Below are 114,337 nucleotides of genomic sequence, written 5' to 3'. Positions count from 1 at the left end.
CACCGGCGAGGGCTGGCGCGTGTGGATCGACCCGGCCAAGCTGGCCGACTGGCCCGAGATCGCCGGGTGGTACCTCAAGCGCACGCCCAAAGCGCAGCAGGATACGGACAAGCTCTTTGCCGAGATTGAGGAAGCCGGCGACGCCATTCTGGGCGCCGCACCCGTGCGGGTGAACGAGCGCTTCTTGGGCAAGGGCTCCATGGGCGCCATCGGCGTGTGCCCGGCTTGCGGCGAGGCGTACCCCACCTCGGACGGTCCGCTTTGCCGCGGCTGCCAGGGCGAGGACCCGGTGACAAAGCGCATGGACCAAGGGGCCGGCGCGTCTAAAAATTTGGACGATGCGGGCGACGACTATGCCTCTCCAGTGGCCGTGCCTGTGACCGAGGCCATCGGCCGCACCGCCCTGCACGACATGACCCGCGTGGTCCCCGGCGTGTCCAAGGGCGTGGAGATCGCTGCCGGGCAGACCATCACGGCCGGCGATGTCTGCCGACTGCAGCAGATGGGCCGCAACCGGGTTTACGTGACCGGCGATCCGGAACGCGACGCCGCCCTGGCATCTGCTGATCAGGTGCACGAGAACGAGGCTGCTCTGGCCATGGCTCGCGCCCTGGCCGGCGAGAACGTGGCGTATGACGAGGGGCCGCACGAGGGCAAGGTCACGATGCGCGCGGTGATGGACGGGGTCCTGGTCTTTGATCGCGACCGCCTGGAAGCCTTCAACTGCGTGCCGGACGTGATGTGCGCCTCGCGCCAGAACGGGCTGCTCATCGAAGGCGGCAAGCCCTTTGGCGGTCTGCGCGCCATCCCGCTCTTCCTGCGCAAAGAGTATCTGGACCGCGCCCTGGCCGTGATCGGCGACGAGCCCGTGTTTTCCATCAAACCACTCAAACCGCGCCGCGCCGGCATCCTGGTCACCGGCACCGAGGTTTTCCAGGGGCTCATCGAGGACCGCTTTGCGCCCATCCTCACCGGCAAGCTCAAAGCCCTGGGCAGCAGCGTGGCTGGGGTGCGCATCGCCCCGGACGACCGCCAGGCCATTGCGCAGGCAGCCCGCGAGCTGCTGGAGGACGAAGGGGCCAACCTCATTCTCACCACGGCCGGGCTCTCCGTGGACCCGGACGACGTGACCCGCAAAGGCATGGAGGACGCCGGCCTCACCGACACCCTGTTCGGCGCGCCCATGCTGCCCGGCACCATGCTCATGCTCGGCAAGCTCCATGGCGTGCCCGTGGTGGGCGTGCCGGCCTGCGCCCTTTTCTACAAAACCACCAGCCTGGACGTAATCCTGCCGCAGGTGCTGGCCGACGTGCCCATCACCCGCAAGGACCTCGCCCGCCTCGCATCAGGCGGCTTCTGCCTCACGTGCAAATCGTGCACGTTCCCTAAATGTCCGTTTGGTAAATAGAAAGAAAAGAATGATGCTTTCGGAGGTCGGGGGACGCTGTCCCCCGCGCCCCCTGCCAGGGGAATACCATTCCCCTGGACCCCAGAACTAAAAAGAGCCTGTGAACCGAATCGGTCCGCAGGCTTTTTAGATAGTTGTCAGCAACGAGTCAGAGGGTCGCATCTTCAAAGACGAAGCTGAACCCATATCGGACAAGTTTTAGATTGGGGAGTGCTTTTACTGCAAACTTCGAGCGACGCGAAAAGTCTGCTGCGACAATGATGCCCCGGACTTTTTCGATGCCTTCTTCCTTAAGAGCTCCCATATATCCTAATGTTTGAGCAATTCCGGTGTCATTGGCTTGGCCGGCTTTGAGCTCAATAACCACAGTGGTATCAGCATCATCCTTGCATAAGATATCAATAAATCCTGCATCAGTATTGTGCTCTTTGCCATTGTCAATGATAGATAGGCCGGGTTCGAGCTGCTTGATATTTCTACGCAGAGCTTGCTGTAAATCTTTCTCTAAACCAAAGCGAATTTCTTCCGCTTCAATATACTCTTCACTTTTTGTTGGAGAAGATCCATAAGTTCCCATTGTGATATGTGCACGGACTGCACGGACTGTATAAGGAGAAATGTCGAGTTGATTGCCAATTTCGTGATCATCGAGTCCGTTCTGCATGAGCGAGATGATTGTGTTTCTGGTTTCTTCATCGATAGCCATCACAATCTCCAGGTTAGTGAATTAGGAGCGCGGAGCAGAAGCAATAAGGATTATACCTCTGGCAGCCGGAAACACTGTTCTCCTGGTCCCCAGAAAGGGGTCAAGGGGCCATTGGCTCCTTGCAGGGAGATTGAGGGACAGCGTCCCTCAATCTCTTTTTTCTGTCGTTAGTCCACGTCCGTGGCAAGCCAGGTGAGCGAGCTGACGCCGTCGAGCCGGCGGTAGGGCAGGCCGGCGGCGACCCCGGTGAGCACAGCGTCTGGGTCTGCAATGGCGTTGCCGGCAATGGCGTTGACGCCGGCCTGGAACAGGCTGGGCGCGAAGGGCGCGGACGGTCCCATGAGCAGCACGAAGGCGTCCGGGCAGAGCGCCAAAATTCCGGCAAGGGTGCCGTTGAGCAGGGTGGTGCCGGTGACGGCCACCACTCCGGCGCTAGGCAGTACGGTGGCGGCCTCGTCGGCGTGCAGATCGCCGGGCCGCGGCTCTTTCTCCAGCACGTGGAACGAGCGGAACTCCTTGGCAATCTTGTTCACGAACGGGAAATGTCCGATGACCACGGCGTCCTTGCCGGCGCCGTACTCCAGCAAGAGATCCTGCCCTTTGAGGTCGGCCGCGGCGTCCGGCACGGGCAGCAGCGCATTGACGGCGGCCAGGGCCAAGCTCGGTGCCAGCGTGGGCGTGTCTTGTGCAGCATAGCCCGGCAAAGACGCGGCCAGCTCGGTCAGCGGCGGCAGCGTGCGTTCCTCGGTCGGTGCGTTTGTCGCGCTGAGCAGAGGCGTGGGCTCGGCAACGCCGCGCAGCCGGGAGGCCAGGCCGAGGTGGGAGTCGACGTGCACGGCGACCAGGTGGCTGCCCGATGCGACGCGCGAGTCATCGGCGGGAAGAGTGGCAGAGGGCGTCAGGGAATGAATATCGTTGACGATGGCCTGCAATATCGTATGTTGGTCAATGGATTGCATGACAAACCCGTTGTGACAGGATGTGCGAAAATCGCTTTTTTAATTTCGTCAATCAATCTACTGGGTCGGCCGATTCCTGGCAAGGAAATAGCATAATTACCCTCAAATTCAGAAAAAGAAAAACTTTACGTGGCAGAAACCATATGCTAGCAAGCGAAATTTATTTACATCGGATCGGGTATGGCCCGGTGTGCTTCCGGTAGGCGAACCGTTCATCTCGGACGCACGCACAAGCCGGAGCCGACAAGGAGCATCTATGGACCAGAAAGACCTCGATTACTTCCGAGAACTCCTCGACAATATGTTGGGCGAGGCCCTGCAGAAGGGCGAAGCCACCCTTGAGGACATGAACGACGCCATGGAGGTGTATGCCGATCCGGCAGACCGCGCAACCATGGAATCCGACCGAGCGTTCACCCTGCGTCTGCGCGACCGCGAGCGCATGCTCATCAAGAAGATCCAAAGCGCCATCGACCGCATCGAGGACGGCAGCTTCGGCATCTGCGACGAGTGCGGCGAGGACATCTCCATTGCCAGGCTCAAGGCCAGGCCCGTCACCAAGCTTTGCATCGACTGCAAGAGCAAGCAGGAAGAAGAGGAGAGCGTCCGCGGCGACTAGGGCCGAGTCGTCGTCCCAAGGAGCTTGGATCGAACCTGCAACCCCGTCCAGGTGCGCCTGTCGTTCCGGCGGCGCACTGGTGGTGCATACCCTGTGGATTCACATTTTTTCCGCTGTCTTGCGCGGCGTCTTGGGACTCTGTGCTCCGGCGCGCGTCTGGACAATATCTACGCGCCCAACTCCGAGGTGACCACCCTCGTACTCGGGCATCCTGCGATCAGAGACCGCAAGTTTCTAGTGCTGCGTGCGCATCGCCAGCAGCCGAGTCTTGCCCTGTCCGCGGAGAAGCCGCCCAACCCCCAAAACGCCCCGGCGCGGGCCATGTGGCTGCGCAAACGCCTGCGCAACCGTCGTCTGCTGGAGCCCTACTGGGATTGGCAGGGTCGCCGGCTGGCGTGGCGGTTGTCACCCGTCTCTCCTGATTCTGCCGAACCTGAACATCAATTTTTGTTGATCGACCTGCGCGAGGGCTGCGACGTTGTGGATTCGCTGCCTGCGCCGGGACCTGTCGGCGCCGCCTGGGAGACCGACGGGGCCGAGGCGCCGTGGGCGCCGAATCCGGCCGTGCTGGACGATCCTGCATCCGGTCTGGCCGAGGAAGGCCTGACTCCGGCGCTCAGGCGGGAGCTTGTCCGCCGGCTGGAGGACTCGCGCGAGGCAGCCGCCGGGCTGCTGGACGAGCTGGCCATGCCGCGATGCGATTCGTTTTTCATCCGGAGCGGCGAGGCCGTGGTCTGGCGGCCGTATGGCCTGGAGGAAGAGGCCGCGCCATTTGACGATGCCCTGGACGCAGCGGCCGAGCTTGCCGGCATGCGGCTCGATCCTCATCTGGAGTGGGTGGCAGGCCGTGAGGAGAGCAAGGCGCAGAAGTCGCAGCGCAAGAAGTTTTCCCGTGCGCGCAAGGCCATGGCCGCCGAGGAGAAGCGGTTGGAGACCATGCGCGAGGAGCGCGAGATCGCCCAGCTCCTTAAAGCCGCCATGCACACGCTGCCCAGGCGCGAGAAGCTGGCCGAGGTCACGGTGGACGGGCCCGAGGGGCCGGTGACCATTCCCCTTGACCCTTCGCGCACTGTGGCCGAGAACATGGACCGGCTCTTTCGGCGCGCGGCCAAGGGCGATCGGGGAATCTCCATGCTCCAGGCCCGGCAGGAGGAGCTGTCCAGGCAGGAGGAGCTGTTGCAGGCCGGCAGGCTGCCGGCTCCGGCCAGGCAGAACCAGCGCAAGCCCGACAAGTCCGTCGGCCAGAGCGGCAAGCTGCAGGGTATTGCGCGGTTTCGCACGGATGACGGTTTTCTGGCGCTGCGCGGCAAGAACGCCCGCGCCAACCACAGCCTTGCCACGCGGCACGCCAGCCCCTTCGACTACTGGTTCCACGCCGAGGACGGCCCCGGCGCGCATGTGGTGCTCAAGCGCGACCACGCCGGGCAGGAGGTGCCGGAGCGGAGTCTGGAGCAGGCCGCCGTGCTGGCCGGACTCAAGAGCTGGCAGGAAGGCTCGGACAAGGCGCGGATAATGTGCGCGCTGTGCAAGCATGTGAGCCCGGTCAAGGGCGGGAGCCCGGGACAGGTGACCGTGGAGCAGGTGGAGCGAAGCCTGCTTGTGGATCTCGACGCCACTCTCGAAGCTCGTCTTGCCATGGACTGATAGTGCACTGTTGCATCGGGCAACATTCGGTCGCCAATGGCGGAAGAATCCCCGTGAGCTATTGACAGTATCATCCATGTGACTCATGTAGTCAGTGTTCCCAAAATGGTTGCCGGTGAAATCCGCAATACTTCATTTCCCTGCGGACGCGCTGCTGCGGTTCCCGATACAACCGGCACTCCCGAACCCCATATAAATACATACAATATATTCGGCGCGCCGTGTCATGCACGGCAAGGGCCGCTTGAAATACGGTAGACCCGATCGGAAGCAACTACGCTACGGCAGCACCACGGCGGCGCTACGAGAACCAAGGGGTATTTTGGGTATATTTCGGGAGGCACGAACAGGTTCCTGAAGCCGGACGCGGCACAGGTGACCGGGAGCTTATGGACGTCAAAGAAAAGCATCAACGCAGCCTGGAGTTCGACGACCCGTCGCTGGCGCGGGAGCTGTTCGGCCCCGGCAACGACAATCTTTCCCTCGTCGCCCGCAAGAGCGGCGTGGACGTATCGAGCCTTGGCAGCCGTGTGACCATCCACGGAGATGATCCGCAGCGTGTGGATATTGTGGCCAACCTGCTGACGCAGGTGTACGGGCTGCTCAAGGAAGGCCGCCCCGTACTGGGCCGTGACCTCGCCTTTGCCCTGGAGTCCCTGATACGCGACCCCTCCTTGAACCTCATGCAGATGTTCAAGGACTCCGTGTACCTGTCTTCTCCCAAGAAGACCGTTGCGCCCAAGACACTGACACAGCGCGCCTACGTGCACGCCGTGCAGAACAACGATCTTGTCTTCGCCATCGGTCCGGCCGGCACGGGCAAGACGTACCTGGCCGTGGCCATGGCCGTGAAGCAGCTCATGGACCGCCGGGTGAAACGGCTGGTGCTCACTAGACCGGCCGTGGAGGCCGGCGAGAAGCTGGGCTACCTGCCGGGCGATCTGGCCGAGAAGGTGAACCCGTATCTCAGGCCGCTGTACGACGCCCTGCACGACATGCTGGACTTCCGTCGGGTGCAGGAAATGCTGGAAACCGGCATCATCGAGGTGGCGCCGCTCGCCTTCATGCGCGGCCGCACCCTGAACGACGCCTTCATCATTCTGGACGAAGCGCAGAACACGACGCCCGAGCAGATGAAAATGTTCCTCACGCGCATGGGCTTCGGCTCCAGGGCCGTGGTCACGGGCGACGTGACGCAGATAGACCTGCCGGAGCGCACTTCCCGCCCTGGCGCGGAACGTTCCGGACTGGTGCAGGCCTCGCGCATCCTGGAAGGGGTGCACGGGGTCGGATTCATTCGATTCGAAGAGGGAGACGTAATCCGCCACGACCTCGTGGCGCGAATTGTACGAGCCTATGAGCAACGCGAAAAAAACTGAGAAGAAATCCTCCAAGGCCAAAACGCAGCCCATGACGCCGCGTCTCAAGCCCAGGGAGGATGTTTCATTTCTCGACAGACGCCGCGCAGGAACGATCGGCTTCCTGATCGTGCTCTCAGCGCTTGCGCTCATGGGGGGCGTGCGCATCAATCCTGGCGTGAAAATCTTTGCCGCCGGGGAGATAGCCGACCAGGACGTGACCGCGATGCAGGATTTGCTCGTGGAGGAGCGGCAATCCACCCTGGAGAAGATCCAGCACATTTCCGAGTCGCAGCCGCCGGTCTTCAACCTGTCCCTGGACTCCGCACAGCGTACCGAGTCCCGCCTGTCCGAGATCTACGGCGTTATCCACGAGTCCACGCCGGACACGCTGGAAGAGGCGCGCTGGCAGGTCTCCGAGATACTCAACCGGGAAATCAGTCTGCGGAGCATCGAGGTGCTGCGCAACAATGAGATGGAGAACCTGGCCTTTATCCGGGTGCTGCCCTGGCTGGAGGAGCGTCTGGCCCAGGGCGTGGTTTTCGACGACCGGCTCCTGGACTCGTTCAAGAACGGCATCATCGTTCAGGACAAGGCCGCGCAGCAGGACACCCTGCGTCTCGACCTCTCCCAGATCGACGACGTGGACACCCTGGGCCGTGATCTGGAGCGATTCCTCCATATCCGGCTGGACCTCTCCCTCCGCCAGCGCAAGGCGCTCCTGGAGTTGTTCCGGCCGCTCATCACGCCGACCCTGGCCATGGACCCGGAAGCCAGCCAGGAGCGCGTGAGCGAGGTTATTTCCTCGGTGGAGCCGGTGTACTACCACATCAAGAAGGGCGAGGTGATCGTGCGCAAGGGCGAGCGCGTGACCCCGGCCACGCAGCTCAAGCTCCAGGCCCTGTTCAGCCAGGTACCGCAGCACTTCGAGTACCTGCGGCCCATGGGCATCTTCCTGCTAGGCATCCTGTTCGCCGTGTTCCTGGCGCTGACGCCACGAGGCTCCATCGTCAATCTTCCCACCAATCGCGACGCGCTGCTCGTTTCGTTTATCCTGCTGCTGGTGGGCGCCGGCGCCAAGCTCATCGGCGTCATCGAGGTCCCCCTGGCGGACAGGATCACCTTCCTCAGCGAGAGCGCCATGCCGCTCCTGCTGCCGGTGGCCGGCGCCGCCGGCGTCATTGCGCTGTTCTTCTCCATGACCACCTGCATCCTGGTCAGCACGCTCTTTTCTTTCGTGAGCTGCCAGCTGCTGGGCGAGGGTTTGGGGATGTTCGCCTACTACTTCCTGGGCGCGGTGCTCTACAGCGTGGTGATAAAACGCGCGCAGACGCGCACCGACGTGCTCAAGAGCGTGCTGCCGTTGCTGGCCGGGTTGTTCCTGGCCTGGGCCGGCATGCGCCTTCTGGATACGCGATTGTTCTCGGATCTTGCCACAGAACTTACCTTCGTAGCCATGTCCGGCTTCATCTCGCTCATCCTCACCACGTCGTTCAGCCCGGTTGCGGAAACCGTCTTCGGCTACACCTCCCGCTTCCGGCTCATGGAGCAGATGAGCCTGGAGCAGCCTCTGCTGCAGGAGCTCATGGTGGTCGCGCCCGGCACCTACCACCACTCGCTCATCGTGGCGAACATGGTGGAGGCCGGCGCCAGGGCCATCGGCGCCAATGCGCTGCTCTGCAAGGTCGCCGCCCTGTACCACGACATCGGCAAACTCAAGAACCCGGACTATTTCATCGAAAATCAGATGGGCACCCGCAACCGGCACGACAAGCTCGCGCCGTCCATGAGCGCGCTCATTCTCATCGCCCACGTGAAGAAGGGCGTGGAGCTGGCCAAGCAGAACAAGCTCTCCACGGAGATTGTGGAGATTATCCGCCAGCACCACGGCACGGCCCTTATTTCCTACTTCTACAACAAAGCCATGGAACAGGCAGACTCCAAGGGCGCCGACCCGGTGCAGCAGGAGGACTACCGCTATCCCGGCCCCAAACCGCAAACGCGCGAGGCGGGCATCGTGATGCTGGCCGACGTCGTGGAGGCCTCCAGCCGGGCGCTCCTGGACCCCACACCCAGCCGCATCAAGAACCACGTGACCACCATCATGCGCGCCATCTTCAATGATGGCCAGCTGGACCAGTCCGAGCTCACCCTCAAGGACCTCAACCAGCTCAGCGAAACCTTCAGCCGCATCCTCACCGGCATCTTCCACCAGCGCATCGAGTACCCCGGCCAGAACAAGAGCGAGTCCCGCAACGGCGCGGAGCAACGGAACGGCGCAGGCAAGAACGGCCTGGACAAGGCCACCTCCACAGGACTTGCCGTGGTGCCCAGGCGCTACGGATCGCATACATGATCGAGGTTCGGCGTCTGCCCGGCGTTGCCCGCTGCGCCGGTGTCTCCAGCCGGGAAACCTCCGCACTGGCCGAGGCCATGCTCGACCGCATCGGCCTTGCCGGCGCAGGTGCGCATATCCTTCTGGCCGGCGACAGCGAGATTGCCCGGCTCAACCGCCTCCACCTCGGCCTCTCCGGTCCCACCAACGTGCTCAGCTTTCCGGCCGAAGAACATGCGACGGTTTTTGGCGACGCGGATTCCGCGGCGTCGGGCGCGGAAGAGGACGAGCCGTTCCTGTCTGTGGATGGCGCTGAGTATGCCGGCCTGCCCGAGGGCCTGGAGTTCTACGACCAGCCGGCCGACTTGGATTCGTCCGATCTTCCTGATGACGCCCTCAACGGGCAGGCCTTTTTTCCGGACGCAGAGCCCGATGGTCTGACCTGGGAGGCCGGCACCCCCGACAGTCCGGACGAAGACGCTCCGCCGTATCTGGGCGAGCTTGCCATCTCCATGGACGCCGTGGCCCGCGAAGGCTTCCTCTACGGCGAAGGCTTTTGCCGCACGTTCGCCCGGCTTCTGTGCCACGGGCTGCTCCACCTGGCCGGCTACGACCACGGCCCGGTCATGGACGGCCTTACCGAATCCCTTCTGGACGAGCTCGCGCCTTAGCCTCGCCAACGAATCAGCTTTCAGCAACCGAGGGGCGCTGCCCCTCGAACACCCCACCAGGGAGCCCCAGAAAGGGGTCAAGGGGCCAATGGTCCCTTGCAGGGAGTCCGAGGGACAGAGTCCCTCGCCACTTAGTTCAATCCGAGGATTTTGCGCGCCAGGGAGAGCACGTCCATGGGGCTGAAGGGCTTGGTCATGTAGATGTCGGTGCCGGACTCACGGCCTTTGACCTTGTCGAACTCCTGGCCTTTGGCCGTGAGCATGACGATGAAGACGTTATCGAGGGCGAGCTGTTTTTTCACGGCGGTGCAGACGTCGAAGCCGTTCATCTTGGGCATCATCACGTCGAGGAACACGAGGTCCGGCTTTTCGCGGGAGATGGTCTCCAGGCCCTGGGCGCCGTCCTCGGCCATGAGGATGCGCACGCCTTCGTCCTCCAGCTCTTCGAGCGCTTCTTCCAGCAGCATGCGGATATGCGGCTCGTCGTCCACGATGAGCAGGGTGGGGTTCGCCAGGGTGCGCACCGGCCCGCTGTAGGTGTCCTCCAGCATGGCTATTTCCACGACCTCGGCTTCCTCGAACACGGCGCCGTCCTGCACGGACGGCTGGTCCAGGCTGTCGAATCCCACCACCTCCACATCCTCGTCGGCTTCGTCCATGATGTCGTCGATGGATGCATTCCGCCACTGCCGTCCGGTAAGGGTCATGTACATCTCGCCGGCGCGGGGATCGGCCGCGTCCTGCTCCAGCACTCTGGTCACGTGCTCCACGGCTTCTTCGTTGCGGCCGCTCTGCTGGTAGATCATGGCCAGGGCCAGGGGCACGTCCGGGTCGGCCGGGAAGAGGGTTTCCGCGGTCTGGTAGACAGCGACGGCGTCCTCGACCTTGCCACTGCGCAAGAGGGCGTCGCCGTAGATCTTGAAGATGTTCGGCGCAGCCGGGTAGTGGCGGCGGATGACCTGGAAGAATGCCGAGGCCTTGTCCAGCTGCCGCAGCCGGAGGTGGGCTTCCACGGTTTTCAGCAGGTACTGGCGGAAGCGGTTCATGTCCCGCGCGCCCTGGGCGGCCATGGCCAGGCCCTTGAAGGCATCCGGGAAGAGCGGGCGGACCTTGATGGCGGCGGTGAACTGCGAGGCGGCGCGTGCGTAGCTTTTGGCTTCGAGTGCGGCCTTGCCTTCAAGGAAGAGCGAACGCGCCATCTGGTCGGCGGAGCGCTTCTGCGGAAGGGGCGCCTTGGAGCGCAGGAACTCCTGCATGGACTTGGGGTAGTCAGTGTTGCGCAGGGGCTCCTGTGATGGTTCCGGTGTTTCGTCGTTGGAGTCCGGCAGCACGGTGCGGATGGCCTCGTCCAGGGCCTCGCTGCCGAATGGCCGTTTGACGAAGTGCTCCAGCCCGACCTCGCGGGCGTTGTCCACCTCGTTGCTGGGCCGTTCCGGCAGCATGGTCACCAGGGGGATGCGGCTGCTTACCCCGAGGCCCTTGAGATCGTGGAGCAACGCCTGCTCCCCGTCGCTCAGGAGGTCCCAGTCCGCCAGGACCACGTCGATACGCTCGTGGGCGATGATGCCGTGCAGCCGGTCCCGGTCGCCATTGAGGATCACGGCGTCATGGCCGACAACCGAGAGGAGGTTGGCGATGACCTTTTGCTGGATGCGATCCTTTTCTATGAGCAGAACCTGCTTCGCCTGCATAAGCACTCCGGATTCGGCCGTTCTACTGGCCGACAGGGATATCCGCGGCCAGACGTTGGAGCGCGGCCGCTGCCTGTTTGAGGTTCGGCCCCATGGCGCAGAGGCGTTGACGCGCCTGCACCCCGTCCAGCGAGAGGGCGGCGAGGCCGGCCAGGGTGGCGAGATGAGCGAGATCGTGCGAGGCGTACTCCCGCGCCTGGGCGTTGAGCAGCACCAGGGCCCCGTGCGCGGTGCCGTGGCAGGCAAGGGGCGCGCAGGCCAGTGCGCCGGCTGAGTTCTCGTTGAAGCGCGGGTCGGCGGCGAGATTGTCGATGATCTCGGCTGTTGCCGACGACGTGACCTTGTCCACGATGGGCGCGAGCCCGGCCTGCAGCTTGCGGGAAACGTCGCTGTTGGTGGCGAAGGTAATGTAGCCGGCGCCGTTGTCGCGCAGGTACACGGCCACGTGGTCCGCACCGATGAGCCGCCGGGCTGCCTCCATGACCAGCCGGCTCAGCTCCTTGGCGTCGCCGGCGTGGCACAGCCTGCCTGTAAGGTCGTGGAACAGGGTGGTCTCGTTCATGCGGCTCAGGCAGTCCTGCGAGACGGACTTGCGTTCCTGCTCGCGCCGGGCGGCATAGGCAAGGATGTCGGCCAGGGGTTTGGAGCTGGCTCCGGCCACAACGGTGCCGATCACCTCGCCGTCCAGCTTTACGGGATGCGAACCGTTCTTTTCGTCCAGGAATGCGACCGCTCCGAAAATGGGGCGGTTCTCGGCGTCCAGCACGGCGGCGTCCTGGCCCATGCTCTCGGCCGTCTCGCGAAACAGCCGGGCCAGCTCGTCGCGGCGCAGCATTTTTTCCAGGATAACGCTCATGTGGTTGCCGGCTCCTGTTGCTTTTTCTTCTCGCCCACCAGGACGATGTAGGAGGTCTCCAGGCCCAGGTCGTAGCGGATGCGCCTGGGCAAATCGTTCTTGCGGGCAAGAGTTGCGTTGGCCACCACGACACCGGGTTGCAGCGTCTCGGCCTTCATCACGGCGTCTTCGGCGGAGTACGCCTCGTGCACGTCGTAGCCGTGCTGGGCGATGACCTCGCTCAGGGCGGAGGCGCGCGCCGGTGTGGTCTCCACGATGAGCACGGTCTTGGAGCCGTCCTTGCGCGTGAGCATGGCGAGATCGGCCAGGAACTCCTTGCGCACGAGCGGCTTGGTGAAGAAGCGGTCCACGCCCAGGCGGAAGCCTTCTTCCGGGTCGCCCTCGATGGTCAGGATGATGATGGGAATGGCCGAGGTCTCAGGGTTGGACTTGAGCTGCCGCGCGGTTTCCATGCCGTCCATCACAGGCATCATGATGTCCAGGACGATGAGGTCCGGCGGTTTGGCCGAGACGCGCTTAAGCGCATCCATGCCGTCCACGGCCGTGTCCACCTCGTAGCCCTTGTCTTGCAGCAGCTGGGAAAGGTACTCGCGAATGGAGTCGTCATCGTCCACCACGAGCACCGTGGGCCGCTCCACGGAGCCGGCCGTCTCGGAAAGCTCGCTGTGGGCCTTGATGCGCTGGAGCAGGGGGGCGAGGTTCAGGGCGCGTTTGCGTTCAATGGGCGGAGCGATGGGCAGGGTGAAGGAAAATGTGGAGCCCTGGCCGGGCACGGACTCGACCCAGATGGAGCCGCCGTGGCGCTCCACGATCTGCCGGCAGATGGACAGGCCGAGGCCGGTGCCTGTGGGTTTGTCGGTGAGCGTGTCGCCCACCTGCTTGAACTTGTCGAAGACCTTTTCCAGGTCGTCCGGGGCAATGCCCACGCCGGTGTCGCGCACATCCACGCGGACGGTCTTCTCCTCCTGGCGGACACGGCAGGTGACGCCGCCTTCCTTGGTGAACTTCACGGCATTGGAGAGGAGGTTGATGACCACCTGCACGAGGCGGTGGGGATCGCCGATGAGCTCCGGCAGGTTGTCCTCGATGTCCAGCTCCAGAGACAGGTTGCCTTTGCTGAACAACGAGTTCGTGGCGTCGGCGGCCTGGCGCGCCACCTCGGCGATGTGCACGGGCTCGTTCTTCCACTCGATCTTGCCGGCCTCCATCTTGGCGATGTCGAGCACGTCGTTGATGAGCTCGGTGAGCCGCTGGCTTTCTGTATAGATGATGCCCACGTTGCGGTCGATGGACTTGACCGCGCGCATGCCCTTGGCGTTGTCCTCCGGCACCAGGGGGAAGACTGTTTCCCGCAGCTTCTGGTGGACCATCTCCGCAAAGCCCAGCACCGAGGTGAGCGGGGTGCGCAGCTCGTGCGACACGGTGGAGAGGAAGTCGGTCTTCATCTTGTCCACTTCCTGCAGTCGCTCGTAGGCCAGCCGGAGCTTGCGGTTCATGTACTCCGTGGTCTTCTTGGACTTGAGCAGATCCTGCTGGGCGCGTTTTCTCTCGGCCACCTCGCCGCGCAGTTTCTCCAGCACCTCCATCATCTGCAGGGTGCGCCGTTGCTGCATGGAGGAGAGGGTGATGAGCATCTCCTGGACCGAGACGATGCCCTGGTAGACGCCGGCCTCGTTGACCACGATGAGGTGGTCGTAGATGTTGTGGGCTGAGCGGCTCATGGCCTGGGAGGCGACAGACTCCACAGGCGCGTCCATGGGCACCACGAGGGGGGTGGTGTCCATGATCTGGGAGATGGGCTTTTTGTAGAAGAGCGCCACGCCGTACTGCTGGCTCAGGGCGCGGTCCAGGTGGATGGACATGACTAGGCCCAGGGGGCGCTTGTCCTTGACCACCACGAGACAGCTCACCGGGTCGTCGCCTTCCAGAGCGGGCTTGATGTCGCGGATGACGGTGTCCGGCGAGACGGCGTAGGCCGGCTCCACCAGGTCGCTGACGGGTATGGGCGAGGCGCCGGTTGTGGGGGGCGGTATGGTGCTCATCGTGCTCGGTTCATCCGTGCGGTCGTGGTTCAGTCCCGGTTTTGTAACGCCGTCATATGCGCCAATCCTTGCTCTTCCGTCCTGCGAAAACCGCGTAATGGGATACCCGCGCCGGAGTTCTTCCGGAACGTGCATCGCTGGGGCAGGAAGCCGGCCGGAGCGAAAATATGGGGTACGAATCGCGCTGACCGGGCGATACAGGCACGCCCGCCGGCGCATTCCCGGCATTGTATAGCGCCCGGGAGCGGCTACAGTATGGTGTGAATATTGAGAAAGTGTTACGACGGAAAATAATTTCAAAAACTTCCGGTAAAATTCCGGCGCAGGCCCGGCAATTCTTGCGCAATCTTCCGGCCGTGGTAGAATATGACTGGGAGCGCTTTTCTGCCAGAAGGCGAGGCGCCGGAACCTCCAGCAAAGGAACATCAGCCCACCATGCAACACCATACGCGCACGCTCTTCGTCATCGTCACGGCGTTGTTTTCCCTCATCCTGTGCTCCGCGCCGGCCATGGCGGCGGAGGACGATGTCATCACTCCCATCACCCTGGACGAGGTGCATACGCTGCTCCAGTCCGACACGCCGCTGGTGATCTCGTTGATGACGTCGTGGTGCGGGCCGTGCCGCGAGGAGCTGCCCATGCTCGACTTGCTCTACTCCGACTACCGAGCCCAAGGCGTCGAGTTTGTCGGCATCAGCCTGGATATGGCGCAGGAGCCCATGGAAAAGATGTTGCGAGAGGTGCCGGTGAGCTTTCCGTTCTACTGGGTCGGGGAGTCGGCCATGGAGGATCTGGAGGTGAACGCCGTGCCACAGCTCATTCTGGTCAAGAACGGCGGCATTGTGCAACGCCTGGTGGGGCTGCTGGGAGAGGCGCAGCTGCGCGGCCTGCTTGATGATTTTCTGAAGCAGACCGGGTAGGGCGCTTTTTCTGAAGCGCCGCTGCAGCCCGCGTTTACGGCCGGGGGATGAAGGTGGAGTGGGGCAGTGCGTCCAGCCGTCCGCCACGGCGCGGCGCCTGCTGTTGTATCTCCTTGCTGAAATCGGCTTTACAAGAAGCGCGCTTTCTCCGTATATATTCGCTCTTTCCCACGCGGGAGCGGCATTCTTTCACGCCGGCGAGAATGCAGATCGGGCGACGGGCGTCCGGCAGGCATTCCCCGCCACTCTTTTTCCGAAGCGCCTCCGATATGACCAGACACTTCCTTACTCTGCTCGACTTCGATCGGGACACGGCCTCTGCATTGCTGGACCGCGCCATCCAGATGAAGCGGGAGCGGTTCCGCAGCAAGCTCCTCGAAGGGCGCATCATTGCGCTTATCTTCGAGAAAGCCTCCACCAGAACGCGCGTCTCCTTTGAGACGGCGATCCGCCACCTCGGCGGCGAAACGCTGTTCATGACGCCGCGAGAGACGCAGCTTGGACGCAACGAGCCGCTCAAGGACACGGCCCGCGTGATGTCCAGGTATGTGGACGGCCTGGTGGTGCGGACCTTTGGCCAGGAAGTGCTTGAAGAGCTTGTGGCCTGGGGAAGCATCCCCGTGGTCAACGCGCTCTCCGACAAGCTCCATCCGTGCCAGCTCATGGCCGACCTGATGACCGTCAAGGAACGCTTCGGCACGCTGGAAAACATTCCGGTGGCCTGGATCGGCGACGGCAACAACATGGCCAACTCCTGGCTGGAGGCCGCCACGATCCTGCCCATCGAGCTGCGCATGGCCTGCCCGGAAGGCTTCGAGCCCGATCCCTTGGTCGTGGACGCCGCGCGCGATGGCGGCGCCAACTTCATGCTCACGCGCGATCCCATGCAAGCCGCCGCCGGCGCCAAGGCCATCAATACCGACGTCTGGGTGTCCATGGGCCAGGAGGGCGACGACTCCCGCATGCAATCCGTTTTCGAACCGTTCCAGGTGAACGATGCGATGATGGCCGCAGCCGCTTCCGACGCCATCTTCATGCACTGCCTGCCCGCCCACCGCGGGGAGGAGGTCACCGAGTCGGTCTTCGAATCACCGGCGTCGGCCGTATGGGACGAGGCGGAGAACCGTCTGCACGCCCAGAAGGCCCTGCTTGAGTATATCTTCAGCGTGTAGCCGGAGCCGATAGCGTACGGAATGGATCTGTTGTAAGGAAAGCAGCCGCACTATATTTTTCGAAAGGACCGCATGGGGCGGTCCGCACCTGTCAGGAGAAACCACCAATGTCTGCCATCAAGAAAGTCGTCCTGGCCTACTCCGGAGGCCTGGACACCTCCATCATTTTGAAATGGATCCAGCTCCAGTACAACTGCGAGGTCATCACCCTCACGGCCGATCTGGGCCAGCAGGAGGAGCTGGACGGTCTCGATGAAAAGGCCAAGGCCACCGGCGCCTCCAAGGCCTACATCGAAGACCTCAAGGAAGAGTTCGTCGGGGACTTCGTCTTCCCCATGATGCGCGCCGCCGCCATCTACGAGGGCCGCTACCTGCTGGGCACGTCCATCGCACGGCCGCTGATCACCAAGCGCCTCGTGGAGATCGCCCGCGCAGAGGGCGCCCAGGCCATCGCCCACGGCGCCACCGGCAAGGGCAACGACCAGGTCCGCTTCGAGCTGACCGCCGCGGCCCTGGCTCCAGAGCTCAAAGTCATCGCCCCCTGGCGCGAGTGGGACCTTAAGTCCCGCACGGACCTGCACAACTTCGCCCAGAAGCACGGCATCCCGATTCCCATGTCCAAGCGGAACGTCTACTCCATGGACCGCAACATGCTCCACTGCTCCTTTGAGGGCGGCGAGCTGGAGAACCCGGGCGAGGAGCCCGGTCCCATGTCACATTGCGTGACTACGCCCCTGGACAAGACGCCGAACGAGCCCGAGTACGTGACCATCGGCTTCGAGGCCGGCAACCCCGTGTCCATCGACGGCGTGGCTCTCAGCCCGGCCGCGCTGCTGGAAAAGGCCAACGTGATCGCCGGACGCCACGGCGTGGGCCGCATCGACATGGTGGAGAACCGCTTTGTGGGCATGAAGTCCCGCGGCGTGTACGAGACTCCGGGCGGAACCCTGCTGTACCACGCCAAGCGCGACCTGGAAGGCCTCTGCCTGGATCGCGAGGTCATGCACCTGCGCGACTCCCTGGTGCCGCGCTACGCCGACTGCGTGTACAACGGCTTCTGGTACTCGCCGGAACGCGAGGCCCTGCAGGCCTTCACGGACACGGCGCAGAAGCACGTCACCGGCACGGTGCGGGTCAAGCTGTTCAAGGGCGGCGTCTACCCCATCGAGCGCACATCGCCGTTCTCGCTGTACGATCCGGATCTCGCCACCTTCGAGGAGGACGAGGTCTATAACCAGAAGGACGCGGCCGGCTTCATCAAGCTGCAGAGCCTGCGCCTTCGCGCACACATGAAGCACGCCGGAAAGTAGGGGACGGGAAACGCTCATGTCCAAGAATGTGGACAAGCTGTGGGGCGGCAGGTTCCGCGAGACCACGCACAAGCTCATGGAGGAGTTCTCCGAGTCGGTCTCGTACGACAGCGCCCTTTACGAGCAGGACATCCGCGGCTCCATGGCCCATGCGCGCATGCTGGCCGCCCGGGGCGTCATCCCACAGGAGGACGCCGAGGCCATCTGCACGGGCCTGGAGCAGGTGAAGCGGGAGATCGAGACCGGCGAGCTGGTCTGGAAGACCGAGCTCGAAGATGTGCACATGAACATCGAGTCCCGGCTCACTGAGATCATCGGCGAGGCGGGCAAGAGGCTGCACACCGGCCGCAGCCGCAACGACCAGGTGGCCCTGGACTTTCGGCTCTACGTGGCGGACCGCCTGGAAGGCTGGAAAAAGGGCATCGCCGCGCTGGTCTCGGTGCTGGTCACCCAGGCCGAGGCGCACCAGGAGACCATTCTGCCCGGCTGCACCCACTACCAGCCGGCGCAACCCGTGGCACTGGCGCATCACCTGCTGGCCTATGCAACCATGCTCATGCGCGACGAGGAGCGCATCACGGACTGCCTCAAGCGGGTGCGCGTCTCCCCGTTGGGAGCGGCGGCCCTGGCCGGCACGACCTATCCCATCGATCCGGAGCGCAGCGCCAGCGAGCTGGGCCTGCCCGAGACCTTCGCCAACTCCATGGACGCGGTCTCGGACCGCGACTTCGCCGTGGAGGCCGTGTTCTGCGCCAGCCTGACCATGGCGCACCTTTCGCGCATGGCCGAGGAGATCATCATCTGGGCCAACCCCAACTTCGGCTTCGTCAAGCTGCCGGACGCCTTCTCCACCGGCTCGTCCATCATGCCGCAGAAGAAGAATCCGGACTCGGCCGAGCTGGTGCGCGGCAAGACCGGGCGCGTCTACGGCTCGCTCATGACGCTGCTCACGGTGGTCAAGGGCCTGCCCATGACGTACAACCGGGACCTGCAGGAGGACAAGGAGCCGTTCTTCGACGCGGACCGCACCGTGGTCGGCGCGCTGGGCATCATGGCCGGCCTTGTCTCCGAGCTCACGTTCCAGGCAGAGGCCATGACCAGGGCGCTGGACAAGGGATTCGTCAACGCCACGGAGCTGGCCGACTACCTGGTGACCAAAGGCGTGCCGTTCCGGGAGGCGCACCATGCCTCGGGACGGGCAGTCGCTCTGGCCGAGTCCAAGGGCTGCGGGCTGGAGGGACTCTCCCTGGAGGAGCTCAAGGCCATCGCCCCGGAGCTGGAGCAGGACGTGTACGACGTGCTGGACTACGCAAACTGCGTGGCGCGGCGCAAGGCTCCTGGCGGCACCGGGCCGGAGTCCGTGGCGCGGCAGCTGGAGGCCGTGCACGGCTGGCTGAAGGAGCGCGTCTAAAAGTGGCGGCGTTGATGGACAACGCGGCCAGCGTGCTTAACATTACATCTCGGTTAAGCGACTTGCGCCGAATTGACGCAAGGCACTACCGCCAGTAAGGTAATTCGCTTACGATGAAAAGGAAGACGGAAAACGCCGGCGGGCCAGACGGCCTGAAAGAACTGCGTACCGCCTGTGTTTGCTTGTTTTCCGCTGCAATGCAATAGAGAATGGCGGAAGCGTATAGGAGTCGAACCTACCGCGGGGGATTAGCCCGCCACTGGTTTTGAAGACCAGGCGCCACACCGGTGACGAAACGCTTCCGCGCGAAAAAATCGATCTTAGCCCGAAGACCCTGGTCGCCGCAACCTTCTTCCGGCATATATCGGCCCCGGAATTGAAGACGGCGGCAAGGAGCCAAGGAGCGCCCTTTTGAATACGTTTACGAAGAATCTTATCCTGTGGGCCACCATTTTCTTGGTCATGGTGGTCCTCTTCAACATGTTCCAGCAGCCCCAGGGCCGCTCGTCCGAGCTCACGTACAGCGAGTTCATTCAGCGGGTGGACACGGGCGAGGTCAGCCAGGTGACCATCCAGGGCAAGCGCATCACCGGGCAGCTTGCCTCCGGAGAGGGCTTCGCCACCTACGCGCCGGACGACCCCAAGCTCGTGGAAACGCTCATGAGCAAGAACGTCCGCGTCACGGCCAAGCCGCCGGACGACCAGAGCTGGTACATGACGCTGCTCATTTCCTGGTTCCCCATGCTCCTGCTCATCGGCGTGTGGATCTTCTTCATGCGACAGATGCAGGGAGGGGGTGGCAAGGCCCTGAGCTTCGGCCGCTCCAAGGCCCGGCTCGTGACGCAGGAGTCGGCCAAGGTCACGTTCGAGGACGTGGCCGGCGTGGACGAAGCCAAGGAAGAGCTGACCGAAGTTGTCGATTTCCTTCGCGAACCCAAGAAGTTTACCCGCCTGGGCGGCCGCATCCCCAAGGGCGTGCTCCTGGTGGGCCCTCCCGGAACGGGTAAAACGCTGCTCTCCCGCGCCGTTGCCGGCGAGGCGGGCGTGCCGTTCTTCTCCATCTCCGGTTCCGACTTTGTGGAGATGTTCGTGGGTGTGGGCGCGGCCCGTGTGCGCGACCTGTTCATTCAGGGCAAGAAAAACGCCCCGTGCCTCATCTTCATCGACGAGATCGACGCCGTGGGCCGTCAGCGCGGCGCCGGCCTGGGCGGTGGCCACGACGAGCGCGAGCAGACCCTGAACCAGCTCCTCGTGGAGATGGACGGCTTCGAGTCCAACGAGGGCGTCATCCTTATCGCCGCCACCAACCGGCCCGACGTGCTGGACCCCGCACTGCTGCGTCCCGGCCGCTTCGACCGCCAGGTCGTGGTGCCTACGCCGGACGTCCGCGGCCGCAAGCGCATCCTTGAGGTGCACGCAGGCAAGACCCCCATCGCCGACGGCGTGGACATGGAGGTCATCGCCAAGGGAACGCCCGGCTTCTCCGGCGCCGACCTGGAAAACCTCGTCAACGAGGCCGCGCTGCACGCCGCCAAGCAGAATAAGAATCAGGTGGACATGTCCGACTTCGAGGAAGCCAAGGACAAGGTCCTGATGGGCAAGGAGCGCCGCAGCCTGATCATGTCCGACGAGGAGAAGCGCATCACCGCCTACCACGAGGGCGGTCACGCCCTGGTGGGCCGTCTGCTGCCCGGCACGGACACCCTGCACAAGGTGACCATTATCCCCCGAGGCCGCGCCCTGGGCGTGACGCAGTACCTGCCCGAGGACCGTCACTCCTACTCCCGCACCTATCTGGAAAACCGCCTGGCCATGCTTCTGGGCGGACGCGCCGCCGAAGAGCTGATTCTGGGCGAGATCACCACCGGCGCGGGCAACGACATCGAGAACGCCACCAAGATGGCGCGCAAGATGGTCTGCAACTACGGCATGAGCGACGCGCTCGGACCGCTGGCCTACGGCGAGAAGCAGGACGAGGTCTTCATCGGCCGCGACCTGGGCCACTATCGCGACTTCTCCGAGGACACCGCGCGGCTCATCGACTCCGAGATCAAGCGCATCGTTGCCGACGCGCACCGCAAGGCCCAGAAGCTGCTGGAGGAGAATCTCGAGATCCTCCACGCCATTGCGACGGCGCTTCTGGAGCGCGAGACCATCAGCGGTGACGATCTCAACAAGCTGATTGAAGGCAAGGATCTGCCGCCGCAGAACGGCCCCAACGGAACGCCGCCCACCACAGCTCCCAGGACTCCCGCAGCTCCGACGCAGAGCTGGACCTCCCGCCCGGCCGGCGAGCCCGGCGGCGAGGAGTTCACTCTGGAGCCCGAGTCCGCTGGTGAAGGCGGCGCAGGGTCGGATTCCGGTGACAAGGATCCTTCCGGCAATGGGCCCGAATCCGGGGGAGGCCCCGGGGCATAGTCTACCAACACATAGATGACCGTGCCGTACACAACCTGGACTATATATGGGGGGGGATCCATCGCGATTGCCCCCTTTTGCGTAATGGGCATTGTCAACGTCACGCCGGACTCCTTCTATGACGGCGGACGCCACGCCAGCACCGAGACGGCAGTCGCGCACGGCCTGTCCCTGGCCGCATCCGGCGCGCACATCCTGGACGTTGGCGGCGAGTCCACACGACCCTACGCCGACGAGGTTTCCGAGGCCGAGGAGCTGGAGCGCGTGATCCCGGTGGTGCGGGGTCTGATAGACGCCCTCGGCTCGCAGCACGCCGGAACGGCGGCGGGGCAGGGCGCGGCTTCTGATTCTTCTGCGGCGAGTTCGCCGACAGATTTTTCTGTTATTTCAGTGGATACGTACAAGGCCGAGGTGGCTGCGCAGGCGTTGGACGCCGGCGCCGTCATCATCAACGACGTTTCCGCGTGCCGGTTCGATCCTGCGCTCCGGGACGTGCTCGTGCAGAAAAGGCCCGGCTACGTGCTCATGCACAGCCTGGGCAAGCCGGGCACCATGCAGAACGCGCCGCAGTACGACGACGTGGTGGAGGATGTGTTCCGCTTCTTCGAGCAGGAGCTCGGCGCACTGGTACGGGCCGGCTTGCCCGAGGACCGCGTCGTGCTCGACCCTGGCATCGGCTTCGGCAAGACTCTGGAGCATAACCTCGCGCTCATCGCCAATGTGGAGCGGTTCGCCGTCCTCGGTCGGCCGCTGCTCATGGCCCTTTCCAACAAGAGCGTGTGGGAAAAGTTGCTGGGCCTCGGGCCGCAGGATCGCGAGAACGCGACCCAGGCCGCCACGGCCCTTTCCTGGTCGCCACTGTGTCCCATCCACCGCGTCCACGATGTGGAGCGGACCGTACAGTCATTGCGCGTGGCACACGCGCTGGACCACGCCCGCACGCGCGGGTAGGAGCCCATGAACGCCATGTTCAACATGAGCCAGATCCAGATAGGATGGCGCGACATCCTCGATATCGCCCTGGTCACCTTTCTGGTGTACAGGCTCATCCTTTTCGTCAAAGGCACGCGAGCCGTTTCCGTCGTGTACGGGCTGGTGCTCATCATCCTCGTCTACTTCGTCTCGGAGGAGTTCGGGCTCTACACGCTCAACTGGCTCCTGGCGAACTTCCTCGGGTCGTTGTTCCTGGTGGTGGTCATCATCTTCCAGCAGGACATCCGGAAGGCGCTCTCGGAGGTGGGCGCGGGCAGGATGTTCCGCAGCGGGAACCATCAGATCGGCGAGCCGGCGCTCAACGAGCTGATCCAGGCGCTCATCTCCCTGGCCGCCAGCCGCATCGGCGCGCTGGTGGTGCTGGAAAAATCCGTGCCCCTGGGCGATGTGGTGGAGAAGGGTGTGCGCCTGGACTCCAGGGTGAGCAAGGACCTGCTCGTGACGATTTTTTATCCGAACACGCCGCTGCACGACGGCGCCGTGATCATGAAGGGCTCGAAGATCGTGGCCGCGGCGTGTATTCTGCCGCTCTCGTCCGCCGGCGCCGGCCACAGCAGCGACCTGGGCACGCGCCACCGCGCCGCGCTGGGCATGAGCGAGGAGACCGACGCCGTGGTTGTGGTGGTCTCCGAGGAGCGGGGCCGCATCTCCGTGGCCCACGAAGGCGCGCTGAACGTCTGTCCGGACGAGGCACGGCTTCGCGAAATTTTGCTGGAGAAGCTCGCCCGCTGATACCGGTGCGACCATGGAAGTAAACTGACGTGAAAGGCAACTGGCAATTTCTCATCCTGGCCTTCCTGCTGGCCGCCACGGCCTGGTTCTTCGTGTCCGGCCGCGAGCGCGTGGATGCGTGGGTCGAGCTGCCCGTGGAGTTCACCGGCGTTCAGAAGGACATCGTCATCCGCCGTGGCCTGCGCAACAGGGTCGAGGTCCGGGTGCGCGGGCCGCAAGGCCTGGTGCGCAATCTGGACACCCGCAACGTGGCCTACTCGCTGGACCTGAACGGCATCAAGCCGGGCATGAACACCGTGAACCTCGACCCATCGAGCCTGCCCCTGCCAGGCAGCATCGAGGTGGTGGAGATAGATCCGCCGCGATTCCAGGTTGTGGCCGACCGCGTGGAGGAGAAGGTGGTGGCGGTGAAGCCGCAGTGGCGCGGCGAGCTGGACGACCACTACTACCTGCGCGGCAACGAGACCATTCCGGCGGTGACCAAGATTCGCGGGCCCAAGGAGTTTGTGGACCGCATCGACTCCATTCCCACCCAGGCCGTGGATGTGGAAACAGGCGCGCCTACCACCGTGGTGGAGGACAAGACGCCGCTGGCTCTGCCGGACGAGATCACGGCCGTGCCGGACGTGGTGCAGGTGCGTCTCGTCTTCGATGTGGACAAAAAGGACGTGGAGGTGAATGCTCCCGTGCGGCTTGAGAACTTCTCGTCGTACGACGCCAAGGTCTCACCCGACCACGTGGACCTCACGGTGCGCGCTCCTGTGCCGCTGCTCAAAGAGGGCTCCCTGGACGACAAGGTGTCGGTCAACGTGGTGGTGAGCGAGAACCTGGAGCCGGGCAAACACGAGCTGACCTATGTGCCGAAGCTGCCGCCCCGGACCACGGTGAAGGTCAGCGAGCCCAAGACCGTGACGGTCACCCTTGTGCCAAAGTCGCAGCAGGAATCGGCAGGCACACATAATGCAACGCGTTCGGACAACACGAACGCTTCGACAGAATAGACAGGAACACAATGACCCAGAAGCTATTCGGAACAGACGGACTGCGCGGCCAGGTGAATATCTACCCCATGGTCCCGGAGATCGCGCTACGGCTCGGCCTGGCGGCCGGCACCTACTTCCGCAACGGCCACAAGCGGCACCGCGTGGTCATCGGCAAGGATACGCGCCTCTCCGGCTACGTCTTCGAGACGGCGCTCACCTCCGGGCTGTGCGCCGCCGGCATGGACGTCTTCCTGGTGGGGCCCATGCCCACGCCGGCTATCTCGTTTCTTACGCGGAACATGCGCGCCGACCTCGGCGTGGTCATCTCCGCCTCGCATAACCCTTTTATGGACAACGGTATAAAGTTTTTTGACAACGACGGCTTCAAGCTGCCCAACGAGGCCGAGGAAGCCATCACGCAGATGGTGCTCGACCCGGACATGGAGTGGAACTACCCGCCTTCCGAGGAGGTGGGCCGCGCCAGAAAGATCGCCGACAGCCCGGGCCGCTACATCGTCTTTCTCAAGAACAGCCTGCCCGAGCATATGACCTTCGACGGCATGAAGGTGGTGCTGGACTGCGCCCACGGCGCGGCCTATCGCGTGGCTCCGCCCATCTTCGAGGAGCTGGGCGCCGAGGTCATCAAGATAGGCACCGACCCTAACGGCCTGAACATCAACGACAAGTGCGGCTCGCTGTATCCGGAGGTGGTGGCGCACCATGTGCGCGAGCACGGCGCGGACCTCGGTCTGGCCCTGGACGGCGACGCCGACCGCCTCATCGTGGTGGACGAGACCGGCCGCGTCCTGGACGGCGACCAGATCATGGCCATGTGCGCCCTGGACATGATGGAGCGGAACGAACTGCCCGGCAAGAGGCTCGTGGCCACTGTGATGAGCAACATGGCCCTGGAGCTGTTCATGAAGGACCACGGCGGCACGCTGCTGCGTACGCCCGTGGGCGACCGCCACGTGGTGGAGGCCATGCGGCGCGAAGGCGCCGTGTTCGGCGGCGAGCAGTCCGGCCATCTCATCTTCTACCGCTACGCCACCACGGGCGACGGCATTCTCGCAGCGCTGCAGCTCATGCGGCTGATGACGCTGAAGGAGAAGCGGCTGTCCGAGCTGGCCGCGCTCATGGACCTCCTCCCCCAGGTGCTGCTCAACGTGCACGTGGAGCGCAAGATTCCCTTCGATGACGTGGACGCCGTGATCCAGGCCAAGAAGACCGCCGAGGCCAAGCTCGACGGCAGGGGCCGCGTGCTCCTGCGCTACTCCGGCACGGAGTCCGTGGCGCGCGTCATGGTGGAAGGCGAGAACCGCGATCTGGTGGAAGAGCTCGCCCAATACCTTGCCGAGACGCTCCGGGCCAATCTGAAATAGCGGCCTGCGCGTTGTCCGGACAATCCGGCACGACATCTTCACGCAATGGACGCTTGCCATTCAAGCGGAAAATGGTACCCTAGAATTTAGGGCCTTCGCTTGTATGATCACCCTGGTTTTATGGTCGATCATGGGGAAAGGCCAAGCGGTTCGAGTGCGACAATGATGAAGGCTTCGGCAGTAATGCTGCCGGGCAGCCTTTTGGCGGGGTGCGGGTCAACCGCCGCGTGCAGAAACACGAGACCCTCGAGGAGCGCGGAGAATGCAGATTAAGAAGGTGGTCGTACCGGTAGCAGGCTGGGGCACTCGGTCGCTGCCCGCAACAAAGAACATTCCCAAAGAGATGCTGCCGGTCTACAACAAGCCGGTGGTGCAATATGTTGTGGAAGAGGCCATGAACTCTGGCCTGACGGACGTTATTTTCATCAACAACCAGAATAAGAAGATCATCGAGGACCATTTCGACTACAACCTGTCCCTGGAGTCTGTGCTCGAAAAAGCCGGCAAGACGGATATCCTCAAGGCCGTGCGCGAAGTCGCCGAGATGGTCAACATCATCTCCGTGCGCCAGAAAAAGCAGCTTGGCCTGGGCCACGCCGTGCTCTGCGCCAAGGAAGTGGTCAAGAACGATCCCTTTGCCATCATGGTGGGCGACGACCTGATGTTCGGCATGGAGCCCGGCATCAAACAGCTCATCGACGTGGCCATGGACGAGAAGCTGCCCGTGATCGGCGTCATGGAAGTACCACCGGACAAGGTCAACCGCTACGGCATCATTCAGGGCGAGGAGTTCGCGCCGGGTCTGTACCGCGTGCGCGATCTCGTGGAAAAGCCCAAGCTGAGCGAGGCTCCGTCCCGCCTGGCCATCGTGGGCCGCTATGTGCTCATGCCCGAGATCTTCGAGCATCTGGAGAACGTGGAGCCCGGCCATGGCGGCGAGATCCAGCTTACCGACGCGCTCAAGTCCCTGGCCAAGGATTCCCGCCTGCTTGCCGTGCGCATGCGCGGCCAGCGGTTTGACGCCGGCGACTGGGCCGAGTATCTCACAGCCAACATCTACTTTGCGCTGCAGGACGAAACCCTGCGGGACGATCTGGTGCATCGTCTGCAAGAGTTGCTTTCCTGCAAGTAACCATACATGAGCTGCGGCGGAGCCCCATTGGTTCCGCCGCGGCCCGTGCCGCCTCTACCGGCGGCCCCCGCGGAGCATGAAGCGCGCCGTCCGCATCGCCCTCGCAAGCCCTCCATTCGCCAACCTCACCTACGAAGAGCCCGCCTGGCTGCCGTCCGAAGCCATGCGGCCTGGAACGCGGGTGCTCGTTCCCCTTGGCAACGGCATGCGACTGGGAGTCGTGCTGTCCGGCGAGGGTGAGATGCCTGCGGAGGGCGCCGACTATCAGCTCAAGCCTGTGCTCTGGCCCGTGGAGCGCACGCCGCTCTTCTCCGAAGCCTACCTGGACATGATCCGCAACCTCGCCCTCCGGCAGATGGAGTCGGAAGGGCGCATCCTCGGCCAGATTCTGCCGGCCGGCCTCAAGACCGCGCGCATCATCTATACAGTCTACGAAGGCGGCGCTCCCCGCCGGCTCAAGAGCTCGGAGCTATCCAAGCTGGACGAGTCCGGCAAGAAGGAGCTGGCGCGGCTCTGGCTCTCCGGCAACATGGAGGCCAAGAGCGTGGAGCCCGCGGCGGCCGTGGAGTACGCCAGCGTGGTCAAGGACCCGCCGTGGTCGGTGCGGCCCTCGGCCAAGCGGCAGATCGCGCTCCTGGAGTTTCTGTGGGACCGCGGGCCCACGGCGCGCGCTATCCTGACCAAGGAGCTGGGGCCGGAGACGTCGACCGTGCTCAAGACCCTGGCGGATCGCGGCCTTGTTACCATCGGTCCGCAACCGGCGTTCTGCGCGGCCGTGGATGAGTCGGCCTGCGATGCGGACTCCGGCGTGTGCTACCAGCTTTCAGAAGGCCAGGCCGCGGCCCTGGCCGCCTTCGAGGCTTCTCTGGACGGCGAGGCCAACGGCGCCGGCGCAGCCGCCGTCTCCCATCTGCTTTTCGGCGTTACCGGCAGCGGCAAGACCGCGGTCTACCTGGAGCTGGCCCGCGCCTGTCTGGCTCGTGGCCGCAGCGTGGTGCTGCTCGCGCCGGAGGTGGCTCTGGCCATAAACCTGCGCCGAGCCGTGTGCGCCGTGTTCCCGGACCGCAACGTCATCTTCCACCACGGCTATCAGCCGCCCAAGGAGCGCGAGCGCAACTTTGTGCGCGCCGCCACCGAGGACGGCCCGCACATCGTGGTGGGCACGCGCTCGGCCCTGTTCCTGCCCCTGCGAGAACTGGGGGCCGTGGTCCTGGACGAGGAGCACGACGCCTCCTTCAAGCAGGACGAGCGCATGGGCTACCAGGCCAAGGAGGTGGCCCACTTCCTGGCCGCGCAGCACTCCGGGGTCTGCATCCTGGGCTCGGCCACGCCGGACGTGAAGACCTTCCACGCCGCGCAGTCCGGCCTGCTGCCGCAGCATGTTCTTTCGGAGCGTTTCGGCAACGCCGCCATGCCCTGCGTGGAGCTGGTGGACATCCGCCGCATTGGCCCCACGGACTCCTTGCTCGCCCCGCAAAGCGCATTGCGCCTGCGCCAGGTGGTGGACGCCGGCGACCAGGCCATCATCATGCTCAACCGCCGCGGCTACGCCCCGCTGATGTACTGCAAGGAGTGCGGGCAGGTGGCCCGGTGCGAGCACTGCGACATCGGCCTGACCTACCACAAGGGCCGGGAGCGGCTCGTCTGCCATTACTGCGGCGACAGCCTGCCGTACCCCTTGCTCTGCCCCACGTGCGGCGCAGCCGACTACCTGCCCATGGGCGAGGGCACGGAGCGGCTGGAGGAAACCCTGTCCGCCGCGCTGCCCAGGGGATGCGAGGTGCTGCGGCTGGACCGCGACTCCACCCGCCGGCCCGGACGCATGGAGGCCATCCTCAACGCCTTTGCGCGTAAGGAGGCGCAGGTCCTCGTGGGCACGCAGATGCTCTCCAAGGGCCACCACTTCCCGGACGTCACCCTGGTTGTGGCTGCCGACGCGGACATGGGGCTCAACCTGCCGGACTACCGCGCGGCCGAGCGATCCTTCCAGCTCCTCGTGCAGGTGGCCGGACGCGCCGGCCGTGGCGATCGGCCTGGCTGTGTGCTCATCCAGACGCGCAACCCGGACCACTACTGCTGGCAGTACGTGCAGCAGAACGACTACGAGGGCTTCTTCGCCCAGGAGCTGGAGCGGCGGCGCAAACGCAAGTACCCGCCGTTCGTCAAGCTCGGCCTGGTGCGCATGGAGCTGCCGCCCACAGTGGGCGACGGTGTCGTGCTCGGCGGCGCACTGGCCCAGCCGGCGCGGGAGCTGGCCCGGTCCCTGGGCGCACAGTTCCTCGGCCCTGTCCCTGCCCCCATCCCCAGACTGCGCGGCAAGCGCCGCTTTCAGTGCCTCATCAAGGCCGCGGACTGGCCCACCGTGCGCCGGCTCTACGCCGTGTTCCAGGACCAGGCCAAGGCCATGGGGGGCGTAAAGATCTCCCTGGACCTCGATCCCTTGGATATGCTCTAGGAATGAGAGTGTTTTTTCGGGGGAAGACCTTTCTGAAGAAAGGCTTTTCCCCCGGCCCCCTTTCCAAAGACTTTCATCTGGACTTCAGGGAAAGTTGTTTCGGAATGTCCGGATTATATCTGCTTAAAAAATCAGGAGGAAATATATGGCCAACGCCCCTGTGTGGGACCTGACGTCCTACTTTCCCGAGTTCGATGGCGATGCATATCGCGAGCACATCGCGCAGCTTGAGTTTGATATCGCACGGCTGGAGAGCCTCGCCGATTCATTGCCCACCCTGGACGAGGGCACGCTCGAAGCGTGGGTGGAGCTCTTCCTGATCGACGAGTCCATCCTGTCCGACTTCTCCCACTGGTCGTCCTACGTGGGCTGCCTGGCGGCCACGGACGCGCAGAACGAGCGCTTTCAGCAGGAGAGTGGCCGCGTCTCCCAGATGGGGGCGCGCTACCGCAACGCCTTTGCCCCGGTCATGGCCGTGTTCCGCGAGGCCGACGAGGCCGCGGTGCAGGCTTTGGCCGCGCGCGAAGAGCTGAAGGATTGCGAGTACTTCCTGACCCGGCTCAAGGAGGAGGCCTCCCGCCGTATGGACACGGCGCGGGAGCGTCTGGCCTCGGATTTGGGCGTGGACGGCATCTCGGCCTGGGGCCGTCTCTACGACACGCTCTCGGGCCGTCTTTCCTTCCACATGACCGCCGGGGAGGAGGGCGAGCGCGAGGTGCCCATGGCCCAAAAGCGCGAGCTGCTGCAGCATTCCGATCCCGAAGTCCGGCGACAGGCCCTGGTGAACTCCAACGCCGCATGGGAAGACGTGGCATACGCGACCGCCGCGGCGCTCAACGCCATTGCCGGCACGCGGCTGACACTGAACCGTCACCGCGGGGTGGAGGACTTTCTGGTGGAGCCGCTGTTCGGTGCGGCCACCACACGGAAGACGCTGGACGCCATGTGGCGGGCCGTGGATTCTGAGCGGGGGCCGGTGCTGGACTACCTGCGCCGCAAGGCCACGCTGCTGGGGCGCGAGCGCCTCGGATTCCAGGACCTTTCCGCGCCGCTGCCCGGCGGGGAGCAGCCGAGCTACACCTGGGAGCAGGCCACGGACCTGGTCATCAGCTCCTTTGGCGCCGCCTACCCCAAGCTGGCGGACTTTGCGCAGGAAGCGCTGGATACGCGCCACGTGGAGGCGGAGAAGCGGGCGGGCAAACGGCCCGGCGCCTTCTGCACTACCTCGCTCAAATCGCGCGAGTCCCGCGTGTTCATGACCTTCGGCGGCACCCTGGGCGACGTGCAGACTCTGGCGCACGAGCTGGGCCATGCTTTCCACTCGCGTATCCTTGCGGACAAGCGGCCCTTGGCCGCGCTCTATCCCATGACCCTGGCCGAAACGGCGTCCACGTTCGCTGAGCGGCTGGTGCAGAACGCGCTGCTGGCCGACCCGGCCGTGTCCGACGCGGTGAAACGCCAGGTGCTGCGCGCCCGGCTGGACGACGCCGCGGTCTTCTGCTGCGACATCCGCATGCGCTTCCTGTTCGAAGTCGCTTTCTACACCGAGCGTTCGAGCGGCGAGGTCTCGGCGGCGCGCTGCAAGGAGCTCATGCTCGATGCGCAGCGCACGGCGTTTGCGGACCTCCTTGACCCGGACGAGCTCGACCCCATGTTCTGGGCCTCTAAGCTGCACTTCTACATCACAGGGGTCTCGTTCTACAACTTCCCATATACTTTCGGCTACTTGCTGAGCCTGGGCCTGGCCGAGCGCGCCTCGACCGAGAAGGGCGGGTTCACGGATACCTACGAGCATTTCCTGACCCTTACCGGCAGCGCCACCAGCGAGGACGCGGTGCGCCTTGCCCTGGGCGAGGATCTTTCGCAGGAAGGATTTTGGCGGAAAGCCCTGGCCGGACCGGCCAAGGATGCTGCGCAGTTCGCAAGCCTCACGGCAGAGGGCTAGAAAATGGCGCATAAGCCGTCACTGGTGCTCTACCAGCCGGAAATACCGCCCAACACGGGCAACGTGGCCCGGCTCACGGCAGGGGCCGGAGTGGACCTCCATCTTGTGGAGCCGTTGGGGTTCAGCCTGGAGGACAAGTATCTGAAACGGGCCGGACTGGACTACTGGCCGCGGGTGCGGCTCACGGTGTGGCCGGACTGGCTCACCATGGAAAAGCATGTGCAGGACGAAGGCGGGCGGTTCGTGTTCAGCACAAGCCACAGCGGCGTGAACTACTGCGATTTTCCCTTTGAAAAGAATGACTTCGTGGTATTGGGGCCGGAGACGCGGGGCCTGCCGCCGGAGCTGTATGCAGACAGGCCCACGGTGCGAATTCCGGTAACGGATGCCGTACGCAGCCTGAACATGTCCACGGCCGCAGGTATTCTGCTCTATGAGGCATTGCGCGTGAGCAGCTCTCTGCCGTACCCCTGATGTACATGCGGAACGGAAACAATCGTACGAAGGAAGGCTGTAAGATAAGGAAACATCAACTTTTTCGAGATGTCGTCACACATTTGTCACACGAGAACCATGATGTTGTCATTATTTGACGTGCATACACTCACGGATTGTCGGGAGAAAACACATGTCCAATGATGAAGTGCTAGTTATCGAAGACGACGAAGATATCCTGCAGCTGCTCACCTTCAACCTGGAGAGCGCGGGGTACGAGGTTTCCTCGGCCATGGACGGCTACGAGGGGCTCGTGGAAGCCCGGCGCAGACAGCCCGGTCTCATAATCCTGGACATCATGCTGCCCTCGATGGACGGGTTCGAGATCTGCAAAGAGCTTAAGCGCAAGCAGGAGACCGCATCCATACCCGTGATCATGCTCACGGCGCGCGGCGAAGAGGTGGACAGGATTGTCGGCCTGGAGCTCGGCGCGGACGACTACGTGATCAAGCCGTTCAGCCCGCGGGAGCTGTTGCTCCGGGTCAAGGCGATCATGAAGCGCATCCAGCCGGGCGATGCACAGCGTTCCAAGTGGCAGAAGGACGGCTTGTCCGTGGATCTCGACGCGCACCGCGTGGAGGTGGACGACGAGGAGGTCCCGCTGACGGCGACCGAGTTCAAGCTGCTGGCCGAGCTGTTGAAGCGCCAGGGCCGCGTCCAGACCAGGGACCAGCTGCTCAACACCGTGTGGGGCTACGAGTTTGAAGGGTACGCGCGCACTGTGGATACGCACGTGCGGCGGTTGCGGCAGAAGCTCGGTCCCTACGCGTCCTATGTGGAAACCGTGCGCGGCGTGGGCTACAGGTTCAAGGAGTAGTCGTCAATGCGCGGCGGGTTTTCGTTTCGTTCGCGAGTTCTCGCGTCCTTTCTGCTTGTGGTGTTCCTCGGTGTGCTGGTGCCGTCGTGGTATACGCACCGTGTGTTCGTGGAAGGGCTGAAGGACAACGCAGACCTGGAGATACGCCGGCTGTTCTTTCTGGTGCGCGATGGTCTGGGCGAGAACGCCGCAGGCAACGAGGCGACACGCGTCTTTGGCTGGATGGAGAACGTCGCGCGCACGCTCCGGGTGCGTCTGGCGCTGTACGACGATACGGGCGGGCTTATCTTCGCCTCGTCCGGCGACAGCGTTGCGGACACTACCTCGCTGACGCAATTTCCCAAACCCGCAACCTTGCCCTCGGCCGGGACGTCGCACACACCGCCGGATGCTCTGAACCTGGGCGTAAAAGACCGCAGCACATCTGTCTACTTCCAGGGCGACGCCGTGTTCGCCTCTGGCGCGTGGCCTGGCGCGGGCGAGCTGCCCCGGGGCCGGCTGCTGCTCGGCATGCCGCACTACGAGTCCGGCGGCTGGCTGCAGAACATCGAAAGCGGGATGTACATCTCCGTGGCCGCCGCGCTGGTGCTCGCTGCGTTGTTCAGTCTGTTTCTGGTGCGCTGGCTGTGGGGCTGTATGGGCGAGACCATCGCCGTGGCCGAGGCTATCGGGTCCGGCAACTACATGAAACGGCTGGGCTTCTTCAAGAGCAAGGAGTTTGACGCCCTGGCCCGGTCCATCAACTCCATGGCGCAGTCCATCGAGCACCACATCCGCACGATAACCGAGCAGAAATCGCAGATCCAGGCCGTGCTGGACTCCATGCGCGAAGGGGTCATGGTCATAGACAACCGGGGCCGCATTCGCAGCGTGAACCGCGCCCTGGGCGGCATACTCAACGTGACAGAGGAGTGTGTGGGCAAGAAGCCTCTGGAAGTGGTGCTGTCCCCGGAGCTGCAACGCGCCTGCGACCAGGCCCTGGCCGTGGAGGCCAAATCCGGGCCCGAAAAGTCCGATGCCATACGCATGCAGATAGAGCCTGTGCGCGATACGGTTTACGATGTGACCATCGTCCCCATGCGCCGGCAGGAGTACCAGGACGCGGAAGGGGGCCTTGTGGTGGTGTTCCACGACATCAGCGAGCTCTCGCGCCTGGAGCGCATCCGCCGAGACTTTGTGGCCAATGTTTCGCACGAGCTGCGTACGCCCCTCACCTCGGTGAAGGGCTACGCCGAGACGCTGCTCCTGGGCGTAGAGCAGGGCACGTCCAAGCCGGAAGGGCAGAAGAGCTTTCTGGAAATTATTATCAAGCACGCCAACCACATGGCCAAGACAGTCAACGATCTGCTCAGCCTGACGCGGCTGGAGAGCGGCAAGAAGCCATTCGACGTCAAGCCGGTGGACGGCGCCAAGGCCGCGGCCCAGGCCCTGCGCGAGTGCGAGCACCTGGTCGAGGGAAAAAGCGTGCACGTCGAGCTGGATCTGCCGGATACGCAGATGGTGAACGCGGACTTTGACAGGCTTGTGCAGGTGTTCCGCAACCTTATAGAAAATGCTGTGAAGTACGGCGTCAAGCCGGACCAATGCGGCGGCTCCCACGACGGAGTCTGCCTAGCTGCGCGAATCTGGAGCCGCGACGACGACGGTATGGTCATCTTCGGGGTGGAGGACCAGGGTCCGGGCATTCCAGCCGGGGACATGGAGCGCATCTTCGAGCGTTTTTACCGGGTGGATAAGCACCGCACCAAAGGAGCTGGTTCATCCGGACTGGGGTTGGCCATTTGCAAGCATATCGTGGAAAAACTCGGCGGACGGCTCTGGGCGGAAAGCCCGACCGCGACCGGTGCGGGCACGTGTTTCATGTTCACCGTGCCCAAGGCCCCCGCCTTTTCCGACACTGAGACGGTGGAAAGCCGTCCGGAATCCGGCCCGGGGTTTCCAGAACACACGGACCTCGAGCAGACGAGTTAGCACATGAGCACGGTGAAGATGTACGCATCGAACCTCGATTTTTACTACGGGGATTTCAAGGCGCTGCACGACGTGAACCTGGAGTTCACCGAACGCCAGGTGACGGCCCTCATAGGCCCGTCCGGTTGCGGCAAGTCCACGTTTCTGCGCTGCCTGAACAGGATGAACGACCTCATCCCAATCTCCCGGGTTCAAGGTGAGATCCGCATCGACAATGAGGACATCTACAGCCCGAAGCTGGACGTTGTAGAGCTCAGGAGGCGGGTGGGCATGGTTTTTCAGAAGCCCAACCCGTTCCCAAAATCCATCTACGACAACGTAGCCTACGGGCTGCGGGTCAACGGCGTTCGCGACGAGCAGTTCATCCGGAACAAGGTGGAAAACAGCCTGCGCCGGGCCGCCCTGTGGGACGAGGTCTCGGACCGCGTGCACTCGTCCGCCCTGGGGCTTTCCGGCGGCCAGCAGCAGCGGCTGTGCATTGCGCGGGCCATCGCCGTGGACCCGGAGGTTCTGCTTATGGACGAGCCGGCCTCGGCCCTGGACCCCATTGCCACGCAGAAGGTGGAGGAGCTCATCCACGAGCTCAAGGAGAACTACACGATCATCATCGTGACCCACAGCATGCAGCAGGCCGCCCGCGTTTCCGACACCACGGCCTTTTTCTACATGGGCAAGCTCGTGGAGATCGGCCCCACGGAAAAGATGTTCACCAGGCCTGACAAAAAACAGACCGAAGACTATATCACCGGACGCTTCGGTTAAGGAGATCGCGATATGCCGACGAACGTGCAGACCCACCTGGAGCAGGAAATTTCCAGCCTGCGCATCAAAGTGCTCGAGATGGCGGCTTATGCCGAGAAAGCTCTGGACAAGTCCCTGCGGGCGCTCATGGAGCGCAACTCCGAGCTGGCGCAGGAGGTCATAGACAAGGATTACGAGATCAACCAGCTGGAGTGCGAGATCGACGAGTTCGCGCTCCGTCTGCTTGCACTGGCCCAGCCCGTGGCGCGCGACCTGCGCTTCATCGTCGGTTGCATGCGCATCATCGTGAACCTGGAGCGCATCGGCGACGAGTCCGTGAACATCGCGGAGCGTTCCATGCTGCTTGCGCACCGTCCGCCTCTGCCGTTCAGCAAGCCGCTGGAGCAGCTCGCCAATGCGTGTCTGGAGATGCTGCGCACGGCCATCAAGGCGTTCAAGGACGACGACCCCGAGCTGGCCGACCAGGTCTGCAACTCGGACGAGCACGCCAACGAGCTGGACCTGACCGTGCTGCGCAACCTCATCGACTACATGGTGGAGCAGACCCCGGCCATCGAGCGTTCCGTGCACACCATCCTCGCGTCCAGATCGCTGGAGCGTGTGGGTGATCTGTCCACGAACATTGCGGAGTGCGTGATCTTTATCGTCCAGGGTGTGGACGTGAAGCACCGTTGCCACCGGTTTTAGCCGGTACGTTTCAATGGTTGTGGCCGGCGCGGCTTGAGTTTTCCTTTACCGCGCGTATAGTGGTAGAATTAGGCGGATTGAAGTACCCTAATCACACGCAAAGGGAAGGAGCATCTCATGTCCAGTGAATCCAAGCGCAAGTACGAGTTTATGGTCGGCGCCGAGGAAGCGCCCGACTTTTTGGCCAAGATCGCGGATGGCATGCGCCAGGGCTGCCTCTCTATCGGCGACGTGGAGCTGGTCTTCGACGGCTTCAAGAGCTTATCCCTCTCCTTCAAGGAAAGCGTCGGCGGCTACAAGGCCAAGGTGAAGCTGAAGTACGCGCAGCCAGACCACGCGCCGGACTGCGAGTGCCCGGCATGCAAGGCCGCGCAGGAGTATGGCATCGGCAAGGAGGGCAAGCCCAAGTACGGCTCCCTCAAGAAGCGGATGAAGAGCGATTTCAAGGCCATCCACCAGGCGTTGCGCAACGGCGCCCTGCCCGGCGGGGATGTCATGGCGCGGTTCATCGAAGACAGCAGGGTGATGTGCACCTACCCGGGCAAGGGCGACGAGTACTACCCCCAGTATCTGGAAGCCGTGGACGCCTTTGCAGTGGCCGTGGAGCAGGGCGATCTGCAGGCGGCTACGGCGCGGCAGAACGATCTCTACCAGAGAATGCAAGACTGCCACGACGAGTACAAGTAGCAGCCGGGAAGCTCGGCGCCGGAGCTTCCGCGCCGGGCGCACAGGAGAATCTGATGGCCACGAAAATGGAACTGGTAAGACCTGACGCCTCGCCGCAGTGCCTGCATGTGGATGTGAGCAAGGTGGAGCGGGAGATAACAGACGAGGACCGCAAGCGGTATCTGCGGATCATCGATACATCGCTGACCGAGGAGCAGCGCCAGAGCGTTGTCACGCCGGACCATGTCTACCCCATGCAGGCGGAGGTTCTGGCCGTGCACTGGCACCCGGAGTTCGTGCCCATGGACCTCATTGTCCAGCGGGTGAACTCCATGTTCCCGGAGGCGCAGGAAAAGCTCGTCATCCCCACGCAGCACAACGTGCTCATGTCGCTGAACGGCTACTCCGGCGTGGAGGTGGACTGCTACTCCCACGGCTTCAACCGCAAGGTGCAGCTCTTGCTGCATTTCAAGGAGGAGAGCCTGGACAAGGGCGCCGACGTGCTCAAGGCCATGCTCTCGCACACCTTCACCTACCGCGGCAGCCAGCTTTTCGAGTTCATGGACGCGGTGCTGAGCACCTCGGGCTATCGGGAGGAGCAGCGCCAGAAGGCGGCGGGCAAGACAGGTGCTGGCGAGGACATCGTGCAGTTCGCGGCCATCCTCACCGGCAAGCTCAAGACGTTGCTGGAAGAGAACTGGCGGGAGACCCCCCGCGAGATGGTCAAGAACAAGCTCATCCGCAACTGGTTCGACCAGTTGCGCGGCGATTACGGCGACCACGTCATCGAGCGCACCCAGCTCTACCTCAAGCAGATCAAGAAGCAGGTCAAGAGCACCTTCTCCCTCAAGTACTTCTACCGCGCCTCGGAGGTTATCGAGGAGGCGCGCTCCCTGGGCGCCGGCGTGGTCATTCCCCACCCGGAGCAGTTCTGGCCCATCCTGCTGGCCGACTACGACGTGGACGGTTACGAGGTCTGGAACCCGCAGTCGCGCGAGTACACGGAGTTTCTCATCACCGTGGTCAACAAGCAGAACCACAGCCGGGTGCGGAGCTCCAGACCGCTGCTCGTGTTCATGGGCGACGACTGCCACATGAGCGAGAAGGTGAAGGAGCCGGAGCATCAGGACCCGGAAAAAGTCGGCCGGCAGGTCGGTCTGCAGCCCGCATGGGACGATATGGCCATCCGCAAGCAGCTCGTCGTATCGGGCATGAATCGCGTGCGGATCATCAACGAGTACAAAGACAGGCTCAACTAGGACGGGGCATTCATGGGATCGGACATCAATTTCAAGCATGAGAGCCTGCAGGACATCGACTCTCTGCTCAAGTACCTCAAGGCCATTACGGAAGGCCTGGAGACAGGCAAGATACGCCTTTCCACCAAGAACAAGGAGCTGCTGCTGGAGCCGCGCGGGCTGGTCAAGTTCGATGTGGAGGCCAAGCGTAAGGGCGACTTCCGCAAGTTTTCGCTCAAGTTCAGCTGGAAGGACGAAGAAGACCCGGCCGCCGGCGATGAACCTCTCATCGTCCAACCTTCGTAAGGACGCTACATGGGACCCCTGGAAAACGTCCTTCAGAAGGAAGGCATTGCTGAAAATTTGCGCTTCATGGTGATCGAGGTGGTCAAGCAGGTGGAGAACACCCGCAAGGTGCTCGAAACCATGGACCCCAAGATCATCGAGTCCGTCACCGCGCGTGACGACTACATCGACAATCTCAAGAGCGTGATCGAGAACAAGTGCTACTCCGCGATCAACCGCTCCGGGCCGCGCAATCCCCGCTCTGTGGATATTCTGCGCGCGTCTATCACGGTTTCCACCAACCTCGAGCGCATCGGCGACTTCGCCGTGAACATCGTGGGCCAGTCCGAGTATCTGAAGGACAAGGACTTCATTCAGCGCTTCGACCTGCCCAAGTTCTTCGACGCCGTGCTCACGGCCCTCAACCAGGTCTTTACGGCCATGATCCGGCAGGACATGTCCCAGGCGTTCAAGATCTGCCGCAGCGAGTTCACCCTGGACTTCCTCTACAAGATACAGTTCGACCGCATTCTCAACGAGCTGCGCTCCGGCAAGGAGACCGAAAACCTCATCACGAGCCACCTCATCCTGCGCTACCTGGAGCGCATGGGCGACTCCCTGCTGAACATCGGCGAGGCCATCATCTTCGCCGCCCTGGGGGAGAAGTTCAAGATCCGCCAGTACGAGGCCCTGCGCGAGACCCTGGCCAAGAGCGGGGTGGAGGTGCCCATCTCCGAGGTGGAGTTCCACTCCATCTGGGGCACGCGCTCCGGCTGCCGCATCGGCCTGGTCACGGACCGCTCTCGTAGCCAGAAAGAGGACACCGGGTGCGACGTGGAAGGCGGAGGCGAACGCGTGGAAAAGGCCTCCGGCGTGCTCTTCAAGGAGGGCAACCGCAAGAAGCTCCTGCAGGAGATGGAGAACATCAACCGTTGGGAGTCCATTCTGCCGGGCCTGCCGCCCAAGGTGCTAGCCCACCAGGAGGACGGCTCCCAGGCCTCCATGCTCATCGAGTACCTCAGCGGCTGCACCTTCCAGGACGTGGTGCTCACGGCCGAGGCCGAAATCATCGAGAATGCACTCTTCCTGCTGGAGCAGACCCTGCTCTCCGTCTGGGAGCACACCATCACCATGGCACCCATAAAAGCCGGCTTCATCAAGCAGATGGAGTCCCGGCTGGATGACGTGCTGCGGCTCTACCCCAACTTCGAGTGGGCGACGAAGACCATCGGCTCCATGAAGATCGTCTCCTTCGATGACATGCTGAAGCAGGCCAGGGATATCGAGAACGAGCTGGAGTCTCCGTACTCGGTCTTCATCCACGGCGACTTCAACATCAACAACATCGTCTACGACCACGAGGCCCAGCGCATCCACTTTATCGACCTGCACCGCTCCAAGCTGGCCGATCCGCTGCAGGACATATCCGTGTTTGTGGTTTCCAACTACCGCCTGCCCATCTTCGATCTCTACAGTCGGGCGCGGCTGAACCGTGTGGCCAAGCGCATCTACCACTTCTCCAAGGACTTCGGAGTGGAGCACGGCGACACCACCTTTGACGCGCGGCTCGCTCTGGGCCTGGCGCGCAGCTTCATCACCTCCACCCGGTTCGAGCTCAACATGCACTTTGCCAAGGATATGTTCCTGCGCGGCGTCTACTTCCTGGAAAAGCTGCTGGATCACAAAGGCCGGCCCTGGGACGAGTTCGTCCTGTCCGAAGACGCGCTCGTTTACTAGATAACCCTCATACATACGCGAAGCGATCATGAAAAAGATAGCCGTATACGGCGTGCCTGGAGGCTGGTCCTCCGAGCTGCTTGCCGACACCGTGAAGGCCGAGACCGGGTTCCGCTGCCTTGTGGACCCCGAGACCGTGGCCCTGGACCTGGAGCGTGAGGAGGTCTGGGCCCACGGCCAGCCCCTGCACGAGCTGGATGCGATCATCGTGAAGAAGGCCGGGCCGTTCTACTCGCCGCTGCTGTTGGACCGGCTGGAGATCCTGCGCTATCTCAAGCAACGCCGCGGCATTCCGATTTTTTCCGATCCCGAGATCATCCTCCGCGTGCTGGACCGCTCCAGCTGCACCGTGACCCTGGCCGCCGGCGGCGTGCCCATGCCGCCCACGGCCCTGACCGAGAGTGTGGACGAGGCCCTGGACTTTCTGGAGCGCTACGGCCGCGCCGTGTTCAAGCCCATCTACTCCACCAAGGCGCGCGGTATGCTGGTGGTGGAGAACGGGCCCGACGCCCGCGCCCGCGTCGAGGCTTTCCAGGAGCACAACCCGTTCATGTATCTGCAGCAGATGGTCAAACATCCGGGCAAGGATCTGGGCGTGGCCTTTCTGGGCGGCGAGTACCTGGCCACCTATGCCCGCGCCGGCAACAAGGACTCCTGGAACACCACCACACGCTCCGGCGGCAAGTACGAGCCGTACGAGCCCGGCGAGGAGATCATCGAGCTGGCCCATGAAGCCCAGGCCCTGTTCGGCCTCGATTTCACCTCCGTGGACGTGGTGGAGACGCCCGACGGCCCCAAGGTCTTTGAGGTCTCGGCTTTTGGAGGATTCCGCGGCCTGCGCGACGCCAACGGCATCGACGCGGCCAAGCTCTATGTGGACTATGTGCTGGGGAGGATCGGTAGATGACGCGCCTGACCACCGCCAAATCGTTTCTGGCCGACACGCTGACCGGCCTGGAGATCGCAGGCGCCCTGCATCTCGATTTCGACGGCTACCGCACCGAGGTGAGCTCCAACTCCCAGGAGCTGCTGGACGCCCTGGGCGACTACTTTCGTGACTTTCTCTCCGATGGTGCAGAGAACGCGCACACCGTGATCCACGCGTTGGAGGACGCCGCGCCGGAACCTTCGGACCTGGGCGTGGAGTTCACCGAAAAGCAGCCCGATCCCGGCAAGACCAAGATCAAGGAAGAGTACGCTGAGCTTCCGGACGGCCGGGCCGTGCGCAAGCGGCTCACCGGCATGCTCTTCGTCTTCGGCGGCGGCGTGAATGTCGCCCTGGGGCCGTGCCTTGAGAACGACAACCAGGTGGTCAACTTCGTCAACAACCGCTTCATCGAGTGGACTCTGGACCGCGGCAGCTTGCTGTTCCACGCCGCCGGCGTTGCCAAGAACGGTCGCGGCATGGCCTTTGCCGGCTTCTCCGGCATGGGCAAGTCCACTCTGGCCTTGCACGTGATGCGGCTGCAGACGGATTTCGTGTCCAACGATCGGCTCATGGTCCAGCGCGACGCCCAAGGGGACGCCGGGACCGGGCTCGTCATGTACGGCGTTGCCAAGATGCCGCGCATCAACCCCGGCACCGTGCTGCACAACCCCAGCCTGACGCCGGTGATGGACGACGAGGAGCGCGACCGCTTCGCCGCCATGCCCCAGAGCGAGCTCTGGACCCTGGAGCACAAGTACGACGCCTTTATCGACGAGTGCTTTGGCGAGGGCCGCTTCCGCCTGGCCGCGCCCATGTCCTGTCTTGTGCTGCTCAACTGGCAGCGCGACGGCGGCGAGCTCATCGTCAGTCGCGTCGATCTTTCCCGGCGGGAAGACCTCATGCCGGCGTTCATGAAGTCTCCGGGTTTGTTCTACCGGCCTGGCGACGATGCGCAGCTCGATTTCTCGGAGCAGGCCTACCGGGAGCTGCTCGACAGATGTCCGGTGTACGAGCTCTCCGGCGGTGTGGATTTCGAGCGCGCCGCCAAGAAGTGCGTCGCCATTCTGGAAGGGTAAGGGACCCATGTCCGAACGGATCAAGGTCTGCCATACCGTGGCGCTGCCCGACCCGGTGCGGCTGGCTCGCTACGAGCGCTCGCCGGAACTGGGGCCGCGGTTGCTCTTTTTCTCCGGCGGCACGGCGCTCAAGGAGTTCTCCCGCCGGCTAGTGCGCTATACGCACAACTCCATCCACATCATCACGCCGTTCGACTCCGGCGGCAGCTCGGCCGAGCTGCGGCGCGCCTTCAACATGATCGCCGTGGGCGACGTGCGCAACCGGCTGATGGCGCTTTCCGAGCGCCTGCCCGGCGCGGACTCCGCCATCTTCGACCTCTTCGCCTACCGCCTGCCCAAGGATGAGCCCCAGGAAGAGCTGCACAAACGGCTTCTTGCACTGCGCGACGGCAGGGACCCCCGCATCGCCGCGGTGGATGACCCCATGCGCAAGCTCATCCGCAACCACCTGCGCTTCTTCACGGAGTGCATGAAGGACGACTTCGACCTGCGCGGCGCCTCCATCGGCAATCTCATCCTGGCCGGCGGCTACTTCAACTACGGCCGGCACATCGACCCAGTCATCTACCTCTTCTCCAAGCTCGTGGACGTGAAGGGCACGGTGCGGCCGGTCAGCTCGGCCAATCTGCACCTCGCCGCCGAGCTGGAGGACGGCTCGTACGTCGTGGGCCAGCACATGCTCACCGGCAAGGAGACCGCACCCATCGCCTCGCCCATCAAGCGCATGTTCCTGACCCGGGACATGCATCCGGAAGGAGCGCCGGAGCCGAGCGAGGTCCACATCCGCCAGAAAGTCAGCGATCTCATCAGCAAGGCGGAGATCATCTGCTACCCCATAGGCAGCTTCTACACGAGCCTCATCGCCAACCTCCTGCCCAAGGGCGTGGGCGAGTGCGTCAGCCGCAACGAGTGCCCCAAGATCTACATTCCCAACTCGGCGCCGGACCCGGAGCAGAAGGGCATGTCCTTGTCGGGATGCGTGCGCGTGCTGCTGGATACGCTGAGCCGAAGCTGCGAGCACGAATGCGCCCGGGACCAGCTCCTCAACTTCATGCTGGTGGACACCAGGCGTGGGCAGTACCCCATGCCCCTTGATCTGGCCAAAATCCAGCGCTTTGGCATCGAGGTCATCGACGCTGATCTGGTGGACGACGAGAACCCGCCGTACCTCGATTCGAACAAGGTTCTCGCCCATCTGCTCTCCATTGTTTGATCAATTACTTGCGTTCGCGCCTTCAGGCGGCTATGTGAAACCCCGGAAGGGAGAACGCGAGAGCATGCAACCGGTACAGAACGAGATAGAGGTCAGAGTCCGCTTCCTGCGCGACGGGGGCTGCCCATACGCCCAGGGCGACGGCAACTACGACCTGAACCACGCCACGGCCGCCTCGGCCGGGGTGGACCTCAAGGCCTGCCTGGCCGACCAGCCGGGCCAGGCAATCACCATCGAGCCGGGTGGCCGCTTCCCCGTGCCCACTGGCATTGCCATCGAGATTGGCATGCCCGGCGTGGCCGGCTTCGTCTTCTCCCGCTCCGGCCTGGGCACCAAGAAAGGGCTCACCGTCAGCCAGGGCGTCGGCGTCATCGACCCCGACTACCGCGGCGAAATCATCGTTTCGCTCCTGAACACCTCGGGCGAGTCCCGCACCATCAGTCACGGCGACCGCATCGCCCAGCTCCTGTTCCTTCCGTACTTCGCGGCCCGCATCGTGCCCAGCGAGACCCTCTCCGATACAGACCGAGGAGCGGGCGGTTTCGGGCACACGGGCGCCTGATTCTTTTCGCCCGCGTCCCCGGATTCGCCCTGGCGGTCTCGCCCGGCGGCAACGGCTTTCTTCCATTCTGTGCGGACATCAATCATCAATGAGGATGAATCTCATGAGCGACAAGTTCAATACACTCAAGGCGCGGACCGAGAGCGTGCTGTGCAACACGTACGGCCGGTATCCCATGGGCATCACCAAGGCCGTCGGCTCCAGGCTTACCGACCTGGACGGCAGGGAGTATGTAGACCTGCTCGCCGGCATCGCCGTGTGCAACCTGGGCCACAGCCGGCCGGAGATCGCACGCGTCATGGCCGAGCAGGCGCAGAAGCTCGTCCACGTCTCCAACCTGTTCTACCAGGAGGAGCAGGTGGCCTATGCCGAGGAACTCACCAAATGGATGGGCCTGGGCAAGGCGTTCTTCTGCAACTCCGGAGCCGAGGCCAACGAGGGCGCCATCAAGCTGGCCCGGCGGTACATGCGGACCATCAAGAAGCGCGACGCTTACGAGATCGTGACCCTGGACGGCTCCTTCCACGGCCGCACCTTGGCCACACTCACGGCCACGGGCCAGCCCAAGGTCAAGGAGTACTTCGGGCCGCTGCCGGAAGGTTTCGTCACCGTGCCGTGGAACGATCCGGCCGCGCTGGACAAGGCCATCACCGACAAAACCGCGGCCGTGCTTGTGGAGCTCATCCAGGGCGAGGGCGGCGTGCGGCCCATGTCCACCGAGTACGCCGTGGCCGTGGAGCGCATCTGCCGGGACAAGGACGTGCTGCTCATGGTGGATGAGATTCAGACCGGCATGGGCCGGACCGGCAACTTCATGGCCTACCAGCACTATGGCCTCTCTCCGGACGTGGTCACCCTGGCCAAGGGCCTGGCCAACGGCCTGCCCATGGGCGCGGTGGTGGCAACGGACGACGCGGCCGCCGGCTTTGCACCGGGGGCGCACGCCACCACCTTTGGCGGCGGCGGCGTCATCACCGCCGTGGCGCTGGAGGTGCTGCGGATCATGAAGGACGAGGACCTGGTGAACCGGGCGCGCACCGAAGGCCAGCACTTCCTGGGCCGGCTGCACGACCTGGTGGACGAGTTCCCGGACCAGCTGGAGGAAGCGCGCGGCGTGGGCCTCATCTGCGGCCTCGTGTTCAAGGAGCCGGCGGCCTGGGCGTGGCAGGCCATGCTCGCCAAGGGCTTTGTGCTCAACTGCACCCAGGAGCGGGTGCTGCGCTTCCTGCCCCCGCTGTCCACCCCACGGGCCGATCTGGACGCCGCCGTTGAGGCGCTGCGCGAGATCCTGAGCGCATAACGGGGAGCGCGTAGGGGAGAAGTCCTACCGGGATATCCCTGTTTATTCGGCCGCATGGGTGTGGCATGCATAAAATGCAACCCTTACATCCAGGAGGCGGTCATGCGTTTCGTTCGTTTTCATTGCATCGTAGCCGCCACCATCGCGTTGCTGTTCGGCGCGGTGGTGGCGCATGCACTGGCGCCGCTGGGCGAGTTCGATCTCACGTTGGACGGCGTGCCGTTCACGGTGACCGAAAAGGTCCACGGCGAGTACGAGTTCCCTTATGCCATCCAAGGGGGTTCCGAAACCTATTACATCCGCAACGAGGAGACCATTGCTGCGGTGCGCGACCAGTTTCTCGGCGCCATGCAGAGGAACGAGCCGGTCACGGTGAAGGCGCACGTGCTCATGGTCTTCGAAGATCTGCTCGTCATCGACCAGATCTACTCCCTCTCACCGGGCCTTATGGAGGCGGGCTGATCCCTGTACGGGTCGGCCTTTTTTATTGCGCCAGGGGAGGGGCGCGGCTGACGCCAAGCCCCCGTGATTCATCCGTCAACCGCAGCGGCGGCCGGGTTTTCCGCCGCCGGAGCCCCGGCATGAGCGGTAGCGCATCCTCCAGATCCGGCGGGCATGTCGACGTCGGCGGCCGCAGGGCCGCACCCAGATCGCGGCGGAAAAAGCTGTTCGGCGGCGCCGTGCACGGCAATGCTGAAGTCCTGGACGCCCAATACGTCTGGGTCGCCATGGTGCCGGTGGAGGATCTGAACAACTCCGCCTACATCGGTGCGGACAGCGGTACGGATTTCCAGCTCTCCCCCTCCCGGTGCTACGTAAGCCCATACTCCCACTGCGGCTCGCTGCTGGACGGCATCGTCTGAGCCGGCGCGGTGTGCTCCCCGTACGGTTTTCCACTCGCACACTGTACGCAGCAACGGCGGAACAGGCTGGCGGACGCCGCAACAAGCCCTCGCAACGGGTGTTATTCCTATCGTCAATCTGTCTTCCCAATTTTGTAAAAAAGTCCAACCTTGACAGGGTGCCGCTTGAGAGACTAGAGGGGTCTATCCTTGTAAATGGGGCGCAGCCCTGATGTGGCGCTGCATATTATTTTGAATCGACGCCACCCGGACTGGACGTCTTTCGCGGGCCTCACCGCGGCCGGGTTTTCTCAGGAGGATGCCGTCCGTCATGGCCATGATCGACTGCCAAGACGTGCATAAATGGTTCGGGGACTTTCACGTGCTTCAGGGGATTTCACAATCCGTGGAGCGCGGCGAAGTGCTCGTCATCTGTGGCCCGTCCGGCTCCGGAAAGTCCACATTCATCCGGTGCATAAATCGACTCGAGGAGTTCCAGAAGGGCCATATCCTTCTGGAAGAAAAGGATATCCATTCCAAAGACTTCAACATCAACGAGCTGCGCGCCGAAATCGGCATCGTTTTCCAGCAGTTCAACCTCTATCCGCATCTCACGGTCCTCAAGAATATAACGCTGGCACCCGTCAAGGTGCGCGGCCGCGACAGAAAGTCCGCCGTGACCCAGGCCATGGAGCTTCTGGAGCGCGTGGGTATTGTGGAGCAGGCCAATAAATACCCGGCCGAGCTCTCCGGCGGCCAGCAGCAGCGCGTGGCCATTGCCCGCGCCCTGGCCATGCGGCCCAAGGTCATGCTTTTTGACGAGCCCACATCGGCCCTGGACCCGGAGATGATCAACGAGGTGCTCAACGTCATGAAGGACCTGGCCCGTGACGGCATGACCATGCTCTGCGTGACCCACGAGATGGGCTTCGCGCGCGAGGTCGCCGACAAGGTCATCTTCATGGACGGCGGCCAGATTGTGGAGCAGGGCCCGCCCAACGAGTTCTTCTCCAATCCCAGGCACGAGCGTACCAAGGCATTCCTTAAAGAAATATTGTAGTCACGGGCGCATCTGTGCGTCCACGACTGGATGTGTCCTACTAAACCAGGGAGGTATTGGAATGTTGAAACGTCTTATCTGCATGATGGTCGTCGTGAGCTTTGTTATCGGTCTCGCGGCTGTGGCCTCCGCCGACAGGCTCGAGGAGATCAAGGAGCGCGGCACGCTCATCTGCGGCGTCAAGGACGCTGTCGTCCCCTTTGGTTTCGTGGACGAGAAGACCAATCAGATCGTCGGCTTCGATGTGGACATGTGCGACTACATCGCCAAGGACATCGGCGTGAAGCCCGAGCTCAAGCCCGTCACCTCCGCCACTCGCATCCCCATGGTCTCCCAGGGCTCTATCGACTTGGCCATTGCGACCATGACCCACAAGTTCGAGCGTGACGACGTCATCGACTTCTCCATCACCTACTTCATGGATGGCCAGAAGATCCTCGTGGCCAAGGACGGCGACGTCAAGTCCGTGGCCGATCTCGCCGGCAAGAAGGTCGGCACCGCCAAGGGCTCCACCTCCGAGAAGAACATCAAGGACGCCCAGCCCGACTGCACCGTGATCTCCTTTGAAGGCTACCCGCAGGCCTTCCTGGCCCTCAAGCAGGGCAAGGTCGCGGCCGTGACCACCGACTCCACCATTCTGCTCGGCCTCAAGAACTCCGACGAGAACCCCGACAACTGGGTCATCGCCGGCGACTTCATCTCCGCCGAGCCCTACGGCATCGGCCTGCCCGAGAACGAGTCCAACTTCCGCGACGAAGTGAACCTCGCCCTCAACAAGATGTGGAAGAGCGGCGACTACGAGAAGATCTACAACAAGTGGTTCGGCAAGGACAGCAAGTACTACCTGCCGCTCGACTGGAAGATGGAGCTGTGGCCGTAAGTCTGTAGCACCAATGTGATTCCGGGGGGCGCTTTCGGGCGCCCCCTTCCTTCTAAGCCGAGAGACCATGAATTACGATTTTAACTGGGGCCTCGTCCTTTCCGGCGAGTATGGGCAGTGGATTGTCCAGGGTGTGATCACCACCCTGCAGATATCCGCAATCTCCATCGTTTTCTCCATGCTGCTGGGGACGATCATCGCGGTCTTCCGCCTGTCCCAGATCAAGCCGCTGGAATGGTTCAGCATCGCCTTTACCGAGTTTTTCCGGAACACGCCGCTGCTCGTTCAGATTTTCTTCTGGTACTTCGGGTCGGACGCCGTGCTGCCCAAGGCCGTGAACCAATGGCTGTACAAGCAGAACTTCGAGTTCGCCGCCGGCGTCATCGCGCTCACGGTCTACACCTCGGCCTTTATCGCCGAGGAGATCCGCTCCGGCATCTTCTCCATCCCCAAGACGCAGCTGGAGAGCTCCCGCGCAACAGGCCTTTCGTTCATCCAGGCCATGCGCTACGTCATTCTGCCGCAGGCGTTCCGGATCATCATACCGCCGCTCATCTCGCAGTTCCTGAACCTCATCAAGAACTCGTCGCTCTGCATGACCATCGGCGTCATGGAGCTCACCTACATGGCGCGGCAGATCGAGTCCTATACGTTCCACGGCTTCGAGGCGTTTACCGTGGCCACGCTCATCTACCTGTTCATTTCCCTGATCGTGAGCTTTGCGGTGAACCAGTACAATAAATATTTCCTCAAGCAGTACAGTTGGTAAGAGGGTAGGGAGAGCAGATACATCATGCGTTGGGATGTTGTCGTGAACAACTTCGACTACCTCCTCTGGGGCCCGTTCCCCCAGGGGCCTCTGGGTGGTCTCGCACTCTCCATCGTTCTCGCCATCGGCGGCATCTTCGGTGCGTTCTGGCTGGGCCTCGTCGTCGGCCTGCTGCGCATCTCCCGCAACAGATTGGCGCGCTGGGCGGCCATGGTCTACATCGAGATCATCCGCGGCATACCGATCCTGATGATGATCTTCTGGTTCTACTTCCTGGCGCCGGTCGTTCTGGGCCGTAGCCTGCCGGAGTTCTGGTCCGCGCTCGTCGCTTTCATCATCTTCACCTCGGCCTACATCGCCGAGATCGTGCGCGCCGGCGTGACGGCCCTGCCCAAAGGACAGACCGAGGCCGCCCGCGGCTCTGGCCTGACGCATCTCCAGGCCATGCGCTACGTCATCCTGCCACAGGCGTTGCGCAATATGATCCCGTCCTTCGTCAACCAGTTCGTCAGCCTGACCAAGGACACCTCCCTGGCCTACATCATCGGCGTGCTCGAGCTCACCCGCGCCGCCACGCAGATCAACAACCGCACCCTGATCGCGCCCACGGAAATATTCGCCACCATCGCGGTCATGTACTTCGTTATCTGCTACGCCCTCACATCGGCCAGCCGGCGGCTGGAGAAGCAGCTCTCCCGGTATCAGGCGCGCGGCCGCTAGCAGTCTGTCAAAAATGATCTTTAGCCCTGTGGCGGCGTCAGGCTCGCCCGCCCGAAGGTCGAATATTCAGCTATATGCTCCCTCCACGCGGAACTCGCCTTCCTTGCCACAGAACAAAATCTCTATTTTTGAGCCCACTTCTGGTTACACAGGCATCAGGCCTGTAGGATGCACCCCCCCATGACAGCTCCCATGACAGCTTCGGATCAGCAGTACATCCAGCGCGTCGACATCGTCGCGCCCATGGACATGGACGACCTCGTTACGGCCGAGCTCTTTGACGAGGCACCATTCGGCTGGGAAGAGACCGACCTGGCCGACGGCTTCAAGCGTTTCCGGCTCCACTTCGAGAAAGAGGAGCACGCCAACCGCGTGGCCAACCACCTCCGCGCGCTTTGGACCAACGTGTCCGTGGCTGTGGAGGCTGTGCCGCGCCGCGACTGGGCCCTGGCCTGGCGTGAGTACTTCAACGCAGTCACCTGCGGCGAGGACTTCATCATTGTGGCCCCGTGGATGGCCGAGGAAGCCGAGCAGGGCAGGGTGGTCGGCCGCATCCCGATCATCATCGAGCCCAAGACGGCTTTCGGCACCGGACACCATCCCACAACCGCTCTCTGTCTGGAGGTGCTCTCCAATCTGCACCGGCAGGGCGCCGTGACAAGGGGGCAGCGCTTTCTGGACGTGGGCACGGGCTCCGGCATCCTGGGCATCGGCGCGGCCAAGCTGGGCCTTACCGGCGTGGGCGTGGACATCGACCCCCTGGCCATCGAGAACGCGAACGAGAACGCCGCGCTGAATGAGGTGGCCGACGTGTTCCAGCTCGCCGAGGGCTCGCTCTCGGCCTTGCGCACGGCCGATCCCTCCGGGGAGTGGGCCTTTGAGGAGCGGCCGGAGAACGCGGCCGGGTTCGCGCACACGGCAGAGACCTTCGTGGCGCGCGACGCCGTGTCCGAGCTGGTGGGCGAGGAGCGCTTCGACATGGTATTCGCCAACATCCTGGCCGGACCGCTGGTGGCCCTGGCCGACCGCATCGCCGCGCGCGTGGCCCCGGGCGGCGCGCTCATCCTCTCGGGTCTGCTCACCACCCAGGCCGAGCAGGTCCGCGCAGCCTACGAACCGCTGCTCGGCCCGTGCAACGAGCAGGTGAGCGGGGAGTGGGTGGCGCTGTACTGGCAGCTGCCCGAATAACGTCGTTCCTCTTACGATTCATTTATTATCCCGGCCGCCGGTTGCCAGCGTGCCGGTGACGGGTTATTTGATTCCTCAACGTCTGCGGCGGCTTTGGCCACAGCTTCGCGGATGTCCCGGGAATCCATGGTGACACGGACACGCACACATTCCTCCGACGGTCTCGCAGCCTGGCACGACGCCATGGCCGACGCCCTCGGCCCCATGCGCTGGTGGCCGGCCGATACCCCCTTCGAAGTGGCGGTGGGCGCCATCCTGACCCAGAACACGAACTGGACCAACGTCAAGCGCGCCATCGACAACCTCAAGGACGCCGAGGCCCTGGACGCAGCAGCCTTGCACGCCATGGATGCCGAGCGCCTGGCCGAGCTGATTCGTCCGGCCGGGTACTTCCGCCTCAAGGCGGGCCGCCTCAAGAACCTCGTGGCCTTCATCGCCGAGGAGTGCGACATGGACGTTCTGGCCCTGGCCGACATGGGGCTGGACGAGGCGCGGGAAAAATTGCTGACCGTGCGCGGCGTGGGGCCGGAAACGGCGGACTCCATCCTCTGCTACGCCGCGGGCATGCCCACCTTTGTGGTGGACGCCTATACCGCGCGGATAGCCAATCGCCATGGCCTGTTGCCCGAGGACGTCTCGTACGACGAACTGCGCGAATATTTTATGGATCGCCTCGCACCCGATCCGGAGCTGTACAACGAGTTCCATGCCCAGCTCGTGCACGTGGGCAATGGCTGGTGCAAGAAAAAAGCGCCCCGCTGCGGCGAGGGCTGCCCCCTGGAGCCGTTCCTTCCCTGAACGATGGTCCCTATGCGCTCGATCCCTCTCCGCCTCGTCCTCGCGCTCCTTATCTGCTGCATCGTCGTCCCGGCCGTGGGTGCGCCCGTGGTGTTCGCCAAGAAGGATCTCAAGCAGCAGGCCAGCTCCACCAAGGCCGACGTCAAGCGGCTCACGGAGCAGGAGCGCACGCTGCACAAGGATCTCGCCGGCATAGAGGACGACATGGACGCCCTGGAAAAGAAGATCGCAGGGCAGGAGAAGAAGCTGGCCGGCCTGGAGAAAGAGGAGGCGGCCATCGGCGAAAAGCGCGACGCTCTGGAGGCCAGGCGCAAGGAGACCGCCAAGGAGCTGACCGTGCTGCTGCGGAAGCTCTGGCCCATCCATGTGCTCAATAAGACGCAGCGCGGCCGGGCCATGGAGTCCTGGGACCAGGCAGACCGCGAGTTCACCTGGCTCGCCGCGATCTATAAGCGGGTGGGCGTGAAGATGGAGGACATCCGGGAGCAGAACGCGGCGCTGGAAGCGACCATGCAGGAGCAGAAAAAGGCCGCAGACCAGGCCCGGGCAGAGCTGGCCGCCGTCAACCAGGACAAGGACAGGCTGCTGGAACACAAGCTTGACTTCAACCGCCGCATTGCCGAGGTGCGCAAGGAAAAGCTCTCCAAGGAAGAGGAGCTGGACCAGGTTCTCGCCGCCATCCAGAAAATGGAGTACAAGTTACGGCGAGAGGCCGAGCGCAAGGCAGAGGAAGCACGGCAAAAGAAGGAAGCCGAGGAGGCCCGCAAGGCCGAAATTGCGCGCAAGGCCGAAGAAGCGCGCAAGAAGGCCGAGGCCGAGCGTCTGGCCGAAAAGAAGACGGCCAAGGTGGAGCAGGCGCGGGCAAAGTTCACGCTCATGCCCATGCCGTCCGTGCCGCCCAAGAAGGCCGTGGGCGGTCTGAAGGGCCGCATGCCCTGGCCTGTGGAGCGAGGCAACGTGCGCATAGGCTTCAAGGCCAGCGCCAACCCGCCGCATCGTGGGGTGGGTCTGGCCGTGCACGAGGGCGAGCCGGTCCGCGCGGTGGCCTTCGGCAAGGTTGTTCATACGGATACCATGCGCGGGTACGGCAAAGTGGTTGTTCTTGTGCATGGTGAAGAATACTATAGTTTGTATGCGTATCTCGCAGAGACGAAGGTTGATCTCGGCGAGGAGGTCGAAGCAGGTCAGGAGATCGGTACGGCGGGGTATTTCCCGGAGCTGAAAGGGCCGGGCCTGTATTTTGAATTGCGTTTTCACCAAAAAGCTATTAATCCAAAAGCTTGGCTTGCATCCTTAAAATGATGACCATCACAGGTGCCGGCCCCGCGCCAAACGGGTCACCGGCACATTCTCATGCTCGGAATCCAAGCTTCGGGTAATTCGGAGGCTTCTCCCATGCGACGGCATTTTATCATCGTCACTTTACTTTTCGTTCTGTGTATGGCGGTTCCGGCCGCGGCCCAGGATGAGGGCAACCGGTACGATCCGCTCAAGCGGTTCAGCCAGGTCATGGATATGGTGGAAACCTACTATGTCCGCGAGGTTGACCGCAAAGAGCTGGTGGACGGCGCCGTCCGCGGCATGCTGCAAGAGCTCGATCCGCACTCCGCCTACATGGACAAGGAAGAGTTCTCCGAAATGCAGGTGCACACCACCGGTGAATTTTCGGGCATCGGCATCGAGATCAGCATGAAGAACGGACGTCTCGTGGTGGTCTCGCCCATCGAGGACTCCCCGGCCTACCGCGCCGGTCTCAAGAGTGGCGACATTATCCTGGAGATCGACAACACCTCCACGCAGGACATCTCCCTGATGGACGCCGTGAAGATGATCCGCGGCCCCCGGGGAAGCGACGTCACCCTGACCATCCTGCACAAGAACATCAAGACGCCCGAGCGCGTCGTGATTACGCGCGACACCATCGCCATCGACAGCGTGAAGTCCATGGAGCTGGAGCCCGGCTACCTGTACCTGCGCCTCACCAAGTTCAACGAGCACACCTCCAGCGAGATGCAGGACGCCATTGCCGCGGCCAAGAAGAAGGGGCCGCTGGAAGGCATCATCCTGGACCTGCGCGACAACCCCGGCGGGCTGCTGGACCAAGCCGTGGACGTTGCCGACGCCTTCCTGCGCGACGGCAAGATCGTCTACATCCAGGGCCGCAGCGAGGCTTCCCGCAAGGATTTCATGGCCCACGACCAGTCCACGGATCTGGACACCAACATCGTGGTGCTGATCAACGCCGGGTCGGCCTCTGCGTCCGAGATCGTGGCCGGTGCTCTGCAGGATCATGAGCGCGCGCTGCTCATCGGCGAGCCCACCTTCGGCAAAGGCTCGGTGCAGACCATCATTCCCTTGTCCGACGGCGGCGGCATGAAGCTGACCACTGCGCTGTACTACACGCCCAACGGCCGCTCCATCCAGGCCCAGGGCATCAAGCCGGACCTGCTCATCCCCATGAGCGCCGAGAACGAGTGGGACAGCTTGGTCACTCTGCACGAGAGCGACCTCAGCCGGCACCTGGAAAACGGCAACTCCAAGAAGAAGGACAGCAAGCACAGCGAAGAGGCGCGCAAGCTCCTGGAGAACGACAACCAGCTGCGCATCTCGCTGAAGTTCGTGAAGAACCTCGACGCCATGAAGGCGTTCTATTGATAGCCTGCCTGCACTTCCGGGGGCCGTGGTTCGCGCGGCTCCCGGAAGTGTCATGATCCCGCAACGCAGCGGAACCATCGCACCTGATATGCCGCACCATCCTTCCGAACACACGCCGGCAGGCGAAGGCCCCCTGACCGTAATCGCAGAAAACCGGCTGGGCGAGGCGGGCGGCATCCTTCTCAGCAGCAAATCACTCATTCTCTGGGGCATCTGCCTGGCGGCGCTTGCCACTGGGCTGCTGCTGTTCAGGCTCACAGGCGTGGCCGACGGCAGCGGTCGGCGTCCGGAAGCACCGCCTGTGGAGAACGGCACTGTCATGCGCAGCGTGGTCAAACGGCCCACCCTGCAGACGGCCAACGCCACAGCCATGCCGTACGAGGAAGCGCTGGGCGGACCGCTCGAAGAGTCCATCAAGCGCGTGGACTACGCGCTCATCCAGAACCTGCTGCAGCTCGGCTACGAGTCGGACCGCATGCAGCTGGACCACGTGGAGACGCGCACCGTCTCCGGTTCGGACTACCACTTCCAGCAGATCAACTTCGTTCTGGACGAGTCGCCAGCGGCCTTTGTCGAAAATCTCAAGCCGCTGATCGATTTCTGGGCGGACGAAGCCTCCCTGGACCAGGTCAACGCCACCACGTGGCGCATTGCCGTCCTGGGCCGGCCCACGCACCAGCTCGACTTTCTCCGGCGGCAGGATCTCGTGCCCGGTCCCAAACCGACACCCTCGGTGAACGGCCCGAAGATCGTCATTGTCATCGATGACCTGGGCGAGAACGTGGCCTTTGCGCGCGACCTGGCCAACCTCGGCTTTCCCGTCACCTTTGCCATCTGGCCGCGTGCCAGCCACACTCGCGAGGTCGCCAAGATCGCCCAGGACGCCGGCTTGGAGATCATTCTCCACCAGCCTATGGAGCCGATCTCCTACCCGAAGACCAAGCCCGGCCCAGGCGCCGTGTATGTGCGCATGACGCCGGACGAGGTCAGCGCCACGGTGGCGAAGAATCTGGAGCTCGTGCCCGGAGCCGTGGGACTGAACAACCATATGGGCTCCCGCTTCACCCAGGACGCGGAAGGCGTCGCAGCGGTGCTGCGCGTGCTCAAGGCGCGCCGGTTCATGGTGCTGGACAGCCTGACCCACCCGAAGTCCGTGTTCGGCCGCGTTGCGAATTCCATGGGCGTGCCCGGCGGCACCCGCGACGTGTTCCTGGACGTGGTGCGCAGCGAACGCTCCGTGCTGCACCAGCTCATCAAGGCGGAGCGCATTGCGGAGAAAAAGGGCAGCGCCATAGCCATCGGCCATCCGTTTCCGGAAACGCTGGCCGGTCTGCGCCAATGGGTGCGGACACGCGACGCGTCCATAACGCCGGTCAATCTCGCCACGCTGATCGCCCCTGGAGCGGCGACGCACGCGCGCGTTGAAAAAAGTCCAAAAACCCGGTAGTTACCGGAGCGAATTCCTTTTCTTTTCAACGATCACATACGAGGTGAAACGACCATGTCCGAACGCACTCTGTCCATCATCAAGCCTGACGCCGTGGAGCGCAACGTCACCGGCGCCATCCTGAAAATGATACAGGATGAAGGCTTGAAGGTTGTGGCCATGAAGATGATCCACATGACCAAGGAGCAGGCGCAGGGCTTCTACGCCGTGCACCGCGAGCGGCCGTTCTTCGACAGCCTGACCGACTTCATGTGCTCCGGCCCGGTAGTGGTCTCCGTGCTTGAAGGTGACGGCGCCATCGCCCGCTACCGCAAGCTCATGGGCGCCACCAACCCGGAGAATGCGGACGAGGGCACCATCCGCAAGCAGTTCGCCCTGGATGTGGAAAAGAACTCCGTACACGGTTCCGACGGCGTCGAGACTGCTGCTGTCGAGATCTCGTACTTTTTCAACCGTTTGGAGATGGTAGGGTAACCATGGAAACGAGCCTGGGCTGTGTTGGCTGCGGTAACATGGGGGCGGCGATCCTCCGCGGGCTTTCGAGCCTGGAGGGTGTCTCTCTGCATGGTGTGGATATGGATGCGCATCGGCTGAAGATCGTGTGCGAAGAGTGCAACGCGCAGCCATCGGAATCCGCGCGGGAAATGGTCCGCAACGTGGACTACATTCTCCTGGCGATCAAACCCCACCAGGTCCAGACGCTGCTGAAGGATCTTGCGCCGCGGCTGCGTCCCGGCCAGACGCTTATCTCCATCGCCGCAGGCCTGACGCTCAGGCAGCTCAAGGAGTACTCCAGTGGGAGCTGCCCGGTGGTGCGCATCATGCCCAACACGCCGGCCATGGTGCAGGCGGGCATGTTCGCCATCTGCCTGGACGATCCCGACCTCGTCGAATCCCAGAAGCAGACCGTGCTGGAGATGTTCTCCACCCTGGGCAAGACTTTTGTACTCGAAGAGGCGTACTTCGACGCCTTCACGGCCGTGGCCGGCTCCGGCCCGGCGTACGTGTTCTACATAATGGACGCGATGGTGGAGGCGGGCGTCACCCTGGGCATTCCGCGGCCCATGGCGCTGGACATGGTTCGGGGGCTGTTCACCGGCTCCAGCAAGCTGGCCGAGCAGACCGGCCGCCACCTGTGCGAGCTGCGTGAGATGGTCACGTCGCCCGCAGGCACCACCGTGGAGGCCACCAACGTGCTGGACAAGTACGCTGTGCGCGCCGCCTTTGTGGACGCCATCGACGCGGCCTGCCGCCGCAGCAAGGAGCTCGGCGAATAACATTCCGGCTGTATGAGCCCTGCCACACGGCTCACTCTCGAATATTCAGGCCCGTCTGGTCACGATCTGGCGGGCCTTTTCTTTTGCCGCTCGGCAATAGGCGTGCACGTCCCGCAGCAGAGCTGCGTGTATGACAGAGCAGGCGAGTCCGGCTCCATGCCGCAGGGACCTTTCCTGTCCAGGATCATGGACGATAGTCGTCCAAGATGTTGGACCAGGCGCGGCTACTCGAAGCTTTCGATGTCCGTGGGCACGCGGTCCCAGACGATCTTTCCGGCGGCTTTGCGATGCTTGCGCAGGAGCACGTAGAGGGCTCCGGCTCCGCCGTGCTGCGGACGCGCCGTGCAAAAAGCGAGGACCACGCGCTTGAAAGGGTCGCGGGTCAGCCATGTCTGCACGGCCCGGCGCAGGATGGATTGGCCGTCCGGGGAGTTGCGGCCGCGGCCCGGGATGAGCAGCACGGTGCGCTTGCCCTCCAGGTAGTGGTAGCGGATGAAGTCCACCATGTTGTCGTAGGCCTGCTCCAGGGTCATGCCATGCATGTCCAGGTGGGCCTCCGGGCTGTACGTTCCCGCCTTCAGCTTTCCCAGGAGCTTCAGGTCCAGCCCTTTCACATGGCCCTGGATGAACTCGTCCGAGTACTCCAGCGAAAACTCGAGCTTGCCAGTCACCAGATCCATGAGCCGCTTCTTGACTTCATGGTCCTCGTCGCGAGGATCCTGCAGCTGCAGCTGCAGCTGCGGCGTGTCGGCCGGGGTGTCGCATATGGGCGCGGTCCGGCTCTTGCGCTCGTCGCCAAGGGGGGTGACGTCCTGCATGGCGTTGCAGAACATGGCCATGTCATCCGGCTCTTCCTGCGGGGCGGAGTCTTCCTGCCGCTGGTGAAGCGCCGGTTTTTTCGGTTTGTTTTTTTTGGACCCCTTGGGGAACCTGGACTTGTCCAGCTCGCTGAAATGGTTGAGCTTATTTTTAGGCATAGTGCGACTCGCGGATAAAAAAGAGACGACAAGGCAGACGACGCCTGCGCTGGGTTCAAGCCGGCGTTGTGCAAAACAGGCGCGGCAATGTCTTTGCTATTCGGCGCTTTCCAGTATTTCGCTGGCCCACAGGGTGGCCATGTTGTAGCTCACCGCCGCCTGGGTCAGGCCGAGGCCGTGCTTTTCCAGGAACGTCCCGACCTTGGCCCATTCGCCGTTTTCCACTGCCCGGGTGAGCCTGATCCACTGCGAGGTGGACGGGTCTTCTCCGGTGAGCGCTCCGGCCACGTGCTCGTCCAGCGGGAACTGCTCCATGATTTCGCTCATGGTCTGGCCCAGGAGCACGTCGAGCATGGAGAACAGCCCGATGAGCGACATGGTCTCCTTGGGGAGCGGCGGCTTGGGCATGGCCTCGGCCAGCAGCTCCAGGAAACGCGCGCGCTGTATCGACGTGAAGTAATGTTCTTCACTGGCGAAGCTGGTGTCAAGGTCGGACAGGGAAACAGCCATGAGCCATTGGCGCAACTGCTTCTGCCCGAGCAGGGTGATGGCCTGCTGGATGGACTGGATCTTGTGGGGCAGCGAGAAGGCCACGGAGTTGATGAACTTGAGCAACCGGTAGCTGAGCGAGGGGTCGCTGGACACGGTGCGCGCCAGCGCAGCCACCTCGAAGTCCTCCTTGGAGAGCTCCTGGATGAGCTTGAGCTTGGCCGAGGCGGCCAGGGATATCTTGCGGCCGGGGAAGAGCACGGGTTTGGAGAAGAAGTTGCCCTGGAACAGCTCGAACCCCAACGACCTGGCCATCTCGAACTGCGGCTGATCCTCCACCTTGAGGGCGAGCAGCCTCCCGGGGTAGCGGGAGAGCTTCTGCACCAGGGCGGCTATCTGAGTCTTCTGGTGGCCCAGGATGTCCAGGATGATGATATCCGCTATCTGGAGCAGGGAGTCGTAGCATGGCAGCGACACGGCAACGTCGTACCCGGCTTTCTTGAGCTCCTGGACCGCGGCCACGGTGGTATGATTCGGCGTGCCCAGGCGCTCCAGCTGCGGAATAACGCGTTCCGGCGGAAAAGCCTCCACCATGGACTTACGCACCATGCTCAGCGGGACGCTGAGGACTACCTTTTTCGTGGGGTCGATGCCCTGATGGGCCAAGGCGTATCCATCGGCGATGAGATTCGCCGTCGCCTTGTTGGGGTCTTCAATTTCGGCGCTCTGCGCGTCCTGGCTGTTGCGGAAGTACAGCTTGTACCCCCATGGCTGGCGTGAATCATCGCAGATTGGCTGCCGGGCCACGAATATGGGCTGATATGTTTCGTGTTTACGTATGGCTAGCCTCCAGGAGAGCGGATATGCCGACGGCGGCGTGGGCCGGGCTCGAATCTCCGCACAATTCGGGCCGTCGTCGTGAGGTCGGACTCAAGCAACGTATCACGTCGATGATCGCTGGGGGCAAGCGGTCAGATTTCTCCACGTAAGAAGTTCGAAATGTTATCGATGTAGGTTACCAGCATCCTGATGGTCGGATCGTCCCGTTCGGGATCGAGTAGAAACTTGATCCCCAACCGGATGCGGTCAAGGTCCTTCCGGGCGCTGATGATCTGGCTGAGCAGGGTCAACGGCGTTTCGTCCTTGCTCAGGGCGAACTCCAGATGGAGTATCTGCCCAGGCTCGACAGAAGGCCAGGTCACTCCGGTGCTGCGGCTGACCATGAGCATGCATCCGCCGGAGCTCAGGTCGAGGATAACGCCGTCCACTGACACGTCGTCTATTGTGCCCTTGGCATCGAGGAACGTGTTCACGCGTTCGCTCTGGCGCAGGTTCAGGGACTCCACGGAGTGCGGATAAGAAAGAAAGATCAGCGGGCACGGCCGGACGACCTGACCCACAGCGTATGCCTTGAAACCAAAGACCCGTCCTCCCACGAGATAGCGGATGACAAGCCTGCCGCCGTTCATGAGCTTTTCGCGGATACCCGGAATGCCGGGCATCTGGATGATCAGGAACTCCTCCGGCTTTTGTCCGTAATATGCGCTCTTGAAACGCGCCTTCTCGCCCTCGAACTGGACAAGCATCTCGTGCCCAATGGGCAAATCCATTTTATCCCACCCCATGACGCCCCCCGGGTCATGTATGTTGCTCAAAATGACACCAAAGTAAAAAATATGGGTTTGTTTACACCGTATTGAGCCGTTCCCGCAACAAGGGAATGACCGCAAGTGAGGCAAGCATGAGCACGCCCTGGCAGATGAAGCCCATATCGAACTCGCCGTGGTGGCCGGCCCAGCCCAGCAAAGACGGGATGAGGCCGTTGCCGGTCAGGATAGCCACCGGGATGAGGCACGAGATGGCCATGCTGCGGATATCCGAGGGAAAAACCTGGGACAGTAGCGAAAAACCTGCCGGGAAGTACATCACCGAGAAAAACGCCTGGAGAATGACGGCCGCCACCAGGAAGCCGCCCTCTGCCGCGCCCAGGGAGAACGTGGCGGCGCTGCACGCGGCCAGGGACAGGGTTATGGTCGGCTTGGGGCCGATGCGATCGGATATCCAGCCGGCCAGAACCGCGCCCGCCGGGCCGGCGATGCGGGATATGGCGAGCAGCTCGTTGGCCCAGCTCTCGCTCAGGCCGCGTTCGTCCACCAGGTAGAGCGGCATCACGGAGTACGGCGCGAAGCTCGCGCCAACAGCCATGCAGAAGAGCAGGAGCAAGCCCCAGAATTGTCGTGCGCGGACAATGGAACGGATAAGTGCGAGATCCGGCGGCCGGCCCGTGACGTCGCCGCCGTGGCCCCTGAAGTGAAAGAGAACGCCGCCCGCAATGCTGGCGGAGCCCAGCAAGAGCAGCACCTCCCGCCAGTCCATGGAATCCAGCAGCAGGACGGCGAGCAGGGGGGCGATGAACAGGCTGAAGTTCGGCGCCAGCTCGTGCACGGAGAACGCCTTTCCGTAGTCTTTTTCCCGCACCAGCGAGGTGAGCGCGGCAACGCCCGAGGGCAGGTAGAGGCCACTGGTCACGCCAAAGGCGCAAAGGCCCAGGGCGAGCTCCAGGTAGGTGCGGGTAAAGGCGACGGCGATGAACGCGGCGCCGACGCCCAGGGCGGAGATGGTGATGATGGTGCGGTGGCGGATTCGCGTGGAGATGAAGCCCGAGGCGAACAGACTGGCGGCGTAGCCTATGGAGAACGCCAGGTAGAGCCTGCCGGCATGGCCGTGGTGGATGCCCAGCTCGCTTTCTATGCTCAGCATGAGCGGCGAGAAGATGACTCGCGTGAGGAAATTGATGAAAAACAGCGCGGTGATAAAGGCAAGCCACGGCAGGGCGCGGCGGAAATCGTAGGGGGCTTGGGCAACCATGGTCGGTGGTTTGTTGCTGGCAGGATGGACGCATTTGTAGCCGCACCACCGCCAAAAGAAAAGCGATTTCGGCGATGGAACGCTTTGTCCTGGAATCGGACCGGCACGGCCCGTCCCTGCCGCCGGCGAGGGGTACCGATGTTGCCGGGCATGGAACCGGCAAGTGGTGCAGGTGGGTGCGCTGGCCGAGTGGGGCTACTTCCGCACGAACAGGAATGCGCCCACGACGGCCGTGAACGGCGCTACGGTGACCAGGCCGAAGCTGCCCACGATAGTCTTGAGCACCTCGGCGGCCACGTAGATGAGGTTGAACATGTTGGCCAGCGGGATGCCCTGGGCCATGAAGGCCATCAGCAGAGTGATGAAGCCGCCGGAGTAGGCGAGGAGCAGGGTGGTGGTCATGGTGCCGACCACGGCGCGGCCTACGCGTATGCCGGACTTCAGCGCCTCGTAGCGGGAGATGTCCGGCTTCTTTTCCACAACCTCGTGCATGGAGGCGGCCACGTCCATGGCCAGGTCCATCACCGCGCCGGAGGCCGCGATGAAGACCGCGGCGATGTAGATCTTCGCCAGGTCCAGGTGGCCGAAGCCGGAGTAGAGCAGGGTTTCCGCAAAGGGCATCACGGCGCCGTGTACATGGAACTTGTAGGTGAAGTACCAGGCCATCAAACAGCTAGTGAGCACGCCGAGAAAGGCGCCGGCAAAGGCGGCCACGCCTTTGCGCGTGACACCGGCCACGAGAAAGATGACCACGGCCGTGAGCAGGGCGATGACGCCCAGCGAGAGCCAGATGGGGTCGTAGCCGTTGAGCATGCACGGCACCAGCCCTTTCCACAGCAGCAGCGCGGCAAAGACGAAGGAGAGCAGCGCCTTCAGACCTGTCCATCCGGCAAAGGCGATGAGCAGCACGGCGAAAAGCCCCAGCAACAGGAGCTCCAGTCCCAGGCGGTAGTGGTCCTGCGCGTTGACGAATATGATCGCGCCGTTCTGGTCTTCCGTGAGTACGACCAGGGCCGTGTCGCCCACCGTGTAAATCTTGTCCAGGTCCAGGCGTCCCAGAAGCTGGTTGGTGGAGGAGTGCGTCTCACCCTTGTGCTGCCCTTCCAGAATCTGGACCACGACCTCCTGGTGCCCTTTCTTGAGCATGCCGAGCTGTTGGACGTCGTCGTTGTTTACCTGGACGATCTTGCCGCGTACCCGGACGGCGTTGGTGGGCTGAGCGCCCTCGAAGCCGGTAGGGATGCAGTACAGAATGGCGGAGAGGATGGTGAAGACGATGACCAGGATGGTGTCGTAACGGGTGTGGCGCACAGTGGTGTTCTCGCAAGGCTCGTGGGAAGGTTGAAGAAAAAGGGGACGGGACATGTGCCCCGCCCCCATTCAGCCGCGATACGTACGAGCTAGTTCTGGGCCATGTGGACCTTGGAGTCCACGCCCATGACGGCCATGAGCTTCTTGGCCACGTCAGTGTTGTCGTAGTAGCCGTTGAAGCTGTCCTCGCCCACGCCCATGGCGGAGGTGCCGATCGGCACGGCGGTGTGGGAGTAGGAGGTCCAGGCAAGGCCGGCCTTGTTGTTCAGGATGTGCGTGATCTGCACGGTGAGGGGGTTGTACCCGCCGTACAGGAGGTACGTGGTGTCGTCTGCAGCGCGTTCCTTGTCGCCCAGCATGGCCTGCTTGAAGGCGTCCTGAAGCTGCACTTTCTGGTAGTCGGTCAGGACCATGGGGTCAGACTTGGGGTTGCCCTCGAACTTGAGGCCGAAGTTCTCGGTGATGACGGGCTTGATGCCGTCGAAGTCGCCCTTGTAGCTCTCCATCACGTCCTGATCGAACTTGGTGAAGGAGATCTTCTGGTTGCCGAGCACCTGGAAGTCGGAGTCGTACTTGGTGCCGGCAAAGCCGACGGTCAGACCGCCACACTCGTGGTCGCCGGTGGTCACGATGAGGACCTCGCCGGGGTGCTTCTCGGCAAAGGCCACGGCCTTCTGCACGGCCTCGTCAAAGGCCACGGTGTCCTTGATGGCGGCCACAGCGTCGTTGGCGTGGCAGGCCCAGTCGATCTTGCCGCCCTCAATCATGATGAAGAAGCCCTTGTCGTTGTCCAGGAGCTCGATGGCCTTCTCGGTGAACTCGGGCAGGGTGATGTCCTCGGCGCGGTTGTCCATGTCGTAGGGCAGGGCGCCGGAGTCCTGCAGCCAGTCATTGTAGGCCAGGACCTTGCCGGAGCCGGGCTTGAGGCCCATGAAGTCCTTCTTGGCGGTCACCACGGTGAAGCCGTTGTCCTTGGCTTTGGCAATAGCGTCGCCCAGGGTCTTGGCGTTGGGGTCCTTCTTGAGCACACGCTTGCCTGCGGGGTCCTTGAGGCCGCCGCCACCGAAAAAGTCGAAGTCGCTCTCGACCAGGGCGTGGTCGATGTTGTGATACATGGAGCGGCTCTTCACGTGGGAGTAGAAGGAAGCCGGGGTAGCGTGGTCGATGGAGACGCTGGAAATGATGCCGACCTTCATGCCGTTTTCCTTGGCGATCTCGGCAATGGTCTTCACGTTCTGCTGGTCGGGAGTCATGCCGATCATGCCGCAGTTTGTCTTCACGCCGGAAGCGATGGCCGTGCCGGCGGCGGCGGAGTCGGTGATGAAGCGGTCAGCGGCGTAGGTGGTGGTGATTCCCTGGGCCGGGAACTCGTCCATCACCAGGGTCTTGCCGGCGAACTGGGCGGTGGCGGCCTTTTGGGGCAGGCCCATGCCGTCGCCGATGAACAGGAACACATACTTGGCCGGCTTACCGTCGTAGAGACCGGTCTTGGCCAGGGCCGGCGCTGCGGTAAGCAGAACGAACGCGACAAAAAGCGCCGCGCTCTTCATGGTTTTACAACGAATGGTGCGCATCCCTCTTTCCTCCGTGCTGTTTGGCGAGTTGTACAAACATGTTGCGATCATGGCATGATCACAATTCGGTCTTCCTTTCGTGTTGAGTGCAGGAAGGCCGTGTCGAACATGTGGCAACATGTTTACAGCCTCGTGAAAACACGGGCATGAAGAAACAAATGTTCCACAATGCGCAAGGAGAACAGTATTTCGGATTGCAGCGGTGTACTACATAAAAAATAATCGGCGGGATGGCGTTTATTTTTCTGCGGAATCGTCCTCTGTGGCGTCTTCTTGCGGTGCAGATCCATCCCCGGTGCGTTGCTCTGAAGAACCGCCCGTTGCGTGTTCTTCCTCGGAAGCATCCTCGCCGTCCCCTTCGAAGGAGGTGATGGCGCGGACAATCTCCGGTCCGTCAGGAATGGCCGGCTCGTTTTCCAGAAGGATGGCGCGGAACTCTTCCTCGTAGATGAGCAGCATGACCATGGCGAAGCCGATGATGAGCGGGCCGTACAGCAGGCCGGCAAGGCCGAACACCTGGATGCCGCCGATGATGGCGAGGAAGATGTAGAAGGGCGACAGGCCGCCCTCGCCGCGCATGAGGTAGGGCCGGATGAAGTTGTCGATGGAGCCGACCACCACGGCGCACCAGATGGCGAAGAACAACGCGGACTGGAGATGGCCGATAAGCAGCAGGTAGATTGTGATGGGCACCCAGATAAGCGCTGTGCCGACCACGGGGATGAGCGAGCTGAAGGCGATCATGGTGCCCCAGAACACGGCCGGAACCCCCACGAAGACCAGCCCGATGCCGGCGGCGATGCCCTGCAGCAGGGCCGTGACCAGGGAGCCCATGAGCACGGACCGCGCCACGGCGCGGATCTTGGTGAAGATGCGGTCCTCCTGGTCCTCGCGCAGGGGGGAGAGGTGCTTGATGGCCTTGACGATGCTCTCGCCGTCGCGCACCAGGTAGAACGCGACGAAGATCATGATCATGAACCGCACCACGAGGCTGGCGAAGTTGCCCACGACCTCGTAGCCCTGCTTGAGGAATTGCTCGGAGATGCGCTGGGTCAGCGAAAGCAGCCCGCTCTGGAAATCTATGGAGCGCAGATCCAGGAAGGATACGTGGATGTCCACCCAGCCGAGCGCTCTGTCGATGATGGAGCGGTCCAGGAGCTTGTCCACGTCGCCGCTGTCGATCCATGTGCGCATGGTGGAGGCGAAGTCGAGCCCCTGGCTGACCATGGCCGTGCCCACCAGGAACAGGGGCAGGATGATGACCAGGGAAAGCAGCACGACCGTGGCCAGGGCGGCCACGTTTTTGCGGCCGTTCAGCTTGCGCAGCAGCCACGTGTGCACGGATTGGGACAGCGCGGCCAGGATGGTGGCGAAAATGATGGTGGACAGGAACGGCCGGAGGATGGTGAAAGCAAGATACAGCGCGAAGACGAGAATGACGAGCAGGAACGGCCGTGTTCCCCGGGCAAAGAAGTTTCCCAGACTATTGCTGCTGTTGTTTGCGTCCTGCCCGGGAGTCGGCGTCTCTTTTTTTGGTGTGTCCATACCCTTCCATCCGTGTTGTCGTGTATTACCTTAGATAGGGCCCACGGCAGGAGGCCCTGGGATATCGGCGAATTGCAGTGAACGAAATCGGCTTTACTACAGGGAGAGCCACGTGAGCAAGAAGCGTATCAACTTCAGTCTTGGCGGTTGCAAGCAATGTGAGGCCTGCGTGTCCATCGCGCCGGACTGTTTCGAGATCGACGAGAATACTGGCATGCCGTTTCTCAAGAAGGAATGCGCGGACGAGGATGTCGTGCGCGAGCTCTGCGCCTACTGTCCCGAGGACTGTATCGAGATGGAGGACATGGAGGAGGAGTAGCGCCCGGCCCCTTGTGCCCTTGAACTATAAAAGCCGCGGTCCCGAAAAGTCTGGGAGCCGCGGCTTTTTTCATTGTGGACAGGACTGGGGCTACTTGAGCTCCTCACCCACCTTGCCGACAAGCTTTTCGGAAGGGGTGAGGGTCTTCTCGCCCGGGGTCCATTTGGCCGGGCAGGCCTCGGCCGGGTGGTCCTGCAGATAGATGCTGGCATCCAGCTTGCGCACCAGCTCGTCGGCGTTGCGGCCCACGTTCTGGAAGGTGATCTCGGTGCCCACGAGGATGCCCTCGGGGTTGATGATGAACGTGCCGCGCTGGGCCACGCCGCTTTCGCAATCGTACACGCCGAAGTAGCGGGAGACCACGCCGGTGTGGTCGGCGGCCATTTTGTACTTCACGTCCTTCAGCAGCACCTCGTCGTTCTTCCAGGCCAGATGGGTGAACTTGGTGTCCGTGGAGACGGAGAGCACCTCGCAGTTCTTGGCCTTGAGCTCGGAGTGCTTTGCGGCCAGGTCGGCCAGCTCTGTGGGGCAAACAAAGGTGAAGTCCGCCGGATAGAAAAAGAGGATGACCCACTTTTTCTGGTCCTTGAGGGCTTCCAGGGATACTTCGCCAAAGCCGCCTTCCTCGGGATCGAAGACTTCCATGGTGAAGTCTTTGACTGGCTTGCCGATGACGGCGTGTTCAACAGGATGAAAATGCGGATGATCGTGGTGGTATCCAGTGTCACAGCTCATAAGTCAATCTCCTATAGATAGCTACAATAGATAACAAAAAGAGTGCCTTACAGTTCAAGGCACAAGGACTATCGTATAGGACTACCGCAGTGGTGCCACTGCGTCAAGACGGTATGCTCATTTACACCGATTACTTTGAGCGGGCGACTCTGGCCGCGACAACCGTTTTGCCAACACGTAGCACCCAATGCGATGCGGAAAAGCAAAGGCCACACGAGCTTGTTGTTTCTGGGACGGGTTCGTCATGAACAATCACAGGACCGCGAAGAAGAGGAGCTGTTCTCCTGCTTCGACTGGGAATACAGCGAATTGCGGGATGGAGACGACTACTGAATCGTACTCGATACGCCAGTGTGGATGTGACTGAAGCGGCAGAGAGAGACGAGTTGCCCCTCACACAACGATACTATCCGTCCCATTGGTGGAAGGATATGCGATCGAGGCTGCTCAATACTGCCACTTGTTTTTGGCGTAGCGGAAGATTTCCGTGATGCGTGTGGAGTCCACTTCCTGGAACGTGCCGCTCTTGGCCGCCTCGGCCGTGGACCCTTCGGAGCGGAACAGCTTCTCCTCGTAGCGCATCACGCCGATGAAGGGTGTGTGCTCGTACTCCGAGGGTTTGACCAGGGTTTCCAGGGAGCTGGGCTCAGACTGCATGTACTGGGCGACGTAGAGGTTGCCTTCCTGGGTGACCTTGACGTGCTCCCGGGTGCCTTTCACATAGCTCCGGTTGTTCTTGGCCAGCCATTCCAGCGCGAAATGTTTGAACTGCTCCAGGGCCTTGGCGGCCTTGGGGTTGGCAAGCACGGTGGGGTCGGTCTCCAGCCGGCCGCCTGGACGGGCGTACGCGGCGGAAGGTTTCTTGGTAGCCGGCTTGGGCTGTGGCGCCATGGCCACCTGCTTCTGCTCGGCTGGGGCGGGCTTTTGCGCGACCTCAGGTTGCTTGGTGACCGGCTTCTTCACCACTTCGGGCGCCTTCTCCACCGGCTTGGGCTGCGCCTGGGGTTTGGCTTCGGCGAGCTCCTTGCGGCGTAACGCCTCCAGACGCTGGGCCTCCGCCTTCTTCTTGAGCTCCTCGGCCTTGCGCTGCTGCTCGGCAATGCGTTGGGCCGCGGCTTCCTCTTCCTTACGCTTTTCCTCGGCCAGACGCTTGGCCTCTTCTTCCTTGCGCTTCTGCTCGGCCAGGCGTTTGGCTTCCGCCGCCTTGCGCTCGCGCTCCTGCATGGCCTTGCGTTCCCGGGCTATGCGCCGCGCTTCCTTGGCGGCGGCGACCCGTGTCGCAAGGTCGTCCACGGCTTCCTCGTCGAACGGAGCCGTATCTATGCTGTAAGGCCACCCCTCGATGGCGGCCCCGGGCTCGCGTACGAGATCTGGCGGAAGGGCGGCCAGGGATTTGGGAGAAAGCAGTTCTTCCAGGGACGTGTCCACCTGGTAGGGATTGGGCTCCTGGAAAAGCTCGGATTCAAAGGGAACGATGGATTGGTACTCATCCGCCGAGGCGGTCGCGCCGGATGCGAAAGGGGCGACGGCCCGGTCGGCCTTGACCTCGGGCACGGCCCTAGCGTGTTCGTACACGGCAAGGGGGGAGGGAGTGGTTGTGGCCTTGTCTGGTGCAGCCAAGGCAATACCGGCTTTGGCGCCGCCGACAGGCTTTCCCCCGGAAAAGCTCGAAGAGGAAGAGGGGGCTGGAGAGTCCTGAGCGCGAACCCCGCAGGGGGCGAGCAAAAGGGCGATGAAAAGTAAACAGCGGGTAAGGCATAGGGTCCGGGTCATGAACGTCTCCAACCTCTTCCAAAAAAGAATCCCAGCGGCGCAACTTGGGCGCCGCTGGGATGTTACGCTGTTTTACTCAGCTAGGGAAGCACGCGGATCTCCACGCGGCGGTTCAGGCGACGGCCTTCGCGAGTGGAGTTGTCGTACTTGGGCTGCAGCTCGCCATAACCAACGGTGGTGAGCTTCATGGGATCGACACCCTGGCCAACCAGGTATTCCTTAACGGACGCCGCGCGGCGCTCGGACAGGCCCTGGTTGTACTGCTCGGTACCGATGTTACAGGTGTGACCAGCCAGCTCGTAGTTGCAGTCGTTCTCCTTGATGATCTGAGCAGCCTCGTCGAGGATGGGCTTCATGTCATCGCGGATGAAGGAACGGTCAAAGTCGAACTGGATGGAGCGGAACATGATGACTTCGCTGTCACACACGTTCACGAGGTCGTACAGGGCGCACTTGAGGAAGTCCTCGAGGGCCACGTCGTCTTCCATCAGCTTGAAGCCGTCCACAACGCCGCAGGAGCAGTCGTTCAGGGCAGCGATGGACTCCAGGATCTCCTTGCCGTAGTCGTCCTCGGCAAAGGAAATCACGTGGAAGCACACGTTGGGGTAGCTGTTGTAGATGGCGGTGGCTTCGGCGACAGGATCAACGCCCTTGTTGTGGCGACCGTCGGAAAGCATGATGATGGCGGTCTTGCCGGAGAGGTTGTCCAGAACGGGGCGAAGTTCGGAGATGCCGGGGCCCATGGGGGTCAGGCGGCCGAAGATCGGGTAGTCGGTCTGGATTTTCTCGATGGCGGAGCTCATGGCCGACTTGTCATAGGGGCCCATGGCCAGCATCTCGGCAAACGGAGCGAACGTATGCAGAGAAGCGTTGTAGCCGAGCTCGGGAGTCATCTCATTGATGCGCGCCAGAACCTTCTTGGACATGGCGATCTTCACTTGCTTGTAAGCTTCGTGATGCATGGCCATGGAACCAGAGTAGTCCTGGAACAGGATGAAGTTGTCGACCTTGGGAACCTTTTTCCACTTTGCTTCAGCCGGCACGGCCATGAAGGTCACGGCCAGGAGCAGAAGCATGATACGGACAAACGATTTCTTAATCATTCCTTAACCTCCGAAGATATCAACGGTTTCTGGATCAGTCCCCACCTCCGCCCCGAACGTCTGGTGGCGAAGGAGACAGCACGCGCCCACTGCGTGTACGTCTTTTCTACAACATTGATTAATTTTTTGTAAACTGAAAAATAAAAAAATTGGCACTTATTTTGTTTCGATCATTGCAGAAACTCTTACTCTTACCCTCTTAGAAGTTTTGGCGCAAGGGGGTCTTCGGTTTTTGTCGTTCACTTTCACATATCTTTCACCGTTTTCACTCCGAAAATTGGATGCAACGCCGTGGAAAGGACAACCGGACCGGCAGAGAGATACGGAGCTTTGGCGCCGTCTTGGGACGCGAGTAGCGATACGATGCAATCCTGGTGCGGATCGCGGAGCGTATTACCAGCGGGTGCAAAGAAAAAAGCCCCGATGCGGCAGGCCAGCGGCGCAGCGCAACGGGGCTTTTCATACCGGGTAGGTAATATTCCGACCCGGCGTCAGTGATTTCTTACGACACGGCTTCGCGCGGCGCCCGGAGCGCCTCGGCAAGGCCCTCGTCCAGGGTGGGGTGGGCGAAAACGTAGCGGTCCAGGCGGTCCACGGTGATCTTCTCCCGCACCAGGACCTCGGCCAGGGTGACCAGATGGGAAACGCCGTGGCCCAGGGCCGAGATCCCGGCGAGCGTTCCGTTGATCCAGATTGCCTTCACAAAGCCGTAGCCTGCGGACTGCGCCTGGGCGTACGGGTTGGCCGCCAGCTGGAAGCGCGAGACCTCCACCGTGCCGCCGGCCTCCACGGCCATGGCCTCGGTAAGCCCGGCGCGCATCACCTCGTGGCTGCCGTACACGCAGGCCGGGATGACGCCACCGGCGTAGGGCTGCTCTTCACGGCCGGCGATGCGCCGCACCACGTAGTGGCCCTGATGCGTAGCCGCGTGGGCCAGCAGGGCGATGCCGTTGACGTCGCCCACGGCGTAGATGTTCTTCGCGGCGTTCAGGTTCTCGTCGGTTTTCACGAAACCGCGGGAATCGAGCTCGCATCCCACGGCCTCCAGGCCGATGCCGGCGGAGTTGGGCTTGCGGCCCACGGCCACCAGGGCCTTGTCCGCCTCGATGGTCTCGCCGGACTCCATGGTCAGTACGGCGCGGCCGTCCATGGTCTTCAGCGAGGCCACGCGTTCACCGATGCGCAGCGCCCATTTGTCCCGTTTCAGCAGCTTGGCCAGCCCGCCGCCGATCTCCGTGTCCTCGTAAGGCAGCAGGTGGTCCATGGCCTCCACCAGGGTGATGGACGCGCCCAGACGGGAGAAGACCTCGCCCATCTCAATACCGATGGCGCCGCCGCCCACGATGACCAGGCTCTCCGGCGGCGTCTCCAGATCGAGGATCTGCTGCGGGTCGAGCACGGCATCGCCGTCCGGCGCAATGGCCGGAAAGCTGGCCGATCCGGCGCCGGTGGCCACGATGGCGTCTTTATATTGTATGGAGGTCACGCCACCCTCGGCGTCTTCAACCTCCAGAACACCCGGCGCGGTAAAGCGGCCGGAGCCCTGCACCAGGGTGACGCCCGCCTTCTTCAGCCGCTGGGTCATGGCCTTGTGCGTGCCGGCAATGAGCTTGCGTTTGCGGTTCTGCAGCGCAGGCAGGGAGACGCGCACGGATTCCGGATCGTACTCGATGAGCTTGAGCTTGGCGTGGTCCGCCAGCGAAGCCAGCGGTGCGCTGGCTCCGAGGAAAAGCTTGGTGGGAATGCAGCCCCAGTTGAGGCAGGTTCCGCCCAGGTTCTCGCGCTCCACGAGCACGGTCTCGATACCCAGGGCAGCGGCCTCCAGGGCGGCGTCGAACCCGCCCGGACCTGCGCCCACCACGACAAGTGCGCAGTCTATGGCGTCGGACATGGCTACGCCTTCCCGGCGAGATCTTCCGTGAGCACCATGCCGCGCGCGGCCTTGGTCTCGTCCAGCCGCTCCACAGGCAGAAGCACCGGCGCAGCGGTCACAGAGTCGGGATCGGACTCGGCCCGCGTGAGGATCTCGATGAGGTCGTCGGCAAAGGCGTCCAGGGTCTCCATGCTCTCGGTCTCGGTGGGCTCCACCATGATGCATTCCTTGACGATGAGCGGGAAGTAGACCGTGGGGGCGTGGTGGCCCTTGTCCAGCAGCGCCTTGGCGATGTCCAGGGCGTGGACGCCGTTCTTGGCCTGACTGGCGGCCGAGGCCACGAACTCGTGCATGCAGATGCGATCAAAAGGAATTTCCAGAACACCTTCCAACCGCTTGCGCAGGTAGTTGGCGTTGAGCACGGCGTACTCGGACACGCGCTCCAGCCCTTCGCGGCCCAGGCGCAGCATGTAGGCGTATGCCTTGAGCACCACGCCGAAGTTGCCGTACAGCGGCGCGATGTAGCCGATGGAGTCGGGGTAGTCGTAGCGCAGGTGATAGCCGTCGTCCTCTTTGACCACGCGGGAGATGGGCAACAGGTCCACGAGACGTTCGGAAACGCCGACCGGGCCGGAGCCGGGACCGCCGCCGCCGTGGGGCGTGCCGAAGGTCTTGTGCAGGTTGAGGTGGACCACGTCGAAGCCCACATCGCCCACGCGCAGCTTGCCGAGGATAGCGTTGAGGTTGGCGCCGTCGTAGTAGAGCAGGGCGTCCTTCTCGCGCAGGAGCTTGACGATCTCCTCCAGGTGCGGCTCGAACAGGCCCAGGGTGTTGGGGCAGGTCATCATCAGGGCCGCGACCTCGTCGTCCAGCACCTCGGCCAGGGCCTCGGGAGAGATGACGCCGTCCTTGGACTCGACGTTGACGACCTTGTAGCCGGCCAGAGCGGCCGAGGCCGGGTTGGTGCCGTGTGCGGAGTCCGGACAGATGACCTTGGTCTTCTTGTTGCCCTGCTTCTTATGGTAGGCGGCGATGAGCAGCGCGCCGGTGAGCTCGCCGTGCGCGCCGGCCATGGGGTGCAGGGTGTAGGCGGACATGCCGGTGATCTCGCAGAGCAGGGCTTCGGTCTCGTGCATGACCTTGAGCGAGCCCTGGACCCACTCCCGCGTGCCCTCGAGCTGGGCCAGGATCGGATGGAGGCCGGCAAAGCCCGCCATGGCGGCCACTTCCTCGGTGAACTTGGGATTGTACTTCATGGTGCACGATCCCAGGGGGTAGAAGTTGGAGTCCACCCCGAAGTTGCGGCCGGAAAGCTCGGTGAAGTGGCGGACCACGTCGAGCTCGGAGAGCTCGGGCAGGCCGGGCGCCTCGGGGCGCAGCAGCGCCTCGGGCAGCATCCTGTCGGCGGTTTCCACGGGACGCCTGGGCAGGCAGCCGGTGCGGCCGGGAACGGATTTTTCGAAAACTGTCTTCATATCGCTTCCTTTACAGAGCTTCCTTGAGGCCGGCGGCGAGACGGTCGATCTGCTCGGCGGTGTTCTTGTCCGTGGTCGCAACGAGGAGGGCGTTTTCCAGTCCCTTGTAGTAGCGGCCCAGCGGGAATCCGGCGGCCACGCCTTGCTGGGCCAGGGCGGCCACGACCTTGTCGGCAGGCAGCGGCAGGGTGATGGCGAACTCGTTGCCGTATGGCGCGTCGTTCAACATCTCCACGCCGTGGACGGCGGTGAGCCGCGCCTGGGCGTAGCGCGCAAGCTCCATGGAGAGTACCGCCTGGCGGCGCAGCCCCACCGGCCCCAGCATGCACATCTGGACGTGGGCCATGAGCGCGCAGAGCGCCTGGTTGGAGCAGATGTTGGATGTGGCCTTGGCGCGGCGGATGTGCTGCTCCCGCGCCTGCAGGGTGAGCACATAGCCGGTGCGGCCCTGCTTGTCCTCGGTGCGGCCGGCGATGCGGCCCGGCAGCTGGCGCACCAGAGCCTTGGTGCAGGTCATCAGGCCCAGGTAGGGACCGCCGAAGGAGAGCGGCAGGCCCAGGGACTGGCCCTCGCCCACCACGATGTCCGCGCCCATGGAGCCCGGCGTCTTGAGCACCGAGGCCAGCACCGGGTAGACCGACATGATGGTCAGGGCCTTGTTTTCCCTGGCCACGGCGGCCAGGTCGGAGAAATCCTCCACCACGCCGAAGAAGTTGGGGTTCTGCACCACCACGGCGGCGGTGTCCTTGTCTATGGCCGCGGCCAGGGCGGCCTTGTCCGAGGTCCCGTTGGCGTGGGGCACAATGACGGCCTCGATGTCCAGGCTGGAGGTCATGGTGTCCAGCATGCGGCGGTAGATGGGACTCAGAGCCTCGTCGATGATGATCTTCGAGCGTTTGGTCTTGCGGATGGCCATCATGCACGCCTCGAAGATGGCGGTGCCGCCGTCGTATGCCGAAGCGTTGGCGCAATCCATTTCAAAGAGCCGGCAGATGGCTGTCTGGAACTCGAAGATGGCCTGGAGCGTGCCCTGCGATGCCTCGGCCTGGTACGGCGTGTAGGCGGTGTAGAACTCGCTGCGGGAGACGAGGGCGCGGACGGCGCGCGGCTGGAAATGGTCGTAGAAGCCGGCGCCCAGGAAGGAGGCCTTGCCGGTCTCGTTCATATCCGCGATGGCGGAGAGCTTATTCAGGACGGCGTCCTCGGAGAGGCCCTCCGGGAGATCGAAGCTCTTGGGCCGCATGGAGGCGGGGATGTTCTCGAAGAGCGCCTCCATGGAGTCGACGCCCACGACGTCGAGCATGCGGCGGACCTGGTCGGTGGTATGCGGAATGTAGGGCATGGCGCACTTGGGGGTGATAAGTTTTCGCCCCGGCCCGCCTGTACGGCAGTGCCGGGGCGATTTGGAAAAGAGCGGTATGGGTCCGGGCAGCCGGAAGGCTACTCGGTTTCCGACTCAACGAGGTCGGCGTATTCGGAAGGGGAGAGGAGGTCGTCGAGGTCGCCCGACGGACGGATGCGGATGAGCCATCCTTCGCCGTAGGGATCCTCGTTGACGAGTTCGGGAGAGCTTTCGAGATCCTCGTTGATCTCGAGGACGTCGCCGTCCACCGGCGCGTAGATTTCGCTGGCGGCCTTGACGGATTCGATGGTGCCCATCTCCTCGCCGGCCTCGATGGTGTCGCCAGGTGCAGGCAGCTCGATAAAGGTCAGGTCGCCAAGCTGTTCCTGCGCGAAATGGGTGATGCCGATGAGGGCGGTTTCGCCTTCCTGCTTCAGCCATTCATGAGTGCGGGTATACAGCAGATCGTCGGGAATCATCTGGTCCTCTTGTTCCTTGGTGAAGCGTTTCAGGAATATGGTTCGAACATTCCGGCCAACCTATGCCGGCATGTTCAAATGTTCAAAACCCCGAACCGCATGGTACCGGCCCAGGGAAATAACGGAACGGCTGAGGCAAGGCCCACCCGTGTCCGGTATCTGTGTCTGTCTACGCGCGTTCCTCGAGCGTCAGGCCCAAGGATTCGATCTCATCGAGCAAGAGCTGCTTGCGCAGCGGTTTAACGATATACGACGTGGCGTCGCCCAGGAAGAACGCATCGTGCACTTCCTTGGAGTCGTCGAGGCCGGTGATCATGATGATCTTGGCTTCCTCGCCAGCCTTCACGTCGAACTCTTTTTCGATCTCGCGGATCTCGCGCAGGGCCTGCTGACCATCCATGTTGGGCATGAGAATGTCAAGGCAGACCAGGTCGTAACCGGCGCCTTCCTTCAGTGCGGTGCGGAATGCGTCCACACCTTCCTCGCCGTCCACGGCGATGTCGCAATACCCATACTTGTGCAATATTTTCTGCAACAGCTTGCGGCTGTCAAAATCATCGTCAACGATGAGAAATTTCATTGATTCCTCCGCAAATGGGGAACAGGATCCCCTGTTTGTGAGCGAGGCGATACTAACCCCGGAATCGGAGAAAGGTCAATTCTGCGATCCTCAAGTAATTCGGAATACTCTGCATAATTGTCCGATAAAGCGCAAAGTCGGCCGGGGTTCTCCTTGCATAGGTATGGACTGATCGGCTAAAAAAGATCGCTTGTTCGCCATCACGTTTCGGCGGCCGTAACCATCTACCAATATGACCACCATGTTGAATCAATTCGATTTGTTGTCGAGCATCCTGCCATCCATGGCGCACGTCCAGGCGAACACCCGCACCGGATGGGAGGCGTGGCCGTTCTCCGGCTTCGGCACGTTGGGTTTCTGGGGGGTGTTGACCAAGATCCTGTTCGTAGGGGCTATCTTCCTGGGCATATGCTATCTCCTGCGCTATCTGTTCAAACCGGGCGGGCCTTTGCGCGGCGACGACTGGGAGACGATCGAGGAGGCCGATGCGCGCCGCAGGAAAGAGAGCGAGGGCTCGGACAAATCGGACGACAACTCTTCGGGCGCATCGTGAGCTTCAATACACATCCGGCGCCTCAGAACGCGGCTTCCGGTGGCTTGCTGGCCGAGCACAAATCGCGGTTCCGGGCATACACGGAACGCTATCTGGCCGACCCCGACGTGCAGGATCATCGGCCCATCGCCCTGAAGATCGAGCACACCCTGCAGGTGCTGGGCAACGCCTCGCGCATTCTGGACGCGCCTTCCCCGCTGGACGCCTGGGGCGACATCCCGCAAGGCGGCGTCGGCGGCCTGGGCTATCCACAGCTGGCGCGGCTTGCCGCGCTGTACCACGACGTGGGCCGGTTTGAGCAGTACCGCCGCTACAACACGTTTCACGACAAGAAGTCCGAGAACCACGCCCGGCTCGGCGTGCGGGCGCTACGACAGAGCGATCTGCTGGACGGCCTGGAGGACGAGGCTCGGCGCTTCGTGCAGACAGCGGTGATGCTCCACAACCGGCGCTTTCTGCCCCGGGGCATTGCCGCGGATGTGGGCTACGTGACTCGCGTGGTGCGAGACGCTGACAAGGTGGATATCATGCGGGTGATGGTGGACCACTTCACGGCGCCGGATCCGGCCGATCCCGTGGTGACCCTGCATGTGAAGGAGCATCCCACCAACTACACGCCGGAGCTGTACGAGGCGGTGCTGGCCGGGAGCTCGGGCGACTACACGGACATGCGCTGGACCAACGATTTCAAGCTGCTCATCCTGGGCTGGATATTCCAGCTCAACTTCCGGGCCAGTCTGGACATGGTGCGTGAGCGGAGCCTGGCGCGGCGTCTGCTGGAGAATCTGCCGGACACGCCGAAGATGCGCAGGCTGGACGGCATCATCGACACGGCGTTGGCTCCGGAAACGCCGGCCGCCGGGGAGAGCGTTCCGGAGTAGCCGGTTTGTCGCTTTGGTTCGGATGGTGGCGCAAAAAAAGGCCGCCCAGAGGGCGGCCGTGAATATGCCGGAAGGTGCGCGGGCTTTGCGCACCGTGCGAATATGGGGAGAGAATGCCGGCGCCGCTCAGGCGCGTTCGCTGATAAGCTTGCCGCTGAGCTGTTCCAGCGCGTCCGCGGCCGTTTCAAAGATGAACGGCTCGATGGTTCTTTCTCCCGGATGCACCGCAAAGGGCAGTGCCCGCCCCATATGCTGAGTGGATTTCCAGGAGGCGTACTGCGCGCGGACGGTTTTGGAGATGTCGGTGTTCGAGAAACGTTCCGCGGAGAGGATGATGTCCCAAGCTGATTGCATCGAGAAAGACATGGCAGACTCCGTGCGCATACGCGCGTTTGGTGAGACGACGTACCTATACAGACATAGCTAGTTGAAAGATACGTGGCGGATACCCATTGGTCAAGCCGCCTTTATGGGATTTATAATGGAACGAGCACTGCTGGACGAGATCAAGCCGTTTTATGTGATGGATGTTCTGGAACGCGCCAAGGCCATGGAGCGCGACGGCATGGACGTGGTGCACCTGGAGGTGGGGGAGCCGGACTTCGACATGCCGGAGCCGGTGAGGCAGGCGGCCATCAAAGCCCTGAACGAGGGCCATACGCACTACACCCACTCTCTGGGCATGATCGAGCTGCGCGAGGCCATAGCCGCCGACTATGCGAAACGCTACGGCGTCACCGTTGATCCGGAGCATATTGTGGTGACCAATGGCACCTCGCCGGCCATCTTTCTCACCTTTGCCGCGCTGCTGGAGAAGGGGGACGAGGTCATCGTCTCCGATCCGCACTACGCCTGCTACCCCAACTTCATCCGTCTGGCCGGGGGCGAGCCGCGGCTGGTGCCCACGCTGGAGGAGGACGGCTTCCAGTTCCGGGCGGCGGCCATCCGCAAGGCCGTGACCGAGAAGACCCGCGCCGTGTTCCTCAACTCGCCGTCCAACCCGGTGGGCACGCTGCTGCCGCCGGAGCGGATGAAAAACGTGGCCGACATCGGCCTGCCCGTGGTCTCGGACGAGATCTACCACGGCCTGGTCTACGGCGGGCAGCGCGACCACACGGTGCTGGAGTTCACGAAAAATTGCTTCGTGCTCAACGGCTTTTCCAAGCTCTACGCCATGACCGGTCTGCGGCTCGGCTACCTCATCGCGCCGGAGGTGCACACCCGCGACCTCCAGAAGCTTTGCCAGAACATGTTCATCTCGCCGAACTCCGTGTCCCAGTGGGCGGGCATCGCCGCGCTCACCCAATGCGAGGAGGATGTGGAGCAGATGAAGGCCATCTACGACGAACGCCGGCAATACATGGTGGCGCGGCTGCGCGACATCGGCCTCGGCATTGCCGTGGAGCCGTTCGGCGCGTTTTACGTTTTTGCAAACGCCAAGAAGTTCGGCAGCGACTCCTATGCCCTGGCCTTCGACATTCTGGAGCATGCGCATGTGGGCGTTACCCCGGGCACGGACTTTGGCCAGGGCGGCGAAGGGTTCATCCGTTTCTCCTATGCCAACTCCCTGGAGAACATCGAACGCGGGCTGGACCGCGTGGAGCGCTACCTGAAAACCAGAATGGGCTGACCATGAGCGACGAGTATGCCGGCGTGGCGCGATTGTACGCCTCCTTTCTCGATCCGGTGCTGAGCCGGACCCGACGGACTGCGCGCGAGGCGCTGGACCGGGTGAAAGCGGCAAGCGTGGTGGACATCTGCTGCGGTACCGGGGCGTTGTGCCGCGATCTGGCAGCCGAAGGTTATGAGGTCACCGGCGTGGACTACTCGGACGCCATGCTGGGCGAGGCCGCACGGCGGGCGAAGCGTTCACGGGATATTCGCTACTTTCGCGCGGATGCGCGGCAATTGCCCTTTGAAGACGGCGCCTACGACGCCGGCGTGCTCAGCCTGTGCCTGCACGAGAACGCGCCGGAGGACCGCTCCGCGCTGCTGGCCGAGGCGGCGCGGGTGGCCAAGACCCTGGTAGTAGTGGACTACTCCCACACTCGCGGCGCATTGGGCGTGCTGGCGCACGTTCCGGAGCGCATGGCCGGATCGCGGCACTATGCCGCCTTCCGCCACTTCATCGCCCATGGCGCGCTGGAAGAGTTGCTGCGGACAGCAGGCTTTGCCGTGCTTCACAAGGAGGTCTGCCTGCTGGGCGCGGGCATGTGCGCCCTGGTCCTCCCGGAGCGCCGCCGCAAAGGCGCGCGGACCGCGGACAGGGGCTGACCCTTTTCCCGTCCTGACGCAGCGTTTATCAAAGCTCCGAACGCTGCGATCCTTCCCAATCAGTTTCATTATGAATGCGCCGTCAGGCGCGTCTCCTCGGTGTGTGCGTCCTGTCCTGGCTGCAGCCACGGCGATTGACAAGCCATTGTCACCGAAAGCCCACCATTGCGCCGCATTTTATACAGTATTTATGTATATGTTCGGCGGATGACCGGACAGCCTCCATGGGCTGGGCACGGCCGGCGCGCTGTTTTCATACGCCCGGCGCCAGCACCGGAGACGGAATGGTGATGGGCAGTTGCGCGAGAATTGGCACGGTCTATGAAGTATCTCTGGAAAATCATTCGCGCAGAGTCGGCGTTTTTCAATGGAAGAATGGGCGTAAACCCCGGAAAATAGAATGAAACACTTTACGACAATGCGCGAGTGGGGTAAAAAATAGGCCGTGTGTTGAATTTCATTTTTGTAAATACGTAGTGCCAATTTTGTTTATTTACGTAAGAATCACGTAGTTGTCACACGATTTACACACTGCCAGGGTATTATGGCAATTATGGTGTGTATGTCTTTGGAACAAAAGGAGCAAAGAAGTGATGAGCAAGACACGAATTACGTTCTATATGTCGATGGACACCATTGAGAAAGCCAAGAACGCTGCCTACTGGACTCCGGGCATGACCCTGTCCAGCCTGGCCGAAAGCGCTCTGGCCCAGCACATCGAAGAGCTCGAAGTCCAGCGCTCGGAGCCGTTTCCCCGCCGCGAAGGTGAGCTCGCCAAAGGTCGTCCCGCCAAGTAGAGCCGTATTGCGACGTGCCGCTGCCCTGCAGTTGTCTTTGCGGGCGGCGGTTCGTCTTTCTCGAGAATGCTCTTCCGCCCCCTGACGGTTTCAGCCTCGCCTCACCCGAAGGTAGCCTATCCTGGGTACCCCCTCCGGGCGAAACTCGCCTTCCTGGCCACAGCCCAGAACGATCTCAAAAAGATCGAATGAATGGGATAGCTTCTAGCGCGGAGCCAGCAGCGGCTTGAACAATGCGGCGCAGTCCGGCGCAACGATGTCCGCGCCGCTGGCGCTGAGCGCATCGAGGGTGCTGCGTCCGCTGGCCACGCCGCCGGATCGCGTGCCCGCCGCTCTGGCCGTCTCCATGTCCATGGGGTGGTCGCCGACCATGAGCGTTGCCCGCGAGTCCACGCCCATGCGCCGAATCGCGTCCAGCAGATGGGCCGGGTGGGGCTTGGGCCGCGGCACGTCGTCCCGCGTGAGCACCACCTCCAGGTGCTCGTCCACGTCCGGAAAAACCGTGCGCACAGCCTTGCTGCAGTTGCGGGTAATGATGCCGCAGGCAAGGCCACGTTTTCTGAGATCGTCCAGCAGCGGCCGGGTGAAGGGGAAGAGGATGCCCCGGGCCGCGCTTTCCACCTCCATGGTCTCGATGGCGGCGAGGGCGCTTTCCGTAAGCGCCGCGCCGGAGCCGACCGCCAGGGTCTCGGCCTCCGCAGCCAGCGTTGCGAGCCATTCCAGCACGGGCGTACTGCCCGGCGCGGGTTCCGCAGACAGAAAGGGCGCCGCCGTGCGCGCCACCAGTCGCCGCATCTCGGCAAAGTCCAGAATCAGCTCGGCCAGCGTGCCGTCGAAATCAAAGACCACGGCCTCCAGACCGCTCAGGACCGCATGGGGCTTCAGGAGGGGCGTGGGTTCGTAGTGCATGGGAGCAGGGAGGAACCGGGCCGGCCTACAGGCCTTCTTCCGGGTTTATCTTCATGTCCGGCGTGATCACCGTGGGCGGAATGTCCTTGGGCAGCGCGGGCGGCGTCACATTGGGCAGCGTGGGCAGGGTTTCGGTCCCCGGTTTGTCGAAAGTGGGTTCCGGCGGTTCCACCTGTTCCACGGCGGAAAAGGTCTCCTCCTCCGTCTTCTGCGCCGTCACGGCATCCTGCCAGCTGAAGATGGTGGTGGAAGGGTAGAACGCCGACCAGGCGAACCACATGACGTCGAAGCCGTCGATCAGGGCGAGGCGGTTGTTTTCCAGCCGGCCCTCCACGGCCAGGCCGTCCGGCTGCCAGCGTGTGCCGGTCTCCACATCAAAGTAGCTGCCGTCGCGATAGACAAAATGGAGCTGGTAGTTGCCCACCCGGCGGTCGAACAGACGCGGGGCATCGAGATCCTCATCCCAGAGAGAGACTATGGGGGTGACGCCGGCGTCGAAGTTGGCGGCCTTGGGCTGTTTGAGCGATTGCCGGACAATGGCCACGCTCAGGTCGTCCAGGTGCAGGCCCAGGACGCGCGCCTTGGGCTCCAGCCTGTCGTCCTGGTGCAGTAGCGGGTGCAGTATCCGCTGGTCCTGGTAGTATGAATCGTCCCGGCGGTAGGAGCCGTAGGGGTCCGTGCCGTAGGAGCGCCTGTAGCCGGTGGCGCGGGAAAGGACCTTGGCGTCTGGGTAGCGTTTTCTGGCGCGGCCCCAGGTGGTCCAGACCAGGGGGAAGGATTCCAGGGTCGTGCCCTTGAGCGGCCCGTCGAAGGCCATGCCCAGAAGCTGCGACCACATGCTGTTGGTGGAGTAGTCGAAGAGTATGCTGTTGGCGTTGAGCAGCGTGCCCATGGAGCCGAAAGGCGTGCTGAACCCGGCCACCTCGCCCGAGTAGCCGCGTACGCAGCCCGTGATGGGAGAGTAGGTGATGGATCGCCGGCGGGCGTTCTTGCCCGAGCCCAGCACCTCGTTGACCACCACGTGCCAGACCAGGACGCGCCGCGGGTAGATGCGGGGCTGGCCGTCCGGGTTGCCGTAGTCCAGTACGAAGACGCTCTCGCCGTCGTCCATGGCCAGGGCGGCGTCCTGCACTGAGATGTACTGCGGTCTGTTGATGGGCGGGATGTTGTTTCGGCCAAGGCCGGTTTCAAAGATACTGTTGCGCAGCTCCTCGAAGTAGGCGTCATCCGGGCCGGCCTTTTCCGCTTCTGCTGCGGAAGACGGCAGGAGTCCCGAGGCGTTCTGTGCGCGAACGGGCATTGCCCAGGCGCAGAGCAACGCCAAGCAGAAGAGGGCCGCGGCCAGGAAGGTTGGGCGTGTATGCATACGAGTGTCCATGCGTCATTTATCGGCAAACTGCGTGGATACTCTAGCCATTTCAACCCGATTCCTGCAACCGGGGCATGGCCGGCAGCCCGGTTACGCTTCCACGGGCGCGAGCTTTTTGCGCAGCAGTCTGGAGAGGATGGCCACGACCACCAGCGAGAATATCAGCCTGCCCCAGAAGGTTCCGGCCATGTGCGCGCCCAACAGGCTCATCACGAGCGTATCCTCGATGAGTGCGTGGGAGAGCGCCATCAGCGTCATGGCGCTGAACAGGTCCATACGGCTTACCGTGCCGGAGCGACTTTCGTGGATGATGAGCCCGCCGCCGTAAGTGATGCCCAGGGTGAGGCCAATGACGGTGATGGTGGCCGCATTGCTGCTGATGCCCATGATCTTGAGGAAGGGGCGCAGCACAAAATTGAAAAGATCGGTGATGCGCAGCGCCTTGAGCACCTGCATAAGGACCATGAGGCCGAAGATGATGAAGAAGAGGCTGATGAGTCCCTTGGCCTGGCCCCAGGCCCAGAGAAGGAGGGTGGGCGCTTCGGCCGGCGGGTCCCAGAGCAGGCGGCTGGGCTCCTGGAATACGCCGAAGCCGGAGAATACCAGGTGCAGGATGAAGCCCAGGAGGATGGCGCAGCCAACGCGGACTATGATCTGGCTTTTGGCGCTCACGCCGCATTGCTGGGCGATGCGCGTCTCCAGGAGCAGGTTGTGCGCCACAAGCATCATGGTGGCCAGAACCGTGATCTGCGCAACGTTGAGCGACAGCGCGCCCAGCGAAACGTAGACGGCCATGGCGCTGTAGAGGTTCACGAACATGGCCGTGACCCAGACGAGCCCTGTTTCCGCAGGCAGCCCTACGAGCTTCATCACCGGCGTGAGCGGCCAGGCCAGGTAGCCCAGCACGTTGAGCTCGGAAAGGATTTTAACGAGGATGATGATGGGGATCATCACCTTATAGAGGTCAAGAACCACCTTCACGGTGTCGCGCAGGAGCCCGCCGATCGCGTTCAGAGCGGCGCGCAGAAAAGAGGGGGAAGTTGCTGTATTTGTCATGGTGCGGGAGTTCGTCGTTGTTATGGAAAGCGACGGAGTGTACCGATTGTCGGATGCGCTGCAAAGCGTTTTTCATGGTTCGGGATTGAGAATAGAGCAACGCCTGAAGCATCGCATCGGCTTTATGAGCAACAGCGGATATAACGCGGCTTTGGTTGCAGTGCGGGAACAGCACACCGCGAACGCGCAATCTCTCTCTATATTATGGATGCGCCATGAGGCGCGTGGTCTGGCAAAGGGCGGGAAGCCGAAAAGTCTTGAAAAAGTCTAGACTGACTGGAGGTTATGGTGAGGCAGCACGCCGGAGGTCGGGGCCGGCGCGCTGCCGGAATCTCTAAGCCACTAGTAGCAGCCGCAGGCTCGGGCCGCAGCCGCGCTGATGGACCTTCCGGAACCGCTGCCTTCCATCACCTCGGCCACGCCGCAGGAGTAGGAGTTGGTTTCCGAGAAGGCGTTGCAGCAGACGCGGTAGCCGGTGTTCCGGCAGTAGCCGCACACTTGGGTGCTGTCTTCCGAGGAAAGCCTGGAGTCTTCCATGTAGCAGCCTTTGCGGAAAAGCCACTGCTTGTCCGGGTACTGGCGCAGGGCCGAAGCCGGCTGAACGGCAATGGCGAGAAGCATGGCGGCCACGAAGGTCACGCAGACGATACGCATGTCGGTCTCCTGGTTTGCAGTCCCCAAGAAGGGGCAATTCGACGAAAGAAGTAATTCCGTTAAGGATATCTTTATCTTGTGATGATACTAGTGTCAACGAGCTTGGACTTTTTTCTTCCCCTCTTCCGGAGGGAAAAAAGAATCCCGGACCGCCGAAGCAGCCCGGGATTTTCGTGCGATGCAGTGTACACTTTACTGCATGAACCCAAGGGTGCCGATCTCGTTGAATGCGGAACGATGCTCGGTCCCTGTCGGCAGGAAGCGCATGGTGGAGCGGGCGCCCATCTCGGCTTCGCTCGTGAGTTCCGTATCAGTCCACCAGATGCCGCCGGCGTTGATGTTGTTCTCCTTGACGTAGGAGGTGAAGGTCCGGACCGATTCAAAACGTTCGAAGTACGGCCCGACCACGAACATGAAGGTGAAGAGCACGGCGGAGCCGGCGATGAGGCCGGCCCAGCCGCGGATGGTTTGTTTCTGTTTTTGCGTCATATGCCTACCTTTTCATGCCGTTATATGTTCGCCGTGATGTCCGGGAAGACCAGGTAGAACATGATGTAGGCCATGAGCAGGGTCAGACAGAGGTTGAAGGACTGGCCGAACACGTAGAGGATGAGCGGCTTGCCTCCCTTGAAGTAGTGCGCAAGCTCGCGGAAGTTGGTCGCCAGGCCGATGGAGACAAAGGCCAGGCAGAAGAACCAGCCGCGGAAGATGCGTGACCAGCCGCGCAGCACGCCGTGGTCCACCAGGGCGTAGCCGGCGTCCGGCCCGAGGCTCTGGTAGATCAGCGAGAACACGATGGACGCAAAGATGAAGCCGATGACGAACTTCGGGAAGCGGTACCAGATCTCCCAGATGGAGACGCGCTGGCCCGGAATGCAGTCCACCTTGGCGCACCCAGTAGACGGCTACGAAGAAGGCGATGACGCCGATGAGCACGTTCTGGATCATCTTGATGGTCGCGGGCGGTGTACAGGGCCGATTCGCCCAGGAACGCGCCGGCTGCGGCCACGGCGCCGGTGGCGTCGATGGTGCCGCCCATCCAGGCGCCGCCCAGAACCTCAGGCATGCCCACGGCCTTGATGAAGGCCGGCATGAGAATCATCATGATGGAGGTGAAGACCAGGGACATGCCCACGGAGAGGGTGAGCTCCTCCTTCTTGGCGCGGCAGGCGGCTGCCGTGGCAATGGCCGCGGACACGCCGCAGACGGACATGTCGGCCGAGACCACGATGTTCAGGGTCTTGGACGGTATCTTGATGATCTTCTGGCCCACGATAAAGGTGGTGATGAGCACGATGGGCGTAACCACCCAGGCCACGAAGATGCCGGGCAGGCCGATGGCCAGGATCTTGCCGAAGAGGATTTCGGCGCCGAGCAGCACGAGACCGGTCTTGATATAGTACTCGGTCTGCACGGCGGGCATGACCCATTTGGGCGTGCCCACGGTGTTGGAGATCAGCAGGCCGATGGCGATGGCCCAGGCTGCGTAGCCGATGCCGTAGGCCTTCATTGTCGCCTGGCTCGAACCGACGTAGGCCAGCACCGCCACTGCAAAGACGAACAGGAAGCCGATGAAGAACTTGGCCGGGTTGTGGCCCATGAAGATCATGCCGATGGCGAAAAACGCGCCCATCAGCAGGCCGAGGCCGATCAGCTTGAAGATCTGGTTGTAGCTGGAGGCCTTGGTCTTGCCCTTGGCCTTGGAAGCCTTGCTCTTGGCCTCCTGCCAGCCGACGATGGCGGCCTTGGCCGTCTCGTTCAGCTCAGGGTTCTGGAAGTTCGCGGCAGCGGCGGCGTCCTGTGCGGCCTGCGCCTCTGCCAGGGCGGCGTCGGCTTCGGCCTGGGCTGCCTCATACTTGGGCACGGCCTTCTCCGCCTTGGCCTGGGCCGCTTCCTTACTAAAGATGAAGGCGGTGATCGGGTTGCTGCTCCAGCCATGAGGATGCGAGGTGAACGATTTGATTTCCTTCGCGAAGCCCTGGCTGGTCGCCTTCATTTTCTTCGCGCTTGCGGCGTTGATATACTCGATGGTCTTGAACGGCGCGCGCTGCGACTCGGCCTGCATGATGGCGTTCGATTCGTCGATCTTTTGCTGCATGCCCTCGGGCGGGTTGGGCAGATACAGGATCATGCCCACAATCAACAAGGCGAAGCCGAGCCAGATCGCCCAGTAGTCTTCCATTTTCCAAAGGTCTGAGATTTTGGAAGATCCTTTGTCGACAACAACGCTCTCTTCAACACCGGCCTGACCTACCGTTGCTTTGACTTCGTCTTCCGCCACGGCTCCCTCCTTTGCTGGGTGTTAATAGTCCGCTGGTTCGGCATTGGTTCGGCTGGGCTTTCCCCATGGCCAGCCGGAACACGCAAGTATCTTTATGGGTAGGGCAAGATGCATGCCAGAAAACTATCAATGCAACACAATGAAAAAACAGGAGAAAATTATGATTTGTGCAGTTGGGCTGTGCATGGCGGGAAACGCCGGACTGTGGCTTTCAGCAAAGGAACTACGAATTTATTTCAATTTTTCACATAGATGGATGCTCTATACCCGACATGTCGCCCAAAGTTGGCAGGGTGTTGCCGCAAGGACGCACCCACTTGAGTCTCCTGGCTGCGGAGGGTAAGCAGGATATACCACCTCTGCGGCCGTTACGGCGTCTTCCGGTCCGGCGGTCCATTCCTTGGGGGCTACTCGCGTCATGAAGGGCTTCACACCGTTCAAACACATGAGCCTCCAGGCCAAGTTCCTCTTCGGCCTTGCGGCGATCATCCTTGTGGGCGGGCTCATTTTTGCGGGAGCAACGTACTATACCCTGCAGGACCTTCTGGAGCGGGAGGTCTCGGCCAAGGGCGAGCTCGTGCTGGCCCAGGCCGAAGCCGTGCAGAACTACGTGCGCACAACCCTGCGGCCGGCCATGTACAAGACACTGGGGCACGAGAAGTTCCTCATCGAGGCCATGTCCACCTCGTACATCTCCCGGCGGGTGATGGAGAACGTGGGCGAGGGCCGCGGCGACGGCTTCCTCTACCGCAGGACCGCCATCAACGCCCGCAATCCCAAGTTCGAGTCGTCCGCGCTGGACCTCGAGCTCATCAAGTACTTCCGCAACACGCCCGGGGCGGAAAGCTGGTCCGGGTACAAGGTCATCGACGGCGTGGAGCACTACCTCACGGCGCATCCGGTGGTCTTCAAACAATCGTGCCTGCGCTGCCACGGCAGCCCGGAAAACTCCCCGCACGAGCTCATCGAGCGCTACGGCTCGGATCGCGGCTTCGGCCACGTGGCCGGGCAGATCGCCGGGGTCACGGCTCTGGCTCTGCCTGTGGCGCGGTCCGTGGCCAGCATCCGCGGCGCAGCGATCACCTTTGTCTCCCTGGCCGTCGGCGGCGCGGTCTTCTACTTCGCCGTGGCCAACCTTTTTTTCAACAGACTGGTGGTGCACAGTCTGCGCCGCGCGGCCGATATTTTTCCGCGCTACTTCCCGGACGATGAGGAGGCGAAGAACCTGACGCGCACCAAGCTGCCCGCATGGAGCGAGCCTGGCGACGAGATCGAGGAGGCGCTGGACGCCATGGAGAGCCTGGCCAGCACCTGGCCGAGGCGCGCAAGGAGCTGACCCAGTACGCCACCGGCCTGGAGCGCATGGTGGGCGAACGCACCGAGGCCCTGTCCCTGGAAGCCGGCGAGCGCCGGGCGGACGTGGCCCTGTTCGTCAAGCTGCTGGAGCGGCTCAACGAGAGCCGCACCAGGCGCGAGCTCATCCGCTACACGCTGCCTGAGGTGGCCAAGAGATTCCATGCCGACCGCGCCGTGTTCATGTGCGCCATTGCCTCACGCATGGAGCTCCACTGGCCCGACGTGGAGCTTGAGACCCAGGACACCCTGTCCGAGGAATGGCGGTATATTGTGGATACAGGCGAGGGGATCTACCAGACCCACCGCGCCATCGTGCCGGTCCAGTCGTCTGTGGACGCCCTGGAGGGTGTGCTCTGCCTCTTCTGGGATGACGCCGAGTTCGACCCGGAGAAGTCCATGAACGTGCTCGGCGCCATCGGCCGACAGCTCGGCGTGTCCATGGAGAACCTCAACGCCCTGGACAGCCTGCTGCGGCAGAACGAGCTGCTCCAGGCCATCATCGAGGGCATTACCGACCCGCTGCTGCTGATGGACGGCCGCTGCAACGTGGTGCTGGCCAACCAGGCCGCTCGTGTCCTCACCCAGGACCGCACCGGTCTGGTGTCAGACGCCGGGCCATGTCTCCGGCACATCCTGGGCGGCGAGATGCGCTATCCGGACGGCACCCCCATGGCGGAGGGCACTGCCCTGCACGAGACGCTGCAACGCGGCGCGCCGTCCAGCTACGAGCTCTCCCTGCCGGATGGCCGCTCATTCGCCGTCAGCCTTTATCCCTTGCCGGAGCTGAGCGAGGCGCCCGCCAGCCGGGTGGTCGTCTATGCACGGGAAAACACGGCCGAGCGCCGAATGCTCGCCAGCCTGCAGCAACACGAGAAGCTCATCACCGTGGGCCGTCTGGCCGCCGGACTGGCGCACGAGATCAACAATCCCCTGGGAATCATCCATTGCTACGCCGAGCTGCTTCTTGCCGCGGCGGGCGACGACCAGCAGCAGGCCGACGCCCAGATTATTCTGGAGCAGACGCACAAGGCGCAGAAGGTGCTGCAGGACCTGCTCAACTTCGCCCGTTCGCGCAAGCCGGGCCAGGGACCGTGCCGTCCCGGGAGCATTGCGCAGGAGTCGGCCGAGGTCTTCTCGGTGCAGGCGGAAAAGGCCGGAACGCGGCTGATCACGGCCGTGGAGCCGGACATGCCGTCCTTGCGGGTGGACCCCCAGGCCCTGGAGCAGATTTTTTCCAACCTCATACTCAACGCCCTGGACGCCGTCTCCAGCGTGGAGCGGCCGGGCGAGATTACCGTGAGCGCGGGCATCAACGGCGGGGGCGTCTATCTGCGCGTGGCGGACAACGGCCCCGGCGTTTCGAGCGAGATCATGGACCGCATTTTCGATCCCTTCTTCACCACCAAGGAGGTGGGCAAGGGCACCGGCCTTGGCCTGGCCGTGGTCTATGGCCTGGCCCAGGAGCTGGGCGGCGAGGTGCGTGTGGACGCGCCGAAAAACGGCCCCGGCGCCGTGTTTACCCTGCTGCTGCCGGCCTCGCTGCTGGTGGAGGCTGAAGAGACAGTGTTATGACAGAGCATACAACACCGCCGACGTTGCTGCTGGTGGACGACCAGCAAGAGTACACGCGGGGGCTGGCGCGTCTTGTGGAAGGCGAGCACCCGGAGTACCGCTGCCTCCGTGCGGCCAACGCGGCCCAGGCGCTGGAGGCGTTGGGGAGCGAGACCGTATCGCTGATGCTGACGGATCTGCGCATGCCGGGCATGGACGGGCTGGAGCTGCTGCGTGAGGCCCTGGCCGTGGAGCCGGCGCTCTCGGTCATCGTGCTCACGGGCTTCGGCTCCATCGAGACGGCCGTGGAGGCGCTCAAGGCCGGGGCGTACGACTTCCTGACCAAGCCCGTGGACAAGGACGTGCTGCTGCGCACCCTGGACAAGGCGCTGGAGCGCAGCCGGCTGCTCGAAGAGAACTTTTGCCTGCGCTCCTGGGTGGCCTCGCGGGAGCTGGACGACGAGCTGGTGGGCGAGAGCGTGGCCATGCGCCGGCTCAAGGAGCAGATACGCGCCGTGGCCCAGAGCGACTACACCGTGCTTATTACCGGCGAGTCCGGCACGGGCAAGGAGCGCATCTCCCGCGCCATCCACAAGCTTTCTTCCAGGCGGGACAAGCCGCTGCTCACCGTGAACTGCCCGGCCATCCCGGACCAGCTTCTGGAGAGCGAGCTCTTCGGCCACGAGAAGGGCGCCTTTACCGGAGCGGACCGCACTCGCAAGGGCATCTTTGTGGAAGCGTCCGGGGGGGACGCTGCTCCTCGACGAGATCGGTGACATCTCCATGAACATCCAGACCAAGCTCCTACGCGTGCTGCAGGAACGGGAGGTACGGCCCGTGGGCTCCAGCCGCAGCGTGCCGGTGGACGTGCGCATCCTGGCCTCCACCAACCGCGACCTGCAGGAGAAGATTCGCGAGGGCACCTTCCGCGAGGATCTTTTCTACCGGCTCAACGTGCTCACCGTGCAGGCCCCGGCTCTGGCCAGGCGGTGCGAGGACGTGCCCCTTCTGGCCAACTACTTCCTCTCCGAAAGCTGCCGGGAGATGGGCCTGCCGGCCAAGCGCATGGCTCCGGAGGTGCCGGGATTTCTGGCCGCGCGTCGCTGGCCCGGCAACGTGCGCGAGCTGCAGAACTTCATGCGCCGGCTCTGCGTGTTCTGCCACGGGGAAGAGGTGGACATGGCCCAGGTCTACCTGGCGCTCAGCGCCGAGGGCGAGCGCTGCGAAAACGGAGACACGGCCGAGTCCTACAAGGACGCCAAGGCCCAGGTTGTGGAGGCGTTCACCCGCGCCTACGTGACGGACCTGCTCCAGCGCACTCAGGGCAACGTGTCCGAGGCGGCGCGGCTCTCCGGGCTGGAGCGCGTCTCCCTGCAGAAGATAATCAAGCGGCACGAGATCGACGCGGATCGTTATCGGTAGTACGGTTACGCCGGATGGGTATCGTGCGCCTTTGCGCAGCAGTGAATGGAAAGGGGGATGAGAGCATGGCTGCGACGACAGACAATGACGGACGCTTCGATACTGCGCTGTTCCACGAGCGTTACGAGATGGGCGGCGACGGATACCTGGAGCTGGCCGGAACCTTTGTATCCTACATGGACGGCGAGATGCAGGTCCTGACCGCGGCCATCGAGCGGGGCGGCCTGACCGGCTCCGATGCATTGGCCAAGGATATGGCCTCCCGCGCCCACGGTCTGGCGGGCAGTGGTTCTACATTCGGCCTGCGCGGCGTGCAGGAAGCAGCCCTGCAGCTTGAGCGAACCATCCGCCAGGGGCAGCAGGCCATGATCCGCGCCTGTCTGGTCCAGCTTGAAGAAGAGTGCGCCCTTGCCCGCGAGTTCCTACAGCGGATGACCGACGAGAGCTGAGGCTACCCTGTAGGAAAAGCCCGTGGTTTCTCGATTATCTCCGATTTGTAGGCGTTAGTCCTACACCTTTCGTACACTCCTTCTGACATGAAAAGGAGCCCCACGCTGATGTGAGGCTTCTGCACGTTGCGATACTTAAGGGAGACTAGTGTCATCCCCACATGAGTATCTGTGGCAGCAGCTGCGTTCGGGGACCCGGACGCCCGCCATACGTTTGTCTCAAGGAGGTATTGATGGAAACCAGGAAACACGATCTGAAACGAGTATTCGACGCCGGCTTCGGCAAGGCCGAAGACTCGTATGAGTACGGCGCAGCGCCTGAAGACACCAAAGCGCTCTTCTCCACGCTGTTCGCCACGGTGGAGAAGCCACTGCTGCTCTTCGACGGCAAGGGCCGCGTGATTGCGGCCAACCCCAGCGCTCGCGACCTGTTTGGCGGCGACGGCGAGATGACCGGCCGCGAGGCCACCTCGCTCTTCCGCGGCGACGGCGGCCGCCGGTTCATGAGCGAGATCCAAGCCGGCGACGAGGTGCCGAAGAGTCTGGAGGCCGTTTCCTGCAACGACGCCGACGGCAACGACGTGAAGGCCAACCTGCGCCTGACGCCGGCCAAGTTGTCCGGTTCCACCTGCTACCAGGTTTTTGTGGACGCCCAGCACGACACCGGATCGCTGGAGCAGCAGCTCGCGCGCAAACGCCGGGAGCTGGACGAGATGACCATCACCCTGAAAAACGTGATGGAAACCGTGACGCGCGACAAGCGCCAGCTCAAGAGCGAGATGGCGCGGCAGATAGAGGTCGAGCTTTTTCCCATGCTGGAGAAGATGTCCCACGAGGGCGCCGGCGACATCCGCAAGAGCTACGCCGAGGTCATCAAGCGCCAGCTGCGGCGCATCACGGGCGGCGCGCACGCCGAGCCCGACCCCATGCTCATGAAGCTGACGCCCACCGAGCTGGAGATATGCCGCTACATCCAGGCCGGGCAGGGCACCAAGGAAATCGCCGAGATGATGCACTCGGCCTTCGAGACCATCCAGACGCACCGCAAGAACATCCGGCGCAAGCTGAAGCTGAAGGGCCGGAAGGTCTCGCTGTGCATGTACCTGCAGTCACGGGCGACCCTGCCGCCTCCCGGCGGATCGTTCGATTCCCTCGATTCCTTTGAGGCCGAGGGGTAGCCGCAGGGCCTGACAGGCTCGGGCAGAGTGCGCCTGGCGCAGGCCGGGGACGAATCAGTTCTCGAGCCTGCGCAGGAACGCCTCCAGCGAAGGGTATTCGGACACGGACGTGGCGGTGAACTCGTCGCCGTACGTGGCCACGAGCACCGGGGTGGAGTCTTCGGACGGCGCGTTGCGTCCGGTGGAGTCCGCAACCACGACGAAACGGCCGGGCTCGTCCTTGCCGAGCATCTTCACATATGCGCTTCTGCCGCGGTTGGTGTCGTAGCGAAAAAAGCCCAGATCCTCCATGCGGTCGTGGGCTGTCATGGAATAATCATACTCGGTTGTTGCCAATACTGCGTGTGCAATCACTGGGGGGATCCTCCTTCGGGGTTGGTGGAGACTACCTAGTACACGCCATGGCGGCAGGCTAGGGTGAGTTATCAGTCATTATCCTACAAGCCTGTCATCCAAGAGGCTACACATCAGAGTATATGTCTGGAGGGCATCATGCTGAAATATATCGTGATTGCGGCAATAGTCGCCGTGTCGCCCCTGTCGGTCATGTCATCCCTGTCCTACGCAAGTACGGACCGCTACCCGGCCGATTTTTCGGAGATGGACACCAACAAGGACGGCGTGCTGACCTGGGACGAGTTCCACGCCTACTACCCCGAGCTCTCCAAAGACGCCTATGACGGGGCCGATACCCAGAACGACGGCCGCGTCACCCCCGAAGAGTGGAAGGCGTTCGTGAACAAGCCGCGGTAGGGCGGACAGATTTATATAGTAGAAGGGTGGAAAGCCGGCGTCTCCTGGAGAGGCGTCGGCTTTTGTTTTGTGGCGGAGATCGGCGCTAATCCTCGTTGTGCCAGCGCATGGTCGGTGGATTTGCGGCAATGACATCTATCCGAGCGGCTTTGGCCAGGATTACGAAGTGGGTGAACGCGTCGCTGTCTATTGAGTTATCGCGGGCAAGGCGCTGGATCCAGGATGAATCTTCGACTATGAAAAAATGAGCCTCTTGTGTTCCGGCATGCCCTTGGGCTTTTGTATGTGTTTCGTTGGACTTGCAGTAGGCGAGATGCGAATCGAATTTGACGATAAGAAACGGATGTAACTTCCCTAGGGAAAAAATGAATCGTAATCCTTCACTGTCATCTTTTACAGCGATGAGAGATATTTGTCTGGAAACATTACGCGACGGTTTCCACGGAGTAAGCTTGTCTGTGCCGTTTTGCATATAGATAGTAAGTGCGTAAGAGTTAGCGAAGCCATTCTACGATGGGCTCGAATCCACTGATGACGTCAATAAAATCTGCTTGTGTAATGATTGAATAGTGCTTGTATTCGATACGTTCATCAAAGGGGATGCCAAGGTTTTCATCATTGAACCATTGCAGCCAGCGAGAGTTTTCGACGGTGAACAATGAGCATGAGCAAGGAAAGCCCTGCGCTTCACCAAAAGTCTTAAGTCTCCGGCACTCGTCCAAATTTCGGTAGGCTTCAGATTCGTCGAAATTGATTAGCAGATGTGGAGGACCCAGTCCGGTTTGTACATCGGCAAGCAGAACTCGAACCCCCTCGCAATCATCGTAAAGCGCGTACACCATCAACTCCGCAGGGATATCATCCAAGGGGCGCCAGGGCTTGTATATTTCTTGATCCATTCAGGGTGCCTCTGATCAATTCGTCACGTTTCAGAAAGACTTCCCGGATACGCTTATCAATTCTGCGATTTTTGGGCAATTCGATCGCGTCCTACTCCCTCAGATTTTCAAACCCTTCGGCCACCATGGTCGGCGTGAACTCGATGATCTCATATTCAGCAACGCCGGCCTTGTTGAACGGGTCCCGGGCCAGGATCGCTTCAAGCTCGTCCCTGCTGCCGATGGTGGAGAGGATGACGCCGCCAGTCCTGGGGGTCTTGCGGCCGGAAGCGATGAAGCTGCCCTTGGCGTACTCCTCCTTCAGGTAGGCGACGTGGGCTTCGAGATTCGCGTCGATCTCCTCGATGGGGCGTATGTACTGCAACGAGACTATGAACATGTCTTCTCCGTTCTTGATGATATATCACGGGGTTGTGCCTGGAGCTGGAAGGCTGTGATAGAGCACCGCGAGAGTAGCCAAAGGCGCAGGCCCTGGCGACCGGTGCATGCCCCTGAATACGCCGGCATTCTGCATGCACGTCGCTACTTCGTCGGTTAGAGTGCGAGGATTAGGTGCACGATGATGCCGATAGCGATGATGGCCAGCGCTGTCCAGGCGATGGTGCGCTTGATCTTCCCGCTGCCTCCCATGTCCATGGCCATCTCCTCGTTCCGTGTGTGCCAGGCATGGTTCAGCCAGGAGAGCCACCCCACAAGAAGGACGGCCGCTATGTTCATCCAGAATGTGTAATCGATCTTGAACTGGGTCACTTCCTTCACGGCGTGTGAGCTTTCCGGCGTCATGCCCAGCAGTGCAAAGGCATAGTGGAGAACTATGGCTGTGCACACGATGCTCACATACATGATTCCGGCAATGTACAACGCTGTCTTGGCGCCGTAGTAGCGGGCATTGATTTCCACGAGTGGTGGCACCATGAGGTCGGAGTATATAAAGCCCATGATGCCAGCGAAAAGCACACCGCTGGAGTTCAGCACCGTGGCAAGGGGGATGTTGCCCATGGACCCGATGAATGTGGCGGCCGCCACAAACGGAGCGAGCAGGGCGTTCTCCAGCACCATGGGGAAATACAGGGGGCTCTGGGCCGCCTGATCTGCAAAGAAAATCGCTTTCCAAAAAGACGCGGGAACAAAAACGGCGACAAAGCCGGCTACGGTAAAGCCGATGGCGATCTCGTGCCAGACCATGGCCCATTCGCTCACAAACTTCTTGCCCACCAGCCGCCAGCCGTCGGCGCTGAACATGCGCTCGCGCCAGTCGAAATCCTGTTCCTCGTCGTCGGCCTCCTCGTTCACTTTGTCCCGGGCCTGCTGCAGCCAGCTTTTTGGGTAGGTCCAGAGCATAAGAGAGCGGCTGATGAGTATGAGCAGGAGCCCGCCGACGATCTCCGCCGCCAGGAACTGCCATCCGAGAAAGATGAAGATGAGAATGCCGAGCTCGATGACAAGGTTGGTGGATGCGAACATGAATGCGACGGCGGCCACGAAATGCGCCCCTTTCATGACAAGGGCGCGGGCTGTCGCCAAGGCGGCGAAGGAACAGGAGGAGCTGATCGTTCCGAACAGGGTGGCCAGACCGACGCTCTTGGTGTCCGCACTGCCGAGGTATGGCGTGAGGCGTCCCTTGGGTACGAATGCCTGGATCATGGCGCTGACGAAGTACCCGAGCACAAATGCCCAGCCGGATTTCCAGAAAAATCCTGCAGATGTTTTGGCTGCTTCCCCATACGTGTTCAGAAAATCGACGAATTGCATATGATCCTCGGTCTGGTTCTTGAGATGACACATCCCAAATGGTTATGCTGATCTTGTTTGCTTCTTCCCCACCTTCCACATTTGCACCACCACGAACGGGATCAAGCTACACCCCAGAATGAGCTGCCACTGGGCCAGCGTTGGGACCACGGTGTGTAGCGCCGTGGACAGGCCAGGCAGGAAGATGGCGGCCGAGAGCATGGTGAGCACGATGACAATGGCGCCCCAGATGTATGGGTTTTGGGTCACGCCGTTGACGAAGAAGCGCGAGCCCGTGTCGCGCATGTTGAAGACGTGCCAAGTGCGCGCAAAGGCCAGGGTGAGGAAGGCGATGGTGGCTGCGGTCGTGTCGTCCACCTGCATGCTGCGCAGGCTCACGAAGAACGCGGTGAGCACGGCCGCGGCAATGAGCAGGCCGTAGACGAAGATCGCGGCCCAGTGGTCGCGCCGCACGATGGGCTCCTCGGCCCCGCGCGGCTTTCTGATCTTGTCCGCGTCGCCGCTGCCGCCCATGCCCAGGGCCAGGGCCGGGAAGATGTCGTGGATCATGTTCAGGTAGAGGATCTGCAACGGCAGCAGCGGGAGCGGCGCCTGGGCCAGGATGGCCGTGGCCACGATGGCGATACCGCCAATGTTGCCCGAGAGCAGGTAGATGATGAACTTGCGGATGTTCTCGAAGATGATCCGCCCCTGCTTCACGGCCATGGCGATGGTGGAGAGGGCGTCGTCCTTGAGCACCACGTCGGCCGCCTCCTTGGCCACCTGGGTGCCGCGCCGGCCCATGGCTATGCCGATGTCCGCCTTGCGCAGGGCCGGGGCGTCGTTCACGCCGTCGCCGGTCATGGCTGTTATTCTGCCGCGCTTCTGGTAGGCGCCCACCAGGTCCAGCTTCTGCTCCGGGGAGACGCGGGAGAATATTTCGGCCTTGAGCACGCGCTCGCGCTCTTGGTCGCTCAGCTCATCCGGTGATTTGAGATCCTGTGAGCGCATCAGATACTCGGGCCCGGCGTCCTCGGGAATGAGCCCCAGGGACACGGCCACGGTGCGGGCCGTTTCGGGCTGGTCACCAGTGACCATGATGATGTCGATGCCGTCCTCCTGAAGCTCGCGTACGGCGTGGCGCACGTCGTCGCGTGGGGGATCCATGAGCCCGGCCAGGCCGACGAGGGTCATGTCCTCGTATGGATCGGCGTCGACGCTGTCTACGTTGCGGATGGCCAGGGCGAGCACGCGCAGGCCGCCGGCGGCGAGCTCGTTGTTGCGATTGCGCCAGGCGTCTCGGTCATCCTCGGCCAGCGCGCGCGGACCATCCGGACCCAGCACCGAGGCGACTCGTTCCAGGACCGACTCGGGCGCGCCTTTCACGGCCACAACCAGCCCCTGGCCATCTTCCCTGGTATGGAAGGTGGCCATCATCTTGAGCTCCGGGTCAAAGGCCTCCTCCTTGTGCTCCTCCATGGATTGCAGCAGCTCGGGCCGCCGGATGCCGGCGTCGCGTCCGGCCTCCAGCAGCGCGACCTCCATGGGGTCGCCCGTCACCTCGCCCTCACCGTCGCCCAGGCTGGCGTTGTTGCAGAGCACGCCCACGAGCACTGCCTGGCGCACGGTGTTTTCCAGAGCCTCGGCGTCCGGCCGGAACACGCCGTCGTTATCGGCCTTGATGGACGCTATGTCCTCACGGCCTGCCACGCTGAGGGTGGTGAGCCGCATGCGGTTTTCGGTGAGCGTGCCGGTTTTGTCCGAGAAGAGCACGGTGACGGTGCCCAGGGTCTCCACGGCCGAGAGGCGGTTGATGAGCGCGTTGCGCTTGGCCATGCGCCACATGCCGCGGGCCAGGGCGATGGTCGCCACGATGGGCAGGCCTTCCGGGATGGCGGCCACGGCCAGGGCGATGGCCGTCTCTATGATGAGCAGGGGATCCATGCGCGCGAAGTAGCCCACGCCGGCGATCACGGCGGCGATGACCAGGACGATCCAGAAGAGCCGGTTGCCCAGGCTGTCGAGGCGCTTCTCCAGGGGCGGCTGCTCGCTCTCGGCCTGCTCGGCCAGCTCGGAGATGCGGCCTATCTCGGTGTCCATGCCGGTGGCCACGGCAATGGCCCGACCAGAGCCCAGGGTGAGAGCCGTGCCCTTGTAGAGCATGCCGAAGCGTTCGGCCAGGGGCGCGTCTGTTTCCACGGGATCGGCGTGCTTGTGCACGGGCATGGACTCGCCGGTGAGGGCGGACTCGTTGGCGCGCAGGCGCGACGCCTCCACGATGCGCATGTCCGCCGCCATCAGGTCGCCGCTTTCCAGCACAACGATATCGCCCGGAACCACGTCGGCCGCCGATATCTCTTTGGTGACTCCACCGCGCAGGACGCGCGCCGTGGTCTTGCTCAGCTCCTGCAAGGACTCCATGGAGCGCACGGCCTTGAGCTCCGTGACAAAGCCGATGACCACGTTGATAGCCAGGGCGATACAGATGGAGAATCCTTCCAGCCACTGCCCGAAGGCGAAGGACAGGGCGGCCGCGGCGGCGAGCAGCAGGACGATGAGGTTCTTGAACTGCGCGTAGAGAATGGCCCACGCCGAGGTGCGGCTCCTGGTCTCCAGGGCGTTGGGGCCGTATTGTTCCAGCCGGCGGCGCGCCTCGTCGTCGGTCAAGCCGCTATGGATATTGGTGTCCAGGTCGCGCGCAACGTCCTCGTATGGCGCGGCCCAAGGCTTTGCGGGGATATCTGGTTTTGTGGCGGGGTCAACCATATGGTTTCTCTGCTCCGGATTGTCGGATCTGCGATGCACTGCGAAATTCCGTCCAGGATACACAAGAATCATCGTTTGGCACAATGCCGGGAGAAAACTCCATGGAACCGGAGCCTGTTGGCAGCTAAGTTGATGAAAAAATGGCTTTACGATTGATCGAAATTTGATAATAAGAAACCGACTCGTATTCGCACGGCTTTTGATTGCAGATCAACTCAAACCGTGTGTCGACGAAAGGGACCATGATAAAAGTACTTATTGCTGACGACCATCCAATAGTCAGGCAAGGGCTCCGGCAGATATTCGAAGGTTCTTCATCATTTGTTCTGGTTGGGGAAGCTTCCGGCGGATCGGCCGCGCTGGACATGCTCGGCGAGCACAACGCCGACGTTGTGTTGTTGGACCTGAACATGCCGGGCATGGATGGCCTTGAAGTGCTCAAGCGCATTCGTCGGGAGTATCCCAGAACCAAGGTGCTTGTGCTCAGCGTCTACCCGGAGGAGCAGTACGCCGTCCGGGTCATCCGCGCCGGGGCCTCCGGCTACATGACCAAGAACGCCGGGCCGCACGAGATGCTCGAAGCCGTGCAGCGCGTGTACGAGGGCGGCAAGCATCTGAGTCCCAAGGTCGCCGAGCTTCTGGCCTCGGAGGTGGGCGGGGATTTCGACAAGCCGCCGCATGAGAGCCTTTCCGACAGGGAGTTCGAGGTCATGCGGCTGTTGAGCCTGGGTAAGACAGTGACCAGGATAGCCGAAGAGCTGAACCTCAGTCCCAAGACGATATCCACGTACCGGTCGCGCATTTTGTCCAAGATGCATCTGGAGTCCAACTCGGACCTGACCCAGTACGCGATCCAGTACGAGCTCATTCCGTAGATCCCTTGAGCACAGCTCAAGCCGGGTGCACCGCATTGCTTCTTCTGCGGCATCTGTAGTCTTTTGTCTGACAGGGTTTTGTCGACATTCCTTATAGACGCATTCTGTTCTCCTGGGCATTGTCATCCTGCCTGCCGTCAGTTTTCGCCATAAAATCGCGCTGATGAAGCGTACATGACACATCAGGATGGGCTGTATGCAAGAGGTGCCCGGAAACGGAACCAGTGAATCTGTGAGCGTCGAGATTGCATCGGCCATCGGTAAGGATGTCTTGCTGGAGCGATTCGGTGGCGACGAAACCACCATGAAGGACGTGGTTTCGTTGTTCATCGACGTTGTCGGAGAGGAGCGCAAGACCATAGCAGAGCAGATTGCCTCCAGATCCGATAAGGATGGATGCGCCAAGCGCGTTCACAATCTTGCCAGCTCGGTTTCTCCTTTTGGCTTGTCCACATTGTCGAGACGCTGTATTCATATAGAATCAGCTCTCCTTCGGGGCGACTGGGAGCAGGCGCAAGACGGCTTCGAGGAAATCGATTTCCACCTCGGCAAGCTCATAGGCGCGTTACTGGACATCGGAACCGACTGAGCATGCCGTTCGCGGCCCTTCGCGACGCTGCCCCCGGTGATGCAGTCAGATGGAGGTGACCGCATGCATCCTTGGCAGAATATCATCGTGGGTGTGGATCTGGGGGCCGAGAGTCTCGAAGTGGCCGTGGAGGCGTTGTGCGCAATGCGTGACGCCAAACGTATCCGCGCCGTGTCCGTTGTCCCTGGCCCGCAAAGCGACGACGCCGCGCCGCAAAATCCGGGCGAGGGCCCCGTCTCCCTGGGCGAATCCGAAACAGCGAAGTATCTGAGCAACCTGTACAGGGAAGCGCTCGCCAAGTTCCAGCAGGAAGCGAACACGCGCTGCTCCGACGCCGAGTTCGATACCCGGCTCTTGTACGGCACGGTGTACCAACGTCTTGTGGAGTCGGCCGAGGAGATAGACGCCGACGTTACCGTAGTGGGCCTGCCCAACAAGGAAGGCCGCGACACCAGGATGCTGGGTCGCACGCCAGCGCGGCTCATCGGTTTCTGCAAGTGTGATGTGCTGGCCATCCCCTTCGGCTGCGAGCTGGACCTGAGCCGCATCCTCGTGGCTGTGGACGGCTCGGCCTACTCCAGAATGGCGGCGGAGAAGGCCCGCGCGCTGGCCAGGTCTGCCGGCGGCGTGCTGCACACCCTCTGCGTTATGTCCGCCAGGGACGCTCACATCACCAACCTGTCCGGTGAGGAAGGGTTGGAGGAATCCGTGGCAGACTCTGCGGCGCATGCCAATGTCGAGGCCAACCGCGCCAGAGAGGAAGGCATCGAGGCCCATCCCCACTCAGCCAAAGGGCCGGCCTACAAGCGCATTGTGGAAACGGCCAGAAAGCTGGACGCGGGGCTCATCGTCATGGGCTCCCACGGCCGCACCGGGCTGATGCGCCTGCTGCTTGGCAGCGTGGCCCAGCGTGTGCTGGAGGCGACGGATCGCCCCGTGCTCGTGGTGCGCAGCTAGCGCATTTTCGTGTTCAGATTTCCGCAGCCCGGCTTGTTCAGCCGTTCCGTGGAATAGCCGCGGCGTCAGCTTCGACGGCCGCCTCGTGAAGGGCTAGTCCTTCTGCCGTATATTTTCCGAGGCCAGCTTGCGATACAGGCGCGTCATGGCGTCGAAGGTTGCGTGGATGGAAAAGCGCGCCGCGATACGCTCTCGCCTTCGTTCTCGTGCGCCGGTATCCTCATGTAGCAGGCGTATGCGCCGCACGGCGTCGGCCAGCTCGCGGGGATCCTTCGACTCCGCGATGACCAGCGGCTCCTCGCCTTCCAGCGTTTCATCCATCCCGCCGCCGCGAACCCCCAGCACGCGCGTTCCGCACGCCTGCGCCTCCAGCGAGACCAGGCCGAACGTCTCGTGCGTGCCGGCGTTGATGAAGATATCCGCCGCCGAGTAGAGCTCGGCCAGACGGTCGGCGTCATCCACGTAGCGCATCCAGGTGGTGTTGCACCGCGCCGCCGTCTCTTTCTCCACCAGCTCGCGCTCCTCGCCGTCCCCCACCACCAGCAGATGCACGCTGCGGGCCTCGTCGCCCAGGGCGTCCAGCATGGCAAAGGTTTCTGGCAGGTTCTTCATCTCGGCCAGACGGCCCACAAAGAGGAGCAGGCACACATCATCGGGCAGCTCCAGCTCGCGCAGGACCGCGGCGCGCGAATCCCGCGGCCGGAACACGTCCACGTCCGTGCACAGGGGGATGCGCTCCACGCGCCTGACGCCCATGGCCTTGAGCTGGCGCTCGAACTGCCGGGTGGAGGTCACGGTGCAGGTCATGCGGTTGTAGAGCTCGGCCAGGTAGTACTCGATAGCCTTGGTCAGCACCATGCTCACGGCTCCGGAGCGGGTCACGTTGCCCAGCTCTACCCCCAAAGCCCGCGGGTAGTCCGAGTGGTAGAATCCCACCAGGGGCACGTCGAACTCCTCGTGGGCCTCCAGGGTTATCCACGCCGGGATGTAGGCGTTGTCCACCTCGATGACGTCGGGCTTTTCCGAGGCGATAATCTCCAGGATGCGTGTGCGGTTCACCAGCAGCCGGTAGCTCTTGGTGAGCATGAAGGATGGGGAGTCGATGACGTAGACCGACGTGTTGCGGTCCATATGGAAGTCGTCTGCGTCGCCGGGAACCACCAGCACGTGCCGGTACTCCGGATGGGCGGCCATGTACCTGGCCTTGTCCTGGAGATAGCGCTTCACCCCGCCGGAGATGGGGCTGTAGGACTGCACGATGTCGCAGATGACGAAGGGCGTCGATGCCGAAGTGCTCCGTGTCACTGGACCTCCCTAATCGTGCAACTGGTCCGATACGGCCGACTCGTGCGACTGGGCCCGCCCGGCCGGTTCGAAGCGGCCGGCCTCCTCAAGCGCATCCCGGACCACCGGTCCGTCTGCTGTGGTGCCGAGCCGGGGAGTGGTCACCCGGGAAAACCGGGAAGCAGAGGCGAAAGTGCAGCACGGGGCCCCGGAAAGGGGCCCCGTACGCCGAGGAAAGAGGGAATGAGAAACCTCCGCAGGCGATGCGCGCGCAGTCACCGTGAACCGGCCGTGCGCGTCACGTTGCGGCGGCGTACTCTTACTGGGCCATTCCCATGAAATGTCCCTATACCAGAGCGGCTATTGTGAGGGAAGGGGGGGAGACCGGTATGACGAAATGGTGTCGACAGTGACATTCGTAGGCTCATGTCCTACGCGCCGTGTGTGTTCGATTCCTACGCGGGAAATGCCGAGTTGCTGATATCGGGCCGTGTTGCAGAGAGCTATACGGGATATGGTCGTAGAACTTTCCAGAAGCAGCCAACAACCCCCGGAGGTGACTCGATGGACCGCATATCCCTGACTCAGAATGGTAAGCAACCCCTGCAGTTCGATGGCTACCACCTTGCCGAATACACTCCCTCCAAAGGGCTTCCCCTTGGAGTCTTTTCCTGGAAGCTGAATCTCTACTCCAATGCGGACGGAGGGTATGTACTTGCTTCCCAGCTGGAAATCGCGGTGCCTGCGAGGTTGTCCCTGGCAAGCGCCACGACCTTCGATTCCGCCCAGAACCTGATCAAATATTTGTGGGAAGGCGACCACCACTGCGCCGAGCCGCCCATGAAGCTCGTGCAGATCGCCGCGCATGATGATCGCCAGCTCCGGGCTATGCTTTCGCCGGCGTGCATGGATAACGGACTGCCCGCCGTCAGGCCGGAGGCGAGCATGGCGCGCCGTCGCGTGGTTACGGAGGAAGAGTTCGCGGGTTTCGATATGGAACCGGCTATGGCCTGATCCCGACAAATTTCCAACGGCGCCAATCCCCCCCTTGGCCCGGTGGTAAGGAGGCGGCTGCGTTCATGCGCAGCCGCCTTTTTTTATTCAGGGGAAACCACTTGTATTATTTACTGCTTGGGAATATCGACAAATATCCGATTAAAAAGAAGGAGTTTTTCGTGCGGCGTTTGGCCCTATATGCGGCTACGTAGTGGCATCTGTATGAAAAGTATGATATTTGCACCATTGACCCACAACCTAAACTTATTTCCCCCATTGTTAGCCCAAGGAGCTGGCACAATGAGTCTACTGAACAGGATCAAGATCTCCACCAAGTTGGCTATTGTCTTCTTCACAAACTTTATCCTGATCGTAGCCATGGGTATCACGGCGTACTTTGGCTCCAGCAACATTCAGGCGCAGCTCTCCAGCGTGCTCGACAAGGACTTCAAGGGCGCGATGTTTCTTCTGGAGGCGGACCGCGACCTGCACCAGATGCTCATTGCCCTGCGCGCCATGTGCACCCTTGAAAAGGGGGGCGAGCAATACACCGAGCAGATGAAGGATTACACCGACAACCGTGGGCAGGCCGACACGCGCGTCAATAAGTTCTTTGCCGATATCAACACACCGGAAACCAAGGCGCTGGTGGACGGCTACTTTGCCGACCGCAAGGACTGGGACATGGTGGCGGATCGTATTTTCGCCGAGATTGACGCGGGCAACGAAGAGGCTGCCTTGAAAATCTCCCATGGGGAAGGCAAGCAGCAGTTCGACAAGATGCGCGACAACCTCGATAAGCTGACCGGCATTGTGCAAAGCATGGCCGCGGAAAAGGAGACAAGCTCGCAGCGCTCCTTCCACAACTCCATGATCATCCTCACCGCCCTTACGGTGGGCAGCATTCTCCTCGGTAGTCTGGTCACGTTTCTCATTTCCAGGAATATCACGGTGCCTCTGCGCCGGATGATGGCGTTTGCCCGCAAGGTGGGCGCCAGGGACTACGACTCCAGGCTGGATGTGCACCAGAAGGACGAGGTGGGCGTCCTTGCCGATGCCTTCCGGGAGATGGTCTCGCAGCTCAAGGTGAACATGGAGGAGGTCGGCCGACAGACCGAGCTGGCCGAGGACAAGGCGAACCAGGCCGCCGAGGCGCTGGCTGTGGCCGAGGAGGCCCAGCACAAGGCGGAAAGCGCGCGCAAGGAAGGCGTGCTGGCCGCAGCCGACAGGCTCCAGGGCATCGTGGACGTGGTGCTGTCCGCCTCCAGGGAGATTCAGGTGCAGATCGATGAGTCGAGCAGGGGATCGGAAGAGCAGGCCAGGCGCGTGAGCGAGACGGCCACGGCCATGGAGGAAATGAACGCCACGGTGCTGGAGGTTGCCAGGAACGCCACCCGGACCGCGGAAACATCGGAGGAGGCCAAGCAGAACGCCGAGGAGGGCTCCCGCATAGTGAACAAGGTGGTGGATGGCATCGCCATGGTGCAGTCCCAGTCTCAGGAGCTCAAGGAGGATATGTCCACGCTGGGCAAGCAGGCGGAAGACATCGGCCAGATTCTGTCGGTTATTACGGATATCGCCGACCAGACCAATCTCCTGGCGCTCAACGCCGCTATCGAGGCCGCCAGGGCTGGCGAGGCCGGGCGCGGCTTTGCCGTGGTCGCCGGCGAGGTGCGCAAGCTTGCGGAAAAGACCATGCGCGCTACCAGCGAGGTAGGCCAGGCCATCAACGGCATCCAGCACGGCGCCCGCAAGAACATCACCAATGTGGACCGTTCCTCCGAGACAATCAGCGAGGCCACCACTTTGGCCGGGCAGTCGGGCGATTCCCTGCGCAGCATTGTGCAACTGGTGGATATGGCTGCGGATCAGGTGCGTTCCATCGCCACGGCGTCGGAGCAGCAGTCGGCGGCCAGCGACGAGATCAACCGCAGCATCGAGGAGATCGACCGCATTTCCTCCGAGACCTCGCAAGCCTTGCAGCTGTCCGTCAACGCGGTCAACGATCTCACCGACCAGACCCGGTCCCTGCAGGAGCTTATCGCCCAGCTGCGCAAGGACGCCGGGCAGTAGCAGAGAGACGCCGGGATTTATTTCGGTCAACCGCGCGGCTTCATACCGTCGCGCCCAAATAATCGCCGCACACTATGCGTCAGGCAGCTCGCATGACCAGCGGGCTGCCATGGTGTATACGCTTTGAAAAGGCCCCATCCAGCTGTGTCGCCTCCATCCGGAGGCTCGCCTGCCCCGTGTTCCTGGCGGGCCGGCAATGAGGGCTCGAAGGAGGCTCGTTCCTCATGTGCTTCCGACAGGATGAATGCCCCGCGCCACGCCCTGCACAGTACCGGGACATGATAGCTCCGGCCGATGTGCAGCCGCTGCTGGGCAACCGGCACCTCGCCATCCAGGGCGCGCGGCCGTCCGCCGCCTTGACCGGGCTGATCGAGCTGCTCTGGAGCCTGCCCGGTTACGACTCGGGCCAGAGCGTGTTCGACATCCTTCCCGATTCCCACTTCGATCTCGTGTTTCTGCTGGGCGAGGCCAGCTGCTCGGCCCTGTTGTCCGGGCCGTACACCCGCAAGGTCTCGCTGCCGCTGGAAGATTCCTGGGAGCTTGTCTGCGTGCGCTTCCGGCCAGGCATGTTCCCGCGACTGGCCGACGTCAAACCATCCGAGCTTGTCAACGGCGGCGTCTTTTTAAAACGAATCCTGGGCATGGACTCGGATCAGCTCGGGGAACGGCTCAAGGCGCTCTCGGGCATTGACTCCAGGAAAGCGTTTCTCGAAGGGCTCTTCCACACAGCCGGCTTGGCCGAACAGATGGCTACGGCAAGGAGTCGTCCCTGCCTGGCCATGATCGAGTCCTGCGCCGGCCGCATTACCGTTTCGGAGTTGGCCCGGCAAAACAGCATGAGCGTGCGGACGCTGGAGCGGGTCTTTATGGAGGAAGTAGGGGTGGCGGCCAAGATGGTCATCCGCTACTTCCGCTACCGGGCGGCCCTGGCCGGGCTGCGTTGCGGCCGTGTCGGAACACTGGCCGACCTGGCGCTTCGCTGCGGCTACTCGGATCAGTCCCATTTCATCAAGGAGTTCTCCTTCTTTGCCGGCGCTTCTCCCGGCCGGCTCTGAATGTGTCGCATTTTTCCAATATCTCCTCGCACCGGTGCGCTAGCATCCCTGCATGTTCCGCTTGGGAACAGATCGGAGCGAAACACCGGATCAATTCAGCAGCGAGGAGCAATACAATGACGATGAAACGGTTACGGCTTCTGGAATGCAGCGGTACGCCCGCCGAGATCGGCCGGCAGTATGGCGAGGCGGCGCGCGAGGATATCCGCAAGGGTCTGGACATGCTCATGTCCTGGCTGGAGCACGCGCCGTATCAATGCCGTGTGGACCGCGAGACCGTGTGCGCGGCGGCTGGGAAGTATCTTCCCAATGTCGAACAATGTTTTCCCGAGGGAGTTGAGCGCATTCGGGGCATGGCCGAAGGTTCCGGCCTGTCCTTTGAGGAGTGCTTTGCCGTGAGCTGCTTCACGGAGCTGGTGGGGGTCTATCCGTACCTGGCGCCCATGTGCACGTCCTTTGCCGTGACCGGTCCGGCCACGAAAGACGGGCAGACCATCATCGGACAGAACGTGGACTGGCACCAGGAGACGCCCCTTGATCTCATGCGCGTCACCTATCCCGATGGCAGCGGGCATCTTGCGCTGACCTTCTTCTGCGCGTCGAGCATCATTCTTACGTCGCACGGACTGGCCAACTCCGCCAACCTGACCATCGCGCCCATGGGGCCGGTGACGGACCATACGCCGTTTGCGTATTATCTGGCCGAGGCAATGCGCCAGCCCACGACAGACAAGGCGCTGGAGATTCTGAAAAAGCATTCGCGGGGCGTGGAGTATTTTCATGTGGCCTCTGGGGATGGCCGCATGGCCGGGGTCGAGAGCGTGTACGACGGGTGCACCGTTCTCGAACCGCAGCAGGGCGTGCTGGTCCACGCCAACCATTATGAGACCGAAGCATACACCAAGGACGACGTGGCGCAGATGTATATGCCGGACTCGTTCAAACGCGCGGACAGGTTGCGGGAGCTGATCCGGGAGCACTACGGCGAGCTCACTCCGGAGCTGATGATGCAGCTGCTGGCCGACCACGAAGGGTATCCGTACTCAATCTGCCGGCATCTGGACGCGGACATCCCGTACGCCCTTTCCGCCATCTCCGCCGCCTCGGTGGTTATGGTTCCGGAGGAGCGGACAATGTATGTGGCCGCCGGTGCGCCGTGCGAGAACGGCTTTGCGGAGTACTCTGTGGGGCGGTGATTGTGACGCGACGGCGCGTCCGAAGGCTGAGAAGGGCGCGGAGCGCCAAAGAAAAAAGGGGTTGCGCTGGTTGGCGTAACCCCTTGAATTTCTGGTCGGGATGGCGTGATTCGAACACGCGGTCTCTGCGTCCCGAACGCAGCGCTCTAGCCAAACTGAGCCACATCCCGTCGTTGGAAACAATTCGTATAGACGCATTGGCACGCGTTGGCAAGAGACTTGGCATACATTTGACAAATTTTCTTTTCCAAGCGGACAAAATCTGCCCATCCACGCCGCAGTATCTACCTAATTTATTGAAATATAAGGGGCGGTAAGCGGTAAATGTCACGCAGGCCGCCCTTCTGAGTCATAGAGAATATCAATCATGGCGTGGACAAAGCGTGTGTTGTATGCGATGCATCATGTCATGTTCGAGCATAATCTCGAACGATTTCAAACCTCAATGAACAAGACTGTTTTAGTCCGATATGGATGGAGAATGAGATTGTGAGCATCAAAGTCGTCGTCGTTGATGATTCCGCTTTCATGCGCAAGGCCTTGAGCACGATGCTCGAGAAGGACCCCGAGATCAAAGTGGTGGCCACGGCCCGCAATGGCGAAGAAGGACTGGAGCTTATACGCACGCATCAGCCGGATGTCGTAACGCTGGATATAGAGATGCCCAAGATGGATGGGCTCACGGCGTTGCGCCATATAATGATGGAAATGCCCAGGCCCGTGCTGATGGTCAGCTCTCTGACCACGGAGGGCGCGGAGTCCACGCTGAAAGCCATGGAGCTGGGCGCCGTCGATTTCATTCCGAAGCAGCTTTCCAAAGTCAGCCTCGACATCGTGCGGATCGAGGAGAGCCTGCGGGCAAAGGTCAAGGAGGTTGCGCGGCGAAAGTTCCGGGCTCCACGGGCGCTGCGACCGGCAACGGCAAAGCAGGCAGCCGCAAGAGCCCCGCAGCCGGCGGCCAGACCGTCCGGCCGGCTCATTCGCGACGTGGTGGCCGTGGGCGTGTCCACGGGAGGACCACCTGCCGTGCAGAAGATGCTCTCCGCGCTGCCGGCGGATTTTCCCGCCGGTATACTCATCGCGCAGCACATGCCTGCGGCTTTTACCGGCCCCTTTGCAAAGCGGCTCGACTCCGTGAGCCAGATACGGGTGAAGGAGGCCGAGGGGGTGGAGGCCTTCAAGCCGGGGACGGTATACATAGCGCCGGGCGGCAAGCACCTGGTGCTGGCGCAGAAAGGCTCGCGCATGGAGGTCCAGGTGGTGGAAGAGCCGGCAAATGCGTTGTACAAGCCGTCGGCCAATGTGCTTATAGGCTCCACGGCCGAGTATTTCGGGCGCCGCACGTTGGGTGTTATCCTGACCGGCATGGGCAACGACGGTCTGGAAGGGGTGCGCGCCCTGAAAAGCCGCGGCGGCCGCGCCATCGCGCAGAATGACGCCTCCTGTGTGGTTTTCGGCATGCCCAAGGCTATTGTAGATGCAAACCTGGCCGATGAGGTCGTGGATATAGATGATATGGCGCAGGCGGTGATGAAGAATATCTATACGCATTAGGTATTTCTTGCCTTGCTTCGGAAGGGGCCTGCCTATATGCTCAATGAACCAAGGCTTATTGGCAGGAACCAGGCGGTGCGGATTCGCCCGCTACCGAGCGCTAACGGCAAGTAGGCATCGGAGGAGTTGAAACGATGGTGTCGAAAGAAGAGATCCTGGAACTTTTGAACAGCGAAGATTCCCAGGATATTCGCGAAGGTGCTTTCCGTGCGGGTGAGGAACGGATTGGCGAAGCGGTGGAGCCGCTGGTGCGTCACCTGCAAAGCGGGAACCTCGGTGTCCAGGAGGCGGCGGACGCCGCACTCCGCCATATAGGCGGAGCCGCGACCGTTCAGGCGCTGACTCCGCTGCTCCGGTCCGACGATGCGCCGGTGCGCAACCTGTCCATGGACATTCTGCGGGAGATCGGCGCTCAGGATGTAGAAACGCTGGCCGAGCTTCTGCACGACGAGGATCCGGACATGCGCATCTTTGTGTCGGATATCCTGGGTGAAACCGGCAACGCCCTGGTAGTGGCGCCGCTGTGCAGAGCGCTGCTCAGGGACCCGGAAGTCAACGTGCGCTATCAGGCCGCCGTGAGTCTGGGAACAATCGCCTCTCCGGAGGCCGCCGGGTGCCTGAACAAGGCCCTGGAGGACGAGGAGTGGGTACAGTTTGCCGTTATCGAAGCATTGACAAAAATTCGAGAAGAATCGTCCATCAACGCCCTGGCCAAGGCCATGAGCCGCTCCACGGACCTCGTGGCTTCCATGATCGTGGATGCTCTGGGCGAGATGGGCAACATCAAGGCTGTCGGCTTGTTGCTCAAGCGGCTGGAGGCCTCGCCCACGGCCCTGCGCAACAAGATCGTCAAAGCCGTGGTCAAGATACTCGGCGGCAAGTCCCTCTCCCTGTTGTCCCAGGGTGAGCGCGAGAACCTGCGCGAGTACGCCCTGGTGGCTCTTGAGGACGAGGATGAAGAGATCCAGGACGCCGCCGTGCAAGGTCTGGCCTATGTTGGCGGCGAGGACGCATCAGCCGCGATTCTGGAGCTGGCCACCCGTCTGGACCCAGTGAGCAACCAGGACCGCATAGAGCATATGGCCCAAGCGCTTGCCGCTATCGGCAACACGAATGCGATGGAGGACGGCCTGGTCAACGGTGAGTGGAAGAAGGGCATGACCATTCTCGAGGCCTACCGCCTCATCGGGGAGCCGATCCATGCGAAGAAGCTTCAGGACGTCTTCATGGACAAGGACCTGGACATGCAGCGGGCCATCGCCATCGTCCTGCGGGAGCTGGCCAATCCGGAATCCACGGAGTTCTTCCTCAACCTGCTGGAGACCCATCAGGACGGGACCATACTCAAGGAAGCCGCAGAGTTCCTTGGGCCACAGATGCACGAGCAGAGCGCGTTGCCAGCTCTCTTCAACCTCCTGGACCATCCGTACGACGATGTGAAGGACTCGGTGCTCGAAGCCATAGTCTCCATCGACGGTCCGGAAGTGCGGGAGCACTTCAAGGAGAAGTCCGTGAGCGAGGAGCCCGTGGACAGGCTCATGGCCACCTACGTTCTGGGCCGCCTCGGACACGACGAGGATCTGCACGACCTGCAGCGCGCCCTGGAAGATCCGGTGCCGGAGATTCGCAAAGTGGCGCTGGAGTCGCTGGATGGGCGGTGCTTCGAGATAGACCGCCTGCTGCCCCTGGCCCTGCCGAGTCTCTCCGACGAGGACAGGGAGGTGCGCCTCGCCGTGGTCGAGATACTGGGCAAATGTCATGAGGAGGCCGTGCTGCCGCACCTGGAAAAAGCACTGAAGGACGAGGACGACTGGGTACGCATCCGCGCTCTGGAAGCGCTGGGCCAGCGTCATTCCGCACAGTCCATCTCCAAGATCGTCCCTCTGTTGGACAGCGACAACACGCTCATATTGCTCAAGGTGATCGAAGCGCTCGGCGAGATTGGTGGCGAGAGCGCCTTCCGCTCGCTTTTCACGATATTGGACCATGAGAATACCGAGGTCCAGGCCGCCGCCGAAGAGGCGCTGGCTCGCCTCAAGGCCGTTCGGGAGTAGCCAGTGAGTTCTCTGTTTGCAAAGACATCGCTGGGTCGTAAAGACCTCAAGATTTCGGACTCCGAGTTCGTCCAGCTGCGCGATTTTATCTATTCGAACAGCGGAATTTACATCGCGGACAACCGCAAATATCTTCTGGAGAACCGGCTGGGCGGTCGGCTCAAGGCGCTTAACCTGAAAGACTTCGGCGAGTACTACTATTACCTGCGCTACGACTCCAAACGCAGGGACGAGCTCTCGCGGCTGTTCGAGGTGGTCACCACCAACGAGACCAGCTTCTACCGCAACCCGCCTCAGCTCAAGGTCTTTCAGGAAAAGGTGCTCGCCGAGGCCATTGAGGAGCAGCGCAAGAAGAACCAGAAGCGGCTGCACATCTGGTCAGCCGGATGCTCCACGGGCGAGGAGCCGTACACCCTGTCCATGATTCTCCACGACGTGCTGGGCAGCGAGATACGCTCGTGGTCCGTGCGCATAACGGCCAACGACCTGTCCGAGGCCGTGCTCGACTCGGCCAAGGAGGCGCTGTACACGGATTATGCGTTGCGAACCACGCCCAAGGAGAAGATCGCCAAGTTCTTCGATCAGGAGGGCGACAAGTACAGGGTGAAGCCGGAGGTCCGCAGACTGGTCAGCTTCGGCCCCATCAACCTGAACGATCGGATGGCGGTGAAGCGGGTCGAACGCTCCCAGATCGTGTTCTGCCGCAACGTCATCATCTACTTTGACGACGACATGAAAAAGCGGGTCATCTCCGCTTTCTACGATAACCTTCAACCCGGCGGGTTCCTGTTGATCGGCCACAGCGAGTCGTTGCACAACATCTCGCGCGCATTCAAGCCGGAGCACCACCCGGGCGCCATAGTCTACCGCAAGGTATGAGACCCGTAAGATATTCCGAGACGGGGAGGCATGTTTTTTGAGAGGTCGAACACGTGATTGCGCGAGTGCTCGCTGTGGCCAACCAGAAAGGCGGCGTGGGCAAGACAACCACGGCTTTGACGCTGGCCGCAGCATTTGCCAAAGAAGGGCGCAACGTGCTGGTCATGGATCTGGACCCGCACGTGAGCGCGTCCATCCATATGCGCTTCTACCCGGAGAAGCTGAGGCACACGGCCTACGATCTGTTCAAGAAGCCCCGCGGCGAGCGGTGGCAGACGGTATGGAACAAGGTGACGTACCCGGCGGCCGGCGGTGTGTTCGATTTTGTTCCAGCCCATCCCAAGCTCTCGGACCTGGATGTGGACCTCGCCGGGATCAAGAGCAAGGGCAGCCTGCTGGTGCGGGCTCTGATGAACGTACCTCAGGAGTACGATTACGTCATTCTGGACTGTCCGCCCTATCTGGGGGTATTGCTCGCCAATGCCATCATGGCTGCGAACCTCGTAATAATTCCAATCCAGACGGAGTATCTCGCACTCAATGGTCTCAAGCTCATATTCTCCACCATGCGCACTCTGAACCGCGTCCGGCGCGAGCCTGTGGGCTACCGCGCCCTTGCGACCATGTTCGATTCGCGGGCCGGGGCGTGCAAGCGCGTGCTGGAGCTGCTGCGGGAGAAGCTGGGCGACAAACTGTTCAAAACCATCATTCATCACGACACCAAACTGCGGGAAGCCAGTGGCAAGGGAGCCGTGATCTACGACCTGTATCCAGACTCGCGTAGTGCGCTGGAGTATGTGCAGCTTGCTGCGGAGATTGAAGCCCTATGAGTAAAAGCCCTGAAGAATATTTCCTGGATGAGGAACTTTCTCCGGAGGAACACGCCGAAGAGATGGCCTTCTCCGATACGGAGCGCGCGTTCCTCGAAAAGTATCTCGGACTCGAACGGGACATTCTCGACCGTCTCGGCATCGAGGAGGCCGAGCCCCAGGCCGTGGACCTGGCCGAGGTGGAACCCCCGCCGCCTCTGGAGCAGACCGCTCCGGCAGAGGAGGCCGAGCCGCCGGTGGCGGAAGAGCTTCGCGAGCCGGAGCCGGCTCCCGAGGTTCAGGCCGTCCATGAGGAAGTCCCGGAGACGGCCGAGGAGTTTGTTCCGGAACCCGAGGCCATCGTCTATGAAGAAGAGGCCGTGGAGCCGGCCGTTGAGCCGGAGATCGAGGCCGAGCCGTCTCTGGACGACGAGATACGCGCCCAGTCCGAGATCCAGCTTGTCAGCTTCTTTCTGGCGGATCAGGAGTTCACCATTCCGATCAACGCGGTGCAGGAAGTGGTGCGCTACATGGAGCCCACGGCCGTGCCGGAGTCGCACGGCTACCTGGCGGGCATCGTCAACCTGCGTGGCCGGGTAACGCCTGTGCTGCGTCTGGGCGTCATCCTGGGCAAGGAAGAGCCGCCGGCCGAGGAAGAGGAATCCCTGGACGAAGAGGCCCGAGCGAAACGCTTTTTCGTGGTCTGCCGCAAGGGCGACCTGCAGGTAGCGCTGCTGGTGGAGCGGGTGCATACCATGTATCGTGTCCCCCAGTCCGCGATCGAATGGAATATCGAACAGAAAATGGGCGCGGACGTGGACATAGTCCGCGGACTCCTGCGTTCCGGGGACGACCTTATCGGCGTTGTCTCGATGGAGCGCTTGCTCGATAAAGTGGGCTTGCAAGGAGGCCTGAATGTCTAAACATATTCTCATTGTGGACGATTCCAAGACTGTGCGGAACTTGGTGGCCTTCATTATGAAGAAAGAAGGCTTCAAGGTGACGACGGCGGAAAATGGTTTGGACGGGCTGGAAAAGCTCTATACGAGTCCGGATGTTGACCTCATCATAAGCGACATCAACATGCCCAAGATGGACGGCTTCACCTTCATCAAGTCCGTGCGGGAGCAGGAGCTGTACCGCGACGTGCCCATCGTGGTCCTTTCCACGGAAGGCCGTGAAGAAGACATCGATGCAGGCATCAGCCTTGGGGCGAATCTCTATCTCGTTAAGCCGGCGCAGCCGGAAATGCTCGTCAAAAATGTGAAAATGCTTCTGGGCTAAGGCCCAGCGGACAGCCGGGTAAGGATTGATACGACCATGAGCCAGGATTTTCTCGATCCGGAAATTATCACCGATTTTATCCTCGAGGCCAAGGAACATCTGGAGACCATCGAGCCCAACCTGCTGGAGCTTGAGAAGTCTCCGGAGAATTTGGCGCTGCTCAACGAGATATTCCGGCCCATGCACTCCCTCAAGGGGGCGTCCGGTTTCCTCGGTCTGAACACCATGAACCGGCTGGCTCACCGCGCCGAGAACATTCTGGATGAGCTGCGCAAGGGCGAGATGGGCGTCACCTCGGAGATCATGGATGTCATCCTCTCCGTGACGGACGCCCTGCGGCAGATGGTCGACAACCTGGAGATGGAAGGCTCGGAAGGCAATGTGGAGGTGGACGAGCTCATCGCCGTCATCGACCGCATCATGACGGGCGGCGCAGCTCCGGCAGCTTCTGCCGCTCCCCAGCCTGAACCGGAACCGGCTCCGCAGCCCGCACCTGAGGCCGCTCCGGAGCCCGAACCAACGGCGGAGGCGCCTGCCGAGCCCGAACCGGCCCCGGCGCCGGAAGCTCCGGCCGAGCAGTCCGCACCCGAGCCCTATGACGGCGATATCCACCCCGAGTTCGAGGACGAGAACCTCGATCCGTATACGCTTACTGCGTTCGGCGAAAGCCACCTCAATGATTTTCTCGAAGAAGCGCAGGATATCGTGGAAAATCTCAACGCCGGGTTGGTCTCCCTGGAAAAGGAGCCCGAGGCGTGGGCCGACACCACTAACGATCTCTTCCGTTACTTCCACAACCTCAAGGGCAACTCCGGCATCATCGGCTTCAAGGAGCTCAACGGCCTGACCCACGAGGCTGAAACGCTGCTCAATCGCGTGCGCAAGGGCGAGATG

General features: G+C 62.4%; 104 protein-coding genes, 2 tRNA genes and 2 pseudogenes (2 of these 108 running past the window's edge). 72 read left to right on the top strand and 36 right to left on the bottom strand.

The features are described from left to right. Positions 1–1,408: the 3' portion of an FmdE family protein gene (locus tag E8L03_RS06410; RefSeq protein WP_171266876.1), read on the top strand. It extends 266 nt beyond the left edge of the window; only the last 1,408 of its 1,674 coding nucleotides appear in the window; its start codon lies off the left edge, out of view; it ends in the stop codon at positions 1,406–1,408. Positions 1,409–1,556: 148 nt separating this feature from the next. On the opposite strand, the gene E8L03_RS06405 is transcribed toward E8L03_RS06410, so the two are convergent. Both E8L03_RS06405 and E8L03_RS06400 read right to left on the bottom strand, forming a co-directional pair. Next, positions 1,557–2,114 carry an endonuclease NucS domain-containing protein gene (locus E8L03_RS06405; RefSeq protein WP_144306211.1) on the bottom strand — a complete coding sequence of 186 codons (558 nt, stop codon included), beginning with the start codon at positions 2,112–2,114 and terminating at the stop codon, positions 1,557–1,559. A 167-nt stretch (positions 2,115–2,281) separates the two neighbouring features. Continuing rightward, positions 2,282–3,073 (bottom strand): Rossmann-like domain-containing protein, encoded by a 792-nt coding sequence (locus tag E8L03_RS06400; RefSeq protein WP_171266875.1) that lies wholly within the window; start codon positions 3,071–3,073, stop codon positions 2,282–2,284. A gap of 256 nt (positions 3,074–3,329) precedes the next feature. Between E8L03_RS06400 and dksA the strand changes: the two genes are divergently transcribed. The 5 genes from dksA (at position 3,330) to ybeY (ending at position 9,700) form a co-directional block, all read left to right on the top strand. Further along, positions 3,330–3,692 carry an RNA polymerase-binding protein DksA gene (gene dksA, locus E8L03_RS06395; protein WP_171266874.1) on the top strand — a complete coding sequence of 121 codons (363 nt, stop codon included), beginning with the start codon at positions 3,330–3,332 and terminating at the stop codon, positions 3,690–3,692. A 93-nt stretch (positions 3,693–3,785) separates the two neighbouring features. Continuing rightward, positions 3,786–5,336, top strand: coding sequence for an NFACT RNA binding domain-containing protein (locus E8L03_RS06390; protein ID WP_171266873.1), 1,551 nt, complete (start codon positions 3,786–3,788; stop codon positions 5,334–5,336). A 389-nt stretch (positions 5,337–5,725) separates the two neighbouring features. After that, positions 5,726–6,715 (top strand): PhoH family protein, encoded by a 990-nt coding sequence (locus tag E8L03_RS06385; protein ID WP_171266872.1) that lies wholly within the window; start codon positions 5,726–5,728, stop codon positions 6,713–6,715. Continuing rightward, positions 6,693–9,050, top strand: coding sequence for an HD family phosphohydrolase (locus E8L03_RS06380; RefSeq protein ID WP_144306216.1), 2,358 nt, complete (start codon positions 6,693–6,695; stop codon positions 9,048–9,050). The genes E8L03_RS06385 and E8L03_RS06380 overlap by 23 nt, the downstream gene beginning before the upstream one ends. Further along, positions 9,047–9,700 (top strand): rRNA maturation RNAse YbeY, encoded by a 654-nt coding sequence (ybeY, locus tag E8L03_RS06375; protein WP_144306217.1) that lies wholly within the window; start codon positions 9,047–9,049, stop codon positions 9,698–9,700. Before E8L03_RS06380 ends, ybeY begins: the two co-directional genes overlap by 4 nt. 131 nt (positions 9,701–9,831) lie before the next feature. Here ybeY and E8L03_RS21145 read toward each other — a convergent pair whose 3' ends face one another. The 3 genes from E8L03_RS21145 to E8L03_RS06360 are packed head-to-tail and all read right to left on the bottom strand — an operon-like array spanning position 9,832 to position 14,289. Further along, positions 9,832–11,391: a response regulator gene (locus E8L03_RS21145; protein WP_171266871.1), complete on the bottom strand. Its 1,560-nt coding sequence runs from the start codon at positions 11,389–11,391 to the stop codon at positions 9,832–9,834. A 22-nt stretch (positions 11,392–11,413) separates the two neighbouring features. Next, entirely contained in the window at positions 11,414–12,247 is an 834-nt protein-coding gene (locus E8L03_RS06365) for a GAF domain-containing protein (RefSeq protein WP_171266870.1), read from the bottom strand. Then, positions 12,244–14,289 (bottom strand): ATP-binding protein, encoded by a 2,046-nt coding sequence (locus E8L03_RS06360; protein ID WP_171266869.1) that lies wholly within the window; start codon positions 14,287–14,289, stop codon positions 12,244–12,246. The genes E8L03_RS06365 and E8L03_RS06360 overlap by 4 nt, the downstream gene beginning before the upstream one ends. Positions 14,290–14,724: 435 nt before the next feature. Between E8L03_RS06360 and E8L03_RS06355 the strand changes: the two genes are divergently transcribed. The 4 genes from E8L03_RS06355 to argH all read left to right on the top strand — a co-directional run bounded on the left by E8L03_RS06355 (position 14,725) and on the right by argH (position 19,103). Continuing rightward, positions 14,725–15,210 carry a TlpA family protein disulfide reductase gene (locus tag E8L03_RS06355; RefSeq protein ID WP_171266868.1) on the top strand — a complete coding sequence of 162 codons (486 nt, stop codon included), beginning with the start codon at positions 14,725–14,727 and terminating at the stop codon, positions 15,208–15,210. Positions 15,211–15,479: 269 nt separating this feature from the next. Then, the gene (gene argF / locus E8L03_RS06350; RefSeq protein ID WP_171266867.1) at positions 15,480–16,382 is read left to right on the top strand and encodes an ornithine carbamoyltransferase; all 903 of its coding nucleotides are present in this window, start codon (positions 15,480–15,482) and stop codon (positions 16,380–16,382) included. 107 nt (positions 16,383–16,489) lie between these two features. Continuing rightward, the gene (locus tag E8L03_RS06345) at positions 16,490–17,692 is read left to right on the top strand and encodes an argininosuccinate synthase (protein WP_144306223.1); all 1,203 of its coding nucleotides are present in this window, start codon (positions 16,490–16,492) and stop codon (positions 17,690–17,692) included. Between the two features lie 16 nt (positions 17,693–17,708). After that, positions 17,709–19,103, top strand: coding sequence for an argininosuccinate lyase (gene argH / locus E8L03_RS06340; protein ID WP_171266866.1), 1,395 nt, complete (start codon positions 17,709–17,711; stop codon positions 19,101–19,103). Between the two features lie 210 nt (positions 19,104–19,313). Here argH and E8L03_RS06335 read toward each other — a convergent pair. Next, positions 19,314–19,406: transfer RNA gene (locus E8L03_RS06335), tRNA-Sec, on the bottom strand. A 108-nt stretch (positions 19,407–19,514) separates the two neighbouring features. Here E8L03_RS06335 and ftsH point away from each other — a divergent pair. From ftsH to proC, 35 genes are all read left to right on the top strand, one after another. After that, a complete protein-coding gene (ftsH, locus tag E8L03_RS06330; protein ID WP_171266865.1) occupies positions 19,515–21,521 on the top strand; it encodes an ATP-dependent zinc metalloprotease FtsH in 2,007 nt (668 codons plus the stop codon). An 84-nt stretch (positions 21,522–21,605) separates the two neighbouring features. Continuing rightward, positions 21,606–22,472: a dihydropteroate synthase gene (gene folP / locus E8L03_RS06325; protein ID WP_425325951.1), complete on the top strand. Its 867-nt coding sequence runs from the start codon at positions 21,606–21,608 to the stop codon at positions 22,470–22,472. 15 nt (positions 22,473–22,487) lie between these two features. Continuing rightward, positions 22,488–23,246, top strand: coding sequence for a diadenylate cyclase CdaA (gene cdaA / locus E8L03_RS06320; protein ID WP_144306239.1), 759 nt, complete (start codon positions 22,488–22,490; stop codon positions 23,244–23,246). Positions 23,247–23,275: 29 nt separating this feature from the next. Next, the gene (locus tag E8L03_RS06315) at positions 23,276–24,247 is read left to right on the top strand and encodes a CdaR family protein (protein WP_171266863.1); all 972 of its coding nucleotides are present in this window, start codon (positions 23,276–23,278) and stop codon (positions 24,245–24,247) included. Between the two features lie 11 nt (positions 24,248–24,258). Continuing rightward, positions 24,259–25,611: a phosphoglucosamine mutase gene (gene glmM / locus E8L03_RS06310; RefSeq protein ID WP_171266862.1), complete on the top strand. Its 1,353-nt coding sequence runs from the start codon at positions 24,259–24,261 to the stop codon at positions 25,609–25,611. Positions 25,612–25,873: 262 nt separating this feature from the next. Then, on the top strand, positions 25,874–26,743 hold the full coding sequence (gene galU, locus E8L03_RS06305) for a UTP--glucose-1-phosphate uridylyltransferase GalU (RefSeq protein WP_144306229.1): 870 nt from the start codon (positions 25,874–25,876) through the stop codon (positions 26,741–26,743). Between the two features lie 76 nt (positions 26,744–26,819). Continuing rightward, on the top strand, positions 26,820–29,198 hold the full coding sequence (gene priA / locus E8L03_RS06300) for a replication restart helicase PriA (RefSeq protein ID WP_171266861.1): 2,379 nt from the start codon (positions 26,820–26,822) through the stop codon (positions 29,196–29,198). Positions 29,199–29,343: 145 nt separating this feature from the next. After that, positions 29,344–31,143, top strand: coding sequence for a M3 family oligoendopeptidase (locus E8L03_RS06295; RefSeq protein ID WP_171266860.1), 1,800 nt, complete (start codon positions 29,344–29,346; stop codon positions 31,141–31,143). A 3-nt stretch (positions 31,144–31,146) separates the two neighbouring features. Further along, complete coding sequence (locus tag E8L03_RS06290) at positions 31,147–31,617, top strand: tRNA (cytidine(34)-2'-O)-methyltransferase (RefSeq protein ID WP_171266859.1); 471 nt, start codon at positions 31,147–31,149, stop codon at positions 31,615–31,617. 154 nt (positions 31,618–31,771) lie between these two features. Continuing rightward, complete coding sequence (locus E8L03_RS06285) at positions 31,772–32,455, top strand: response regulator (RefSeq protein ID WP_144305710.1); 684 nt, start codon at positions 31,772–31,774, stop codon at positions 32,453–32,455. 6 nt (positions 32,456–32,461) lie between these two features. Next, positions 32,462–34,426: an ATP-binding protein gene (locus E8L03_RS06280; protein ID WP_171266858.1), complete on the top strand. Its 1,965-nt coding sequence runs from the start codon at positions 32,462–32,464 to the stop codon at positions 34,424–34,426. A 3-nt stretch (positions 34,427–34,429) separates the two neighbouring features. Next, positions 34,430–35,188 (top strand): phosphate ABC transporter ATP-binding protein PstB, encoded by a 759-nt coding sequence (pstB, locus tag E8L03_RS06275; RefSeq protein ID WP_171266857.1) that lies wholly within the window; start codon positions 34,430–34,432, stop codon positions 35,186–35,188. Between the two features lie 12 nt (positions 35,189–35,200). Further along, positions 35,201–35,875, top strand: a complete 675-nt coding sequence (phoU, locus tag E8L03_RS06270; protein WP_244963685.1) for a phosphate signaling complex protein PhoU — start codon at positions 35,201–35,203, stop codon at positions 35,873–35,875. 117 nt (positions 35,876–35,992) lie between these two features. Further along, positions 35,993–36,562: a GAK system XXXCH domain-containing protein gene (locus E8L03_RS06265; protein ID WP_144305713.1), complete on the top strand. Its 570-nt coding sequence runs from the start codon at positions 35,993–35,995 to the stop codon at positions 36,560–36,562. 53 nt (positions 36,563–36,615) lie between these two features. Continuing rightward, positions 36,616–37,800 (top strand): hypothetical protein, encoded by a 1,185-nt coding sequence (locus tag E8L03_RS06260; RefSeq protein WP_244963684.1) that lies wholly within the window; start codon positions 36,616–36,618, stop codon positions 37,798–37,800. A gap of 12 nt (positions 37,801–37,812) precedes the next feature. Beyond that, complete coding sequence (locus E8L03_RS06255; protein WP_144305714.1) at positions 37,813–38,085, top strand: amphi-Trp domain-containing protein; 273 nt, start codon at positions 37,813–37,815, stop codon at positions 38,083–38,085. A 9-nt stretch (positions 38,086–38,094) separates the two neighbouring features. After that, positions 38,095–39,801, top strand: a complete 1,707-nt coding sequence (locus E8L03_RS06250; RefSeq protein ID WP_144305715.1) for a PhoU domain-containing protein — start codon at positions 38,095–38,097, stop codon at positions 39,799–39,801. A gap of 28 nt (positions 39,802–39,829) precedes the next feature. Next, positions 39,830–40,708, top strand: coding sequence for a GAK system ATP-grasp enzyme (locus E8L03_RS06245; protein WP_144305716.1), 879 nt, complete (start codon positions 39,830–39,832; stop codon positions 40,706–40,708). Then, positions 40,705–41,805 carry an HprK-related kinase B gene (locus E8L03_RS06240; RefSeq protein WP_171266856.1) on the top strand — a complete coding sequence of 367 codons (1,101 nt, stop codon included), beginning with the start codon at positions 40,705–40,707 and terminating at the stop codon, positions 41,803–41,805. Before E8L03_RS06245 ends, E8L03_RS06240 begins: the two co-directional genes overlap by 4 nt. Positions 41,806–41,812: 7 nt before the next feature. Continuing rightward, positions 41,813–43,018: a GAK system CofD-like protein gene (locus E8L03_RS06235; RefSeq protein ID WP_171266855.1), complete on the top strand. Its 1,206-nt coding sequence runs from the start codon at positions 41,813–41,815 to the stop codon at positions 43,016–43,018. A 64-nt stretch (positions 43,019–43,082) separates the two neighbouring features. Continuing rightward, positions 43,083–43,580 carry a dUTP diphosphatase gene (gene dut, locus E8L03_RS06230; protein WP_171266854.1) on the top strand — a complete coding sequence of 166 codons (498 nt, stop codon included), beginning with the start codon at positions 43,083–43,085 and terminating at the stop codon, positions 43,578–43,580. A 103-nt stretch (positions 43,581–43,683) separates the two neighbouring features. Then, a complete protein-coding gene (locus E8L03_RS06225; protein ID WP_144305720.1) occupies positions 43,684–44,880 on the top strand; it encodes an aspartate aminotransferase family protein in 1,197 nt (398 codons plus the stop codon). Between the two features lie 102 nt (positions 44,881–44,982). After that, entirely contained in the window at positions 44,983–45,342 is a 360-nt protein-coding gene (locus E8L03_RS06220; protein ID WP_144305721.1) for a hypothetical protein, read from the top strand. 119 nt (positions 45,343–45,461) lie between these two features. After that, positions 45,462–45,743 carry a hypothetical protein gene (locus E8L03_RS06215; protein WP_171266853.1) on the top strand — a complete coding sequence of 94 codons (282 nt, stop codon included), beginning with the start codon at positions 45,462–45,464 and terminating at the stop codon, positions 45,741–45,743. A gap of 310 nt (positions 45,744–46,053) precedes the next feature. After that, a complete protein-coding gene (locus E8L03_RS06210; RefSeq protein ID WP_144305723.1) occupies positions 46,054–46,782 on the top strand; it encodes an amino acid ABC transporter ATP-binding protein in 729 nt (242 codons plus the stop codon). Between the two features lie 61 nt (positions 46,783–46,843). Further along, complete coding sequence (locus tag E8L03_RS06205) at positions 46,844–47,662, top strand: ABC transporter substrate-binding protein (protein WP_144305724.1); 819 nt, start codon at positions 46,844–46,846, stop codon at positions 47,660–47,662. Positions 47,663–47,729: 67 nt separating this feature from the next. Further along, positions 47,730–48,431 carry an amino acid ABC transporter permease gene (locus tag E8L03_RS06200; RefSeq protein ID WP_144305725.1) on the top strand — a complete coding sequence of 234 codons (702 nt, stop codon included), beginning with the start codon at positions 47,730–47,732 and terminating at the stop codon, positions 48,429–48,431. Between the two features lie 24 nt (positions 48,432–48,455). Then, positions 48,456–49,151 (top strand): amino acid ABC transporter permease, encoded by a 696-nt coding sequence (locus E8L03_RS06195; protein ID WP_144305726.1) that lies wholly within the window; start codon positions 48,456–48,458, stop codon positions 49,149–49,151. 192 nt (positions 49,152–49,343) lie between these two features. Beyond that, on the top strand, positions 49,344–50,339 hold the full coding sequence (locus tag E8L03_RS06190; protein WP_171266852.1) for a 50S ribosomal protein L11 methyltransferase: 996 nt from the start codon (positions 49,344–49,346) through the stop codon (positions 50,337–50,339). A 183-nt stretch (positions 50,340–50,522) separates the two neighbouring features. Further along, positions 50,523–51,137: an endonuclease III domain-containing protein gene (locus E8L03_RS06185; RefSeq protein ID WP_244963725.1), complete on the top strand. Its 615-nt coding sequence runs from the start codon at positions 50,523–50,525 to the stop codon at positions 51,135–51,137. 12 nt (positions 51,138–51,149) lie between these two features. Then, entirely contained in the window at positions 51,150–52,439 is a 1,290-nt protein-coding gene (locus tag E8L03_RS06180; protein WP_171266850.1) for a murein hydrolase activator EnvC family protein, read from the top strand. Positions 52,440–52,532: 93 nt separating this feature from the next. Further along, complete coding sequence (locus E8L03_RS06175) at positions 52,533–53,792, top strand: S41 family peptidase (RefSeq protein ID WP_171266849.1); 1,260 nt, start codon at positions 52,533–52,535, stop codon at positions 53,790–53,792. Positions 53,793–53,844: 52 nt separating this feature from the next. After that, positions 53,845–55,239, top strand: a complete 1,395-nt coding sequence (locus tag E8L03_RS06170) for a divergent polysaccharide deacetylase family protein (RefSeq protein ID WP_171266848.1) — start codon at positions 53,845–53,847, stop codon at positions 55,237–55,239. Positions 55,240–55,293: 54 nt separating this feature from the next. After that, the gene (gene ndk, locus E8L03_RS06165; RefSeq protein ID WP_144305732.1) at positions 55,294–55,713 is read left to right on the top strand and encodes a nucleoside-diphosphate kinase; all 420 of its coding nucleotides are present in this window, start codon (positions 55,294–55,296) and stop codon (positions 55,711–55,713) included. 2 nt (positions 55,714–55,715) lie between these two features. Beyond that, a complete protein-coding gene (proC, locus tag E8L03_RS06160) occupies positions 55,716–56,516 on the top strand; it encodes a pyrroline-5-carboxylate reductase (RefSeq protein ID WP_144305733.1) in 801 nt (266 codons plus the stop codon). 224 nt (positions 56,517–56,740) lie between these two features. Here proC and E8L03_RS06155 read toward each other — a convergent pair whose 3' ends face one another. The 7 genes from E8L03_RS06155 to E8L03_RS06125 all read right to left on the bottom strand — a co-directional run bounded on the left by E8L03_RS06155 (position 56,741) and on the right by E8L03_RS06125 (position 65,280). Beyond that, positions 56,741–57,493, bottom strand: a complete 753-nt coding sequence (locus tag E8L03_RS06155; protein ID WP_171266847.1) for a Smr/MutS family protein — start codon at positions 57,491–57,493, stop codon at positions 56,741–56,743. 96 nt (positions 57,494–57,589) lie between these two features. Then, a complete protein-coding gene (locus tag E8L03_RS06150; RefSeq protein WP_144305735.1) occupies positions 57,590–58,789 on the bottom strand; it encodes an EAL and HDOD domain-containing protein in 1,200 nt (399 codons plus the stop codon). Between the two features lie 164 nt (positions 58,790–58,953). Then, a complete protein-coding gene (locus E8L03_RS06145; RefSeq protein WP_167512489.1) occupies positions 58,954–59,592 on the bottom strand; it encodes a flagellar brake protein in 639 nt (212 codons plus the stop codon). A 76-nt stretch (positions 59,593–59,668) separates the two neighbouring features. Continuing rightward, positions 59,669–60,850, bottom strand: a complete 1,182-nt coding sequence (locus tag E8L03_RS06140; protein WP_144305737.1) for an MFS transporter — start codon at positions 60,848–60,850, stop codon at positions 59,669–59,671. A 195-nt stretch (positions 60,851–61,045) separates the two neighbouring features. Next, complete coding sequence (locus E8L03_RS06135; protein ID WP_171266846.1) at positions 61,046–62,215, bottom strand: YibE/F family protein; 1,170 nt, start codon at positions 62,213–62,215, stop codon at positions 61,046–61,048. A 35-nt stretch (positions 62,216–62,250) separates the two neighbouring features. Further along, on the bottom strand, positions 62,251–63,735 hold the full coding sequence (locus tag E8L03_RS06130) for an alkaline phosphatase (protein ID WP_171266845.1): 1,485 nt from the start codon (positions 63,733–63,735) through the stop codon (positions 62,251–62,253). Between the two features lie 237 nt (positions 63,736–63,972). Beyond that, positions 63,973–65,280, bottom strand: a complete 1,308-nt coding sequence (locus E8L03_RS06125; RefSeq protein WP_171266844.1) for an AI-2E family transporter — start codon at positions 65,278–65,280, stop codon at positions 63,973–63,975. Positions 65,281–65,392: 112 nt separating this feature from the next. Between E8L03_RS06125 and E8L03_RS06120 the strand changes: the two genes are divergently transcribed. Next, on the top strand, positions 65,393–65,599 hold the full coding sequence (locus E8L03_RS06120) for a ferredoxin (protein WP_167512490.1): 207 nt from the start codon (positions 65,393–65,395) through the stop codon (positions 65,597–65,599). A gap of 90 nt (positions 65,600–65,689) precedes the next feature. On the opposite strand, the gene E8L03_RS06115 is transcribed toward E8L03_RS06120, so the two are convergent. From E8L03_RS06115 to E8L03_RS06080, 8 genes are all read right to left on the bottom strand, one after another. Further along, positions 65,690–66,334, bottom strand: a complete 645-nt coding sequence (locus tag E8L03_RS06115) for a peroxiredoxin (RefSeq protein WP_144305742.1) — start codon at positions 66,332–66,334, stop codon at positions 65,690–65,692. 447 nt (positions 66,335–66,781) lie between these two features. Further along, complete coding sequence (locus E8L03_RS06110) at positions 66,782–67,954, bottom strand: hypothetical protein (RefSeq protein ID WP_171266843.1); 1,173 nt, start codon at positions 67,952–67,954, stop codon at positions 66,782–66,784. Positions 67,955–68,187: 233 nt separating this feature from the next. After that, the gene (locus E8L03_RS06105) at positions 68,188–69,210 is read right to left on the bottom strand and encodes an OmpA family protein (RefSeq protein ID WP_144305744.1); all 1,023 of its coding nucleotides are present in this window, start codon (positions 69,208–69,210) and stop codon (positions 68,188–68,190) included. Positions 69,211–69,712: 502 nt separating this feature from the next. After that, positions 69,713–71,101 (bottom strand): dihydrolipoyl dehydrogenase family protein, encoded by a 1,389-nt coding sequence (locus tag E8L03_RS06100; protein ID WP_244963681.1) that lies wholly within the window; start codon positions 71,099–71,101, stop codon positions 69,713–69,715. 2 nt (positions 71,102–71,103) lie between these two features. Further along, on the bottom strand, positions 71,104–72,558 hold the full coding sequence (gcvPB, locus tag E8L03_RS06095; RefSeq protein WP_171266842.1) for an aminomethyl-transferring glycine dehydrogenase subunit GcvPB: 1,455 nt from the start codon (positions 72,556–72,558) through the stop codon (positions 71,104–71,106). A gap of 10 nt (positions 72,559–72,568) precedes the next feature. Beyond that, complete coding sequence (gene gcvPA / locus E8L03_RS06090) at positions 72,569–73,900, bottom strand: aminomethyl-transferring glycine dehydrogenase subunit GcvPA (RefSeq protein WP_144305746.1); 1,332 nt, start codon at positions 73,898–73,900, stop codon at positions 72,569–72,571. 98 nt (positions 73,901–73,998) lie between these two features. Further along, positions 73,999–74,379: a glycine cleavage system protein GcvH gene (gcvH, locus tag E8L03_RS06085; protein ID WP_171266841.1), complete on the bottom strand. Its 381-nt coding sequence runs from the start codon at positions 74,377–74,379 to the stop codon at positions 73,999–74,001. A 169-nt stretch (positions 74,380–74,548) separates the two neighbouring features. Beyond that, positions 74,549–74,959 carry a response regulator gene (locus tag E8L03_RS06080; RefSeq protein WP_144305747.1) on the bottom strand — a complete coding sequence of 137 codons (411 nt, stop codon included), beginning with the start codon at positions 74,957–74,959 and terminating at the stop codon, positions 74,549–74,551. A 232-nt stretch (positions 74,960–75,191) separates the two neighbouring features. Here E8L03_RS06080 and E8L03_RS06075 point away from each other — a divergent pair, with 232 nt between their 5' ends. Next, positions 75,192–75,512: a hypothetical protein gene (locus E8L03_RS06075; RefSeq protein WP_171266840.1), complete on the top strand. Its 321-nt coding sequence runs from the start codon at positions 75,192–75,194 to the stop codon at positions 75,510–75,512. Next, on the top strand, positions 75,509–76,393 hold the full coding sequence (locus E8L03_RS06070; protein ID WP_171266839.1) for an HD domain-containing protein: 885 nt from the start codon (positions 75,509–75,511) through the stop codon (positions 76,391–76,393). The genes E8L03_RS06075 and E8L03_RS06070 overlap by 4 nt, the downstream gene beginning before the upstream one ends. 126 nt (positions 76,394–76,519) lie before the next feature. On the opposite strand, the gene E8L03_RS06065 is transcribed toward E8L03_RS06070, so the two are convergent. Continuing rightward, on the bottom strand, positions 76,520–76,759 hold the full coding sequence (locus E8L03_RS06065; protein WP_144305749.1) for a hypothetical protein: 240 nt from the start codon (positions 76,757–76,759) through the stop codon (positions 76,520–76,522). Positions 76,760–76,874: 115 nt separating this feature from the next. On the opposite strand from E8L03_RS06065, the gene E8L03_RS06060 reads away from it, so the two are divergent. The 3 genes from E8L03_RS06060 to E8L03_RS06050 all read left to right on the top strand — a co-directional run bounded on the left by E8L03_RS06060 (position 76,875) and on the right by E8L03_RS06050 (position 79,464). Continuing rightward, a complete protein-coding gene (locus E8L03_RS06060; protein ID WP_244963679.1) occupies positions 76,875–78,023 on the top strand; it encodes a pyridoxal phosphate-dependent aminotransferase in 1,149 nt (382 codons plus the stop codon). Positions 78,024–78,025: 2 nt separating this feature from the next. Next, positions 78,026–78,667, top strand: coding sequence for a class I SAM-dependent methyltransferase (locus E8L03_RS06055; protein ID WP_171266837.1), 642 nt, complete (start codon positions 78,026–78,028; stop codon positions 78,665–78,667). Positions 78,668–79,260: 593 nt separating this feature from the next. Further along, the gene (locus E8L03_RS06050; protein WP_144305752.1) at positions 79,261–79,464 is read left to right on the top strand and encodes a hypothetical protein; all 204 of its coding nucleotides are present in this window, start codon (positions 79,261–79,263) and stop codon (positions 79,462–79,464) included. 204 nt (positions 79,465–79,668) lie between these two features. Here the strand turns inward: E8L03_RS06050 and E8L03_RS06045 are convergent, their stop codons facing one another. The 3 genes from E8L03_RS06045 to E8L03_RS06035 form a co-directional block, all read right to left on the bottom strand. Further along, positions 79,669–80,373, bottom strand: coding sequence for an HAD family hydrolase (locus E8L03_RS06045; RefSeq protein ID WP_171266836.1), 705 nt, complete (start codon positions 80,371–80,373; stop codon positions 79,669–79,671). A 25-nt stretch (positions 80,374–80,398) separates the two neighbouring features. Beyond that, a complete protein-coding gene (locus E8L03_RS06040) occupies positions 80,399–81,739 on the bottom strand; it encodes a DUF3179 domain-containing protein (protein WP_171266835.1) in 1,341 nt (446 codons plus the stop codon). 93 nt (positions 81,740–81,832) lie between these two features. Next, the gene (locus E8L03_RS06035; RefSeq protein WP_244963678.1) at positions 81,833–82,798 is read right to left on the bottom strand and encodes a nucleoside recognition domain-containing protein; all 966 of its coding nucleotides are present in this window, start codon (positions 82,796–82,798) and stop codon (positions 81,833–81,835) included. On the opposite strand from E8L03_RS06035, the gene E8L03_RS06030 reads away from it, so the two are divergent. Then, positions 82,797–83,069: a hypothetical protein gene (locus tag E8L03_RS06030; protein WP_144305755.1), complete on the top strand. Its 273-nt coding sequence runs from the start codon at positions 82,797–82,799 to the stop codon at positions 83,067–83,069. The two genes, E8L03_RS06035 and E8L03_RS06030, sit on opposite strands and share 2 nt — an antisense overlap. A gap of 71 nt (positions 83,070–83,140) precedes the next feature. Here the strand turns inward: E8L03_RS06030 and E8L03_RS06025 are convergent, their stop codons facing one another. The 3 genes and pseudogenes from E8L03_RS06025 to E8L03_RS06015 form a co-directional block, all read right to left on the bottom strand. Further along, complete coding sequence (locus tag E8L03_RS06025) at positions 83,141–83,452, bottom strand: hypothetical protein (protein WP_171266834.1); 312 nt, start codon at positions 83,450–83,452, stop codon at positions 83,141–83,143. 192 nt (positions 83,453–83,644) lie between these two features. Continuing rightward, positions 83,645–83,941 (bottom strand): hypothetical protein, encoded by a 297-nt coding sequence (locus tag E8L03_RS06020; RefSeq protein ID WP_144305757.1) that lies wholly within the window; start codon positions 83,939–83,941, stop codon positions 83,645–83,647. Positions 83,942–83,961: 20 nt separating this feature from the next. Next, positions 83,962–85,733 (bottom strand): annotated as a pseudogene (locus tag E8L03_RS06015) (YeiH family protein). A gap of 418 nt (positions 85,734–86,151) precedes the next feature. Here E8L03_RS06015 and E8L03_RS06010 point away from each other — a divergent pair. The 5 genes and pseudogenes from E8L03_RS06010 to E8L03_RS05990 all read left to right on the top strand — a co-directional run bounded on the left by E8L03_RS06010 (position 86,152) and on the right by E8L03_RS05990 (position 91,689). Beyond that, positions 86,152–87,069, top strand: coding sequence for a Tll0287-like domain-containing protein (locus tag E8L03_RS06010; protein ID WP_171266833.1), 918 nt, complete (start codon positions 86,152–86,154; stop codon positions 87,067–87,069). After that, positions 86,982–88,661, top strand: coding sequence for a two-component system sensor histidine kinase NtrB (locus tag E8L03_RS06005; RefSeq protein WP_171266832.1), 1,680 nt, complete (start codon positions 86,982–86,984; stop codon positions 88,659–88,661). The genes E8L03_RS06010 and E8L03_RS06005 overlap by 88 nt, the downstream gene beginning before the upstream one ends. Further along, positions 88,658–90,062: pseudogene (locus E8L03_RS21090) on the top strand (sigma-54-dependent transcriptional regulator). Before E8L03_RS06005 ends, E8L03_RS21090 begins: the two are co-directional and overlap by 4 nt. A gap of 65 nt (positions 90,063–90,127) precedes the next feature. Continuing rightward, positions 90,128–90,511 carry an Hpt domain-containing protein gene (locus tag E8L03_RS05995; protein WP_167512495.1) on the top strand — a complete coding sequence of 128 codons (384 nt, stop codon included), beginning with the start codon at positions 90,128–90,130 and terminating at the stop codon, positions 90,509–90,511. 233 nt (positions 90,512–90,744) lie between these two features. Then, positions 90,745–91,689, top strand: coding sequence for a PAS and helix-turn-helix domain-containing protein (locus E8L03_RS05990; protein WP_167512496.1), 945 nt, complete (start codon positions 90,745–90,747; stop codon positions 91,687–91,689). A 54-nt stretch (positions 91,690–91,743) separates the two neighbouring features. On the opposite strand, the gene E8L03_RS05985 is transcribed toward E8L03_RS05990, so the two are convergent. Next, positions 91,744–91,998: a hypothetical protein gene (locus tag E8L03_RS05985; protein WP_171266831.1), complete on the bottom strand. Its 255-nt coding sequence runs from the start codon at positions 91,996–91,998 to the stop codon at positions 91,744–91,746. A 183-nt stretch (positions 91,999–92,181) separates the two neighbouring features. Here E8L03_RS05985 and E8L03_RS05980 point away from each other — a divergent pair, with 183 nt between their 5' ends. Beyond that, on the top strand, positions 92,182–92,442 hold the full coding sequence (locus E8L03_RS05980) for an EF-hand domain-containing protein (protein WP_144305764.1): 261 nt from the start codon (positions 92,182–92,184) through the stop codon (positions 92,440–92,442). Between the two features lie 85 nt (positions 92,443–92,527). Here E8L03_RS05980 and E8L03_RS05975 read toward each other — a convergent pair whose 3' ends face one another. From E8L03_RS05975 to E8L03_RS05955, 5 genes are all read right to left on the bottom strand, one after another. After that, positions 92,528–92,914 (bottom strand): hypothetical protein, encoded by a 387-nt coding sequence (locus tag E8L03_RS05975; RefSeq protein ID WP_171266830.1) that lies wholly within the window; start codon positions 92,912–92,914, stop codon positions 92,528–92,530. Between the two features lie 22 nt (positions 92,915–92,936). Further along, a complete protein-coding gene (locus E8L03_RS05970; RefSeq protein WP_144305766.1) occupies positions 92,937–93,341 on the bottom strand; it encodes a hypothetical protein in 405 nt (134 codons plus the stop codon). A 91-nt stretch (positions 93,342–93,432) separates the two neighbouring features. Further along, positions 93,433–93,720 (bottom strand): YciI family protein, encoded by a 288-nt coding sequence (locus E8L03_RS05965; RefSeq protein ID WP_171266829.1) that lies wholly within the window; start codon positions 93,718–93,720, stop codon positions 93,433–93,435. Positions 93,721–93,875: 155 nt separating this feature from the next. Continuing rightward, the gene (locus tag E8L03_RS05960; protein ID WP_171266828.1) at positions 93,876–95,093 is read right to left on the bottom strand and encodes a permease; all 1,218 of its coding nucleotides are present in this window, start codon (positions 95,091–95,093) and stop codon (positions 93,876–93,878) included. 42 nt (positions 95,094–95,135) lie between these two features. Next, positions 95,136–97,838: a cation-translocating P-type ATPase gene (locus tag E8L03_RS05955; RefSeq protein ID WP_171266827.1), complete on the bottom strand. Its 2,703-nt coding sequence runs from the start codon at positions 97,836–97,838 to the stop codon at positions 95,136–95,138. Between the two features lie 242 nt (positions 97,839–98,080). Here E8L03_RS05955 and E8L03_RS05950 point away from each other — a divergent pair, with 242 nt between their 5' ends. The 3 genes from E8L03_RS05950 to E8L03_RS05940 all read left to right on the top strand — a co-directional run bounded on the left by E8L03_RS05950 (position 98,081) and on the right by E8L03_RS05940 (position 100,259). Next, positions 98,081–98,713, top strand: a complete 633-nt coding sequence (locus tag E8L03_RS05950; RefSeq protein WP_144305770.1) for a response regulator — start codon at positions 98,081–98,083, stop codon at positions 98,711–98,713. Between the two features lie 196 nt (positions 98,714–98,909). Continuing rightward, the gene (locus tag E8L03_RS05945) at positions 98,910–99,302 is read left to right on the top strand and encodes an Hpt domain-containing protein (RefSeq protein WP_167512497.1); all 393 of its coding nucleotides are present in this window, start codon (positions 98,910–98,912) and stop codon (positions 99,300–99,302) included. Between the two features lie 63 nt (positions 99,303–99,365). Then, positions 99,366–100,259 (top strand): universal stress protein, encoded by an 894-nt coding sequence (locus E8L03_RS05940; RefSeq protein ID WP_171266826.1) that lies wholly within the window; start codon positions 99,366–99,368, stop codon positions 100,257–100,259. 93 nt (positions 100,260–100,352) lie between these two features. On the opposite strand, the gene E8L03_RS05935 is transcribed toward E8L03_RS05940, so the two are convergent. After that, positions 100,353–101,564 carry a glycosyltransferase gene (locus E8L03_RS05935; RefSeq protein ID WP_171266825.1) on the bottom strand — a complete coding sequence of 404 codons (1,212 nt, stop codon included), beginning with the start codon at positions 101,562–101,564 and terminating at the stop codon, positions 100,353–100,355. 543 nt (positions 101,565–102,107) lie between these two features. On the opposite strand from E8L03_RS05935, the gene E8L03_RS05930 reads away from it, so the two are divergent. From E8L03_RS05930 to E8L03_RS05915, 4 genes are all read left to right on the top strand, one after another. Next, complete coding sequence (locus tag E8L03_RS05930; protein WP_144305774.1) at positions 102,108–102,557, top strand: hypothetical protein; 450 nt, start codon at positions 102,108–102,110, stop codon at positions 102,555–102,557. Positions 102,558–102,839: 282 nt separating this feature from the next. Continuing rightward, positions 102,840–104,612, top strand: a complete 1,773-nt coding sequence (locus E8L03_RS05925; RefSeq protein ID WP_167512499.1) for a methyl-accepting chemotaxis protein — start codon at positions 102,840–102,842, stop codon at positions 104,610–104,612. Positions 104,613–104,890: 278 nt separating this feature from the next. After that, positions 104,891–105,667 (top strand): helix-turn-helix transcriptional regulator, encoded by a 777-nt coding sequence (locus E8L03_RS05920; protein ID WP_171266824.1) that lies wholly within the window; start codon positions 104,891–104,893, stop codon positions 105,665–105,667. A 116-nt stretch (positions 105,668–105,783) separates the two neighbouring features. Next, entirely contained in the window at positions 105,784–106,863 is a 1,080-nt protein-coding gene (locus E8L03_RS05915; RefSeq protein WP_167512501.1) for a C45 family autoproteolytic acyltransferase/hydrolase, read from the top strand. Between the two features lie 92 nt (positions 106,864–106,955). Here the strand turns inward: E8L03_RS05915 and E8L03_RS05910 are convergent. Continuing rightward, a tRNA-Pro gene (locus E8L03_RS05910) sits at positions 106,956–107,033 on the bottom strand. A 358-nt stretch (positions 107,034–107,391) separates the two neighbouring features. On the opposite strand from E8L03_RS05910, the gene E8L03_RS05905 reads away from it, so the two are divergent. The 7 genes from E8L03_RS05905 to E8L03_RS05875 all read left to right on the top strand — a co-directional run. Beyond that, positions 107,392–108,417 carry a protein-glutamate methylesterase/protein-glutamine glutaminase gene (locus E8L03_RS05905; RefSeq protein WP_235896657.1) on the top strand — a complete coding sequence of 342 codons (1,026 nt, stop codon included), beginning with the start codon at positions 107,392–107,394 and terminating at the stop codon, positions 108,415–108,417. Between the two features lie 134 nt (positions 108,418–108,551). Continuing rightward, complete coding sequence (locus tag E8L03_RS05900) at positions 108,552–110,471, top strand: HEAT repeat domain-containing protein (RefSeq protein ID WP_144305779.1); 1,920 nt, start codon at positions 108,552–108,554, stop codon at positions 110,469–110,471. Positions 110,472–110,474: 3 nt separating this feature from the next. Beyond that, positions 110,475–111,350, top strand: coding sequence for a CheR family methyltransferase (locus E8L03_RS05895; RefSeq protein WP_144305780.1), 876 nt, complete (start codon positions 110,475–110,477; stop codon positions 111,348–111,350). 53 nt (positions 111,351–111,403) lie between these two features. Beyond that, the gene (locus tag E8L03_RS05890; protein ID WP_144305781.1) at positions 111,404–112,180 is read left to right on the top strand and encodes a ParA family protein; all 777 of its coding nucleotides are present in this window, start codon (positions 111,404–111,406) and stop codon (positions 112,178–112,180) included. Then, positions 112,177–113,082, top strand: coding sequence for a chemotaxis protein CheW (locus E8L03_RS05885; RefSeq protein ID WP_144305782.1), 906 nt, complete (start codon positions 112,177–112,179; stop codon positions 113,080–113,082). Before E8L03_RS05890 ends, E8L03_RS05885 begins: the two co-directional genes overlap by 4 nt. Next, a complete protein-coding gene (locus E8L03_RS05880) occupies positions 113,075–113,443 on the top strand; it encodes a response regulator (protein WP_144305783.1) in 369 nt (122 codons plus the stop codon). The genes E8L03_RS05885 and E8L03_RS05880 overlap by 8 nt, the downstream gene beginning before the upstream one ends. 36 nt (positions 113,444–113,479) lie before the next feature. Continuing rightward, positions 113,480–114,337: the start of a chemotaxis protein CheA gene (locus E8L03_RS05875; protein WP_171266823.1), read on the top strand. Its footprint extends 2,118 nt past the window's final position; only the first 858 of its 2,976 coding nucleotides appear in the window; its start codon is at positions 113,480–113,482; the stop codon falls past the right edge of the window.

This window comes from Oceanidesulfovibrio marinus (assembly GCF_013085545.1).
In the GTDB taxonomy this organism is placed as follows: Bacteria; Desulfobacterota; Desulfovibrionia; order Desulfovibrionales; family Desulfovibrionaceae; genus Oceanidesulfovibrio; species Oceanidesulfovibrio marinus.
Note: the sequence above shows the minus strand (reverse complement) of the source record. Positions and strands in the feature narration are given on the sequence as shown.

Bases quoted from the DNA above. Each gene is read 5' to 3' on its own strand.
- E8L03_RS06405 (WP_144306211.1), bottom strand. From the start codon at position 2,114: ATGGCTATCGATGAAGAAACCAGAAACACAATCATCTCGCTCATGCAG.
- E8L03_RS06400 (WP_171266875.1), bottom strand. From the start codon at position 3,073: ATGCAATCCATTGACCAACATACGATATTGCAGGCCATCGTCAACGAT.
- dksA (WP_171266874.1), top strand. From the start codon at position 3,330: ATGGACCAGAAAGACCTCGATTACTTCCGAGAACTCCTCGACAATATG.
- E8L03_RS06385 (WP_171266872.1), top strand. From the start codon at position 5,726: ATGGACGTCAAAGAAAAGCATCAACGCAGCCTGGAGTTCGACGACCCG.
- E8L03_RS06380 (WP_144306216.1), top strand. From the start codon at position 6,693: ATGAGCAACGCGAAAAAAACTGAGAAGAAATCCTCCAAGGCCAAAACG.
- ybeY (WP_144306217.1), top strand. From the start codon at position 9,047: ATGATCGAGGTTCGGCGTCTGCCCGGCGTTGCCCGCTGCGCCGGTGTC.
- E8L03_RS21145 (WP_171266871.1), bottom strand. From the start codon at position 11,391: ATGCAGGCGAAGCAGGTTCTGCTCATAGAAAAGGATCGCATCCAGCAA.
- E8L03_RS06365 (WP_171266870.1), bottom strand. From the start codon at position 12,247: ATGAGCGTTATCCTGGAAAAAATGCTGCGCCGCGACGAGCTGGCCCGG.
- E8L03_RS06360 (WP_171266869.1), bottom strand. From the start codon at position 14,289: ATGAGCACCATACCGCCCCCCACAACCGGCGCCTCGCCCATACCCGTC.
- E8L03_RS06355 (WP_171266868.1), top strand. From the start codon at position 14,725: ATGCAACACCATACGCGCACGCTCTTCGTCATCGTCACGGCGTTGTTT.
- argF (WP_171266867.1), top strand. From the start codon at position 15,480: ATGACCAGACACTTCCTTACTCTGCTCGACTTCGATCGGGACACGGCC.
- E8L03_RS06345 (WP_144306223.1), top strand. From the start codon at position 16,490: ATGTCTGCCATCAAGAAAGTCGTCCTGGCCTACTCCGGAGGCCTGGAC.
- argH (WP_171266866.1), top strand. From the start codon at position 17,709: ATGTCCAAGAATGTGGACAAGCTGTGGGGCGGCAGGTTCCGCGAGACC.
- folP (WP_425325951.1), top strand. From the start codon at position 21,606: ATGGGCATTGTCAACGTCACGCCGGACTCCTTCTATGACGGCGGACGC.
- cdaA (WP_144306239.1), top strand. From the start codon at position 22,488: ATGTTCAACATGAGCCAGATCCAGATAGGATGGCGCGACATCCTCGAT.
- glmM (WP_171266862.1), top strand. From the start codon at position 24,259: ATGACCCAGAAGCTATTCGGAACAGACGGACTGCGCGGCCAGGTGAAT.
- galU (WP_144306229.1), top strand. From the start codon at position 25,874: ATGCAGATTAAGAAGGTGGTCGTACCGGTAGCAGGCTGGGGCACTCGG.
- priA (WP_171266861.1), top strand. From the start codon at position 26,820: ATGAAGCGCGCCGTCCGCATCGCCCTCGCAAGCCCTCCATTCGCCAAC.
- E8L03_RS06295 (WP_171266860.1), top strand. From the start codon at position 29,344: ATGGCCAACGCCCCTGTGTGGGACCTGACGTCCTACTTTCCCGAGTTC.
- E8L03_RS06290 (WP_171266859.1), top strand. From the start codon at position 31,147: ATGGCGCATAAGCCGTCACTGGTGCTCTACCAGCCGGAAATACCGCCC.
- E8L03_RS06285 (WP_144305710.1), top strand. From the start codon at position 31,772: ATGTCCAATGATGAAGTGCTAGTTATCGAAGACGACGAAGATATCCTG.
- E8L03_RS06280 (WP_171266858.1), top strand. From the start codon at position 32,462: ATGCGCGGCGGGTTTTCGTTTCGTTCGCGAGTTCTCGCGTCCTTTCTG.
- pstB (WP_171266857.1), top strand. From the start codon at position 34,430: ATGAGCACGGTGAAGATGTACGCATCGAACCTCGATTTTTACTACGGG.
- phoU (WP_244963685.1), top strand. From the start codon at position 35,201: ATGCCGACGAACGTGCAGACCCACCTGGAGCAGGAAATTTCCAGCCTG.
- E8L03_RS06265 (WP_144305713.1), top strand. From the start codon at position 35,993: ATGTCCAGTGAATCCAAGCGCAAGTACGAGTTTATGGTCGGCGCCGAG.
- E8L03_RS06260 (WP_244963684.1), top strand. From the start codon at position 36,616: ATGGCCACGAAAATGGAACTGGTAAGACCTGACGCCTCGCCGCAGTGC.
- E8L03_RS06255 (WP_144305714.1), top strand. From the start codon at position 37,813: ATGGGATCGGACATCAATTTCAAGCATGAGAGCCTGCAGGACATCGAC.
- E8L03_RS06250 (WP_144305715.1), top strand. From the start codon at position 38,095: ATGGGACCCCTGGAAAACGTCCTTCAGAAGGAAGGCATTGCTGAAAAT.
- E8L03_RS06245 (WP_144305716.1), top strand. From the start codon at position 39,830: ATGAAAAAGATAGCCGTATACGGCGTGCCTGGAGGCTGGTCCTCCGAG.
- E8L03_RS06240 (WP_171266856.1), top strand. From the start codon at position 40,705: ATGACGCGCCTGACCACCGCCAAATCGTTTCTGGCCGACACGCTGACC.
- E8L03_RS06235 (WP_171266855.1), top strand. From the start codon at position 41,813: ATGTCCGAACGGATCAAGGTCTGCCATACCGTGGCGCTGCCCGACCCG.
- dut (WP_171266854.1), top strand. From the start codon at position 43,083: ATGCAACCGGTACAGAACGAGATAGAGGTCAGAGTCCGCTTCCTGCGC.
- E8L03_RS06225 (WP_144305720.1), top strand. From the start codon at position 43,684: ATGAGCGACAAGTTCAATACACTCAAGGCGCGGACCGAGAGCGTGCTG.
- E8L03_RS06220 (WP_144305721.1), top strand. From the start codon at position 44,983: ATGCGTTTCGTTCGTTTTCATTGCATCGTAGCCGCCACCATCGCGTTG.
- E8L03_RS06215 (WP_171266853.1), top strand. From the start codon at position 45,462: ATGAGCGGTAGCGCATCCTCCAGATCCGGCGGGCATGTCGACGTCGGC.
- E8L03_RS06210 (WP_144305723.1), top strand. From the start codon at position 46,054: ATGGCCATGATCGACTGCCAAGACGTGCATAAATGGTTCGGGGACTTT.
- E8L03_RS06205 (WP_144305724.1), top strand. From the start codon at position 46,844: ATGTTGAAACGTCTTATCTGCATGATGGTCGTCGTGAGCTTTGTTATC.
- E8L03_RS06200 (WP_144305725.1), top strand. From the start codon at position 47,730: ATGAATTACGATTTTAACTGGGGCCTCGTCCTTTCCGGCGAGTATGGG.
- E8L03_RS06195 (WP_144305726.1), top strand. From the start codon at position 48,456: ATGCGTTGGGATGTTGTCGTGAACAACTTCGACTACCTCCTCTGGGGC.
- E8L03_RS06190 (WP_171266852.1), top strand. From the start codon at position 49,344: ATGACAGCTTCGGATCAGCAGTACATCCAGCGCGTCGACATCGTCGCG.
- E8L03_RS06185 (WP_244963725.1), top strand. From the start codon at position 50,523: ATGGCCGACGCCCTCGGCCCCATGCGCTGGTGGCCGGCCGATACCCCC.
- E8L03_RS06180 (WP_171266850.1), top strand. From the start codon at position 51,150: ATGCGCTCGATCCCTCTCCGCCTCGTCCTCGCGCTCCTTATCTGCTGC.
- E8L03_RS06175 (WP_171266849.1), top strand. From the start codon at position 52,533: ATGCGACGGCATTTTATCATCGTCACTTTACTTTTCGTTCTGTGTATG.
- E8L03_RS06170 (WP_171266848.1), top strand. From the start codon at position 53,845: ATGATCCCGCAACGCAGCGGAACCATCGCACCTGATATGCCGCACCAT.
- ndk (WP_144305732.1), top strand. From the start codon at position 55,294: ATGTCCGAACGCACTCTGTCCATCATCAAGCCTGACGCCGTGGAGCGC.
- proC (WP_144305733.1), top strand. From the start codon at position 55,716: ATGGAAACGAGCCTGGGCTGTGTTGGCTGCGGTAACATGGGGGCGGCG.
- E8L03_RS06155 (WP_171266847.1), bottom strand. From the start codon at position 57,493: ATGCCTAAAAATAAGCTCAACCATTTCAGCGAGCTGGACAAGTCCAGG.
- E8L03_RS06145 (WP_167512489.1), bottom strand. From the start codon at position 59,592: ATGGATTTGCCCATTGGGCACGAGATGCTTGTCCAGTTCGAGGGCGAG.
- E8L03_RS06140 (WP_144305737.1), bottom strand. From the start codon at position 60,850: ATGGTTGCCCAAGCCCCCTACGATTTCCGCCGCGCCCTGCCGTGGCTT.
- E8L03_RS06135 (WP_171266846.1), bottom strand. From the start codon at position 62,215: ATGTCCCGTCCCCTTTTTCTTCAACCTTCCCACGAGCCTTGCGAGAAC.
- E8L03_RS06130 (WP_171266845.1), bottom strand. From the start codon at position 63,735: ATGCGCACCATTCGTTGTAAAACCATGAAGAGCGCGGCGCTTTTTGTC.
- E8L03_RS06125 (WP_171266844.1), bottom strand. From the start codon at position 65,280: ATGGACACACCAAAAAAAGAGACGCCGACTCCCGGGCAGGACGCAAAC.
- E8L03_RS06115 (WP_144305742.1), bottom strand. From the start codon at position 66,334: ATGAGCTGTGACACTGGATACCACCACGATCATCCGCATTTTCATCCT.
- E8L03_RS06105 (WP_144305744.1), bottom strand. From the start codon at position 69,210: ATGATTAAGAAATCGTTTGTCCGTATCATGCTTCTGCTCCTGGCCGTG.
- E8L03_RS06100 (WP_244963681.1), bottom strand. From the start codon at position 71,101: ATGTCCGACGCCATAGACTGCGCACTTGTCGTGGTGGGCGCAGGTCCG.
- gcvPB (WP_171266842.1), bottom strand. From the start codon at position 72,558: ATGAAGACAGTTTTCGAAAAATCCGTTCCCGGCCGCACCGGCTGCCTG.
- gcvPA (WP_144305746.1), bottom strand. From the start codon at position 73,900: ATGCCCTACATTCCGCATACCACCGACCAGGTCCGCCGCATGCTCGAC.
- gcvH (WP_171266841.1), bottom strand. From the start codon at position 74,379: ATGATTCCCGACGATCTGCTGTATACCCGCACTCATGAATGGCTGAAG.
- E8L03_RS06080 (WP_144305747.1), bottom strand. From the start codon at position 74,959: ATGAAATTTCTCATCGTTGACGATGATTTTGACAGCCGCAAGCTGTTG.
- E8L03_RS06075 (WP_171266840.1), top strand. From the start codon at position 75,192: ATGACCACCATGTTGAATCAATTCGATTTGTTGTCGAGCATCCTGCCA.
- E8L03_RS06065 (WP_144305749.1), bottom strand. From the start codon at position 76,759: ATGTCTTTCTCGATGCAATCAGCTTGGGACATCATCCTCTCCGCGGAA.
- E8L03_RS06060 (WP_244963679.1), top strand. From the start codon at position 76,875: ATGGAACGAGCACTGCTGGACGAGATCAAGCCGTTTTATGTGATGGAT.
- E8L03_RS06055 (WP_171266837.1), top strand. From the start codon at position 78,026: ATGAGCGACGAGTATGCCGGCGTGGCGCGATTGTACGCCTCCTTTCTC.
- E8L03_RS06050 (WP_144305752.1), top strand. From the start codon at position 79,261: ATGAGCAAGACACGAATTACGTTCTATATGTCGATGGACACCATTGAG.
- E8L03_RS06045 (WP_171266836.1), bottom strand. From the start codon at position 80,373: ATGCACTACGAACCCACGCCCCTCCTGAAGCCCCATGCGGTCCTGAGC.
- E8L03_RS06040 (WP_171266835.1), bottom strand. From the start codon at position 81,739: ATGCATACACGCCCAACCTTCCTGGCCGCGGCCCTCTTCTGCTTGGCG.
- E8L03_RS06030 (WP_144305755.1), top strand. From the start codon at position 82,797: ATGGTGCGGGAGTTCGTCGTTGTTATGGAAAGCGACGGAGTGTACCGA.
- E8L03_RS06035 (WP_244963678.1), bottom strand. From the start codon at position 82,798: ATGACAAATACAGCAACTTCCCCCTCTTTTCTGCGCGCCGCTCTGAAC.
- E8L03_RS06025 (WP_171266834.1), bottom strand. From the start codon at position 83,452: ATGCGTATCGTCTGCGTGACCTTCGTGGCCGCCATGCTTCTCGCCATT.
- E8L03_RS06020 (WP_144305757.1), bottom strand. From the start codon at position 83,941: ATGACGCAAAAACAGAAACAAACCATCCGCGGCTGGGCCGGCCTCATC.
- E8L03_RS06010 (WP_171266833.1), top strand. From the start codon at position 86,152: ATGAAGGGCTTCACACCGTTCAAACACATGAGCCTCCAGGCCAAGTTC.
- E8L03_RS06005 (WP_171266832.1), top strand. From the start codon at position 86,982: ATGGAGCGAGCCTGGCGACGAGATCGAGGAGGCGCTGGACGCCATGGA.
- E8L03_RS05995 (WP_167512495.1), top strand. From the start codon at position 90,128: ATGGCTGCGACGACAGACAATGACGGACGCTTCGATACTGCGCTGTTC.
- E8L03_RS05990 (WP_167512496.1), top strand. From the start codon at position 90,745: ATGGAAACCAGGAAACACGATCTGAAACGAGTATTCGACGCCGGCTTC.
- E8L03_RS05985 (WP_171266831.1), bottom strand. From the start codon at position 91,998: ATGACAGCCCACGACCGCATGGAGGATCTGGGCTTTTTTCGCTACGAC.
- E8L03_RS05980 (WP_144305764.1), top strand. From the start codon at position 92,182: ATGCTGAAATATATCGTGATTGCGGCAATAGTCGCCGTGTCGCCCCTG.
- E8L03_RS05975 (WP_171266830.1), bottom strand. From the start codon at position 92,914: ATGCAAAACGGCACAGACAAGCTTACTCCGTGGAAACCGTCGCGTAAT.
- E8L03_RS05970 (WP_144305766.1), bottom strand. From the start codon at position 93,341: ATGGATCAAGAAATATACAAGCCCTGGCGCCCCTTGGATGATATCCCT.
- E8L03_RS05965 (WP_171266829.1), bottom strand. From the start codon at position 93,720: ATGTTCATAGTCTCGTTGCAGTACATACGCCCCATCGAGGAGATCGAC.
- E8L03_RS05960 (WP_171266828.1), bottom strand. From the start codon at position 95,093: ATGCAATTCGTCGATTTTCTGAACACGTATGGGGAAGCAGCCAAAACA.
- E8L03_RS05955 (WP_171266827.1), bottom strand. From the start codon at position 97,838: ATGGTTGACCCCGCCACAAAACCAGATATCCCCGCAAAGCCTTGGGCC.
- E8L03_RS05950 (WP_144305770.1), top strand. From the start codon at position 98,081: ATGATAAAAGTACTTATTGCTGACGACCATCCAATAGTCAGGCAAGGG.
- E8L03_RS05945 (WP_167512497.1), top strand. From the start codon at position 98,910: ATGCAAGAGGTGCCCGGAAACGGAACCAGTGAATCTGTGAGCGTCGAG.
- E8L03_RS05940 (WP_171266826.1), top strand. From the start codon at position 99,366: ATGCATCCTTGGCAGAATATCATCGTGGGTGTGGATCTGGGGGCCGAG.
- E8L03_RS05930 (WP_144305774.1), top strand. From the start codon at position 102,108: ATGGACCGCATATCCCTGACTCAGAATGGTAAGCAACCCCTGCAGTTC.
- E8L03_RS05925 (WP_167512499.1), top strand. From the start codon at position 102,840: ATGAGTCTACTGAACAGGATCAAGATCTCCACCAAGTTGGCTATTGTC.
- E8L03_RS05920 (WP_171266824.1), top strand. From the start codon at position 104,891: ATGATAGCTCCGGCCGATGTGCAGCCGCTGCTGGGCAACCGGCACCTC.
- E8L03_RS05915 (WP_167512501.1), top strand. From the start codon at position 105,784: ATGACGATGAAACGGTTACGGCTTCTGGAATGCAGCGGTACGCCCGCC.
- E8L03_RS05905 (WP_235896657.1), top strand. From the start codon at position 107,392: ATGCGCAAGGCCTTGAGCACGATGCTCGAGAAGGACCCCGAGATCAAA.
- E8L03_RS05900 (WP_144305779.1), top strand. From the start codon at position 108,552: ATGGTGTCGAAAGAAGAGATCCTGGAACTTTTGAACAGCGAAGATTCC.
- E8L03_RS05885 (WP_144305782.1), top strand. From the start codon at position 112,177: ATGAGTAAAAGCCCTGAAGAATATTTCCTGGATGAGGAACTTTCTCCG.
- E8L03_RS05880 (WP_144305783.1), top strand. From the start codon at position 113,075: ATGTCTAAACATATTCTCATTGTGGACGATTCCAAGACTGTGCGGAAC.